Source organism: Mesorhizobium sp. WSM4830 (assembly GCF_055811495.1).
Map to the genome: position 1 here is coordinate 317,860 of NZ_JBVVQI010000003.1, position 83,083 is coordinate 400,942.

Here is an 83,083-nt window from a genome sequence, read left to right on the forward strand (position 1 = left end):
GCAGGACCGCGATGCCGGCCGCGAACGCTTCTTCGTCAAGGGCAGGGTCCCATTCTCGCTGCCCGTACGCGATCCGGTGCTCTATTTCGTCCAGCGGCTGCGCGACGAGGTCCATCGTTTTGCCATCGGTTCGCACCGCGCCCGCCGCAAGAAGGAGATGGTCAAGAGCCCGCTCGACGAGATCAGCGGCATCGGCCCCGGCCGCAAGCGCGCGCTGCTGATGCATTTCGGTACGGCCAAGGCGGTCAGCCGCGCCGCCGTCGAGGACCTGATCAAGGTCGACGGCATTTCCGAGCAGGTGGCGAAATTAGTCTATAATCATTTTCACGAGAGCTAAGACCTATTGCCGATATTTCGGCTGGCTAATCGATTCTGGCCTGTTGACCCCCCACATTCGCTTCTGATTTGACTAAGCAGGCAGAAAGAGTTCCCAAAACATGTCCCAGCGCGCGTTCAACCTGCCCAACATGCTCACTTACGCCCGCATCCTGGCGGTGCCGCTGGTCGTGCTGTGCTTTTTCCTGGAGGGGCATCTGAAATCGAGCGACTTCGCCCGCTGGTCGGCGCTCATCATTTTCCTGCTCGCCTCGATCACCGATTACTTCGACGGCTATCTGGCCCGCGCCTGGCAGCAGACCTCCAACATCGGCAAGATGCTCGACCCGATCGCCGACAAGCTGCTGGTCGCCACTTGCCTGCTGCTGCTTGCCGCCGATACCGATCGTCATGCCGGCATCGCCGGCTGGTCGCTATGGGCGGCGATCATCATCCTGTGCCGCGAGATCCTGGTTTCGGGCCTGCGCGAATATCTGGCGGCTTTGAAGGTCTCGGTGCCGGTGACGCAGCTCGCCAAATGGAAGACCACCATCCAGATGATCGCCATCGCCTTCCTGCTGGCGGGACCCGCCGGCGACAAGATCTTCCCGCTGACCACCCAGACCGGGCTGGTGCTGCTGTGGATCGCCGCCCTGGTGACGCTCTACACCGGCTACGACTATTTCCGCGCCGGCCTCAAGCACATCATGGATGAATAAAATGTCGACGAAGCTCATCTATTTCGCCTGGGTGCGCGAGCGGATCGGCAGACCGGAGGAAGAGGTCGAACTGCCGGCCGGCATCGAAACGGTCGCCGACCTGTTGCGCTGGCTGAAATCACGCGGCGAGGAGTACGAGAACGCGCTGCAATATCCTGACGTGATCCGCGTCGCCATCAACCAGGAACATGTCGAGCACCGCGAGAAGATTGCCGGCGCGCGCGAGATCGCGCTGTTCCCGCCGATGACCGGTGGCTGAACCATGTCCGCGGTGGTGCCTGTCGTGCGCATCCAGGCGGAGGATTTCGACGTCGCCGCCGAGATCGCCAGGCTGACCAGGGGTCGCAACGACATCGGCGCTGTGGTGACCTTCTCCGGCCTTTGCCGCGACGAGCAAGGCAGGCTATCCGCGCTCGAGCTCGAACATTATCCCGGCATGGCCGAAGCCGAGATATCCCGCATCGCCGGCGAGGCAATCGAGCGCTGGCCGCTGCAGGGGCTCACCGCGATCCATCGCCACGGCAAGATCGCGCCGGGCGAAAACATCGTCCTGGTGGTGGCCGCTTCCGCCCACCGGCAGGCGGCGTTCGAGGCCGCGAATTTCCTGATGGACTATTTGAAATCACGGGCGCCTTTCTGGAAAAAGGAACACCATAGCGACGGTTCCGAGGGCGGCTGGGTCGATGCCAAGGAGGCCGACGACAAGGCGGCGAGCCGCTGGAAACGAGACTGACCAGGCGTTCCGCGAGCCCTCAACCTTTGTCAGTGCCGATCAGATGGTCGAGCGAAATCCGGCCGGGTCCCCAGGCCATGATGCCAAGCGCCATCGCCGCCCAGGTAATGTGCAGCGGCCAGCCGTCCGGCACGGTGAGCTCGATGACCAGCGTCATCACCAGCAACCCGAATGCCGCCAGTCGCGTCGCCAGGCCGAAAACAAGGAGAACTGGCAACACGATCTCTGCTGACCCTGAGGCGAACGCCACCAGCCCAGGTGCCGGAAAATCGTAAGGGCCGCCCGGCAGATGCAATTTGAGTTCCGAGCTGAAAAGCAGCACGGCGACATCGTTCAACTGTAGAAAACCGTCCCATTTGTTGACGCCGGACCGCCAGAACGGGACGGCGAGGCCGCAGCGCAGAACAAGCTGCGTCAGCGATGGCGTCGCGATCGTGCGCAGGGCGACATTCAGCCTTTCGACGAGAGCGGCGACCCCTCGCGGTTCGGTGCTCGCGTTCTGTCCATCGCTCATCGTGCTCACCTTTCGTGATGTGCCGTCGTGAAGGCTCCCGCTTCCAGCACGCCGGCAATGTTGGCGGAAAGCTCGAATTCGGCACTCTCCGCAAATGCCGCCGCGGCCGCCGCGCCGAGCGCCTCGCCCGCGATCAGATGCGAGACAAACACTGCGCCGCCGGGCGGCAGGTGGCGGACGAAGACCTCGAGGCCGGGCCGCGTGACCAGCGCATCTTCGGCGCCCGTTGCCCGGATCGGCCCAACAGGAGCCTCGTTCCGGTTTGCCGCGAAGACCGTGACTGCCGGGAACCGGGAGCGCGCGACCCGCGTCGCCGGATGCGGCCGCAGCACGGTATCGGCAAGCCTCTCGCGAGCGATCGACGCCAGTGCCTCAGCCGACAGCGCCTCCGCGTCGGCGGCATGATAGGCGTCGAGCCAAGCCCGCTCGATGCGCGCCACGTCGGCCAGCCACGGCATCGACTGCGCGTATTCGTAGCGCTCGATGAAATCGGGAAAGTCGCGGCCATATTCGAATAGAAGCGGCGAGGTAGGTGGCGTTTCGCGGATGTGAAATCGCGCCATCGCGCGAAAGAAATCCGGGCCGGTGATGCGCAGCGTCGCTGGAAAGCTGGCGGCCAGCGCATCGATCAGGCTGACCGTGACGTTGTTGCGGTAGACGGCATATCGCTTGACCGCAGCCTTCCCGTTCGGCCCCGAGACAGAGTCAGGCGGGGCACGGTCAGGATCGAGCAAACCGGCGGTGAATGCCGCAGCATAATCAAGCCGGCGGCCGAGATCGCCCGACTGGAGCTCATCCTGCGGCATGGGCTTTTCCGAAATCGGCATGACGGTCGAGGATGGCTTGGGCGGCGGCTGCCTCCGCCTTGAGCACCGGCCACTCGGGGATGTCGCTGTCCCATTCGATCAGCGTCGGCAGTGGTCCGCATCGGCCGATGACGATATCGAAAAGCGTCCACACCGCGTCGGCAACCGGGCCGTCATGGCTGTCGATGAGCAGCAGGTCGCCCTCGTCGTCCTTCTGCCTGGCGTGCCCGGCCAGATGGATTTCGCCGACATGCTCGAGCGGGAAATCCGCGAGGTAGGAAAGGCCCGAATAGCCGTGATTGGTGGCCGAGACGAAGACGTTGTTGACGTCGAGCAGCAGGCCGCAACCGCTACGCCGAACCAGCTCGCGGATGAAATCCGTCTCGCTCATCGTCGATTCCGGAAAAAGCACATAGGTCGAAGGATTCTCGAGCAGGATCGGGCGGCCGACCGTGCCCTGCACCTCGTCGATGTGATCCGCCACGCGCGAAACCGTTGCCGGCGTGTAGGGCAGGGGAAGCAGGTCGTTGTAATAGGTGGTGTCGTGCGTCGACCAGGCGAGATGCTCTGAAACGAGCGCCGGCTCGTAGCGATCGACCAGCGCCTTGAAACGACCGAGATGCGCCTTGTCGAGCGGCTGCGGGCCGCCGATCGACATGCAGACGCCATGCAACGAGACGGGATAGTCGCGGCGGATGCGGGCGAGCGCGTCGTGCGGCGGGCCGCCGGCGCCCATGTAGTTTTCCGCATGAACCTCGAAGAAGCCGCTTTGGGGGCCGTCGCCGAGGATTGCGGATAGATGCTCATGCTTGAAACTGGTGCCGGCAAGCCCGGCGACAGGGTGCGCCGGAAAGCGCGAGGCCTTCGACATGCGGGATGCTGGACGGCTCGGTCCGTTCATCGTCATCGCCGCTTTCCGGGCAGGGCACATCGCTTACGATGGGACGTCGCGGGTCAGCTCGGTGGGTGAGCCCTTGCGGCCGCCGGGTAGGTCCATCGTCGTGCAGGTGCCGCCGTCGACGAACTTCCAGGCGTTGCCTTGATAGTCGACGGTCGAGGTGCCTTGGCAGGTGGTCCCCGGGCCTGCCTTGCAGTCGTTCTGTCCCTTCAAGGCGACGCCAAAGCACTTCTCCTTGCCGGCGTCCATCGCTGCCTTGACCTGTGCCTCGGTCAGCGGCGCGGCCGTCGCAAAAGAAGCAAGAGCCGTGGCAACTGCGCTGGCCAGTAAGGCCGCACTCACGGTTGATCTCGTTGACATGATTTCACCTCCGGTTGGGTTTCAGGCGCATTCTCCTCAGCGCGCATTGGTCAGTTCGGTCCGGATGCCCGCCGTGTTACGTCTGTTGGAACACGAATTCGTGATCGCCGGAGGCTTGGCCGAGCGTGGCCCGAACAGAGTTTGCAGAGCGGCCGAGGAGGCGGACGACAAGGCGGCGGGCCGCTGGAAGCAGCCGCCGGCCAAATAAATCCCAGCGACAGCCATGCCCATACCCCGCCAGCCATTCATTGACCGCAATCCTGCGAGACTTTGGCTGGAAGGGGAGAAGGATCATGCTGGACAGGATCGCCGAATTCTTCATCTTCGGACTGGTGCCGCTGGCCGTCGGCATACTTGCCGCTCCGGATCGTTCCGTGGCTGCCGAAAAGACCCTCAAGGGCGAGGTGATGTATCGCGAGCGCATCGCGCTGCCGCCCAATGCCGTGCTTTCCGTGCAGCTTGCCGACGTGTCGCTGGCCGACGCGCCGGCCGCAATCATCGGCGAGCGCAAGGTGGTGCCGGCCGGGCAGGTGCCGATCAAGTTCGAGATCAGCTTCGATCCGCGGGTGATCCGGCCTGATATGACCTATGCGCTGCAGGCGCGCATCACTGTCGATGACCGGCTGCTGTTCGTCACCGATACGCGCCATCAGGTCGACCCGCTCAGCGACGCGCCACAAACCATCATGCTGAAAATGGCGGCGCCGGACGACGAGCCGGCGGCAGCTTCCGTGTTCGGCCAAAGCTGGCTTGTCGAATATATCGACGGCATCGGCGTGATTGCCGAGCCGCGGGCGACATTCCGCATCAGCGAAGCCGGCAAGGCCGGCGGCAGCGGCCCTTGCAACGTCTATTTCGCCACCGCCAAGGTGGACGGCTCGACGATCGCCGTCAGCGACATCGGCTCGACCTTCAAGGCCTGCGCGCCTCAGGTCATGGCAGAGGAAAAGGCGCTGTTCGAGGCGCTGGCCAAGGCAGCGTCCTACCACGTCGACGCCGGCAAGCTTGTCATTGCCGACAGAGACGGCCGCGACATCCTGCGCTTCAACGCCGCGAGCTAGCGCTTGGTCCGTGCCGACTGGCCGCCCGCGCGGCAGCCGCATGCCGATCACGTTGTGTTTCAGCGGGAATAGGCCGAGCAGGGGGTCCGTTAGTTCTTCATAAGATGGCGGGTAAGGCAAAAGGGACGTTTGTCCCTTCGTTGAAGCCGCCAGAATGGCTGCGGCTCGTTCTGGCCACTCAAAGGAGTCCAGACATGAAAACGCACACACTTATCCTTGCCGCCACCGGTGCATCGCTCCTTGCCTTTACCGGCCTTGCCAAGGCGGACGACCATCTCGTCAATGCTCTTGACCACGGTCTCAAAGCGGACAGCCAACCGTTCCAGACCAACAAGGCCGGCCATAGCGGCGATCTCGCGCCGGGGCAGGGCAGCCCGTTTTCAGGTGAAGAGACCAAGACCCCGTCCACCGACACGCCGGCGGCGAATGAACATGCGAACGTGAAGGAACGCCAGGCGAAATAGACTGCAGAACCCGCCGCTAGGGGGCGGCGGGCGACATACATCCTACCGGCGAGGCCGCATCCACGATGCATTCTCAATTCGGCGCGAGTTTGAATACCGCGCCATAGTGATAGGGCGGCACATCAACCAGCTCGGCGAGCTTGAACCCGCTGGCTTCCACCGCCGCGGTGGTCTGTTCGGGTGACAGCCTCAGCTCGGTCTTTGGCCCGCGCGGCTCGCCCAGGACCGTGGTTTGCTCGCGCGGATACTGGTGCCAGTTGACGATGGCAAAACGACCGGCAGGACCAAGTGTCGTCCGCACGGCGCGGGCAAGGCGCGGCCGGTTCGGGACGCCATGGAAAGCGTTGGCCATGAAAACGAAGTCGACGGTTTGAGGCACCAGCCCGGCAAGCTCATAGGCGTCGCCCGCCACAAACTCGCAATTGCTCGCGCCTACTTCGGTCAGCCGCCGCCTGGCGACCTCGAGCATATCTGCATCGATGTCGATGGCGATTACATGACGCGCGACCCTGGCGATTGGTATCGTGAACCAGCCGTCGCCGCAGCAGAGATCGACCACGTCCGTGCCGGGCTTCATGCCTACTGCCGCCAGGACGCTGGCAGGCTCGGGCCACAGCGCTTCCCACCAGCCGCTGGTTGGCATTTCGGTGCCCTGGAAGAAGCCGGGAATGGTGCTGGTCATGGCCTGGTCGGCTCCATTGTCGGGACCGCCTTTGATCCGCCACTCCGAGCTTAACGCACCCGTGACCCGTCGAGGAGCCTGAAGCTGAAAATGTTCGCTAACAAAAAAGGCCGGCGTTGTGCCGGCCTTTTGATGGGGTTCTGGATGCCGGCTCAGCCGACGATCTCGGTGTCCGAGAACCAGTATTTGATCTCCTGCGCGGCGGTTTCCGGCGCATCGGAACCGTGCACGGAATTCTCGCCGATCGACAGCGCGTGCAGCTTGCGGATGGTGCCTTCGGCGGCGCTTGCCGGATTGGTGGCGCCCATCACTTCGCGGTTCTTGGCGATGGCGTTCTCGCCTTCCAGTACCTGCACGACCGTCGGGCCCGACGACATGGACTCGACCAGCTCGCCGAAGAACGGACGCTCCTTGTGGACGGCATAGAAACCTTCCGCTTCGCGGCGGCTCATCCACACCCGGCGCGAAGCGACGACGCGCAGGCCGGCATCTTCCAGTATCTTGATGATGGCGCCGGTGAGATTGCGACGGGTCGCGTCCGGCTTGATCATGGAAAAGGTGCGTTCGAGCGCCATGGGATCGTCCTTGTGATGGAGAATGGAATTGAGGGTGGCGGGCTCTATACAAGCCGCCCGCCGCCTTGCCAAGGGGACGCCGGCCCGGCGCGCATTTCTGCGCCGGGGCGGCGGACTTTCAAGTCGAACCATGCCGCCGCTCCACCTTTTTGCTGAGCATCGGATTTCCCGAAAACCGGTGGGTCGATCAACTGGCCGCCCTATAGCGCGTCGTCGTCAGCCTGAGACTACGTCGTCATAACTGCATCTCGATCGTCAGGTTGGCCGTGTCGCCAGCCCCGAGGCCTTCGCGGACCCGCACCGCGGTCTTGATCGGCAAGAGCAGCCTGCCGGATTTCTTGTCGGGAAACAGCGATGTCCGCCATCTGGTCTGGCCGATGACGGCTTCCACGCCAAGCGAACCCCAGGGTCGTGCCATCCCCATCATCGCCGTCTTGATCCGGGTCCCAAGCTCCGGCGGCAGCGTCACGAAATGCCAGCCGCCCTTGCCCGGATAGACCCAGATCTCGGCCTGCATGTCATAGCGGAACATTTCTATGCCCTTCCTCAGGTAAGGCCGTCATGACTGGCTTTGCCATGCTGCCTTGTTGGCGATGCTGACGATCGGCGAACCATCGATGATTTCCACAGCCCTGCGGGGGAAAGCCATTCTTCCCTGCAAAGAGGATGGCAGCGCCGCCATTGCACTATCGCCTTGTTACGATAGACGGCCGCCGCGTTTCCCAGCCTTCCCGTTCCAGTTCCGGCACGCTGTGGTTCTCGCTGGCGTAGCCGATGCAGAAGTAACCGATCAGCGTCCACTCCGGCGGCACGTCCAGGATCGTCGCCATCTCGGCCGGATCGAGGATCGAGACCCAGCCCATGCCTATTCCTTCGGCGCGTGCCGCCAGCCACATCGTGTGCACCGCCATGACAGCGGAGTAGTCTATGGTGGCTGGCATGGTCAGGCGTCCGAGCCCATGCCCTTGCTCGGTTGCGCGGTCGGCGAAAACCGCAAGCTGGCAGGGCGCCTCGTTCAGCCCGGCAAGCTTCAGGCGTCCATAGAGCGCGGCGCGTTCGCCGCAAAAATTTGCGAGTGCCTCCGCGTTGCAGCGCTCGAAGCATGCCCTGACGGCGGCGCGGCGTGCTTCGCTCTCGACGATGACGAAGCGCCAGGGCTGGCTCAGCCCGACGGACGGCGCGGCGCCGGCAAGCTCGAGCAGGCGCTCCAGCGCCCCTTCGGGGAGCGGCGTCGGCTCGAACCGCCTGACATCGCGCCGCCACAGGAAAAGATTGGCGAGCCCGGCGCGAAAGTCGGCCGGGAACTCTGGGTTTGTGGTCATGGCGCGCTGCCTTTGTTGTGGTTGCCCGGTTCGCCGGACTTCGTCTTGTTTGCTTCGATCCGGGCAGTGATGAGGCGCCTCAAGCGACACTTCGTCTACCCGCATTGTCGCGTTTCGCCGGGCGCGAATTCTAATGCATGTCGCGCCAAAGCATGCCCTCGGGCTTGACCCGAGGGTGTGCAGCGGTTTTGCGGTAACGACATGCATCAAAAAACGAACCTAAAGCGCGCCACATGAGGCCGGTCGAACGCGAGGCGCTTTAGCCGAGGCCGGACGACATCGCCGCGATCTACGCCGTTGGACCTTGATCGGCAAACAAAACCCGCCTCGGCAAGCCGGGCGGGTCGTTGGAGCCAATTAGCACCATAACCAAATTTAGTAGCATAGCTGCCGGCACAAAGCAAGAACAAAATGTGGCGCCGCTGATGAAACTGTCGATTTCAACTCTCGAGTGGGGCGATCGCTGCGGCCGCGACCGTGCGGCCGAGGCCGCCATGCAGATCGAGGCATCGTTCGAACCATTGCGCCACCAAATCGCTGTCGTCGAGTAGCCGGTAGGGCGTGGCGATGCGCGCCCATTGCAGCGCGCCGAAAACGATGTAGTCGGCAAACAGCGGCGACGGGCCGCCGATGAAGGGCTGATAGCCAAGCATCGAGCGGAGCGGCTCCAGCGAGGCGCGGAAGCTGGCGAGCCCGGCGTCGCGGGTGGCGTATACCGCCTCCAGGCGCTTGCCGAAGCGCTGCTCGCGGTTCTGGCGGAAATAGGCGGCGTTCGCCTCGTCCTGCATGGCATGCAGGTCCAGTATCGCCGCGGTGGTGACGTAGGGATGGATGGTCAGCTGCGACCAGCGTTCGATGAAGCGCGCCGTCGCCTTGCCGCCGTCGCCGGAAAACAATGTCGGCCGCTCGGGATAGGCCTCCTCGAGATAGAGCGCGATAGCGAAGGAATCGGCGACCACCGTCTCGCCGTCGCGGATCACCGGAACGAGCTTCGAGACGCCGCCTTCCACCTTCGGCACTTCGAGAAAACGGGTCGGCACGCTGGTGATGTCGAGCCCTTTGTGGGCCAGCGCCATCGCCGCCTTCCAGCAATGTGGGCTGAATGGGCGGGCGGCGTCGCGTCCGACAAGGTCGTAGAGCAGAATGGTCATTGGCGGCAGCGTCCTTGCAGTCTAACTATGCCCGAAACAGACCCGCGCGAAACAGGGTCTCGCAGGTCGAGAGAAGAATGAAACAGCATTTCAGGATGTTTGCGGCCTACAATCAATGGGCTAATGGCCGCATCTACGATGCCGCCGCCGATCTCGACGAGGAAGAGTTCGACCGCAATATCGGCGTCTTCTTCGGTTCGATGATGGGAACGCTCAACCACCTCCTGGCAGCCGACCGTATCTGGATGAAACGCTTCACCGGCGAGGGCGACGCGCCGGCAAAGCTCGACGCGATCCTGCACCGCGCCTTGCCCGGCTTGCGGCTGGCGCGCGAGGCCGAGGACAAACGGATCATCGACTGGGTCGACGGCCTGAGCGACAAGGCGCTGTCGGGCCGCTTCTCCTACATGACCGTCTCCGATATGCGCACCGTCTCGCAGCGGCTGGCGCCGGCGCTCGACCACTTCTTCAACCACCAGACCCACCACCGCGGCCAGGCGCATGCGATTCTGACCATTCTGGGCAAGCCAAGCCTCGGACTGGACCTGACGATGTTCCAGCGCAGCGAGGAGGGCAGGGCTTTCGCTTGAACTTGGGATGGCTGGTGAAGCGGACGGTCGGTAGAGGACGATCCGCCGAGATTGCAAAACGCGCCAAAACATTTTATGGAGCACACGGTCGTGAGGGCGGCCGCTTCAGCAGCATTCAGCAGCAACAGCGAGAATTGGCACGCATGCCCAATGAACCCTTGCGCCTTGTGGCGTTCTTCGCCGTGGTCCTGGCGCTTCTCAACTCAGGTTATTATTTCCACCAGGGCGACATTATCGCGACCATCTATTTCATGATCGGCGCCATTCTTGTGACCGCGGTCACCCGGATGAGCATCAGAAGGCAGCTGATTTAGGACCGATCTCCTTAGCTGGCCGCCATCTCGACGGCTGGTTCGCTCGACTGCGATCGAATTGAAAGCAAAGTCTTAGGACTTCGTTTGCGCTGTTGCTTCAAGGTAGCCGGCTGAAGCAGGAGCACAAGCATGCAGATCGATTTGTCCCCGACGAGCTGGGGCAGGGTCGTGGCGGTTACCGTCGGGGGCACGGCGGTCTGCATTGCAGCCGCGTTCTTCGTCGATTCCTTCAACTTCCCGTATTTATCGCCGGAAGCGCTGTGGCGGGCGCAGCTCACTGACCTGCTGCTGCCGCTTGTCCTGGCCAGCTCGTTCTTCTCTTTCCTGATGTGGAAAATGCGCCAGCCGGCGATCGCGCAGAAGACACTGGCCGTCGTCGCGGCGACCGACAGCCTGACGGCGGTATTCAACCGGGGTGCGTTTTCCATGCTCGTCGAGGCCTATCTCGAACAGGCCCGCAGCCATTCCGTCGTTGATGCCGGCGCCTTGCTGATCGTCGATGCCGACCATTTCAAATCCGTCAACGACCGCCTCGGCCACGACTGCGGAGACCAAGCGCTCAAGCTGATCGCCAGGACAATCCAGGGCCAGCTACGCGGCGCCGATATCGTCGGCCGGATCGGCGGCGAGGAATTTGCGGTTTTCCTTCCCGGCGCAGATCCTTCGCAGTCCTGGCTGGTGGCGGAGACCATTCGCCGACGCGTCCGTGAGGCGGAGTTCTCGCCTGGCGGCCGGCCCTGTCCTCTCTCGGTCAGCATCGGCGGCGTCGCCTTCAGCGGGCCGACCACCTACGCCGAGATGTTCGTGATGGCGGACAAACACCTTTACAAGGCCAAATCGAACGGCCGCGATCAGGTCAGTTTCGAAACCGCGGCAGCGGGCGACCCGCCGGGCGGCGGCCCGATGACGGTCCATTGATGGTCGTTTCTGTCAGGCGGCGTAGCCGCCGAGGCCCCGGGCGACCGGCTTGACCGAGACTGCCGGCTGGGCGGCCGGCCAGAGGATGCCTGCCGTCACCGCGAAGGTGATCAGGGCGTCGCGTGCCGCTTCGGCCGATATCTCGCCGGCACGTGCCGCCTCGCAGGCCTTTACCGCGGCGCCATAGCTCAGCCGCCGGCGCGAAGGCGGGAACTCGGTCAGGAATTCGTGCATCTCGGAGAACGAAGCGATCGTACGCTTGTAGCCGGCGCCAACGGTTAGGGCGACCGGGGTGGAAAACGTCCTGTCGTGCATTCTGGCCTCTCGAATGGGCGGAGGTCACGGCGGACGCCGTTCTCCGGTCTGGGGGTCGGGCAGAAACGCGGATCACGGCGCGAGGTTCCATGTTGCCGGGATTGTTTTTTCGCCGGCTCCGGGAGCGGTCGCCGGGCGAGCAGCGCCAGCGGCGAGGCGGGGTGCCTATTTCCACATGCCGCGCATGCGGGCGCCGAGGTCGACGCGCACCTGCGGCTGGCGGCGCGGATCGTCTCTGGCCTGGACGCTGGCCCATGCCACCTGCTCGAAGGCGCCGAGAATCGAGCGCGGGATGAAGCGCGTGCGCGAGGCATAGACATGGCGGTCGCCGCGCGCCGCCTGGCCGTGGACGAAAAAGCGATGCGGCATGACCAGGTGCAGGCTATCCTTGGCCCGCGTCATCGCCACGTAGAGCAACCGCCGCTCCTCGTCGACGTCCTCCTTGCTGCCGACGCCGAGATCGATCGGGATGCAGCCGTCGACGGTGTTGAGCACGAAGACGTTCTTCCACTCCTGGCCCTTGGCCGAATGGATCGTCGACAGGATCAGATAATCCTCGTCGCGGTGCGGCGGCCCGGCCTCGTCGCTGGTCGCGTCCGGCGGATCGAGCGTCAGCTCGGTGAGGAAGCGCTCGCGCGACGCATAGCCGGAAGCGATCTGCTCGAGCTGCAGGAGATCGGCCCGGCGCGCCGTCGCATCCTCGTGGATGCGTTCCAGATGCGGCTCGTACCAGAGCCTGACCTGCTCGATGTCGGCCGGCCATTTTTGCGCGTCGGCGCGCAAGCCGCAATAGAGCGCGACAAAGCCCGGCCAGTCGTCGGCGGCACGCTGCGGCGGCCGATAGCGGGCAAGCCCCATCGTCTCGTCGAGCGACGTCGCCATCGTCTCGACGATCGCATTGGCGGCCGAAGGGCCGATGCCCGGCAGAAGTTGCAGCACGCGAAAGCCGGCGACGCGGTCGCGCGGGTTTTCGGCGAAGCGCAGCACGGCGAGCATATCCTTGACGTGGGCGGCATCGAGGAATTTCAGTCCGCCGAACTTGACGAAGGGGATGTTGCGGCGCGTCAGCTCGATCTCCAGCGGGCCGCTATGGTGCGAGGCGCGAAACAGCACCGCCTGTGCTTTGAGAACCGTGCCGGCTTCGCGTTCGGTGAGTATCGCCTGGCAGACATAGCTCGCCTGCTCGGTCTCGTCGCGCACGCTCACCAGCTTCGGCTTTTCCGCCGATTTGCGCTCGGTCCAGAGATTTTTGGTGAAACGTTCCGACGCTTCGCCGATTACAGCATTGGCGGCCGCCAGGATCGTCTCGGTCGAGCGGTAGTTGCGCTCCAGCATGACGACTTCCGCCGGCTGCGCGAACTGCTTGGGAAAATCCAGGATATTGCGCACTTCCGCGGCGCGGAACGAATAGATCGACTGCGCGTCGTCGCCGACCACCGTCAGCCCCGATCCGTCGGGCTTGAGCGCCGTCAGGATCGATGCCTGCAGCCGGTTGGTGTCCTGGTATTCATCGACCAGCACATGGTCGAAACGCGCACCCAGATGCGCGGCGATTTCCGGCTCGCCGGCCATCTGCGCCCAGTAGAGCAGCAGGTCGTCGTAATCGAGCACGTTCTGCGCCTGCTTGGCCTCGACATATGTGGCGAACAACTGCTTCAGCTGTTCGGCCCAGCCGGCGCACCACGGGAACACCGAGCCCAGCACCTCGCCGAGCGGCGCCTGTGCGTTGACGGCGCGCGAATAGATCGCAAGGCAGGTGCCCTTGGTCGGGAAGCGGGCTTCGGTCTTCGAAAACCCAAGCTCGTGGCGGGCGAGATTCATCAGGTCGGCAGAATCCTCGCGGTCGTGGATGGTGAAGGCCGGATCGAGACCGATCTCCAGCGCATAATCGCGCAGCAGCCTGGCGCCGATGCCGTGGAATGTGCCGGCCCAGCTCAGCGCATCGGTGATGACGGAAGCATCGCGCCCCAGCACCTCGCCGGCGATGCGCTCGACCCGCTTGGCCATTTCCGCTGCGGCACGGCGCGAAAATGTCATCAAAAGGATGCGGCGGGGGTCGGCACCCCTGACGATCAGATGCGCGACCCGGTGCGCCAGCGTGTTGGTCTTGCCGGAGCCGGCGCCAGCAATCACCAGCAACGGCCCGGCGATCTTGCCGTCGCCATGTTCGACGGCAAGCCGCTGCTCGGCATTGAGCTTCGCCAGATAGGCCGGCTGGAAGGACGAATCACGGGCGGCGAGGTTCATCGCCCATCAAGCATCGTTTCTGCTTTGTTCGCAACGGTTTGCGGAGCCGGAACAGGGCTCGTGAACGAAGAAGCCTAGCGGGCAGGCCTGTCGACTAACGCTCGGGCTCGACGCCCATCCTTGCCGATTGCCGCCGCAGCGCCTCGCGATCGTCCTGTGGCGGCGGCAACAGCAGCGGATCGAAATCGTCGGGCACCTCGTCGATCACGTTCTTGGCGACGCGATAGGCGACATAGACGATTGCCCCGGCGATGAGCAGACGGATCATGCCTTCCTCCATTGATTGTGGAGCAACCGGAGACGCGGCATTTTGTTCCCCGGCTCCTTGGCGAATGCGGGAACGACACCGGCCGCGCAACCAAATCGCCGACGCCTCGTTGTCGGGCGAGAGGAGACTGCGATGAAAAAGCGCTCAATCCTGCTGCTTATGGCAGCTCTGACGGTTGCGGGTTGCGACAACAACATCCAGCCGACCAAAGCCCCCGGCGACACCGTCGAGCAGAACCCGCAGGTCGACAAGAATCCGGTGCCGAAGTCTACGACCGGCGGCGATCAGCCCGGCACGCCGCCGAAACAATGACCGCCTCAAATGCCGTCGGCGCCGGTCAAGGAGGGTGGCCGGCGCCGCTTGGGAGGAAGCTGATGGCGCCGGCCAGGCGGAGATCAGGCCCGCCGCACATCCAAGGATAGCTGAGTCTTTCCGCAGCGTCATGGTCGATAGCGTACAGACGGCACGCCCCTGTGGACAAACGTGTCGGCCACGGCAGCGTTTGTTCATCACATAGTTCGTTCTTCCCATGGAACAAACCAGGCTGCTGCGTGTTTGGATGTCGATCGGACGCTCCCAAGGCCGCCGTTCACGAAAGAACCCGCGATCCTTATCCCCCCTCAGGATCGCGGGTTCTTTTTGCGTTTGCGGGAAGTTGCGGCGCGACAGGCTGACTTGCTTGCTGCCGGTTTTCGCGCCTTATGCGGCGAACCGGGGCTCAAGCCCTTGCGAAGCATGGTTGTCCCGTGCAAAAGCCCGGCCATGCTGATCATCAACGACCTTTCGCTCCGCATGGCCGGACGGCTGCTTCTCGACCATGCCTCACTGACCTTGCCAGCCGGCAGCAAGGCTGGCCTCGTCGGCCGCAACGGCACTGGCAAGACGACCTTGTTCAAGGCGATCACCGGCGATCTCGCCTCCGAGACCGGCTCGATCAGCCTGCCCAAAAACACGCGCATCGGCCAGGTCGCGCAGGAAGCGCCGGGCACCGAGGAGCCGCTGATCGAGATCGTGCTCAAGGCCGACCTCGAACGGAGTGCACTGCTCGAAGAGGAAAAGACGGCGACCGACCCGCACCGCATCGCCGACATCCACATGCGGCTGGCCGATATCGACGCGCACTCGGCCGAGTCACGCGCCGCCACCATTCTCGCCGGCCTTGGCTTCGACGATGCCGCGCAGCGGCGCCCGGCCTCGTCCTTCTCCGGCGGCTGGCGCATGCGCGTCGCTCTGGCCGCCGTGCTGTTTGCCGAGCCCGATCTGCTGCTGCTCGACGAGCCGACCAATTATCTCGACCTCGAAGGCACGCTGTGGCTGGAAAACTACGTGTCGAAATACCCGCACACCGTGCTGCTGATTTCGCACGACCGCGACCTGCTCAACCGCGCCGTCAACTCGATCGTCCATCTCGACCAGAAGAAGCTGACCTTCTGGCGTGGCGGCTACGACCAGTTCGAGCGCCAATACACCGAGCAGCGGGAATTGCAGGAGAAGGGCCGCGTCAAGCAGGAAGCCGCGCGCAAGCATATGGAATCCTTCGTCGAGCGCTTCCGCGCCAAGGCGTCGAAGGCGAGGCAGGCGCAGTCGCGCATCAAGGCGCTGGAGAAGATGAAGCCGATCGCCGCGATCGTCAACGACACGGTGCGGCCGTTCTCCTTTCCGAAGCCGGTGAAGACGGTGGCCTCGCCGATCATTGCGCTCAACAACGTCAACGTCGGCTACACCGAGGGCGAGCCGATCCTGAAGAAGATGACGCTGCGCATCGATGCCGACGATCGCATCGCGCTGCTCGGCGCCAACGGCAACGGCAAGTCGACCTTCGCCAAGCTTTTGGCCGGCCGGCTGAAGCCGGAGACCGGCAGCATGACGGTGGCGCCCGGGCTGAAGGTGGCAATCTTCGCGCAGCACCAGCTCGACGACCTCAGGCCCGACGAAAACGCCTACGAGCACGTCCGCCGGCTGATGCCGGAAGCGCCGGAACCCAAGGTGCGCGGCCGCGTCGCCCAGTTCGGCCTGACCACCGAAAAGATGAACACCGCCGCCAAGGATCTGTCCGGCGGCGAGAAGGCGCGGCTCTTGATGGGCCTGTCGGCCTTCGAGGGGCCGAACCTGTTCATCCTCGACGAGCCGACCAACCATCTCGACATCGACAGCCGTGAATCGCTGATCCATGCGCTTAACGATTTTCCCGGCGCCGTCATCCTGATCTCGCACGACCGCCATCTGCTCGAGGCAACGGCCGACCGGCTGTGGCTGGTCAAGGACGGCGCGGTCAATCCGTATGACGGCGACCTCGAGGATTACAAGACGCTGGTCACCGGCGTCTCCGGCGACCGCCGCGGCAAGCGCGAGGCGGACAAGGCCTCGAAGGCCGACCGCCGCCGCGATGCAGCCGCGCGCCGCGCTGCCTTCGAGCCGCTGGCCAAGGAAATCCGCGCCACCGAAGCGCTGATGGACCGCCTCCGCAAGCGCATCGACCTGATCGAGGACGAACTCGCCAATCCGGCCGTCTACGAAAAGGACCCCTCGACCGCGACAAGGCTAGCCAAGGAGCGCTCACAACTCGCGCAACAACTGGCCGGCCACGAGGAAAAATGGCTGTCGATGTCGGCGGAGTATGAGGAAGGCACGGCGGAGTAGGTGAGCGTAATCTCCCCCCTCGTGGGGGAGATGCCCGGCAGGGCAGAGGGGGGCGCTGTCCCGCCAGCCTGACAGCCATTTGGAGCCGCCGGTCGTTGGAGTTTGATCAAGAGCGAGCCACACCGACGACGTAGCGATCCTTCACGCCCCCCTCTGTCCTCCCGGACATCTCCCCCACTTGGGGGGAGATTGGCTCGTCATCTGGCCCTACACGCCACTATCACAACCGGCTAGTTTGCGCCCATGAATCAGCACGCCAAGCTCAAAATCGGCCATTCGGCCTGTCCGCATGATTGCCCGTCGACCTGCGCGCTCGAGGTCGAGTTGCTTGACGCCAGGCGCATCGGCCGGGTCCATGGCGCCAAGGCCAACAGCTATACGGCCGGCGTCATCTGCGCCAAGGTCGCCCGTTACGCCGATCGCATTCATCATCCCGACCGCCTGCTGAAGCCGCTGGTCCGTGCCGGCGCCAAGGGCGAGGGCGTATGGAAGGAAGCGAGCTGGGAGGCCGCACTCGACCTTGTCGCCGAAAAATTCATTGCGGCGGAGGCAAAATACGGCTCGGAGACGGTCTGGCCCTATTACTATGCCGGCACGATGGGGCTGGTGCAGCGTGACGGTATCGAGCGGCTCAGGCACGCCAAAAAATACTCTGGCTTCTTCGGTTCGATCTGCACCAATCTGGCCTGGACCGGCTGGATGATGGGCGCCGGCGCGCTGCGCGGCCCCGACCCGCGCGAGATGGCAAAGTCCGACTGTGTGGTGATCTGGGGCACCAACGCCGTGGTCACCCAGGTCAACGTGATGACCCACGCAATCAAGGCGCGCAAGGAACGCGGCGCCAAGATCGTCGTCATCGACGTCTACGAGAATGCGACGATGAAGCAGGCCGATCTGGGCCTGGTGCTGAAGCCCGGCACCGACGGCGCGCTGGCCTGCGCAGCCATGCACGTGCTGTTCCGTGACGACATGGCCGACCGCGCCTATCTCCAGAAATACACCGACGATCCGCACGGTCTGGAAGCGCATCTCAAGACGCGGACGCCGCAATGGGCCGCTGATATCACCGGGCTTTCCGTCGACGAAATCGAGGCCTTCGCCCGTCTCGTCGGCACGACGAAGAAGACCTATTTCCGTCTCGGCTACGGTTTTTCGCGGCAGCGCAACGGTTCGGTCAACATGCACGCCGCAGCCTCGATCGCGGCGGTCACCGGCTGCTGGCAATATGAGGGCGGCGGCGCCTTCCATACCAATTCGGGCATCTTCAAGCTCAACCAGGAACTGCTCGAAGGCACGCGGATGCGCGACCCCGCGATCCGTCATCTCGATCATTCGCGCATCGGCCCGGTGCTGACCGGGGCTGAGGATGCGCTCTATGGCGGCCCGCCGGTGACGGCGATGCTGATCCAGAACACCAATCCGGTCAATGTCGCGCCGGAGCAGCGGCTGGTGAAGCAGGGTTTTCTGCGCGACGATCTGTTTTCCTGCGTGCACGAGCAGTTCATGACCGACACCGCCAAGCTCGCCGATGTCGTGCTGCCGGCAACGATGTTTCTCGAGCATGACGACGTCTACAAGGGCGGCGGCAACCAGCACATCACACTCGGGCCGAAGCTGATCGAGCCGCCGGAAGGACCGCGCACCAATCATTTCGTCATCGAGGAGCTCGGCAAAAGGCTCGGTGTCGCCGACCGTCCTGGCTTCGGCATGAAAGAGCAGCAGCATATCGACATCATTCTGGGCAAACGCGGGCTTGGCAGCTTTTCGAGCCTGAAAGAGCAGAAATGGGTCGATTTGCAGCCGGATTTCGAGGCCGCGCATTTCCTGGACGGCTTCGGCCATGCCGACAAGAAATTCCATTTTCGCGCCGACTGGACGGGCCAGGCCTCGCCCAACCGGCCGCCGAAAAGCATGGGCCTGTTCGGGCCGGTGGCAAGCCTGCCGGACTTCCCCGATCATGTCGACCTGATCGAGGTGGCGGACGAGGCGCACCCGTTCCGGCTGACCACCTCGCCGGCGCGCAATTTCCTCAATTCGACCTTTGCCGAAACGCCGGTGTCCAAGGCAAAAGAGCGCCGGCCGGAGCTGCTCTTGCATCCCGATGATGCGGCGGCACTCGGCGTCGCCGACGGCGGCCGTGTCGAAGTCGGCAACCAGCGTGGCGAAGTGGTGCTGCATGCAAAACTGTTCGACGGCATCAAGCGCGGCGTCGTCGTCGCCGAAGGCATCTGGCCGAACAGCGCCCATGAGCGCGGCGAGGGCATCAACGTGCTGACCGGCGCCGATGCGCCGGCGCCCTATGGCGGCGCCGCCTTCCACGACAACAAGGTCTGGCTGCGCCCGGCTGATTGAGCGTCGGAACGATATCTCCATCAGGCCGTTTTCGCGTGGCGGGTGGAGGCATTGTCATGGCAGAAGTGTTGCCGGCGCCGGATCCCATCGGACGGACACTGTCGTCCGGCGAACTCGTAACCACGATGTCCCACTTTCATCGCGCCGAGATTGCGCGCATGGCTGGCTGGCGCGACCGCCTGGACCGGACGAGCAACTGGGCGATAACGGTTGTCGCGGCGATGCTCTCAGTCTCGCTTTCGACAGCCAGCGCTCACCATGGCGTGATGCTGTTTGCCATGCTGCTTGTCCTGCTGCTGCTGTGGATCGAGGCCCGCCGATACCGTTTCTTCGACTTTTACCGGGCTCGCGTACGCCAGTTCGAACGGCACTATTTCGCGCAGATATTCTCGCCGCAGCCGGACTTCGCGTCCGATTGGCTGTTGATCGTCGGCGAGAGCCTGCGCGCGCCAAAATTCCTGATTTCGCAACGCGTGGCTTTGGCGCGCCGCCTGCGTCGCAATTACATTTACATGCTGCTGATCCTGCTGCTGGCCTGGATCCTCAAACTGTCGACCCCTAGTCTTCTGACCGAAGGCGTCCGCATCGGCTTCGTTGGCTCGATGCGTGAGGCCGTCACCGGTGCTGCGCTGGGTCCAATTCCGGGCGCCATCATCGTCGTGCTGGTTGCCGTCCTCTATGCCGGCCTGCTGGTGACAGCCTTTCTGACGGAGAGCGACGACGGCGAACTCTCCTTCGGGGACGTCCACGTCTAGCAACGCCTTGTCTGGCAACGCAACGCGCTGTCGCGCGTTGTTGGACACGTGCATTGGGCGATGGGGGTTTCATGGCTTGGCAGGCTCCGACACGTTCCAGCCTGACGCTGCTGGTTTGCACCTTCGTCCCCGCAGGCGCGGCCTGGGCGGCGGAGACGCTCGTTGCCGGTACCCGGGCCTCCGGCATGGGCGGTTCGGGCGAGGGCGCTTTCGTCGCCGAGATCGTGCTTCTGCTGCTTGTCGGGCGCGGCCTGGGCGAAGTGCTGCAGCGTTATGGCCAGCCGGCAATAATGGGCCAACTGATCGGCGGCATCCTGCTCGGTCCTTCGCTGTTCGGCTGGCTGTGGCCGTCGGCCCAGCACCTGGTCTTTCCCACCGATCCCGCGCAAAAGGGCATGATCGACGCCGTCTCGCAGCTGGGCATCCTGATGCTGCTTTTGCTGACCGGCATGGAGACGGACCTGCGGCTGGTGCGCCGGGTTGGCGCGGCCTGTTTTTCCATTTCGGCTACCGGCGTCGTGGTGCCCTTCATCTTCGGTTTCGCGCTGGCGCAGTTCCTGCCGGACGCATTGCTGCCCGACCCCACGCAACGCACGGTCGCCGGGCTGTTCCTGGGCACCGCACTGTCGATCTCGTCAGTCAAGATCGTCGCCATGGTCGTGCGCGAGATGAATTTCATGCGCCGCAACCTCGGACAGGTGATTATTTCCTCGGCAATCATCGAGGACACGATCGGCTGGTTGATCATCGCCGTAACCTTCGGCATCGCCACCAATGGCAGGCTGCAGCTCGTACCTCTGGTGACCACCATCGCCGCCGTGGCACTGTTCATGGTGTTTTCCTTCACCATTGGCCGCCGTCTTGTCTTCACCTTGATCCGCTGGACCAACGATCAATTCCGCAGCGAGTTTGCGGTGATCACCATGATCCTCATCATCATGGGAGCGATGGCGCTGATCACCAACATGATAGGCGTCCATACCGTGCTGGGGGCGTTCGTCGCCGGCATCCTTGTCGGTGAATCGCCCATTCTCTCCAGCCATATCGAAGGCCAGCTGCGAGGCGTCATCACCGCGCTGTTCATGCCGATCTTCTTCGGCATGGCGGGGCTTTCCGCCGATCTCACCGTGCTCGCCGATCCGACGCTTGCCATGCTGACGGGCGCTCTCGTGCTGATCGCCAGCATCGGCAAGTTTGGCGGCGCGTTCATCGGCGCCAAGCTCGCCGCCATGTCGTTCAAGGAAGCAATCGCCGTCGGCAGTGCAATGAACGCGCGCGGCTCGACCGAGGTGATCGTCGCCAGCATCGGCCTGTCGATGAACATCCTGTCGCACAATCTCTTCACCATGATCGTCACCATGGCCGTGATCACCACCTTGGCCATGCCGCCGATGCTGCGCTGGGCGCTCGGCCGGCTGCCGGTTGGGCATGACGAGCAGCAGCGTGTCGAGCGCGAGGCGTTGGACGAATACGGCTTCATTTCCAGGCTGGAGCGGCTGCTGGTGCTGGTCGACGACAGCAGGATCGGCAAGTTCACTGCCTATCTCGCCGGACTGGTCGGCGGAGGCAGCGGCATGCCCACCACCTTGCTTCGCCTGCCCACCACCTTGCTTCCGCCGAAAGACGGCCGAGGTGACAGGCCAACCGACAGCAAGGGACAGGAGCGCGCCCTGCAGGAAATCAAGAAGGGTGCAAGAAAAAGCGCCCAGGCGGTGAAACGGATCGAAGACACGCTTGTCGACAAAGTCCATCTGACGGCCCGCACCGAATTGGAAGCCACGGGTGAGACGATCGCCGAGGAGGCCCGCAAGGGATACGGCCTGTTGCTGGTCGGCCTTGACAATGTGCTGACCGCCGATGGCGCCTTCGCGCCGGCCCTCAACGACATTGCCGCAGGATTTGACGGCCCGCTTTGCCTGGTCCTGAACGGCGGCAATGCTGCCGAAAAGATGCCGACGCTGAAGGCCGGCACCAGCATTCTCGTCCCCGTCAACGGTACCCAGGTGGCGCGTCGCGCCGCCGACTTGGCGCTGGCCCTGGCCCGTCCAAACCGGGCGCGGATCAAGGTTCTCTACGTCTCGCAAAGGGCAGCCAAGGGCCGCAGGTCGACATCCATGTCGCATAGCCGTGAAGAGGCCGTGCTGAAAGACATCGCCGATTTGGCGGGCCGCTACGGCCTGCATATCGACACAGCGTTCCATACCCGCGTCACACCCGACAAGGCGATCACCCGGGAGGCGGCCAAAGGCGCGGCGATCGTCGTGATGGGCGTCACCCAACGTCCGGGTGAGGACCTGTTCTTCGGTGAAACCGCCGGCGCTGTTTTGGCCGCCTGCAACTGCCCAGTCGTGCTTCTGGCCAGCGCGCGGCCCAAGCATGACGCCGCTGGCACTGAGCTGGCAGCGTGATTTCATGGCGCACTGATCCGTCGGCAGGAATGTCGATCGAGGCTCTAAAAGCGCTGATCAGCCAAACGTAGAAGAACTCGAACCGAACGGTTCGGTTTCTGTTGACAGAGCGTACAGGAATGGGTGAACGCCGGCTCACGGAATGTTCGCGCCGAAAATCATCAATGACCGCATAACTAATTGAAAAGGAGGAAGAACATTGTGGCGACAGGAGCCGCATGTCGAATTTCAAGCGGCCAATTTGGCGCACCGCACTAAATTTTCGTGATTGGCAACGACAGGCTTGCCGACCCATTTCGGGGTGGTCCGAGCGACGCGAATTCCTCCCAAGGCACGCCACTTGACGGACAGACCAAAGAACTACCGGAGTAGCCGAAATGACCAAGATCGCTCTTACCGCCGCCGCCATCCTTGTTGCCACCGGCACTGCTTTTGCCGGCAGCGACCACTATGGCTCGGACAACGTCAACCAGCCGGCCGCTCCTGCTGCCAACGTCGACAACACGTTTACCGGCTCGATCCGCAAGCCGGTTACTTCCGAGCATACCGGTGCCAAGGCGACTTCCGAGTCGGTGGCGCCTGAATCCGGCCAAGGCATCTGGGGCCGCTGATTATCACGGCCCCGGAATACAAGAGCGGCGGGCCTGGCCCGCTACTCTTGCTTTCGCCTGTCAACGGGGTGCGCGCCGGACGGCATCCAGCGCCAATCGAATACTTCGAATTGCAGGTTTCATCTGTAGCCGCAATCTCGGTTGCTGAAATCGTCCAGCAACGTGCACGTCGGAAAAAGCCGGGTGCGTATTCGCCGACGCGGACAGCGCTCTCATCTCGAATGCGTCGAAAGCAACGACAACTCACGAATGACCAGTACACTGGAGTACCTGAAATGACCAAGATTGCTCTTACCGTCGCCGCCATCATCCTCGTCGCAACGGGCAGCGCCTTTGCAGGCAGCGACCATTATGGTTCGGACGGCGTCAACCAGCCGGCCGCGCCTGTTGGCAATGCGCCTGTCGGCACTATCGACAGCGGGTTTACCGGTTCCATCCACAAGCCGCTGACGGCTGAGCACAACGCCGTCGACACCGAGGCGACGACCCGGTTCGGCACGGATCAACCCGTAGTGCCGCAATCTGGCCGGGGCAACTGGGGCCGCTAGTTCCTCAAACCCGGGAGCACAAAGAGCGGCGGGCCTGGCCCGCCGCTCTTGTTTGTGAAGCCGGATTTGGCCGAAAGGTCGGCGATCCCCCGGCCTGCCAGGTAATCCCTAGCGAAGATCCTTCGGCCAAATGCAGTGCGTCAGCCGAGCGCTGCCGAAGCCGAGACCGGCCCAATCGCTATCGACGTCGAAACGGGTCAGGGCCGCGGTCGGAAATTTTTCCGCCAGCTTCTTCAGCGCCGCTTCGTCCGATCCAGCCCCGGCAAGCCCGCGCGCGAACTCCTCCAACCCGGGATTGTGGCCAAGCACCAGCAGCGTTCCGGTCCCCGCCTTTACTTGCCGAACCTTGGCGAGGATGTCCGCCGCCGCTGCCTCGTAGAGCGCCTGGGCAAATTTGGCCTGCACCTTTGCCGGCAATTCCGCCGAGACCAGCCGCCACGTGTCGCGGGTGCGCAGCGCCGGCGATACCAGCGCCAGCTCCGGCAGCCAGCCGCGCCGGGCCAGTTCGCGTCCGACCAGCGGCGCTGCCTTCAGCCCGCGCGCGGACAGCGGCCGGTCGAAGTCGATGAGATCGGGATCGTCCCAACTCGACTTGGCGTGACGCAGGAGCAGCAGTTGCTTCATGGATTCAAAATAAGGCCGAAACGTCGCGTGCGCCATGCACGACGCGGACGATCTCGACCCGCTGTTCGGCCGGCCGATAAAGCACGAGATAATTGCCGATCGTCAACGTACGCACATCGGCAGCGATGTTGGGCCTCTTGGGACCGGATTCCGAGAATGTCCCCAATTGCACGACGCGCTCGGCAATAGCATCCAAAAAGCGGTCCGCGGCAAGCGGGTTGTCCCTTGCAATGCCAAACCAAATATCGATCAGGTCGTCTTCTGCCGCCGGGCTGCGGACAATGCGGATGTCAGCCATTCCGCCGGTTTTTGCTGGCGTTGCCCAACCGGCTGCGGGCTTTCTGTTTTATGTCCTCGATGTCGAACGGCGCAAACGGACCGCTCTCCAGCCCTTCCGTCCAGGCTTTCCGCAACCGCTCCGCTTCGGCCTCGCGCAAGGGCTGGCGAAGCCGCCATTCGCGCAGTGCCTCGCGGATCACTTCACTTGCCGAACCGTACTGCCCGCTGGCCACCGCGCCTTTGACCATGTCCAGCAGTTCCGGGGAAAGCGCTACGCTGACTTTTTCGACTGTCGCCATCAAGCCGTCTCCTCACGAAGACGGTAGCAAAATTTGCTACCAAATTCAAGAACTTACTCTTACGGCGTGATCCGCGCCAGGTGCTCGAGATCGGTCTCTTCGCGCAGCGGGTCGGGCGCGATCACTACCGACGTGGCGTTGTCGGCATCGTCGGCGAAGCGCGAAAACACCGTGCGGCCGCCTTCCATTCGCGCCTTGCCTTCGGCGACCAGGCCCAGCGCCAGCGGATAGAGCTGGTGCTCGGCCTTGAGCACGCGTGCGGCCAGCGTGTCCTCATTGTCGCCGACCATCACCGGTACCGCGGCCTGGGCGATGATCGGCCCATCATCCATATCGAGCGTGACGAAATGCACCGTGCAGCCATGGATGCGCATGCCTGCGCGGATGGCCCGCGCATGCGTATCCAGCCCCTTGAAGGCAGGCAGCAGGGCAGGGTGGATATTGATCATGCGGCCCAGCCACTTCTCGACGAAGCGCGCGCCGAGGATGCGCATATAGCCTGCCAGCGCGACGATCTCGGCGCCGAACGACAAGAGGGCCGCATCGATCGCCTCGTCATGCGCTTGCTTGCTGGCATGGTCGGAGCGCGAAATCACCCTGGTGGCGATGCCGCGCGCCGCGGCGATGCCGAGGCCGGCGGCATTGGGGCGGTCGGAGATGACGCCGACGATCTCGGCCGGATAGGCCGGGTTGCTCGCCGCCGCAATCAGCGCCGTCATGTTGGAGCCGCGCCCAGAGATCAGTACGACCGTCCGTTTCCTGCTCATAGGCCGATCGAGCCCCGATAGATGACGCCGGCATCGCGGCGCGGTACGATCTGGCCGATCGGCGTGACCGTCTCGCCGGCCTCCTGCAGCACGGCGGCGACCTGCGCCGCCTGGCCGGAGGCGACGACCAGGATCATGCCGATGCCGCAATTGAAGGTGCGCATCATCTCTTCCGGCGCGACGCCGCCGGTCTTGGCCAGCCACGAAAACACCGGCGGCACCTCGATGGCGCCGAGATCGAGCTCGGCCGAAAAATCCTTGGGCAGAACACGCGGGATGTTTTCGGGAAAGCCGCCGCCGGTGATATGGGCCAGCGCCTTGATGCCATGCGTGTTGCGGATCGCCTTGAGGATCGATTTGACGTAGATGCGGGTCGGCTCGAGCAGCGCTTCGGCCAGCGTCGCCTCGTCATTGAACGGCGCTGGATCGCCCCAGCCAAGGCCGCTTACCGCGACGATGCGGCGGACCAGCGAAAAGCCGTTCGAATGCAGGCCCGACGAGGCGAGGCCGAGCAGCACATCGCCTTCGACGATGTCGTCGGTCGGCAACAGCTGGCCGCGTTCGGCGGCACCGACGGCAAAGCCGGCAAGGTCGTAATCCTTGTCGTGGTACATGCCGGGCATTTCAGCGGTCTCGCCGCCGATCAGCGCGCAACCGGCCTGCCGGCAGCCTTCGGCGATGCCGCCGATGATCGAAGCGCCCTGGTCGGGATCGAGCTTGCCGGTGGCGAAATAGTCGAGGAAGAACAGCGGCTCGGCGCCTTGGACGACGATGTCGTTGACGCACATGGCGACGAGGTCGATGCCGATCGTATCGTGCTTGCCGGCGTCTATGGCGATCTTCAGCTTGGTGCCGACGCCGTCATTGGCGGCGACCAGTACCGGATCGGTGAAGCCGGCCGCCTTGAGATCGAACAGGCCGCCGAAGCCGCCGATCTCGCCATCGGCGCCCGGCCGGCGCGTCGCGCGCACCAGCGGCTTGATCTTCTCGACCATGAGATTGCCGGCGTCGATGTCGACGCCCGCTTCGGCATAGGTGAGCCCGTTCTTGCGCTTGCTCATTTCCGGCGCCTGCTCATCTGTTGCGCTTGCCTGTCGCTGGTTTCATTCGCTTGCGGGCTCTTCGCATGAACGGTTTTGCCCCGCAAGGCAAGCGCGTGATGATGGTGTTTCAGTTGGATAACGGCAGAACCGGGCGCGATACACTCCAACAGTAAAAAGAAATCCCTGCCAGCATTGCGGCGAGGCCACCGACGGTGGCAAGAGACCTGATCTCCCCGTCGAAGGGCAGGGTCCCGTACGAGAAGCCGGCGGCGATCAAAGCCGCTGCGGCAGTCCACAGACCTGGATTTGCAGCGACCGACCTTGAGAAAACGAACGCGACGACAGCGGCGGTCAGCCAGAGGGGCCAAGAGACGACCACGCCCACGGCCAGATCAAGGGCGAAGGCCCACAGGAGATCTTGCGTCGCTATGTTGCGGTGCGGGGTTCCGAAAGATGCGAAAGCCAGCAGACTTTCCGTCAGTCCGGCCAGATAGCAAAGCGTGACTCGCCAAGCGATTGTGATTCTCTGCGCCATCATCGTTCGGGGAAAAATAAGCTATTGCTTCAGTGGTTCTTCGCATGGGCGGCAGCGTCTCGCAAGGACGGCAGCGGAATACCGGGCTCTACGTCTCTTCCAGGAAAGGCACGGCCGTTTCGTCCGTCCAGAGGCGACCGCCCTTGGGGAGGGTCTGCTGCTGTCCTGTAAACCGATCATCGTGCCCGCGTCCTCCCGGCGACTGGAAGAAGGCATATTGAACGTGTCTTGGGTTCCAACACGCCCCGGCTGGATGTCCCTCATTAACGTGCCGCCAGATCGAACCCCAACTGGGTTCCCAGATGTCAATAAACTTGAGAAATAGGCCGAGCAAAATCTTTGTATCCACCGGTTCGGCTCCAGCTAGGTAGCTAAACTCCAGCGACGCGTTGTTCTGGCTGTCTTCCGACAGATATTCGGAACAGGAACCACAACGGACTGATGTGGACGCCTCCGTGTTTGCCTGGCGCTGGTTCCACAGCGACACATTGTATCCCAGTTCAGGAACGGGCTGTCTCGGAGGCATGTCCGTCTTGTTCTTGCCCTTCAGCAGCCAGCGATGGAGAACCTCGCGCGACGAGGTGTTGACCGGCTCGGAGGCGATTGCTTTTTTGAGCGATCTGCCGAGCGGGGCCCACCTCGCGAACCTGTCGTCGGCTTCGTCCAAGGCCCGGAAATGCGCCTGGAGCTGCGGGACCAGCTCTTCGGCGTCCTTTCTCCTCGCCCCCCAGTAGACATAGATGTTGATCGACATGGCGTCCCTCGAACACACGGGAGACGTACCAGCTTTCTTGACTGGCGTCGCCAAAGGAGAGCGCGCGCTTCGGGGCTCCCTTCCATTTGGTTAGTTCAACGCCGGCTATCCTTCACGCCCCCTCTGCGTTGATCGCAAATTGCGCAGCGAAAGCCCGGATATAAGCCGGCCGAGCTTCCCCGCGCGCTACATAGGCAGCCAAGTTTTGATATTCGTCCAAAATGCCTGACATTCTTAGTCGCAGCAGCACAGATACCATCAATAAATCGCCCGCGCTGAACGTATCATCGAGCCAGTCGGCGACGCCTAAGTGGGCCGAGAGTTTGTCCAGCCGAGCGCGAACACGGTCCTTTACCAACGGCAAGCGCTCCTCGCTCCAAGGCTTGTCACGTTCGAATATTCTTGCCGTCGTTAATTCGAGGATCGGCGGCTCGACGGTGTTAAGTGCGGCAAACATCCACGTGATCGCACGCGCGCGGGCATTGCGATCCTTCGGCAGCAGGCCCGCATGCTGCTCAGCAAGATGGAAGACGATCGAGCCGGTCTCGAACAGCGAGAGAGAACCTTCCTCATAGGTAGGGATCTGGCCGAAGGGATGGATGGCGAGATGGTCAGGCGCCTTCATGTCCGCGAAAGAGACAAGACGAACCTCATAAGGTTGCCCCACTTCTTCGAGCGCCCAGCGAACGCGCGTATCGCGCGCCAGTCCCTTGCCGCCATCGGGCGATCGTTCAAATGCTGTGATAGTGATTGTCATCGCGTCCATTTCCTTGCCTGGGCGAATGTCTTCGGCTTCCTATCATGAGACGAATGAGCTTCCCGGAAATCGACATCGGTCTTGAGCTATTCCATTGCCTGGGCCGCTTCCGATCAAAGGTTAGTGGGGAGATTGGCAGCTTGCTGTATCGCTTCTCACTTGCCGTAACCCTCCATCTCCATCATGTATCGACAAACAAGAGCGACGGGATATGCGTTTGACCATCCCCAACATGATCACGATCATGCGCTTCGTGCTGGTGCCGGCCGTGGTGCTGGCCATGCTGCAGGAACGCTGGGACTGGGCGTTTGCCGGCTTCCTCATTGCCGGCATTTCCGACGGGGTCGACGGCTTCATCGCCCGCCATTTCAATCAGTTTTCCAGGCTCGGCGCCTATCTCGATCCGATGGCCGACAAGCTGCTGCTGGTCTCGGTTTTCGTCGTCCTGGGCTTCAGCGGCGAACTGCCGCTGTGGCTGGTCGTTACCATGGTGTCGCGCGATGCGCTGATCGTCTGCGCCGTGCTTCTATCCACCGTCATGGCGCATCCCGTTGAGATGAAGCCGCTCCTGGTGTCGAAGGCCAACACCGCGATCCAGATCGTGCTGGCGGCAGTGGTGTTGGGCGAACTCGCCTTCGACATCCGTCTCGATCCGCTGAGGCCAGCCCTCATATTGCTGTCCGGGGTCTTGACCGTGGCTTCGGCCGCGGCCTATCTCGTGGCTTGGCTGAGGCATATGAGCGGCTATGGCGAAGGCTCCACACCCGGTGCCTGAACGCGGGGCACCTGAACACGGGGCACCTGAACACCGGGCACCTGACGAACGGTCCATCGACGCCGAGGCCGAAGCCGCGGCGGCGGAGGCTTCGGCATCGGCGTCGTTTCGCCGGCAGATCCGCTTCTGGCTGGTCAGCGCCATCATCCTTGCCGTCTTCCTCTATGTCTTCAGCGGCATCCTTCTGCCCTTCGTCGCCGGCATGGTGCTCGCCTATTTCCTCGATCCTGTCGCCGACCGGCTGGAGCGGCTCGGCCTGTCCAGGCTGATGGCGACGGTGGTCATCCTCATCGCCTTCATCGTCGTCCTGGTGCTGGCCGTCGTCATCCTGGTTCCGGTGCTCGCCTCGCAGATGGCTGATTTCGCCAGCAAGCTGCCGGACTATCTGACCCGGCTGCAGGGCCTGATCACCAGCTTCGACCCGAAATGGCTGGAAGAAAAATTCGGCGTCGACGCCAATGGGCTGCGCGAGGGCCTGAACTCGCTGCTGACCTCCGGCTTCGGCCTCCTGACCACCGTCTTCACCTCGATCTGGAGCTCCGGCGTGGCGCTGGTCTCGGTCGTCAGCCTGTTCGTGGTGACGCCGGTCGTCGCCTTCTACATGCTGCTCGACTGGGACCGCATGGTGACAATCGTCGACAGCTGGGTGCCGCGCGACTACGTCAAGACCGTCAGGACGATCGCCAGGGACATCAACACTGCGACCGCCGGCTTCGTGCGCGGCCAGGGCACGCTGTGCCTGGTGCTCGGCGCCATGTATGCCACCGGCCTGACGCTGACCGGACTGAATTTCGGCATCCTCATCGGCCTGTTCGCCGGGTTGATCTCCTTCATCCCCTATGTCGGCTCGCTGACCGGCCTGGTGCTGGCCGTCGGCGTCGCCTTCGTCCAGTTCTGGCCGGACTGGACCATGATCGCGGCGGTGGCCGGCGTGTTCTTCGTCGGCCAGTTCATCGAGGGCAACATCCTGCAGCCCAGGCTGGTCGGCAAAAGCGTCGGCCTGCATCCGGTGTGGCTGATGTTTGCGCTGTTTGCCTTCGGCGCGCTGTTCGGCTTCGTCGGCCTGCTGATTGCCGTGCCGGCTTCCGCCGCCGTTGCCGTTCTGGTGCGTTTCGCCATCGCGCGCTACCTCGAATCGCCGCTCTACAAGGGCCATTCGGACGAGCCGGTGCCGCCGCTGCAGGTGCGGCGCCGCGGGGGCGCGCGCGGTTGAGCCATATGCCGGACAAGATCGATCCGCCGCGTCAATTGCCGCTCGATCTAGGCCACGGCACCGGCTATTCGCGCGACGAACTCGTGGTCTCCAGCACCAACAGCCAGGCGGCGGCGCTTGTCGACCGCTGGCCGGACTGGCCCTCGCCGGTCGTCGTGCTGGCCGGGCCGGCCGGCTCGGGGAAAACCCACCTGGCCTCGATCTGGCGGACCCGCGCTGGCGCGGTGAAAGTGGAGGCCGGCCGCATCGGCGACTGCATCGAAACCCTCGGCGCGCGCCCGGCCCTGATCGACGACGTCGATGCCGGCCCGCTCGACGAGCATGGCCTGTTCCACCTGATCAACGCGGTGCGCGGCGCCGGCTCGAGCTTGCTGTTGACGGCGCGGCGCTTCCCGTCCGCCTGGGGCGTCAGGCTGCCCGACCTGGCGTCGCGGCTCAAGGCCGCCGCTACCATCGAGATCCACGAACCCGACGATCTTCTGCTGGCCGGGGTCATCACAAAGCTGTTCGCCGACCGCCAGGTCGAGGTCGAGCCGCATGTCGTGCAATATCTGGTGCGCCGCATCGAGCGCTCGCTGGCCACTGCCATGCGGGTGGTCGAACGGCTCGACCGTACCGCGCTCGAGCGCAAGACGCCGATCACGCGGGCGCTCGCCGCCGAGACCGTCAGCGCCATGGACGAAGGGCAGGGCGAGTTCGAGATTTAGAGGATACAAAATGATGTCTGAATTCAGTGCATACGACATCATTGATCCGTTTCTAATGTCGTGGGCAAATCGGCACGGAATACGGGTCGCCACTAAATATCGCGACGACGATGTCCGTTCTATCTGGGTTTACGACAAGAATGGCAATCGTCGTGCTCAGTTGTGGCTCGATTTGCCTGACGCCAACGGCAATGTAACCATTGTGGCGTCGGTGCTGGATCCTAAAAGCGCTACACTATGGGGTGCCAGAGAGGAACGCCACGCATCTCCCGAAATGCTGCAAGCCGCCCTTGAAGAACTACGGCCAATGGTTTTTGGCTGGGCCGGGGAAGGTGCATATACCTAGTTCTTACCTCGGCCGGTGTCTCATTTCGGGAAACAACCTGGCATCCGTCTTGCAGCAAGGAGCTTGCCGGCTAATCCCGGTCCTGATTGCGTATCAAATCAGGTAGTAGGCTCGCCGGGAGATGGGTGGTTGGGGTTCTCGCCCGGCGAGCTTGCCGTCAGATGCTTTGCGCATTACGACATGGACCCAGGGGGCTGGAGGAGAGACCGATGCAGGTGTCGGTTACAAAGGCCCGAGCACAGCTTCACGAGTTAGTGCGCCGTGCCGAGACAGGTGACGAAATCATCCTGACCCGGCATGGTCATGCGGCCGTGCGTCTCGTTCCGGTCAAGGTGGTGCCGGACAGAACACGCCGCCGGGCATTGCTTCAGGCGATGCGCGCAGCCGGCGCCGCAAAGGCGAAGGCTGGGCCATCTGCGGCGCGAAGCCAGGACTTTCTCTACGCCGACGACGGCCTATCGCAGCAATCGCGCTAAAAACGGCTAATCACCTCAGCTCTCTCCGCCCGCAAGCGCCGCTCGTTCCGTGCCGAAGCGCTTGCGGTAATCGCCGGGCACCAGCCCGGTTATCCTGGCGAATACTTTGCGGAAAGAGCCGGGATCGTCATAACCGACCTCCCAGGCGATCTGGTCGATCGATCGCATCGTCGTTTCCAGCATTCCCCGCGCCTTGCCGACCCGCAGGTGCTGGCTGTATTCGGTCGGCTTGAGGCCGGTGGCGTTGCGGAACCTGCGTAGGAAAGTCCGCTCCTCCAGCCCGGCATGCTCGGCCATGGCGCCGAGCGTCACGTCACGCGCGCCGTTCGCCTGCAGCCAGTGCTGCACCTTGAGGATCGCTTCGTCGCCATGGGTCAGCCGTGGCGCGAACGGGCTGTAAAAACGTTGCTCGCGGCCGGGCGGGTCGACCAGCATGAAACGCGCCGTGTCCATCATGACGGTTGACCCGAGCACCCTGTTCACCAGCTTCAGGCCGAGGTCGGTCCAGGCCATGTAGCCGCCGGCGGTGATGATGTCGCCATCGTCGATGACCAGCCTGTCGGGGTCGAGCAGGATGTCGGGAAAGCGTAGCGCCAGCGCGTCGCGATAGGCCCAGTGCGTTGTCGCCGCACGGCCGGACAACAGGCCGGTCTCGGCAAGCACGAACGCGCCGGCGCAGACCGAACCGAGCGTCGCGCCTGCCGTGTGGCGGTCCCTGAGCCAGCCGGCATAGGGCGCGGCCGCTTCCCGAGCGATCGGATCTCCCAAGGTCGGCGGGAGGACAACCATGGCTGGTTCATTGTCAGGGCCGGGGTCGCTGTCGAAGGTGCGGATTACGGTATGGCCCGCGTCCAATTGCCAATGGCTGACGCGAAGCCTCGCCGCTTCCGGCGGCGGCTCGACAGCCAGCCGGTTTGCCAGCATGAAAAGATCGGTCAGGCCGAGCACGGCTGCTTCCTGCACGCCGGGATACAAGACAAGGCCGATTTCGATCAGATTACGCGCAGCCGTCATTTGTCAGTTTTGCCACCTTGAATGTCCGTTTTGCCAATACTCACCCGGACCGCACTGTTATAATTTGTCCAGCTGAAGGGGCTAAAAGCTTCCCTGTTACCCCCGATTCTTCCACCATGGAGTAGAACGATGAGCACATTCACCACCCATGACGGCACCGAGATTTTCTACAAGGATTGGGGCAAGGGCCAGCCGATCGTGTTCCATCACGGCTGGCCGCTAAGCTCAGACGATTGGGACAACCAGATGCTGTTCTTCCTCGAAAAGGGCTATCGCGTCATCGCACACGACCGCCGCGGCCACGGCCGCTCGTCGCAGACCGCGACCGGCAACGAGATGGACACCTACGCCGCCGATGTCGCGGCGCTGGCGGCGCATCTCGATCTCAGGGACGCGATCCACATCGGCCACTCGACCGGTGGCGGCGAGGTGGCGCGTTACGTCGCGCTATATGGCGGCGGCGGTCGTGTTGCCAAGGCGGTGCTGATCGGCGCCGTGCCGCCGATTATGGTCAAGACCGAAAGCAACCCCGGCGGCTTGCCGATCGAAGTCTTCGACGGCTTTCGCGCGGCTCTGGCCGCTAACCGCGCCGAGTTCTACAGGGATGTGCCGGCCGGCCCGTTCTACGGCTTCAACCGCGAGGGCGCCAAGGTCTCGCAAGGCGCGGTCGACAATTGGTGGCGCCAGGGCATGATGGGCGGAGCCAAGGCCCATTACGACTGCATCAAGGCATTCTCGGAGACCGATTTCACCGACGACCTCAAAAAGATCGAGGTACCCGTCCTGATCATGCATGGCGACGACGACCAGATCGTGCCGATCGCCGATTCCGCGCTGCTTGCGGCCAAGCTGGTGAAGCACGGCACGCTCAAGGTCTACAAGGGCCTGCCGCATGGCATGTGCACTACCCATCCGGAGATCATCAATCCGGATCTGCTGGCCTTCATCCAGGGCTGACGGCTTGCATATCGGACGGGCAGCGCGAGCTCGTGCTGTCCGTCCGTCGCTTAAGCATGACCGGCGACGGAGACACGCTCGAGCGTGATCCGCTTGCGCTGCCGACAAGATTTGCTTGATGAATGGTCGGAGTGGAGAGATTCGAACTCCCGACCCTCTGGTCCCAAACCAGATGCGCTACCAGGCTGCGCTACACTCCGAACGGTCTGTTGCCTAGTGATTTCAGCCCACCAAAGCAAGCGTAAAAAGCCATCGGCCTTGCTGCCGGCGGCATTGCGCAGTAATGACGGGCTAGTGCATGGCCAGAGAACAGTAATCTGGTCTCGGGGTCGTGTGCTTGCAACCAGCAATGAGGTGGTCATGTCAGCCCGCATTTTCAGCCCAGCCAAAACCGCGATGCAGTCCGGCAAGGCCAAGACCGGCTATTGGGTGCTGGAATTCGATCCGGAGCAGCGCAAGAAGATCGATCCGCTGATGGGCTACACCACGTCCGGCGACATGCGAAGCCAGATCAGGCTGACCTTCGACACAAGAGAAGAGGCGGTCGCCTATGCCGAGAAGGAAGGGCTGGCTTTCCGCGTCGAGGAGCCGAAGGAAATCAAGCGCCGCCAGATTTCCTATGCGGAGAATTTCCGCTATGACCGCAGGACGCCCTGGACGCACTAATCCCATACCGGCCCCGCCGGCACAATCCGCCGGTCATGCGGCCGGCCAGCGGTCCCGTAGCTCAGCTGGATAGAGCACCGGCCTTCTAAGCCGATGGTCACAGGTTCGAATCCTGTCGGGATCGCCAATATTTTCAGGGTCCGTTCCGGACAGGTTCACTCGCCAGTCGCACAGGATTTCCGACACATGACAGCGATGGGCGCGGCGGCGATCCTGGTCCTGACCTATGCCGGCGTCGCCATCGGCAGGATACCGGGGCTGCGCCTCGACCGGGCAGGCATCGCGCTGCTCGGCGGTGCGGCGATGATCGCCATCGGCGCCCTCGACATGGAAGACGCCTACCGCGCCATCAGCTTCGACACCATCACGCTTCTGCTCGGCATGATGATCGTCGTGGCGCACCTGAAAGTGTCCGGCGCCTTTCGCGCGCTCGGCGGGTTCGCCATCGAGCATGCGCATGCGCCGTTCATGCTGCTGGTGATGGTGACGCTGTTGACCGGCGTCCTGTCGGCATTCCTCGTCAACGACGCCATCTGCCTGGTCATGGCGCCGATCGTCGTCCATGTCACCCGCGTCATCAACCGCAACCCGGTTCCCTACCTGATCGCCACGGCGACCGCATCCAATTGCGGCAGTGTCGCCACCATCACCGGCAATCCGCAGAACATGGTCATCGGCGCCCTGTCGGGGATTTCCTATCCGGCCTTCTCGGCGGCGCTTGCGCCGGTCGCGGCGTTCGGCCTCGTCGCCGTCATCGTCATCATCCGCATCGTCTACCGCGCCGAATTTTCACGCAAGGCCGAGCTCAGCCCCGAAGTCTATCGCGGCCGCATGCTGCCTGGGCAGGTGCTGAAGGCGGTGGTCGTCTGTATCGGTTTGGCGATCGCCTTCTTTGCCGGCGTTCCAGTCGCCAAGGCAGCGCTGATCGGCGGCGCGATTCTGCTGCTGACCCGCGCCATCAAGCCTGAGCGCATCTATCGCGAGATCGATGGACCGCTGCTGTTCATGTTCGCCGGGCTTTTCATCGTCGTCGCCGGTGCCGAGAAGACATTGCTGACGCCCGACATCATCGCTTCGGCAAAGAACCTCGGGCTGAATGATGTCTGGCGGCTGTCCGGTTTCACCGCGGTGCTGTCCAACATCATGAGCAATGTCCCGGCCGTGCTGGCGCTGAAGCCGTTCGTGCCCGGACTGGAAGATCCCGAGCGGGCCTGGCTGGTCGTCGCCATGAGCTCGACGCTGGCCGGCAATTTCACGCTGCTCGGCTCGGTCGCCAATCTGATCGTTGCCGAGCACGCGCGGGTCTCCGGCAAACCGCTGGGCTTCATCGCCTTCTTCAAGGTCGGCCTGCCGTTGACGCTGGTCACGCTTCTTGTAGGGACTGCATGGCTGGCGGCCTAAAAGCGCGTCGCATTCGACCGGCCGCATGCGACGCGCTGTAGGCTCTTGTTGTATGCATGTCGTTATCGCAAAACCGCTGCACACTTTTGCGCGACATGCAGTAGCCAGTCAGGGCGACGTCACCGTGAGGTGGCCTTTCATATTGGGATGGAAGCGGCAGAAATAATCGACCGATTCCGCCTTCTTCATCGTCAGGCTCGCCGCCTTCTTCGGCGGGATCATCACTTCCCAGCCGCCGTTGACGGTTGCAGTGTGGGCGAACACGTCCTTGTTCACCCACTTGATCGTGTCGCCGACCTTAGCCTCGATCTTTGCCGGCGAAAACACAAGCTTTTCGATCGTCACCTCGATGGTTTCGGCCTTGGCCGGCGCGGCACCCACTGCCAGTGCCAGCGCAATCCACAGATGCCGCCTCGACATCATCGGCGCAATCCTCACTTCAACATGCCGGCGACGTGTTCGGCGTGCTGTTCGTGGCCCTGGAATATTTTCAGGCCGGTTTCCAGCAGGCTCTTCAGCTCGGCATTGCTGGCGGATGGGATCAGCAGCGTTTCGAGCGCGCCATTGACCTGTTTGTGGTAGGCTACTTCGCTGGCGACATAGGCCTTGTCGAACGCCGCGCCCTTGAGCTTGGCAAGCTTGGCACGTTCCTCGGCCGCCGCATTGGTCAGCGCTTTGCTGGTCGGATTGTCCTCAGGCGTGACCTTGAGCTTCTTGACCAGGTCGAGAGCCTGTTTGTTGACCGCCTCGTGATCTCGCACCATGTCCTTGGCGAAATCCACGACCTCTTTGTTCTTCGATTTCTTCAGCGCCTGCTTGGCGGCTTCGACGTCAAGCACGCCCGCCGTGTAGGCGATATGTGCGATCTGCGGATCGGTCGGCTTTTCGGCAGCTTGCGACAAGGGCGCTGCGCTAAGCAGGAAAACTGCGGCCAGTGCCGCGGTCGGTCGAATAAACATGATGCTCTCCTTCACCCCGATGCGGAACTGCATCGGGCTTCGTTTTCAGTGATGCTCATTGGATGCAGGTCGCCGCCAAACGTTCCCGCGAAAATCGGCACGGCCTATCCGGAAAGACCAAGCCGCTGCATCACGGCATTGGTCAGCCGTTCGCAGCGCCGGCCGGCGAACGGAAAGGCGTCGAGCAGCACCGGGCCGATCTGGTCGTCCAGCGCCTTGCGCACCAGCGCACGGGCGCGGTGCAGCCGGGTCTTGATGGTTTCTGGTCGCACGCCAAGCAGTTCGGCGGTCTCCTCGATGCTCAATCCCTCGATGACGCGCGCCACGAACACCATCCGGTAGACATCGGGGAGACTGTCGGTTGCCCGTTCGACAAGCTCAAGGATCTGCCGTTGCGCCATCGTACGCTCCGGATCGTCGCTCGGGTTGAGGGGAAACCGGATGATTTCGGCTTGCGGGTTTTCCGGCATTGCTACCATTCGCCGCCTTTTGCGCAAGCGGCCGAGCGCTTCGTTGATGACGATACGCGACAGCCATGTGGCGAGCGAGGCATCGCCGCGAAAGGACTCGAGATGGGCAAAGGCGCTGACATAGGTCTCCTGGACGATGTCCTCGGCCTCGCTGTCGTTACGCACGACCCCGCGGGCGAGGCGGTAGAGCCTTTGGTTGTGCGTCTTGATGATGGTACGGAATGCATCGCCATCACGTGCCAGCGCGCGGCCGACAAGCTGCATGTCGCCGGAAGCGGCGGGCGTCGCCGTCAACGCAGCAGGCATGGCCGATCTCCTGATAGGCTTCTCATCGCGACATTGGATGCATCGGCCGACAAAAGGTTCCCGACCGATCCCGCCGGCCAGCCTCAATCCGTGTCAAGGACTGGCAGAGGCTATTCTACCGCCTTCACCGCACCGCCGCCTCTATTTTGTAGACACCGTTTTCATCGGCCGATCGGTCGCCATGACATCGCTCAGGATCGCAATTTTTTCCAGGCTGTTACGCCGATTTTCTGACTCAGTCTGGAAAGGTGCTGGCTCAGGCGTCTGCAGCCGCCGCCAGCCCGCGCGCCAGGTCGGCCTTCAAATCCTCGACATCCTCGAGCCCGATCTGCAGGCGCACCAGCGGCCCGTCATACGGGCCTTTGGCGACGGTACGGTCGCCCAGGAATACCGGCACGGCAAGGCTCTCATAGCCGCCCCAGGAATAGCCGAGGCCGAAAAACTTCAACGCGTCGAGGAAGGCGTGCTGCTGCTTCTGTCCGCCGCCCGCAAGAACGATCGAGAAGATGCCGCTCGATCCGCAAAAATCGCGCTTCCACATGGCGTGGTCGGGATGACTGGGCAGCCCCGGATGCAGCACCTGCGCTACGCCCGGCTGACCCTCCAGCCAGCCGGCGAGGGCAAGCGCGCTCTTTTGATGGCGCTCCAGCCGCACACCCATCGTGCGCAGGCCGCGCAGCACCTGGTAGACGTCGTCAGGCCCGGCGCAGCAGCCCATTGTGTTGAACGTCTCGAAAAGCTGCTTCCAGCAGCCTGCGTTGGCCGACACCGTGCCGAGCAGCACGTCGGAATGGCCGGCCGGGTATTTCGTCGCCGCGTGGATCGAGATGTCGACGCCATGGTCGAGGGGGCGAAAGTAGAGCGGCGTCGCCCAGGTATTGTCCATCATGACGATGGCGCCGGCGGCATGCGCGGCCTTGGTGATGGCCGGTATGTCCTGCACCTCGAAGGTGTTGGAGGCCGGCGATTCGGTGAACACCACCTTGGTGTTGGGCTTGATCAGCGCCGCGATGCCGGCGCCGATGCGCGGCTCGTAATACTCGACCTCGATGCCCAGCCGCTTCAGCATCGTGTCGGCGAGGTTACGGGTCGGATGATAGATGGAATCGACGATCAGCAGATGATCGCCGGCCGACAGGAAGGCGAGCAGCGGCAGCATCACCGCCGCCAGGCCGGACGGTACCGCGACCGTGCCTGCCGAACCTTCCAGCGCATCGATCGCGCTGTTCAGCGCATCGGTGGTCGGTGTGCCGCGCGTGCCGTAGGTGTACCTCTGGCTGCGTGAAGCCATCGCCGCCGCATTGGGATAGAGCACGGTCGAGGCATGCACCACCGGCGGATTGACGAAGCCGAAATAGTCATGCGGGTTGTTGCCGGAATGAGCGAGCCGCGTGTTGATGCCCATCTCGCTGCCGTCTTTTGCCATTGCTTTTCGTCCCATGGGTTGGTCGTTAGCCATAGTGCGGCGGCATGGGCCGCGCAACCGCAGCGCACTCGCCAGGCCAAGCTCTTGAATATGCCAATTCAGCAATGCGCCGTAGTTCTTCTGGACGGCTGCCAGCTGTGCTTGGCAAGTCACGGTCGGACTTTGCCGGCTTTATTGGCGCGCTGACCAATTTGCGAGCGCGTTTGTCTGCAATTTCAGGCATTTCAGGCGGTTGGTTTTCAAAGTCTTTCGGATTCGGTCATTTCCCTTGACCTCACAGGAATAATCGCCTTCGATGTTGTTCGTGAATGGGAGGCAGCGCGTCGGTTACGATGCGGGATTCCGGTAATGGGCCGGGATACATAGCTGCGTTCACACGGGAAAAGTCAGGTTCGCCTGGAAAAAACAGAAAAGGGTCTGTGGGTCATGAAACACATTGCAATCGGCGTTTTGGGCGCCGCCGCGTTTGGATTCGCGGCTTCGGCGGCTTCGGCGGCCACGCTCGACGATGTCAAGGCGAAGGGCTTCATCCAATGCGGCGTCTCGACCGGTCTGGCCGGCTTCTCGGCGCCGGACGACAAGGGTGAGTGGCAAGGCCTCGACGCGGACTTCTGTCGCGCTGTGGCGGCCGCCGTGTTCGGCGATGGCACCAAGGTGAAGTTTACGCCGCTCAGCGCCAAGGAGCGGTTTACCGCTCTGCAGTCGGGCGAGATCGACATCCTGTCGCGCAACACCACCTGGACCATCAATCGCGACACCGCACTCGGCCTGAACTTCATCGGCACGACTTATTATGACGGCCAGGGCTTCATGATCAACGCCAAGAAGCTTCCGGGCGTGAACTCGGCGCTGCAGCTTTCGGGCGCGGCGGTCTGCGTGCAGAGCGGCACCACGACCGAGCTCAACCTTGCCGACTATTTCAAGTCGAACAAGATGGAGTACAACCCCGTCGTCTTCGAAAAGCTGGAAGAGGTCAACGCCGCCTATGACGCCGGCCGCTGCGACGTCTACACCACCGACCAGTCGGGCCTCTATGGCATCCGCCTGACGCTGGGTGCGCCGGCCGACCATGTCGTGCTGCCCGAGATCATCTCCAAGGAACCGCTTGGGCCGGCCGTGCGCCAAGGCGACGACCAGTGGTACCACATCGTCAAGTGGACGTATTTCGCGTTGCTCGACGCCGAGGAACTCGGCATCACCAAGGCCAATGTCGACGAGATGAAGAACTCGGACAGTCCCGAGATCAAGCGCGTGCTCGGCCAGGAAGCCGATACCAAGATCGGCACCGATCTCGGCGTCTCTAACGACTGGGTTGTCAACATCGTCAAGGCCGTCGGCAATTACGGCGAGATGTTCGAGCGCAATGTCGGCTCGGGCAGCCCGCTGAAGATCGCCCGCGGCATCAACGCGCTGTGGACCAAGGGTGGCCTGCAATACGCTCCGCCGATCCGCTGATCGACAATGGATCCGGAAGGCAGATCGTCTGCCTTCCGGTCTCTCTTTCCAGGGGACTGTCGAATGGCATCGCAGGAAGTTCTTCGCGAGGAGCCAAGCCGCGGTTCCCTCATCAATGATCCTCGCGTCCGCGGTATATTCTTTCAGGCACTGGTCCTTGTCCTGCTGGTAGGCGGGGTCTGGTGGGTTACCCACAATGTCATCGTCAATCTGACGCGCTTGCACATCGCTTCCGGCTTCGGCTTCCTCAAGGGCCGCGCCGGTTTCGATATCAGCGAAAGCGCCATCGCCTATTCGTCGGATTCGACCTATTTCCGAGCCATCCTGGTTGGCTTTATCAACACCGTGATCGTTGCCGTCGTCGGCATCATCACCGCCACCATCATAGGTTTCATCGTCGGCATCGGCCGGCTTTCGCGCAACTGGTTGATCAGGAAAATCTGCACCGTCTATGTCGAGGTGTTTCGCAACATCCCGCCGCTGCTGGTCATCTTCTTCTGGTATTCCGGCGTGCTTGCGGTGCTGCCGCCGCCGCGCGAGAGCATCAATTTGCCATTCGGCTCCTTTCTCAACCAGCGCGGCTTCTATTTTCCGCGCGCTATTTGGGGCGACGGCTCCTGGCTGATCCTGGTCGCTCTGCTCCTCGGCATCGCTATGGCCTGGTTCGTTGCCCGCAAGGCGCGACAGCGGCAGATGGCGACGGGTCAGCCATTCCCGGTGCTCTGGACATCCATAGCGTTGATCGTCGGCTTGCCGCTGCTGGCCTACGCGTTGAGCGGCTTTCCGTTGAGCTTCGAATTCCCGAAACAATCGACCTTCAACCTGGTCGGCGGCTTTCAGGTCAGGCCGGAGTTCCTGTCACTTTATCTGGCGTTGTCCTGCTATACGGCCGCCTTCATCGCCGAGATTGTGCGCGCCGGCATCAGGGGCGTCAGCACGGGCCAGACCGAGGCGGCCGCGGCACTCGGGCTGCGCTCGGGATCGATCCTCAGGCTTGTCGTCGTGCCGCAGGCGATGCGCATCGTTATTCCGCCGCTGACCAGCCAGTATCTCAACCTGACCAAGAACTCTTCGCTCGCCATCGCCATCGGCTATCCGGACCTGACGGCGACCGCTGGCACTGTCTTGAACCAGACCGGGCAGGCGGTCGAAGGCGTGGTGATCATGATGGCTGTCTATCTCGCGCTCAGCCTGATCACGTCGGCGATCATGAATGTCGTCAATGCCAGGATGGCGCTGGTGGAGAGGTAGGGCCATGCAGGAACACGACATGTCCTGGGTGCGGACGGAGATGGTGCTGGCGCAGCCGGCGCCGTCGAGCGAGCGTGGCCTCACCGCCTGGATCCGCAAGAACCTGATTGCCACCACGGGCGACACCATCCTCACCATCGTCGGCATCGCGCTGGTCGCTATGATCCTGCCGCAAATCATCAATTGGGCCTTCATCAACGCCCAGTGGATCGGACCGGACCGCTCGGTCTGCGCCACCGTGGCGCAGGGCGGCATCCAGCCGGACGGCTGGACCGGGGCCTGCTGGGCATTCGTCAACGCCAAGTTCGGCCAGTTCATGTTCGGCACCTATCCCATCGAGGAGCGTTGGCGGCCGATCCTGGTAGCCATCCTGTTCGTGGCACTGCTGGTGCCGCTGCTCGTCCCGAAGGTGCCGCGCAAAGGGCTGAACGCCATTCTTCTTTTCCTGGTGCTGCCGGTCGTCGCCTTCGTTCTGCTGGTCGGCGACATATTCGGCCTGCCGCATGTCGAGACCTCCAGGTGGGGCGGGCTGCTGGTGACGCTCAGCCTGTCTTTCGTCGGCATTGCCGTGTCGTTGCCGATCGGCATCGTGCTGGCGCTCGGCCGGCGCTCGAACATGCCGATCGTCAAGCTGCTGTGCGTGGTCTTTATCGAGACGGTACGCGGCATTCCGCTGATCACGGTGCTGTTCTTTGCCAGCGTGATGCTGCCGCTGTTCCTGCCGGCCGGCGTCAGCTTCGACAAGTTCCTGCGCGCGCTGATCGGCGTGTCGCTGTTTGCCGCCGCCTACATGGCCGAAGTGGTGCGCGGCGGCCTGCAGGCGATCCCCAAAGGCCAGTATGAGGGCGCCGATTCGCTCGGCCTCAGCTACTGGCAGAAGATGGGTCTGGTCGTCATGCCGCAGGCGCTGAAGCTGGTCATTCCCGGCATCGTCAACACCTTCATCGGCATGTTCAAGGACACCAGCCTGGTCATCGTCATCTCGATGTTCGACCTCCTCGGCATCGTCAAGCAGAACTTCTCCGACGCCAATTGGGCGACGCCGCAGACGGCCAGATCCGGCCTAGTGTTCGCGGCCTTCATCTTCTGGCTGTTCTGTTTCGGCATGTCGCGCTATTCAATGTACACGGAACGCCGTCTCGACACCGGCCACAAACGCTAAAAAGGGGACCTTGTCATGGCTATAGAAAACGCCGTCAGCGCGGAAGAGATCAAGGTCAATGCCGCCAAGATGCACATTTCGACCACCGATGTCGCCATCGACATCATTGCCATGCACAAATGGTACGGCGAATTCCATGTGCTGAAGGACATCAATCTAAGGGTGATGCGCGGCGAGCGGATCGTCATCTGCGGCCCGTCGGGCTCCGGCAAATCGACGATGATCCGCTGCATCAACCGGCTGGAGGAACACCAGAAGGGCAAGATCATAGTCGACGGCAAGGAACTGACCAACGATCTGAAGAAGATCGACGAGGTGCGCCGCGAGGTCGGCATGGTGTTCCAGCACTTCAACCTGTTCCCGCATCTGACCATTCTGGAAAATTGCACGCTGGCGCCGATCTGGGTGCGTAAGATGCCGCGGAAGCAGGCCGAGGAAATCGCCATGCATTTCCTCAAGCGCGTCAAGATCCCGGAACAGGCCAACAAATATCCCGGCCAGCTTTCCGGCGGCCAGCAACAGCGCGTGGCGATCGCCCGCTCGCTGTGCATGAACCCGCGCATCATGCTTTTCGACGAGCCGACCTCGGCTCTCGATCCGGAAATGATCAAGGAAGTGCTGGAGACGATGGTCGGGCTGGCCGAGGAAGGCATGACCATGCTCTGCGTCACCCACGAAATGGGCTTTGCGCGCAAAGTCGCTAACCGGGTGATCTTCATGGATCAGGGTCAGATCGTCGAGCAGAACACGCCGGCCGAGTTCTTCGACCACCCGCGCCATGAGCGCACGAAGCTGTTCCTGTCGCAGATCCTGCACTGATCCTGTACGCCGGTTCGGGACAAGACCGGCGGACCGGGCTCTCTGTCTTGCTTGGCTCCGCGCGTATTCGACGAGTGGTGATGCTCGGGGGATCTGCTCGATGGCGAGCATCGGGAACTATCTTAGCACCCACAATCCTCCTGCGACGATCACCGCATATCGTGCAGCCTTGCCTAATGCGACAAGCATCACGAATACGCCGAGATGGATGCGGGCCGCGCCTGCCACGACGGTGAAGGCGTCCCCGACGACCGGCAGCCAGGCGAACAGGAGCAAGCACGCGCCAAAGCGGCGAAAGGTCCGGCTCGCCCGCTCGTATCGTTCACGAGTGACGGGAAACCATCGCCTGGACTGGAGCGTGTCGATGCCACGCCCCAGCATCCAGTTCACCACCGAGCCGAGCGTGTTGCCGATCGTGGCGATCGCACAAAGCAGCACCGGATCGCCACGGCCGCTGGCGATCAAGCTGGCGAGCACAACTTCCGACGAGAACGGCAAGATCGTTGCGGCGAGGAATGCGCTGGTGAACAGGACGCCATAGATTGCCAGTGCAGCCACGTCGAACGACCGACTAGGCCTGCACGTCGACGACGCCCATCATGCCGAGCTGCTCGTGCTCCAGGATGTGGCAATGATACATCCTCCGCCCGGGGCGATCCTGGCGCAGCAAAAGCCGCACCGTTTCGCCGCGTGCCACGTTGACCGTGTCCTTCCAGGCGAGATAGGCCGGTTTCGAGACCTGCCCACCACGTTCGTGCTCGACCACCTGGAACTGCGTCCCGTGCACATGGAACGGATGGTCCATGTCGGCATTGTTGACGATTTCCCAGAGCTCGACCTGTCCTGTTTTCGACACCACGTCGATGCGGCCCATGTCGAACGCCGCGCCGTTGATCAGGAAGCCCATCTGCATATCCGTCGCGCTCATCGTCATCGTTTCGGTGAACACGAAACGCCGGCTGACAGCAGGAGTGCCAAGTTGCGCAATTGGTCGAAGCCTTTCCGGCAGCGGAGGAAACGCCTCTGCAGGCGTGTCCGAAAAATTGACCGTAAGCAATGTCAGACCTGCATCGGCGGGGCGGCCTGCGCCCATCCAGCCGCGATCGTAGTCGAGCGTGTTCAGGGTGACGGGGCCGGGCTTCTCAAACGAGGCGATCAGTTCAAGGCGTTCCGCCGGGCTGAGCAGGACATCCTTGGCTGCCACCGGCGCCTCCAGCAGACCGCCATCGGTGCCGATGATCGTCATGGGTGCGCCGTCGAAGGAGAGCCGCAAAAAGCGCGCGTTGGTCGCGTTGTAGAACCGAAATCGCCGCTTTGTTCCAAACGGGACCGATAGCGCGGGATTTTTCTGTCCGTTGACCAGCACGTGATCGCCGACGCGCCCGTTCATCAAATCGACCATGGTGTTGTCCGGCATGGTGCCGTCGGCGGCAAGGCGAAGGTCTGTGAACACCAGCACAGTGTCGCCATACTCGGCCGGGATCGGGTCCGCCTTCGGCTTGACCACGAACGCGCCGGCAAGTCCGCGATAGACCTGCTCGGCCGTCTTGCCGTGCGGATGCGGATGATACCAGTACGACCCCGCGCTTCCTTCGGGCAGTTCGAAGCTGTAGGTGCGCTCCGTGCCCGTCGCAACGGGATCCATCGGATTGCCATCCTGGTCAGCCGGAACCGGCATGCCATGCCAATGGATGGTGCTGGTCTCTTCAGGAATTCGGTTCGTGAACGCAATTTCGACACGGTCGCCTTCAGTCACCTCGATCAATGGCCCCGGGCTCATGCCGTTGTACCCAAGGATTGGCGTGTCGAGTCCTTCTGCAAAGCGAACCATGGCGGGTTCAGCCGTGAGGTTCGCTCTGAACAGGCGGGGTGTATCGGCTTCATTGCCTAGCAGCTGCAACTCGCGCAACGCCTGGCCCTCAGGCAGCATGGCTGCGCTTTTTGGCGCCGCGCCCATGTCGTGGCCCGCGTGCCCCATATCCATGCCGGGCATCTCGTCCATCTTCATCTGGGCGATGGCGCGCGGACTAGCGAGAACCGTGGCAGCGCCTGCCGCCAGAAAACTGCGTCGATTCATGTGTTGTCTCCGAGATTAAGGTCACGCGCGTCGGCACGCGGTATAACTCAGGTGGCACGCTCCGTAGCCAGATTGGCGCCTTTTCAAGGGGGCGACGGCATTCATGGGTTTGCAGCTCCAACTGGGTGGCTGCCACTCGATAAAGGTTCCCATAACGGGAAGGTCAAGGGGCAAATTTCGAATGCTGCTTCGGCACGGCAGCGATGATTTGAGCTGGCTCAAAAGCCCTTGACCTTCCCGTGATGGGAAGCCTCATAACAACCCCACTGGAGGAAAGCTGCAAAGATAAGACTGAAAGTTCCGGAATGGGCTGCGGGCAGGCGTCATCAGGTCAGTCGGTTACAACGAAAAAATAGGCCGCCCGTGCGGCGAAAGGCCAGCACGGATCATAAGCGCGCCAGCCGCGTTTGTTGCCATTAGGAGTTGTATAACAAGCCGCGTGGGCACGTGCGGCGGCAGGTCAAGGGCTCATCCTGATGCTTATCCAACCGATCGATTATTTCCTCGTCGTCTGGTTCGCGCTGGCGCTGGCTTCGACGCTTTATGTCGGCTTCGACCAATATCGCAACAATCCCGAGCCGGTGGTGATGAAATGGGGCTTCATCCTGGTCACCCTCTATATGGGTCCGCTCGGCTTGCTGCTTTACGTGCTCGCCGACAAGGAGCCACGGCCGGGCGAGCATGAGGTGTTCACTCGGCCGCTCTGGAAGCAGGGCGTCGGCTCCACCATCCACTGCGTCGCCGGCGATGCCACCGGCATCATTCTTGCCGCCGCCGTCACGGCGGCGCTCGGCCTGCCGATGTGGATCGACCTGATCGTCGAATATCTCGCCGGCTTTGCCTTCGGCCTGTTCATCTTCCAGTCGCTGTTCATGAAATCGATGATGGGCGGCACCTATTGGGAGAACGTGCGCAAGAGCTTCCTGCCCGAATTCATCTCGATGAACTTCATGATGGCCGGCATGGCGCCGGTCATGAGCTTCCTGATGATGGGCCGCGACATGCGCGCGATGGAACCGACGGAGCTTTTGTTCTGGGGCGTGATGTCGATTGGCGTCATCGCCGGTTTTGCGCTTGCCTATCCGGCCAATGTCTGGCTGGTCGCCCGCGGCTTGAAGCATGGGCTGATGACGCAGCGCGCGCAGGCAGCCGGCATCGATGGTCGGGAGCAGCCTGCAACGAGGCAGCATGCGCAGATGCAAATGCAGCAGGCCGATGCCAGTGGCCATCGCGGACAGCGCCACAATATGGCTTCCCACAAAGGCAAAGGCGGCGGCCATCACATGGAGACGGATGCCACGACGCCGCAGGTCGCTGCCCTGGGTGCCGTCTCCCTGCTGGCGCTCGCCATCGGCATGGTCGCACCTGCGAACTGGCTGAACCTGACGCTGTCGGCACGCGACGTCGGCGGGGTGATCATGCCGCAAGGCATGATCATGGATCGCGACACGCCGGCCGATACGATGCGCGACATGGCCGCTACCGATCCACGCCTCGTGGCCGCCTCTTATGGCCTGACGGCAAGGGGCGACCAGGAACTGCCGTTCCGGATGGAGAACGGCATCAAGGTGTTCGAGCTCAGGCCTTCAGTGGTCCGCTGGCAGATCCTGCCGGACGTTGCGGTCGACGCCTATGCCTATAATGGCCAGATTCCCGGCCCGCGAATTCACATTCGCCAGGGCGATCGGGTCAGGATCAACGTCACCAACGGCCTGCCTGAGGAAACGACAGTGCATTGGCATGGCTTGATCTTGCCGAACCAGATGGATGGACCGGCCGAAATCACGCAGGCGCCGATCGAGCCCGGCCAATCCTATTCATACGAATTCACCGCAACCCAGCACGGAACCTATTTCTACCACCCCCATGCCAAGCCGGACCGGACCCAGGCGCTCGGCCTCTACGGTGCGCTGATCATCGATCCCGCCAATCCCGCCGACGAGGTCGCGGCCGACCATGATTACGTCATCGAGCTTCAGGAATGGCTGGTGCGGGAAGGGCTGACCTACCCGTCGATGCCGATGGACGGCGGCATGCCGAATTTCTTCACCATCAACGGCAAGGCCTATCCCTCGACCGAGACGATCCCGATGAAGGTCGGCGAGACGCTCAAGGTGCGGTTCATCGGCACCAACAACGGCTTCATCCATCCGATGCATATCCATGGCGGACCGTTCGAGGTCGTTGCCCGCGACGGCGAGACGATTCCTGCGTCGGGTCGTTTCCTTGCTGATACGATCAACGTCGGGCCGGGTCAGCGCTACGACGTGATCTGGAAGGCGCAGCGTCCGGGCAAATGGCTGATCCATTGCCACATCCCGCATCACACCACGAACAACAATGTCGAGGAGAAGGGCGGCGGCGGGCTGATGGTCGTGATCGATGTGACATGACCGGCGTCGACTGGGCTCGTTCCAACTGCTGCACCCGCCCGGGAGCCATGCAGTGGCTGAAACCATATTTTCTCTCAGGTTGATGTGATCTGCCAGACGGCGACGCCGGCAAGGGCGAGACCGGCGGCGCCCTCAATGGTCCGGGAGATGGTTTCGAACAGCCGTGGCTGGCGCGCGAAAAACTGTACAAGCCGTTCCCGAAACAGGATCGACAACACCGCGACGCAGGACAGCGTCAGCGCCACGCCGACCATCATGGTGACGGCAAACAGGACGCCCGCTGCCGGAACACCCCTGGAGATCGCGAAAGTCATCGCGAACAGCGTCAGCGGGCAGGGGATCAGACCTGCCATGACGCCGACAGCCTCGCCCTCGTGCCTGTGGTGATGGCTGTGGCTCAAAGCGCGCCAGAGCATCCAGACGCCAATGAGGCCGAGCAGCCCACGACTGATATGCTCCAGAAGCGGAGCGCGGCCGACGCTGCCCAATGCTATGGAGACCAGTGGCAGCGAGAGAGCCGCAATCAGAACGGCAATCGTCACATGCGTGAACGACAGCGTGATAGATACGAGCAGGCCGCGCGAGACCTTCGCATCCGAACCGGCAAGATAAGTCGCCAGAACGGCCTTGCTATGACCCGGCGTCAGCGCATGAGCAGCCCCGAACACGACGCCCATCGGCAGGAAAGCCACGAACGCCAGCCAATTGCCTCCGGCCGCAAGCAGCTTGATCTGTTCGCCGAGCGTCAGATAGATCGCGCGCTGAAATTCGACGAGCGTCTGGAACATCGGACGAGACTAGCAGAAAATCGGCGAGCGTCAGTGCATGTGGCCATGGTCGTGCGTGTGCTCGTGAGGATGGTCGTTCTCTCCACGTTCCGTTGAAAACCGCACATTCGCCTCAGCCAGGGCCGGCATATGCTGGGACAGTTCGTCCTTCAGCGCTGCCGCGATCTTGTTCGCATCCGACAGCGACAGGGTTTCGTCTGCGGCAATTGCGATGTCGGCGTGCAATCTGTGTCCGATCCAACGCGCCTTGGCATCGACAATGCGTGCGCCCGGAACATGCTCGGCGGCATGTCGGATTTCGTCCATCACACCGGGTTCGATTCCATCCAGCATGCGGGTCAGCACCGAACGTGCCGATTGCCAGACGACACCGAAGATCGCAATCGTGATCAGCAGGCCGACGATCGGGTCGGCCAAGGAAAAGCCGAGCCAGACGCCGATGGCTCCGATGACCACGGCAAGGCTGGTAAGTCCGTCGGTGCGGGCGTGGTAGCCGTCGGCAATCAGTGCCGCGCTGTTGATTTCGCGGCCGACGCGGATACGGAACACGGCAACCGCCTCGTTGCCGAGGAAGCCGACAATGCCCGCCGCCGTCAGCCAGCCGAGGTGTGTCACCACTTGCGGATTGATCAGCCTGTCGATGGCCTGGTAGGCGGCGACAACAGCGCTGAACAGGATGATGAGCACGATAGTGATGCCGGCCAGATCCTCGACCCGCCCCAAGCCATAGGTGAAGGTCCGCGACGGCTTGCGCCGCGCCAGCACGAACGCAATCCATAGCGGGATCGCCGTGGTCGCATCGCCGATGTTATGGATTGTGTCGGCCAGCAGCGCCACACTTCCCGACAGCACAACGACGACCATCTGCAGCGCCGCGGTGATGGCCAGGATCACGAACGACCATTTGATTGCCCAGATACCCCGGTCGGTGGTGGCAATTGTCGCATCGATGACGCCATGGGTGTGGCCGTGCGAACCGTGATCGCCATGATGATGTGCGGCGTGCGAGCCGAACCCGAACCATTCCAGAATGGGGGCTACAATGGCATTCATAGATACTTCGCCAGCTGCTTGAGTTCCGCCAGCGAGTTGCCGCCGGTTTCCACGCTGTCCGTCAGGCAATGCTCGATGTGGTCGTTGATCAGCTCGCGCTTGGCGCTGCTGATCGCTTTTTCGACGGCATGAAGCTGCTGCGCCAGATCAACGCAAGGGCGATGCGCCTCGATCATGGCCAGCACCGCCGCGAGGTGGCCTTGCGCGCGCTTCAGGCGCTTTGTGATGGAAGGATGCGAGGCGTGGAGGTGATCTGACATGCCCCAGCATATCCTCCCGGGGAGGATACGCGTCAAGCTCTAAGTCAGCTGTGCAACTTCCGGAGAGGCTTCACCTTGAGCATTGCTTGTTCTATGCCTTCCGCATGAAGAAGCTTGCCCGTTTTCTTGGCCTGCTAGCCGTTGCAATAGCGCTAGCGGTAGCGCTGGGCACGCTGCTGCCGCGCCCGCTCTGGCCGGCGGCCGTTGCCGATCCGATCGGCGCAAGCCACCGTATCCTGGTGCTGCAAAATCCGATCCACACCGACATCGCCATCCCGGTCGACGACGATGTGCGCCGGCGCTTCCACTTTCTGGTCGATGCCGGCATTCCGGTCGACATGGCGGAGGTCCGCTACATCGCCTTCGGCTGGGGCGGCCGCGCTTTCTATCTGGAGACGCCGACCTGGTCGGAGCTGAAGGCGGTGCCGGTGATGAAGGCGCTGACGGTCGATGCATCGGTGATGCATGTCGACGTTTCCGGCGACATCGCCGAGCCGCATCCCGAAGTCGCGGGTTTCGACATCGGCGAGGAGCGGTTTACGGCGCTGCTCGATTACATTGCGGCAAGCTTCCAGCAGGGGCCGAACGGAGCCATTCCGATCGAGAATGCGGCCTATTCCCGTTTCGATCGTTTCTTCGAAGCCAATGGTGATTTCAACGCGCTGATCGGCTGCAACACCTGGACGGCGGCGGCGCTGCGCACGGCCGGCCTGCGCACCGGCTGGTGGAACCCGCTGCCGGCATCGCTCGGCCTGTCGATGCGGCTTTACAATTGAAGAGGGTTCCGGCTGATCAACGCCGCGATCCTTCGCGCCCCTCTCTGTCCTGCCGGCCTATCGAGCTTCATCGCCGATCCCCAGACTCGCGCGCCCGCCAGCCATAAAGCCAATCAAGATCGGCGGCGAGCTTTTCGGGTGAGCGCATCGCCAGGAACAGGTTGCGGGCCATCGCCACCGGCCCGGCCGCATGCCAGGCGAGGCGATTGACGGCGCCGCGGCGGGCAACCTGGGCGACGCGCGGCCGCCGCGCCTGTTCCCAGGCGGCAAGCGCCCCCTCAAGATCGGACGGCGAAGCGGCAACGAAGCCGGCAAGCGTCGCCGCGTCCTCGATCGCCATCGCCGCGCCCTGCGCGGCAAACGGCGTCATCGCGTGCGCCGCATCGCCGATCAGCGCGATGCCTTGCGGCGTCGTCCACCGCCGCTGCTCGACAGTGTGGATCGGCCATGCCGTCCACGGTGCCGCTTCGCTCGCCAGACGGACCAGCGCCGGCGCGGTACCGCGCATGGCGCTTGAGAGGCTGGCGGGGTCGGCATGCCCCGACCAGCCCTCGGCGATGCGCTTGCCCCTGGTGAAGGCGGCGAAATTGAAGGCAGTGCCACGGCTGACCGGATAGGCGACCATATGGAATCCGGAATAGAGGAATGCGCTAACGCAATCGGCCGCACCGATCGCTGCAAAGGTTTGTCCGGCGGGGCTGTCGGCGGCCACCGTGGCGCGCCAGGCAAGCTCGCCGGAAAACCGGCTCCTACCGAATTCGACCGCCTTGCGGGCAAGCGTTTCTCGCACCGACGACCAGACGCCATCCGCGCCGATCAGCAACGATGCTTCCGTTTCGATGGCCGTGCCGGCAACCTCGACTATTGCGGTGATGCCATTCGGTCCGGTGGCGACGCTGCCGACGCGGGCGCCGGTGACAAGCTCGACCTCGGGCCGCTCGGCTATCCGCTGCATCAGCGCTGACTGCAGATCGGCGCGGTGGGCAACGAGATAGGGCGCTCCCCAGCGCGTTTCTGCCGCCTGGCCAAGCGGTACGCGCGCCAGCTCGCGCAGCGTGGCGGCATCCTTGAGCACGACCGCCTCCGGGCGCACCACCGTCGGCAGCAGCCGATCGAGTACGCCTAATTGTCGAAGAATGCACGTCGCGTTGGGTGAAAGCTGGATACCGGCGCCGGCAGCCTCGAGGTGCTGCGCCTGTTCGAACAGTTTTATCCGATAGCCGCGCTCGGCGAAGGCAAGTGCTGCGGTCAGCCCGGCGACGCCCGCCCCGGCGATGACCACCTGCCGGGACTGCGTTTCCTGCATCAGGCTTGTCGCGGAAGAATCAGGCGGCCTGGTCGAGATAGAGGCAGCCCGGCGGCTGCGTTTCCAATGCCTTCAGCTTCGGCGAATAGCGATAGAGCGTCGAGCAGTAGGGGCAGACTTTTTCATTGTCGTCGCCCATGTCGAGAAATACATGCGGGTGGTCGAAAGGCGGATTGGCGCCGGTGCACATGAATTCCTTGACGCCGATGTCGATTGCCGGATAGCCCGCATCGTTCTGGAAATGGGGAATGGAACCGCCTGCCATCGTCGTCTCCTGATCTTGTCGATTGCATCTGGATCATAACCCGTCTCTTTGCAAGATCGATGAAATGAAACTGTCGCAAAAGCCTGTCAGAGGATAAGTTAAGCCGGTTAAGGCTGTGGTCGTCGAACGGTGTGGGAAGAGCGGAAACCATGAACGAACTGAAGCCGGTCCAGAACGAATTCATCACCGTCGAGGCGGCGAGCCCCGAAGGCGGCAACCCCGACCGCTTCGTCAACCGCGAATTTTCCTGGCTGCAATTCAACCGACGCGTGCTCGAAGAGTCGCTGAACGCCAATCATCCGCTGCTCGAGCGTGTTCGCTTCCTGTCGATATCGGCCGCCAATCTCGACGAGTTCTTCATGGTCCGCGTCGCCGGTCTCGCCGGCCAGGTGCGCGAGGGCATCGTGCTGAAGAGCCCGGACGGACGCACGCCCGAGCAGCAGCTTGAACAATTGCTGCGCGAGGTCGAGCGCCTGCAGGAGGACCAGCAAAAAAGCCTTTCGGCGCTGATGCTGCTGCTAGACAAGGAAGGCATTGAGAGCATCACTCGCGAGGCGCTGAGCAAGGACGAGAAGGCCTGGCTGGAGGACCATTTCCAGGAGCAGGTATTTCCGGTGCTGACGCCGTTGTCGATCGATCCGGCGCATCCGTTCCCGTTCATTCCCAATCTCGGTTTCTCGATGGCGCTGCAATTGCGCCACCGCAAGAACGGCGAGGAGATGAGTGCGCTTTTGCGCCTGCCGATGGCGCTGAGGCGGTTCATCCGTTTGCCGGATCGCAAGCGCCATGTCCGCTTCATCCCGCTCGAGGAGGCGGTCGGCCTTTATATCGGCAAGCTGTTCCCAGGCTATGAGGTCAAGGGCTCCGGCACGTTCCGTATCATCCGCGACAGCGATATCGAGGTCGAGGAAGAGTCCGAGGATCTGGTGCGCTTGTTCGAGACGGCGCTGAAGCGGCGACGCCGCGGCTCCGTCATCCGTATCGAATTCGACATGCTGATGCCGCCCGAATTGCGCGACTTCGTCGCCGGCGAGCTTGGCGTCTCGGCAAGCCGCATCAGCGTGCTCACCGGTCCGCTGGCGCTCAGCCAGATTTCGGAGATCGTCGCCGTCGCCCGCGACGATCTGAAATTCACCCCCTACAATCCGCGCTTTCCGGAGCGCATCCGCGAGCATGGCGGCGATTGCTTTGCCGCTATCCGCGAGAAGGACATCATCGTCCACCACCCTTACGAATCGTTCGACGTCGTGGTGCAGTTCTTGCGCCAGGCAATGGCCGACCCGGAAGTGGTGGCGATCAAGCAGACGCTCTATCGCACCTCCAACGACAGCCCGATCGTGCGGGCTTTGGTCGATGCGGCGGAAGCCGGCAAGTCGGTGACCGCACTGGTCGAGCTCAAGGCGCGTTTCGACGAGGAGGCCAACATCCGCTGGGCCCGCGACCTCGAGCGCGCCGGCGTCCAGGTCGTCTTCGGCTTTCTCGAACTGAAGACCCACGCGAAAATGTCGCTGGTGGTGCGGCGCGAGGATGGCAGGCTGCGCAATTACGTGCATCTGGGCACCGGCAACTACCACCCGGTCACCGCCCGCATCTACACCGATCTGTCCTTCTTCACCACCGACCCGACAATCGCGCGCGATGTCGCCCAGTTGTTCAATTTCATCACCGGCTATGCCGAGCCGGCCGAGCAGATGCGGCTGGCCATCTCGCCGTTCACGCTGCGCGACCGCATCCTCCAGCACATTTCGGACGAGATCAGCCACGCGCTGGAGGGCAGACCGGCCCGCATCTGGATGAAGATGAATGCCTTGGTCGACCCGATCGTCATCGATGCGCTCTACGATGCCAGCCGCGCCGGCGTCGAGATCGATCTCGTGGTGCGCGGCATCTGCTGCCTGAGACCGCAGGTGCCCGGCCTGTCGGAGAACATCAGGGTGAAGTCGATCGTCGGGCGTTTCCTAGAGCACAGCCGCATCTACTGCTTCGGCAACGGCCACGGCCTGCCCTCGGACGGGGCGATCGTCTACATCTCCTCGGCCGATTTGATGCCACGCAATCTCGACCGCCGCGTCGAGACCATGGTACCGATCACCAATCCAACTGTGCATGAGCAGGTGCTCGGCCAGATCATGCTCGGCAACATCATGGACAACCAGCAAAGTTTCGACGTATTGGCTGACGGAACCTCCCGGCGCGTCGTGCTGGAGGAGGGCGAGGAACCGTTCAACGCGCAGGAATATTTCATGACCAATCCGAGCCTGTCCGGACGGGGCGATGCGTTGAAGTCGCATGCGCCCAAGCGCATCGCGCAGTTCAAGCGCCGCAAGAAACAGAACGCAGCGACGGGCTGATGATTTCAGCATCCCAGGGCCGGCTTCAGGACCGCCGACCGCTGTCCATCATCGATATCGGGTCGAATTCGATCCGTCTTGTCATCTATGAGGGGCTGGCGCGCTCGCCGACCTTGCTGTTCAACGAAAAGATGCTGGCCGGCCTCGGCCGTGGCATCGTTTCGACCGGAAAACTCGATCCCGAGGCGGTGACGCGCTCGATGGAAGAGTTCCGCCGCTTCCGCGCGCTTTCCGACCAGGCCGGCGCCGAGCGCATATATGTGCTGGCGACCGCCGCCGCTCGCGAGGCCGTCAACGGCCCCGACTTCATCCACCGCGCCGAGGATGTGCTCAAGACCGAGATCCAGGTGCTGAGCGGCCGCGAGGAAGCGCATTATTCGGCGCTCGGCGTCATCTCCGGTTTCCACCCGGCCAACGGCATCGCCGGCGACCTTGGCGGCGGCAGCCTCGAACTGATCGATATCGACGGCGAGACGATCGGTGACGGCATCACGCTGCCGTTGGGCGGGCTGCGCCTGCAGGACATGGCGAAGAACTCGCTGACCCAGGCGGCAAGGATCACGCGCGAGCAACTGGCACGGGCGAAATTGCTGAAGGGCGGGCAGGGCAGGGCCTTCTACACGGTCGGCGGCACCTGGCGAAATCTCGCCCGGCTGCACATGGAAATGACCAACTACCCGCTCGGCGTCATGCATCACTACGAAATCGGCATCGAAAGCGCCGCGAACTTCCTCCGGCAGGTCGCCAGGGCCGAGATCGACAAGATCAGAGGCATCGAGGGCATCTCCAAGAACCGCCGCTCGCTGCTGCCCTATGGCGCCATCGTGCTGCAGGAGATCATGGCGGCGATGCAGCCGTCGAAGATCATCGTGTCGGCGCTGGGCGTGCGCGAGGGCTTTCTCTATTCGCTGCTCGACAAGGCCGAGCAGAAAGCCGATCCGCTGATCTCGGCGGCGGAAGAGCTTGCCCGCCTGCGCTCGCGCTCGGTCGACCACGCGCATGAGCTTGTCGAGTGGACCGGCAAGGCGTTCGCCGCCTTCGGCATCGACGAGACCAGGGATGAGGCGCGCTACCGCCACGCCGCCTGCCTGCTCGCCGATATCGGCTGGCGCGCCCATCCCGAATATCGCGGCAAGCAATCGCTCAACATCATCGCCCACGCTTCCTTCATCGGCGTCGACCATCCCGGCCGCGCCTTCCTGGCGCTTGTCAGCCTGTTTCGCCACGAGGGCGTGTTCAATGAAGCCGCTCCGGAAATCCGCGGGCTGGCGACACCGCGCTATCTCGAACGGGCTCGCGTGCTGGCCGCGCTGCTGCGCGTCGTCTATTTGCTGAGCGCGGCAATGCCCGGCGTCATGCCGCGGCTGAAATGGGAAAACCGCGGCAATGGCGTGCTGGCGCTGGTGCTGCCGGCAGCGCTGGCCGATCTTTACGGCGAACGGCCGGCCGGTCGGCTGGCACAGCTGGCAAGGGTCACCAACCGCCGGCTGGTGCTTGCGGTCGAGGGCGGGCCGAGCGTTTCTGTCAAATAGGCTGTCTCGGCCAACTTAATCGTTGCTCCGCCTCAAGCAATCGTTTCAGGTTTTGCGCCGCCCCTCATTGCCCTGCCGGGCATTTCTCCCCGTATAGCGACGGGGAGAAAGACGCCTTCGCAAAGGATTTCGCTAATCTCCAGCGTTGCAGAAAGGGTGCCGACGTTGCGGCCAGCCCCTTCTCCCCGTCACTATACGGGGAGAAGATGCCGGCAGGCAGATGAGGGGCGGCGCCGACTTCCGCAGGCGGACGAGTCGAGCGCTAGCTTTTGCGTGAAGCAATTGCTCCAGCCACCCGCCCGTCGGCCGACCATGCTCCGGCGCCAGCCATTGCCAGCGCCAGAAAACCGCCTGATATGGCGATGTCCTTCATCAGCATCTGTGAATGCATGAAGGTCAGCGTCGGGTCGTCGCCACCCTGGCCGTAATGACCGATGAAGGCGGTCGCGATGCAGAAGGCGGCAAGCAGCAGCGCCACGACCGGCGTCTTGAAGCCGACGAGGATGAGCAGCCCGGCGATCAGCTCGAACAGGCCTGTCGCCCAAGCCACCAGCGTCGGCAGCGGCAGGCCGAGGCCGGCGAAGTAGCCCGATGTGCCGGCGATATCGGCAAGCGCATGGAAGCCGGATGGCACGAACAGCGCGGCGAGCAGCAGCCGGGACAGCAAGAGCAGCGCATTGCGAGGCATGGTCTCCTCCGATATCGGCGGCCGATCCTAGCAGAGTTCCAGCCAGCAGATATAAACCGACAACGAAAAAGGGACGCGGAAAATTCCGCGCCCCTTTTTTTCAGGAAAGTTGGGCCGATTCAGCCGCGCTTGGCATCGATCGAATACGCGCCTGGACCCGAGGAGGCGAGCACGAGGAAGCCGCCGGCAATGCCGAGGTTCTTCATGAAATTGATCATCTGCATCTGATCGGCCCAGCCGGTGTGGGCGACCAGTGCGGTGGCGACGGTGAAGATCGCCATCACCCAGCCGACGATCCGGGTCTGGAAGCCGACGAGGATGGCGAGCCCGCCAAGCAGTTCGATCAGGCCGACGACGATGGCGGTCACCATCGGCAGCGGCAGGCCAAGGCTGCCGAAATAGCCGGCGGTGCCGGCAATCGCCGTCAGCTTGCCGAAGCCGGAAAGCAGGAAGATGACAGAAAGCAGGATGCGGCCGAGCAGGATCGTGCCCGAGGCGCTGGAGGTGGTGCCGGAACCGGCAAACGAAGTGTTGGTGGACGTGTTGGTGGACATGCGTAACTCTCCAGAAGGGTTTGGCCAAAGACTTGGGATAGCCGTCCAGTTAGCGCATGCCGACTGTTCACCAAAGACGTCAGATTGGTTACGGATTGTTCACCGAGGTAACGTTTTCGCGATCAACTTACCCTGGATGCGTCATGTCTTCCGGCCGCACCAGCCGCTCATAATCGGCTTCGCTGACCAGCCCGGTGGCCAGCGCTTCCTCGCGCAGCGTCGTGCCGTTCTTGTGCGCCGCCTTGGCGATCTTGGCGGCGTTGTCGTAGCCGATCGTCGGCGCCAGCGCCGTCACCAGCATCAGCGAACGGTCGAGCGCTGCCTTGATGTTGTCTTCGCGGGCCTCGATGCCGACGACGCAATTGTCGGTAAACGACACCGAAGCGTCGGCCAGCAGCTGGACCGATTGCAGGAAACAATAGGCCATCAGCGGATTGTAGACGTTGAGCTCGAAATGGCCCTGGCTGCCGGCGAAGCTGATCGCCGCGTTGTTGCCGAACACCTGCACGCAAACCTGCGTCATGGCCTCGCATTGGGTCGGATTGACCTTGCCCGGCATGATCGAGGAGCCCGGTTCGTTTTCCGGCAGCGACAATTCACCGAGGCCCGAACGTGGGCCGGAGCCGAGCAGGCGGATGTCGTTGGCGATCTTGAACAGCGCCGCCGCGCAGGCATTGATGGCGCCGTGCGAGAAGACCATGGAATCATGGGCGGCCAGCGCCTCGAACTTGTTCGGCGCGGTGACGAAATCGATGCCGGTGATCGCGGCGATGCGCGCCGCCACCTTTTCGGCAAAACCAACCGGCGCGTTGAGGCCGGTGCCGACCGCGGTGCCGCCCTGTGCCAATTCCTGCAGGCCGGGCAGGGTCATCTCGATGCGCTTGACCGACGAGGCGACCTGCGCCGCATAACCGGAGAATTCCTGGCCGAGTGTCAGCGGCGTCGCGTCCTGCGTGTGGGTACGGCCGATCTTGACGATGTGGGCGAAAGCCTTGGTCTTGGCCTCGAGTGCCGCATGCAAATGTCTCAGCGCCGGCAGCAGGTCGTGGATGATGCGCTCGGCGCAGGCGATGTGCATGGCGGTCGGATAGGTGTCGTTCGATGACTGGCTCATATTGACGTGGTCGTTGGGATGCACCGGCTTCTTCGACCCCATGACGCCGCCCAACAGCTCGATCGCCCGGTTGGAAATAACCTCATTGGCGTTCATGTTGGACTGGGTGCCCGAGCCGGTCTGCCAGACGACCAGCGGGAAATGCTCGTTGAGCTTGCCGTCGATGACCTCCTGGGAGGCCTCGATAATGGCCTTGCCGATCGCCGGATCGAGCCGCTTCAGCTCCATATTGGCTTCGGCGGCCGCCCGCTTGACGATGCCCAGCGCCCGCACAATCGAGGCCGGCTGTTTCTCCCAGCCGATCTTGAAATTAGCCAGCGAACGCTGCGCCTGCGCGCCCCAATAGCGGTCGGCGGCGACCTCGATGGGACCGAACGTATCGGTTTCGGTTCTGGTCTCTGGCGCGCTCACGAAGTCTCTCCGGTTTGCAATTTGCAAACGGCGTATCGCGTTGCACAAATGCCTTCAAGCGGAGATTGCGGGTGACGGGAATGCAAATCGGTTGAAGCGCTCCCAATCTCCCCCCTTGAGGGGGAGATGTCGCCGAAGGCGACAGAGGGGGTCGGTACGTCTTGACGCGACTCTGCTAACGGGCAGAACAGGCTGGCACTCGACGCGCGGCGACCCCCTCTGGCCTGCCGGCCATCTCCCCCTCGAGGGGGGAGACAAGCAACTCCTCAACCCGCCGTGTACCCTCCATCCACAGCAAATACACCACCGCTGGTCCATGCCGCTTCGTCGCTTGCGAGATAGACCGCGATGCCGGCAAGGTCGCTGGTCCGGCCGATGCGGCCGAGCGGATAGCTGCGCTCGACATAGGCCTTGAGCTCGGCTTGCGCGGCTTCCGGCAGGTTTTCGATCGACCTGCGCCGCATCGCCGTGTCGACCGTGCCGGGCGCGATGGCGTTCACCCTTATGCCGCGCGGCCCGAGCTCGAAAGCGAGCGACCTGGTCAGCGAATTGAGCGCGCCCTTCGACAGCGAATAGAGGCTGGATGGCCGCTTCGGGATCATCTTGTGCGCGAAATAGGACGAGATGTTGATCACCGAAGCCGCGCCCGGCGCGAGATGCGGCAACAGCCGCTGAGTGAGGAAGAATACGGCCGTGACGTTGAGTGCGAAGGACTGCTGGAATTGGTCCTCGCTGACGGTTTCGAACGGCACCAGGAACGCCACGCCGGCATTATTGACGAGGATATCGACAGGTGGGCCGCGTTTGACATGCTCGACCACGGCATCGATGCCGGCGCTGGCCGACAGATCGGCCGACAGCGTTTCGACGCCGTCCCCGAGCTGCTTGCGGGCGGCGTCGAGTTTTTTGCCGTCGCGGCCGACGATCAGCACGTCCGCGCCTTCGCGCAAAAACGCCTCGGCGATTGCCAGCCCGATCCCGTCCGAGCCGCCGGTGACCAGTGCCCGTTTGCCGCCCAGTCTCATCCAACACTCCCGTCTTGTCTGATACGGAGAACAGCGCCGTTGGCAATTGTGGTCAAGCCGCCGGCCTATCCTACAATATGAACTTTCGGCTGATGCGCGTGTCTATTCGGCAGCGGCTGCACCGCGCCGAACAGCCAGCCGCGTAGCGACGAAATCCTTGACCTGATGAATGGCCTGTTCACGCGTAACGCTGCCGGGCTGCAAGCCAAGCCGCAACCACAGCCCGTCGATCAGGGCGGTTACTCCGAAAGCGATCTCGTCAGCATCGCGCGCCGGCGCCAGACCGCGCAGGCCGGATAGCAGGTTGGACCGCATGCGCGCATGGATCACCTTCTGGATGCGGGCAAGCTTTTCGTCGCGCGGCACCTCCGCGCAAAGCGAAAGCCAGGCATGGCAGAGGGACGGCTGGAAAAGATGCGGCTCGAAATTGCCTTCGATGATGGCATCTATTCGTTGCATTGGCGTGCGCGCCTGTCTCAGCCGCTCGACCACCGCATGCCGCAGCACCAGGTTCGATTCTCGCATGGCGTGCTCGAATAGTTCCCGCTTGCTGCTGAAGTAATGCAGCACGATGCCCTTCGACGCGCCGGCCTGTGCCGCCACCTTTTCTATGGTCGCCCCAGCTATGCCTTCGCGCTGAAGCACGGCAAAGGCAGCCTGCCGCAGCTCTTTGCGGCGTATGTCGCTGAGACGCTTGAGTTTCACGAGCCTGGATCCATGCATCGAGAACCGACGTTGACATTTTCGTCCGCTGAGATCAACAATTGACCGGTGGGACAATTTAAAAACCAGATGGTCAACATCGTTGGTGAAATGAGGAGAACCGAAATGCTTCGTAGCCTTGGAATGGGCGCCTCGCTCTGCGTCCTGCTGGCTAGCCAGCCGGCCTTTGCAGGTGAACCCGAGCAATGCAAGATCGTGCGCATGGCCGAGCCTGGATGGAACGACCTTGCCTTCACCACCGGCGTCACCAGCGTCTTGCTCGATGCGCTCGGCTACAAGCCGGCAAGCTCGCTTCTGGGCATCAACGTCATCTATGAATCCTTGAAGAATAATGATTTGGACGTGTTCCTTGGCTATTGGGATCCGGCGATGATCACCTACTACGAGCCCTATAAGAAGGACGGCTCGGTAGACGATGTGCGCGTCAATCTCGTCGGCGCCAAATACACCTTTGCCGTGCCGACTTACGTCTGGGAGGCCGGCGTCAAGGATTTTGCCGACCTGCAAAAGTTCGCCGACAAGTTCGGCAGGAAGATGTACGGCATCGAGCCGGGCTCCAACCAGCTGATGATGGACGCCATCGCTGATAAGTCGCTCGGCCTCGATGGCTGGCAGGTCGTCGAATCGAGTGAAGCCGGCATGCTTTCCGAGGTCGGCTACGAGATCAAGGAAAAGCGCTTCATCGTCTTCCAGGGCTGGGCGCCGCATCCGATGAACACGATGTACGACTTCAAATATCTGAGCGGCGGCGACAAGTTCTACGGCCCGAACTTCGGCGCCGCGACGGTGACGACGCAGGTGCGCAAGGGCTATCTGCAGCAATGCCCCAATGTCGGGCAGTTGCTGAAGAACCTCGCCTTCGATATCGATTTCGAAAACCTCGGCATGGGCTATCTCATCAATGACGGTATGAAGCCGGAGGAAGCCGGCCTGAAGGCGGTCAAGGAGAATCCGGATAGGCTCGGCGCCTGGCTGGCCGGTGTCACCACATTCGATGGCAAGCCCGCATTCGACGCAGTCAAGCAGCAGCTCGGCCTGTGATATCGGCCGATCAGGCGGGCTGGAACGGCCGCAAGCGCAACGTCGGTGCTGAAACGGCCTGCGTCGAAATCGCCGGGCAGGAGCCCGCGCTGGTGCTGGTGCACGGCTTCTCCGACACGAGCCGCAGCTTCTCCTTGCTGGCGCCGCATCTCGCCGGGCGCCGGCTTGTCATTCCAGACCTGCGCGGGCATGGCGCCTCGCCGGCCGGGACACGCGGCTTCGCCCCGGCGGATTTCGCAGAAGATGTGGCGGGTTTGATCGAGCGATTGCGGCTCAAGCGGCCGGTTCTGGTCGGGCATTCCCTGGGCAGCATGGTGGCGATCGAGGCAGCCGCGAGCTACCCCGAGATGATCGGCGGCCTTGTGCTGATGGCCGGAACGCTGCGGCCGCAGATCGGTGAGGACCACCCGATGACCATTGGTGTGCGGGCGCTTCGAGATCCGATATCGCCGGCCGATCCGTTCTATGACTATTGGCATGCCTGCGAGGCGGAGGTTCCAGCGGACTTTTTGACCATGGCTGCAAAGGAGGCGTCAGCGATGCCGGCGGCTCTTTGGCGCGCAATCCTGGAGCAGGTTCGGCGCATCGATCTGACCGACAAGGCGCGCATACTGCGCCTGCCGGCGCTTGTCATTGCCGGCGGGTGCGACCTGCTCTTCGACGAAACACACCAGCAGCGGCTCCTCGAAGAAATCCCTGGCGCCGCGAGCGTGAGCGCGGCGCGATGCGGACACAATCCGCACTGGGAGGATCCGGCATTGGTTGCGGCGGCCATCGCCCGATATTTCAAGGTCTGGAGTGAAGCCGACCTCGAAGCGACCGGCAATCCGGGCTGGGACCGGTCATGAACCTTTCCGAATACATGGCGCTGGATGCCGTCGCCCTGGCCGGGCATGTTCGCTCGGGCGAACTGTCGCCTATCGAGGTCGTCGAGGCGGCTATCGAGGCGATCGGAAGCATCAATCCCGCTATCAATGCCGTGACGCTGATCGATGCGGACCGGGCGCTTTCCGGCGCGGCAAGCTGCAACCGGCAGGCGGCACTCGCCGGCATTCCTTTCCTGGTCAAGGACACCGGCGTCAATGTGCGGGAGTGGCCGACGACGCACTCGTCGCTCTACTTCAAGGACGCCGCGCCGAAGCCCGACAGCGAGATCGTCCGGCGCTGGCGGGCCGCCGGTCTGATCTTGCTGGGCAAGACAAACACGCCGGAATTCGCCAACGACTTCGTGACCGAAGCCAGCTTTCGCGGCCCCACCTTGAACCCCTGGGATCCGTCGCTGACGGCGGGCGGCTCAAGCGGCGGAGCTGCTGCCGCGGTGGCAAGCGGCATGGTGCCGGTCGCCCACGGTTCCGATATTGGCGGCTCTATCCGGGTGCCGGCCGCCTGTTGCGGCGTGTTCGGCATGAAGCCGTCGCGCGGGCTGACGCCTGTCGGCCCGTGTCGAGGTCAGGTCGGTGCCGGGCTCTACGCCGAGAACGTCCTGTCCCGCACCGTTCGGGACAGCGCCGCCATGCTGGACATGACTGCCGGTCCAGAACAAGGAGCGCCTTACTCCGTGTCCAAATCGGTGCCGTCCTACCTGGATTGGCTGTCTTCCCCCGGCGAGCGTCTGCGCGTCGCGTGTCTGGCGCACCGGCCGGATGGCATGCCCGTCGCGTCCGAGATCGGGGCAAAATTCCAGGAAGCCATGATCCTCCTCGAGGACAGGGGGCACGAGGTCACAGAGGCGCGTTTCCCGCGGGAAGCCAGCACCGAAGCGGACTGGAGCATCTTCTGGATGTCGGAGGTCGCGCGGCTGGTTGACGAGCGCGCCGACGAGATCGGGCGGATGCCGGGGGCCGGCGAAATCGAAAGCCTGACTCGTCACGCGCTCGACTGTTTCCGGCGGTCCTCGGCCGCCGATTATCTGAGGGCGCAGGACCATGTGCACAGCGCTTCGCTGGCGATGGCGAGGGCATTCGATGCCTTCGACCTGATTATGACGCCGACGACGGCCGACCTGCCGCCCCGGCTTGGCGCCATCCATGGCGATGGTGCTGTCTTCGACTACGAGGCTTGGGCGAGCCGGGCCTACGGCTTTGCGCCCTTCACCGAAATCTTCAACGTCACCGGGCAACCCTCCGCCAGCCTGCCGCTTTTCCAGTCGAAAGGTGGCCTGCCGATTGGCATCCAGCTTATTGGCCGCAAGAACGAGGATCACCGGCTGCTTCGCGTCTCGCTTGACCTCGAGCAGGCAACCGCATGGGCGGCGCGTTACCAAGCCATCCATGCCAGACATTTTCAGGCGTGAACCAGGAGGCTCCCGCGACGTAGGAGGCGTCGACGATGTTGGTTCATACCGAAATTGGGTGCTGCCCGAGCAGTGATTGCGACGTCGGCGCCAGGCGCAGAACCTCCACGGGCCTGGCCAATTGCCGCTGTGCGGTCTGCTCGAATGCCTGCCACTCCGGGGAGGCAGCCAAGGCTGCCTCATGGCGGGCATGGGCTTCGGTGCTGTCGAAACCCGTGATGCTGATGAAGACGTTTTCGCCGGTTCGCACCGGCAGTCGCGGAAAGCTGTTTTCGGCATGCTCGGTGACAAAGGCGGCGAGCGGCCTTGCGCCAAGTGCGGCAAGCACCGGAAGAGCCCCGGTCTGGAAATCCCTGGCGAAACGAGCCTCCAGGCCCGGTTGCAAATGATGAATCCTGATGACAACAATTGCCTGCAAATCGCTGCCTGCGCTCGGTTTTTCGAGGTCCGCCTGGGGTAATCGTTGCGATCCAGAGAGGTCTAGGCCGGCGCCTGGCCAGGCCGGCTTCAGCAGCAGCACGTCGTCAGAATCGATCATCGTGGCGTTGGCGGCGTCGCGCCAGGCAGCCCAGACCGGCCCGTCATAGAAGGCGGTCAGAGCGTTTTTCCGCGCTTCCATGCCGTCGAAGCCGCGCAGCCAGACGAACATGTCCGGCCGGTCGAGATCGCGGAACTGGCCGATGATCGTCATTCCCGCGGTTTCCTGGCCCTCGATCAGCTGATTGTCGAAGACACCGATCAGCGTCTCGCGCCGGCCGGGTTTCAGTGTGTATTGCCTGAGTTCGACAACGGGCGAGGCGAGCAGATCGGATTTAGGCGCGGCGTTCAAAGGCAGGTTCATCGCTCGATCTCCAAAACAGGACAGCCATCCTGTTTTACAAAACAGACCGGTTGTCCTGTTTTGTCAATCTGCTATCGTGTGAAAATGTCAGCAGAGCTAACCGCCCGCTCAAAGTCGCGGGCTCAAAAACGCACCAACGACCCCGAAGGCATGCGCAAAAAGGTGCTCGACGTCGCCGAAGCGGCGTTTCAGGCACGCGGCTATCATGCGTCCAGCATGGGCGACCTGATGGCGACGGCTGGCGTCACCGGCGGCGCGCTGCACCATCATTTCGCGACCAAGAAGGCGCTGGCGCTTGCAGTGATCGAGGAGCGGGTCGCCGCAGCGGTAGAAGAGACATGGATCGAGCCGATGCGGATAGCTCCCTCAGCGCGCGAGGGTGTGCGCTCCGTATTCGCGGCCGTCGCGGCGGAGCTGGAGCGGCAGAGTTTCGTGCGCGGTTGCCCGCTCAACAACCTGGCGCATGAACTGTCGCTTGCCGATCCGGATTTCCGCATTGCCCTTGCCGGCATTTTTTCGGTCTGGCGTCAGGCGATCGCCGACAAGATCAGCGCCGACCAGCAGGCGGGCCGGGAGCTGGGCACCGATCCGCAGCGCTTCGCAGCGCTAGCTGTCGCCAGCTATTCCGGCGCCATGTCGATGGCCAAGACCGCACAGGACGCAAGCGTGCTGCGCGACTGCCTGATGGCGTTGGAGCAGGGAGTTATGTCGTCCAAAACAGGAACGAGGCGACGTAACAGGATACTGCACAGAGCCCTTTGACGCCGGTAGGGCAGTCGCTCACTATGACCGAGGCGGGGAGGCCGAGCTCTTAATTCGGCAGCGGCTTGATCAGCTCGTAGCCGACCACGCTTTCGGCACTGGTGCCCTCGTCATAGCGCCTGGCCACAACTGCCTGCAGGTCGGGTGCGTAAAGCGCGGTAAATTCGTCCCGCGTTTCGCCGGCCTCGCTCCTGATCGTCTGCTTGACCGCGAGCACGGGGTATTTGCATTCGCCCAGGCTGAACGTCTCCTTGCCCTTGACGTTGATCTCGAGCGTCTCGGTACCCTTCGGCGGCTTGTTCGGTGCGAGACGGGCAAACATGATCTTGCTCTTGGCACCCGCCCTCAGCGGGAACACTTTCCTGAGATCGGAAAACGGGATCATCGCCAGCTGCCCCGTGCTGCTGTCGCGAAACACTTCGATCAGCCCGCCGAACAGGTACTGCGACTGCGGCGATTGCGACTGGTATTTGTTGGCCACGGCAACCATTCCGCCCGCCGCCGGACGAAATTCGCTGTGGATGCCAGGCCTTTCGAGAATGAAGCCGGCCTTGGCCGATTTGGCGTCGATGCACTCGGCGCCATGCGCTGCGCTCGTCACCGCCAGAATGGCCATTGTCATGCCGATGGGTGCAGTTTTCATGGCGTCCTCCTCTGCCCGCGCAAGTTGAATGCCGAAAGCAATGCCAGACCTGGGAGAACGTGTCGACATACTTTGCGAGCAACTGGACTGCCGGTCCGCGTCGTGCTGAATTTTAGCGCATGATGCATCGCATTCCCGCCCGCCCGGTCTCCCGGCGCAGCTTCCTGATGAAGGCAGCGGCCGTTGCCGCTGCCGGCGCCGTTTCGCGCCCGGCCTTCGGCCAGACCGGGCAGCGCATCCCGCCGATCGACGCCACCTTCCTGTTTATCGCCGATGTCCATGCCTGCCGCATGGCGAACGGATTGAGCCCGCACTGCGAGCAGGAGGGCAAGACCGACGCTGCCTTGCTGCGCAATGTCGCCGCACTCAACGGCGTCGGCGACAGGCAATGGCCGGCTGAAATCGATGGCGTTGCCACCAGCCTGCGCTCGACGGGCAAAATCGGCGCGCCGCTCGGCCTCGTCGTCGGCGGCGACATCACCGATGATGGCGGCGGCCAGATCACCCAGCCCAGCGAGGGCACGCAGCTGCTTCAGTTCAGCCAGCGCTACCAGCAAGGCGTAGGCCCCGACCGCGTGCACATGCCGGTCTATGTCGGCCTCGGCAACCACGACCTCGACCAGAACGGCCCGCGCTCGCATGTCGACTGGTACCGCCGCGAAATGCGCGACTATGTCGAGGTCAACCACCGCCCCGGCGTGTTCTTCAAGCCACCCGCGCCGGCGACCGACTACGATGTCGGGACCGATTGCTATTCATGGGATTGGGGCGGTCTGCATCTTGTCCAGACGCACCGTTTTGCCGGCGATACCGGCCATGGCGCCGTCAGCAGCCTGCCATGGCTGAAGCAGGACCTGGCGACTTATGCCGGCGACGGCCGCCCTGTCATCCTGTTCCAGCATTATGGCTGGGATACTTTTTCGATCGAAAGATGGGACGCCGCCGAGAAAACCTTCGACGACGGCGGCAAGGGTCCGCCGCACTGGTGGAGCGAAGCCGACAGGCAGGCGCTGCTGGCTGTGCTGAAGGGTTACAACGTCGTCGGCATCTTCCATGGCCACCAGCACGCAACGCCGATGATCTACCACCGTGACGGGCTCGATTTGTTCAAGCCGAAGGCCGCCTTCATGGGCGGCTTTGCCTTGGCTAGGGTGACCGGCAACAGCATGGACGTGGTGCTGGGCGAAGCCGCCGGAGATCATGGCGAGGTCATCTTCACCAATGCGTACAGCAAAAGCCTGACTTTCTGACGGGCAGGAGAGGGCGCAAAAAAGGCGGCCGAGCCGCCTTTTTCCTGGTTTGCAAAGGGTCGGCGTCAAAGCGCCTTCTTCACCTTGTCCTTCACGTCGCCGTAAGCCTTCTGCATCTTGCCGGTGGCCTTGTCGACGTCGCCTTCGGCCTCGGTGCGCCTGTTGCCGGTGGCCTTGCCGGCGGTCTGCTTGACCGAGCCCTTGGCTTGCTTGGCAACGCCGGCAACCTGATCCTTGTTCACCATCTCGCATCTCCTGAACCGTTCGCCTGGAGAAACGGTCGCGGATCGCTTAGGTTCCGGGTTCTGCCCGTCGATTGGGATAGCTTCCGGCCGCGAAGCCGACAGGATAGGGTGCGCGAGAAGCCCGAACAGACAGGGCCGGAGGGACAATGGCTGAATTCACGCTCTTCATCGGCAACAAATGCTTCTCGTCCTGGTCGCTGAGGCCATGGCTGGCGATGAAGCATCTGGAGATCCCGTTCGAGGAAGGTCTTGTGCGCCTGCGCACGCCCGAGACCGCGGCCAATCTGGCCAGGATCTCGCCGACCGGCCAGGTGCCGGTGCTGAACCATCGGCTGGCGACTGGCGAGGTCCGGATCGTCTGGGAAACCCTTGCCATCCTTGAATATCTTGCCGAGCTGTTTCCCGAGAAAAAGCTCTGGCCGGCCGACATCGGCGCCCGCGCGCTGGCCCGCTCGGCGGCGACAGAGATGCATTCGGGCTTTCGCGAGGTCCGCTATGGCTGGCCGATGAATTTGCGCCGGCCAAAAGGCCATAAGCCGCTCGACGCCGAAGGTGAGACGCAACGGGCGCGCATCGAGGATCTGTGGCGGCAATGCCGCGAAAAGCACGGCAAAGGCGGGCCGTTCCTGTTTGGCCATTTCACCGCGGCCGACGCCATGTACGCGCCGGTCGTCACCCGCTTCGAAACCTATGGTGGCACGCTGGCAACCGATACCCGCGCCTATGTCGACGCCGTGCTTTCGATGCCGGCGATGCAGCACTGGTATGCCGAGGCGGCGAAAGAGCCTTGGCCGGAGCCCGGCCCAGACGAATAGAGCCGAGCAACCGGCAAGCTGGTCTTCCACTTCGCGGCCCGCGGCCTATCTGAAGATCGGGCAGGGGTTTTGGAGACTTCACAATGACATCTGTTCCTTCCGCACTGGCCGGCAAGGTCGCACTCGTCACCGGCGCCTCCTCGGGCATCGGCGAGGCAACGGCTGTGGCGCTCGCGGCCGCCGGGGCCAAGGTTGCCATTGCCGCACGCCGCGCCGATCGGCTCGAAGCGCTGGCCGCACGTATCGAAAAAGCCGGCGGCACGGCGCTCCGCATCGAGGCCGACGTCACCAGCAACGACGATGTCAGCGCCATGGTTGACAAGGTCGTCGCCGAATGGAGCCGCCTCGACATCCTCGTCAACAATGCCGGAGTGATGCTCCTGTCGCCCGCCGCCGAGGCGGTGCTCGACGACTGGCGCCGCATGGTCGAGCTCAACCTGCTGGCGCTGATGGGCGTCACCAAGGCGGCGTTGCCGCATCTGAGTGCCGCCAAGGGTCACATCGTCAATGTCTCGTCGGTCGCCGGCCGTGTCGCCAATCCGGGCGCCAGCGGCTATGCAGCAACCAAGTTCGGTGTCGTCGGCTTTTCCGAATCGCTGCGCCGCGAAGTCTACGCCGACAAGGTTCGCGTCACGGTTATCGAGCCCGGCCTGGTGCGCACCGAACTCGGCGACCACATCACCAATCCGGCTTTCAAGGCTGATCTGGACAAGCGGCTCGCCGCCATGGAGGCGCTGACCGCCGAGGACATCGCCGCGGCCATTTTCTACGCCGTGAGCCAGCCGGCACATGTCAACGTCAACGAGATCGTCATCCGCCCGACCGACCAGGAACGGTGAACGGCGTCAGATATTTCGCTACGCTTCGAATCCCGCTCGTAGGAAATCGCCACACTCCTCGACCAGCCGCGACGGCTCCCTCGCGAGATAGACGCCGAAATCCGCCATCGGCGCCGGCGGCAGGTTGAAGCGTCCGTTGAGGCTTTGGCAGTCGGGCGGTAGTCCTTCCTGCAGCAGAAGCCCGATGCCGAGCCCAGCCCTCAGCGCCGAGATCAGTGTCGCGAAGGTCGACACGCGGCAGCCGATCTTCCAGCCGATCCCGGCCTCGGCGAGCGAAGCCAGCATCCTGTCCTGCCAGGAGCAGGCGCCTTCGAAGATGATCAGCGGAAGCTCGACCTCGTCATCAATCTCGATCATGCGGCTTGCCGCCCAGACCAGCTGTCGTGACAGATGGCCTCGCGGCGCCCTTGTGAAGCGTGCCGGATCGGCCATGACGATGTCGCATCTTCCTTCGCCAAGCGACTTGCTGAGATCGCTGCTGCTGGCCGATGTCAGCTCGATCTCCACGGAAGGATGCCGGCGGCGGAAGTCGGCGATGATCAACGGCAGCCGCGTCACCGCCAAATCCTCGACGATGCCCAGCCGGACACGGCCGACCAGCCTGCGGCCTTCTATCTCGCGCCTGGCATCGTCACCGATCGCGATGGCCTTGCGGGCGAAGGCGAGCAGGATTTCGCCGGCCTCGGTCAGCGTCACGCCGCGCGGCGAACGGCGCAGCAGCTCGGCGCCGACTTCACCCTCGAGGCGCTGAAGCTGCATACTCACCGCTGCCTGGGTGCGGGCAAGCCGATCGGCCGCCCGGCTTACCGTTCCCGTATCGGCCACGGTGACGAAGGCGCGCAGCAGCCTGACGTCGATATCTCCAGTCATAAGAAATCCTGATAGCTGTGTCAGCATTATCAGGCTATCCGAAAGTCCGATCTGAATTCAAGGTCCGCTCGCACGAACGGAGCAGGAGCAGCCACCTTGTCCTACAGAAGAAGATTTGATGAGCTCGGTATCGCCTGGCCGTCGCTCGAGCGGCCCGCTTTGCCGTTCTCGCCGACGGTTCGGGTCGCCGACATCGTCTATGTCTCCGGTCAGATTCCCGAGATCGGGCAGGAGATCGCCGCGATCGGCCAGGTCGGCAGAGAGATCGATCTGGCTGCCGCGCGGAACGCCGCCCGGCTCTGCGCGGCCAACATCGTTTATTGGCTGGACAAGGAACTGGACGGCAATCTCGACCGCGTCGTGAAATTCGCCAAGCTGACCGTCTATGTAAATGCGGCGGCCGGCTTTTCGGCTTATTCGGAGGTCGGCAACGGAGCATCCGAATTTCTGCTCCATGTTTTCGGCGAGCGTGGCGAGCACGCCCGCTGCTCGCTCGGCATGGCCGGCTTGCCGGCCAATGTTCCGGTCGAAGCCGACGCTATCGTGTATGTCCGCTAGGGAGGTCGCCCGAAATGGGCAGTGAAACCAGGAGGACGCTTGGCTTGATGGCTGCAAATCTTGAGGGACGGAGGGCGCTTGTTCTCGGCGGAAGCAAGGGCCTCGGTTTCGGCGTTGCCGAAGCGCTCGCGGCGAAAGGCGCCGAGATCATCCTGGTCGGACGAGGGGAAGCGACCCAGGATGCGGCGCGACGCGCAATCGAGGCCGCCGGCCACGTCTGCTCGACTTTCAGCGCCGACCTCTCCGACAACGACAGCGTCTCCCGGCTGATCCGTGCCGTCGAGGACGAGCATCAGCGGATCGACATCCTCCTGCTCAACGGCGGCGGCCCGCCGCCCTTCGCGGCCAGCGTCTTCGATGCGAGCGTCTGGGAAAAGCAGTTCACCAGTATGGTGTTGAGCCAGATGCGCATCGCCATTTCTTTCCTGCCAGGCATGCGGGCGCGGCGCTGGGGACGCATCATCGCCGTTTCCTCCACATCCGTCCGTGAACCGATCCCCGGCCTTACCGCTTCGAACGCATTGCGTGCGTCGCTCGCCGGCTGGGCAAAGACGCTGGCCGGCGAAGTGGCGGCGGACGACGTCACAGTCAACCTGTTGCTGCCGGGCCGTTTTGCGACGGACCGGACGAAACAGTTCGACGCCATGGACGCTGCCGACAGGGGTGTCGACGCTGCCGTGATCGCCGCCGAGAGTCAGGCTGAAATCCCGGCAAAGCGCTATGGCACTCCCGCCGAATTCGGCGCGGTTGCCGCATTCCTGGCCAGCGACGCCGCCGCCTATGTCACCGGCGTGGCGTTGCCGGTGGATGGCGGGCTCAGCCGCGCCATGCTGTGAGGCAGGGGGCAGCGGCGCGAATGGTCGCATCATACAGGAACGCCCCTCGTGCCTTTTATCTGCGCGGGGGGCGTCCTGGTGGTCGTCCGCCTTTTCTCAAGATCGCTCTTTCGAGGAACGGCGTTCGACACCGAAAAAATGCCCCGGCGCCAAAATGGTTCCCGGCTGGAGCAATTCCAGGAAAAGTGTGAACGGTTTTCCGTCCGGAATTGCGCAAAAACAAAGAGATAGAGCGGTTCGGCGTTTTCGTGGAACGATGAACCGGTCTAAGTGGTTTTTTCGGCGGGCAATAGCCCGGCTTTTGTTGTCAGATTGCCGGCGCACGGGCCGCCACCGCGCGTCTCTGCGAGTGTCGCAAATCAAAAAATTGACACAGCGCGCAAAGAAGTCTACAAGAATTTTGTCGATGTTTGTTTGACCGACTTTTGTTATCCGCGCGCCGAGGCGCGCCTTTGACGAACTTCCCCATCAAAATCGAGACAAACGTTGTTGTGCATCCGCATGACGGCGAATGAATATTTGCCATGGAAAGGGTTCGTTATGAGCACAGGCACAGTTAAATGGTTCAACGCCACCAAGGGTTTTGGTTTTATTCAGCCTGACGACGGTTCTGCCGACGTTTTTGTCCACATCTCAGCCGTCGAGCGCGCCGGAATGCGCGACATCGTCGAGGGCCAGAAGCTTGGCTACGAGATGGTCCGCGACAACAAGTCGGGCAAGATGTCCGCCGACCAGTTGAAGGCGGCCTAAAACGGAATTCAGCCTCACCGCTGACCACGGATGTACTGGCACCGGTGAATGGCAAATTCCAGCGCATGGTCGCGGGGAGGTTAAGTCCCGCTCATGCGCATGAGAAGAACGTTTCTTTGCGCGTCTCTCGGGATGCGCGGGCGCTCTCATGGGAGGTCAGGCGGTGCCTGGCCTTTTTCATTTTTGCGCTTCTACCGCCGAAAAGCGCTGCTCGACGGCCTAGACGTGCTAAGGACGTTTCAGCAATTTGAAACCGGCTGCCGTATTGCTTTGTGCGGGATCCTGGCCGAAAGACCAGTCTCGCCACCTTTTCGGCGGCGCGCTCCGAACCGGGAGAAAGACCTTGACCGAAACTTCAAAAAAACCCCGCGACCAGGCCGAATCCATTTTTAGCAAGACGCGGACCCAGTCGATGTCGCTCGACCGCATCAATTCCGAACGGGATGCCGTCAGCCAGGCCCGCGAAGCCAAGACCGCACGGCTGCGCGAACTGCGCCTGGAAAAGGAAGCCGACGAAATGGCGGCGGCGGTTGCGCTCGCGGCCTCGCCGAAACGCGCAGGCAAACGCTGATGGCCACCAAACGCGTGCCTCAAAAGGCGATCGCCGCAGATTCGACCATCGCCGATGTGGTGAGCGAACTCGACAAGCCGGTCGAATATGTCCGGCGCGTGCTCGAAAAGCTCGAGCGCTGCAGGCGTGTCCACGGCGATGCCCAGGTGCGGCTCGGCGTGCGCGGCCGCGCCGAATGCCCCAATTATCTGATTGAATACGTCCGGGAAAACGCCAAGACCCACGAGCGCGTGACCTTTCAGGACGCCGCCTACAGCGGCAGCACGCATCGCGAACTGGCCCCCCGGCACATCGAGGAAGCCAGGAACTGGTCGCCCGAAGAAATGAACATCACGGCCGTTTCGGCGCTCATCGGCCGCCTTCGCAATCCGAATGCGCCATCATCGCGTTTCTCTGACGAGGATTGATATGGCCATCAAGTTTTCTGCGAAGAACCAGCCGGCAGCGCCTGCTGCCGCCGTGAAGCCGGCCAAGCCGGCCGCCGCCCCAAAAACCGGTGAAGCCGCCGAGGCGGGCACCGATCTGTTCAGGTCGCCGGCCGAAGCACCGCCGCGCAAGCCGAAGAAGAAATAGCGCCCTTGCAGCAAAATGCCGGCCGGAAATCTGCGCCAAGGCTGCTTGCCCTGGAGGTCGCAGGGGATTTTTCATCGCCACAAGAGGGCGCCGACCCGGTTGCCTTCGATTGCCAGACCTGTGGCGCCTGCTGCGCCTACTCGTCCAGATGGCCGCGCTTTTCCACCGAGGATGACGCTCAGCTCGACCTTATCCCGCAAAAATACGTGGCTGCCGACGAAGCCGGCATGCGCTGCGACGGCGCGCGCTGTTCGGCACTGTGCGGCGAGGTCGGCAAGTCCACCGCCTGCGGCATCTACGAGATCCGCCCCGACGTCTGCCGCGCCTGCATGCCGGGCGATGACGACTGCCTGATGGCGCGCCGGGCTCACGGGCTGCCGACGCCGTAATCGCGGCCCCCGGGCTTGCGTCCCAGTTTGAATTTCCTCAGTCAGATGATCGAAAGTCGCTGCGGTAGAGGCCGGGCGATCTTCCGGTCAACCGTTTGAATGCCTGCGAGAACGACGGCACCGATTCATATCCGACGGCGCGCCCGATCTCGCCAATGTTCTGGTTCGTTTCCCGCAGCGCCCTGGCGGCAAGGTTCATCCGCCACCGGGTCACGTAGGATAGCGGCGGCTGTCCCACGAGTTGAGCGAAGCGACGCGCGAAGGTGGCTCGAGACTGTGCCGCGCCGCTGGCAAGGGAAGCGATAGTCCAGGGATTGCCCGGCTGCTCGTGGATCATGCGCAAAGCCTGCGCAATGCCTTTGTCGCGCAAGGCGCCAAACCATCCTCCTGTTCCGAGAGGCTGATGTTCGATCCAGGCACGCAACAAGAAGATCAACGTGCTGTCGAGAAGGCGTGGGGCGACAATATCGTGGCCGCCGAGATTGCCTTTCGCTTCGACCTGCAGAAGTTCCAGGGCAAGCCGCAGCGGCTCGCTGGTGCCTATCTGATTTCGGGTCAAATGGATCAGCGGAGGAAGCAGCGAAACCATCGGGTATGGCCCGACGCCGTCGAGTGAATATCTCGCACAAAGAAGAGTTGTCGCGCCGCTCTCGCTTTTCGGTTCTGGTCCGCTCCGATTTGCGGAAAGGACGGCGGATATAGATGCCGTTGGTGCATCCAACGGATTACAAAGAGCATGCCCGATACCGCTCGCGACAAGGATGACGTCTCCCTCGCCCAAGCGGATCGGCTCCTTTTCACCGGCTAGCCGCAGCCAGCATTCGCCGCTCTGTATGACGTGGATGGCGGCATTCCTTGTCGGATCGACCGAAATACCCCACGGCCGATGCAGGGTCGCGCTGCCGATCATGGCGCTGCCAAATCTCAGCGAAGCAAGAACTTCGGATAAGGCGTCCACGAGAACCATCCTCCAACGATGAATAGGACGACGCTATTAGACGATTGGATAAGAATCTAGCGGAATAGCGTATCGACCATCTCACAATCGCGACAGATTATGTTGGCAATGTCGGCGTGCGGACGCTCCTGTCCGCACCGGGCAGAAGCAGGCACCTGACGGAGCAAACATGCGTGACGAACCATCAAATCCACTTCCAGCCAAGGCTCATAGTTCGCTCGAGACCAACAAGATGATCGTCCTGGACTTCATCGACAAAGCGGTAAACCAAGGCAACATCGAAGCCGCTTCGATGCATTTTGGCGAACGCTATATCCAGCACAATCCGAACATTGCGGATGGCGCGGACGGCTTCAAAGCCTATCTGCAGCAGCTCAAACAGTCATTTCCCCTCGTGAGGGGAGAGGTGAAGCGGATTTTTGCCGAAGGGGATTTCGTCATCGTGCACATGCACGCAAAACGCGAACTGGAGGAGGAAGGCTTGGCCATCGTCGACATTTTCAGGCTGAAGGACAGCAAGCTCGTCGAACACTGGGAAGTTCGGCAGCCTATCGCCGATAGCAAGCTGCACGCCAACAGCATGATCTGAATGCGGATAGGCTCAGGCTGGCTTGTGCCCGCACGTTTCGCTGATTACGCTGCCGGCGGCAGGGCCAACGCCGGGAGACCATCCGTGAGCATCGAATTCCTGTTGACGTCGCTGATTGTCGTGGCTTCGCCCGGTACCGGCGTTCTCTATACGCTAAGCGCCGGGCTTTCGCGTGGTGCGCGCGCCAGCGTCATTGCCGCTTTCGGCTGCACGCTCGGCATTATCCCGCACATGGCGGCCGCCATCACCGGCCTCGCGGCTCTGCTGCATACGAGTGCCGTCGCCTTCGAAACGCTGAAATATCTCGGCGTCGCCTACCTGCTTTACATGGCTTGGAACACGTTGAAGGAGAAGGGCGGCCTGAGTGTCGACGAAGATGTCGCGCCGCGCTCGGCCGGCAAAGTGATCGCCTCCGGCATTCTGATCAACATCCTCAATCCGAAGCTGTCGATCTTCTTCTTTGCGTTCCTGCCGCAATTCGTCAGCACCACCGAACCGCACGCGCTGTCGAAGATGCTGGAGCTCAGCAGCCTCTTCATGCTGCTCACCTTCGTGGTCTTTGTCGGCTACGGCATCTTCGCGGCGTCGATCCGCAGCCATGTCGTGTCGCGGCCAAAGGTGCTGACCTGGATGCGCCGCACCTTCGCCGGAGCCTTTGTCATGCTCGGCGCCAAACTGGCGCTGGCGGATCGCTAGATCTCTCTGTTTTGACGCAATTCCGGGCGGAAAACCGTTTCACACCTTTCCTGGAATTGCTTACCGCTGCGGATCGGCCGGCCCGCCTGCGGTTTCGGAAGGCTCGTTGCCTCCGAAACCGGACGCAGCGCGGACGCCCAGCCGCCAGGCCGACGGGGGGACGCCGATCATCTTCTTGAAGGCACGGCTGAACGCCGCCTCGGACTCGTAGCCGATTTCCGCCGCTATGTTTGCGACGTTGCTGTTGCCGGCGCTGAGCAATTCCGAGGCAATCTGCATCCGCCACTTGGCGAGATAGTGCATCGGCGGCATGCCGACGAGTTTCGTGAAGCGCTCGGCCAGCACGGTGCGCGACAGCGCGGCCTCCTTCGCCAGCGCCTCCACCGTCCAATTGTGCGCCGGCCGGTCGTGGATCAGCGCCAGCGCCTTGCTCAGATGCGGATCGCGCAGGCCCGCCAGCCAGCCGGTTTGTTGTGGCGGCAGCGACTCCACATAACGGCGCAGCACGTCGACGAACATCAATTCGCTGAGCTTGGTGAGCACCGTCTCGCTGCCCGCACGCTTTTCCGCGACCTCCGATACCGCCAGCTTGATGAACTGGCCGAGCCAGCCGCCGTCGCCTTTCACGTCTCCGGCCTTGATGACCGGCGGCAGCGCTTCGAGCAGCGGATTGAAGGGCAGTGCATCGCAAGCGAGATAGCCGCATACCAGCCGGGCCGACAGCGATCCGTCCTTGACGTAATTGATGGGAAACGGTGTCTGGCTGGCGGCGGCGATATCCAGCACATCCGCGGTCGGCGGATCCGCGCGCAGGGCCGGATTGCTCGACATGATATGCGGATCGCTCCTGGTGAAGACCACGACTTCGCCTGCCTCCACGGCTATCGCCTCCTTGCCGATGATGCGGGCGAAGCAGCGGCCAGCCGTGAGCACGTGGTAGGAAATCAGGTGATCCGCGCCCGGCAGTATCCTCGGCAGTATCGAGGCGGGGGAGGGCGAGCAGACCGCCCAGGGGTCCTGGGCCGCGATGTCGAAAAACGTCGCGCCGGTGAGACACACCTTTTTCAAGAGGTCAGACAGAGCGTCCCCGGCCATTCCATCCATGTCCCGTAAGTTGCGCGGCAACCCGGCGCGACATCCCTTTCGAGTTCCGGACGCGCTGTCAAGTGAGGCGGACGCCCCGTCATTCCGTTCATTGCCGGAAGCCTTAAAATCCCGTCGGTGCTGAGCTCTGTCTCAAATCAGGTGCTGAGTGCAGTCGAACTCAAGAAAGATGAGGATCTAAGTCATGACGGTACATAAGGGCGGGTGTTTTTGCGGCGCCGTGGAAATCGAAGTGCACGGAGCGGCCGAGGCGATGGGCTACTGCCATTGCAGTTCCTGTCGTTCGTGGTCGGCGTCTCCCGTGAACGCCTTCACGCTGTGGAAGCCGGAGAACGTCAAGGTCACCAAGGGCGAGGAGTTCCTGTCCGGCTTCGCGAAGTCAAACATGAGCAACCGTCAGTTCTGCACGAAGTGCGGCGGCCATCTGATGACCGATCATCCGCCGCTCGGACTGGTCGACGTCTATGCGGCCACGATACCGACGGTGAAGTTCACGCCGGGGGTTCACGTCAACTACGCCGAGACGGTCCTGCCGATGAAGGACGGATTGCCGAAGCTGAAAGACTTCCCCGCCGAACTCGGGGGCTCGGGCGTGAGCGTGCCGGAGTAACCCGGCAATGACACACGATTTCGAACAGCCACATCTCACGACAGGAGAATACGCATGGACATCACGACATTTCGCGCCACGCAGGAGCCGATCAAGGATCTTTATCGCAAGGATGCGCGCGCGGCACTTCTTACGCTGAAGGCCAGGGGCAGTGCCGACGACTCCAAGGTCACCTGCAAGGTCGAGACAGGACGTGGGCTCGCGCTGGCGGGCATCCATCCGAAGGCCGGGGGCAGCGGACGGGAGCTTTGTTCCGGCGACATGCTGCTGGAAGCCCTTATCGCATGCGCCGGCGTCTCGATGAGGGCGGCGGCCGCCGTTCTCGAAATACCGATCAAGTCGGCCGAAATCTCCGCCGAGGGCGACGTCGATCTTCGCGGCACGCTCGGCGTCACCGAAGGTGTGCCGGTCGGCTTCAAGGAGATCCGCCTGCGGTTCGACATCGAGACCGACGTTGCGCAAGACCGGCTGACTGACCTGCTCGAGCTCACCGATCGCTATTGCGTGATCTTCCAGACGATCCAGCGCAGTCCCAAGACCTTCGTGAAGCTTCACAAGGTCGTGCGGTAGCCACGACCTGCCCGGAATCCTAGACTTTGGGGGTTCCGGGCTGGGCCTGAGCGCGGCCTCACTGAACGCAGCTTGGCTGAATGCAGCTTTGTCGCGCCAAGCGCTATCCCTTCACGTAGCCCATCGCCTCGACGATCCGACCGTCCTTGACGCGCATCAGGTTGACGCCGCGCAGCGAATTGCCGTCGGCCATCCAGTAGCGCCAGCGGATCGTTGCCCGGTCGCCGGCGACGAAGGTTTCTTCGATGTCGAAGCGCGTGCCGGGTCCGGTCGCGATCGCCGACCACAGTTCGACGCAAGCGCCCTTGCCGATGCGGCGGGCGCCGTCCGGGGCCGGCGTGGTGTTCTCGATCACGCAATCTTCCGCCACCAGATCGTCGAGCGCCGACGGGTCGTGGCGCTGGAACACGTCGTTGTAGCGCCGCATGATCTCGGCGGTTTCGGCGGAGCGTTTGGCCGCGGCGATGTCGATGATGAGTTCCTGTGTCATTGGATATTCCTTTCCCTTCAGTGATCAGTAGCGGTTTCGATGAGGCGGGCGCTGAGCGTGATCACGGCGACGCCCGCCAGCGCCCGCGACACGAGGCACCTCTCCTTGGCGGTCTGCGCCAGCCGCTCGAAATCAGCCGCCGCCAGCCCGGCGACGCTTGCCTCCGTCTCCAGCTCGATACGGGTCAGCGTCGGTCCGGCCGCGCTGGCGCCGAGATGCGCTTTCGCGATCGTGCGGATGTGCGCGGGAGTGTGACCTTCGCGGCCGAGGATGGCGCTCAGCGCCATCGAGAAGCAGCCGGCATGCGCCGCCGCAATCAATTCCTCGGGGTTGGTACCGGGACCGTTCTCGAAACGCGACGGGAAGGAGTAGGCACCTTCAAAGACGCCGCTGCCGAGCCTCAGCCGGCCCGAACCTTCCTTCAACGATCCCTGCCATTGGGCCTCTGCTTCACGAATGGTCATTGTGTCTCTCCTTTGATTTGAGGGTTGATCAGTTTTTGAGCGAACCAGTCAGGCGCCGTCGACGACCACCTTTCCGAAGACGTCGCCTTGCTGGAAATAGCGGTAGGCGTCGTTGGACTCGTCGAAGGCGAACACCTTGTCGATGACAGGCTTGAGCCGATGCACCGAGATGGCGCGCAGCATGGCTTCGAGGTTGGTGCGATTGCCGACGAACAGGCGGCTGATGGTGGCGAGGCTGCGCTGGTAGACGGGGCCGGGGATCTGCACCGTCCCGCCTTTCGCATCCTGTATGGTGAGAAGCACGATGCGCCCGTAAAGCGCGCAGGCGATCATCGATTGCGCGAAGGTCGGCGGGCCGCCGGTCTCGACGACGAGGTCGATGCCGCCGGTCTGCTCGCGCACCGCAGCACCCCATTCCGGCATGTCGGCGGTCGAGACGACGAGGTCGGCGCCCAGCGCCCGCAGCCGGTCCAGCTTCTCGCTGCGCGAGGTGACTGCCACGACACGGCAGCCGAGCAGCTTGGCAAATTGCAGCGCAAACAGCGCGACACCACCTGAACCGATTACCAGAACCCATTGGCCGGACTTCGGCATTTCGGCCGCCGTCACCGCATTCCAGGCGGTCAGGCCGGCGCAGGTTAGTGTCGCTGCTTGATGCCAGTCGAGATGATCGGGAAGCCGTACAACCCATTGTTCGTCGAGCACGGCGTATTCAGCCAGCATCCCATCCAGCGTGCAGCCAAGTTGGTCGATCAGTCCGGCATTGATGCGGCCGTCGATCCAGCGCGCAAAATAACTGCCGGTGATGCGGTCGCCGACGGCGAAACGGGTGACAGAATCGCCGACGGCAACGACTTCGCCGGCGCCGTCGCTCAGCGGGATAACGCCTTGGCGCGGCGTCAGCGGGTAGGTGCCGTTGAGGATCATCGTATCGCGGCGGTTGAGCGAGGTGGCGCGGACACGCACGACGATCTCGTGCGGCTTCGGCGTCGGCTGCGCCTCCTCGCGCATCACTAGGCACTTGGTCCCGCCGGTTTCTTCAAGACGATAATTGCGCATTTGCCTCTCGCTAGTATGTAGACTGATCTACATATTATATAGACCGGTTGTCATATTCGAGGCAAGGCCTATAGTGCGCACTCCTGACAGAGGTTGACATGGCGAACGACACCCGCACCCGCATACTCGAGACGACGGCGCTGTTGCTGAGGCAGCGCGGCTACCACGGCACGTCGCTTAACGACATCTTGAGCGCCTCAGGCGCACCGAGAGGCTCGCTCTACTTCCACTTTCCGGGCGGCAAGGATCAGCTGGTCATCGAGGTGACGCGCGATAGCGTCGCCGATGTGACGCAGAGGCTGGACGCCGCGCTCGCTGCCGAAAAGGACCCGGCGGTGGCTGTCCACCACATCTACCAGTCGGTCGCGCGCATGCTGGAAGACAACCAGTTCACGCTCGGTTGCCCGATCGCGCCCGTAGTGTTGGACTCGCCGACGGACATGCCGGAGTTGGCCGAGTTGTGCCGCTCGGCTTTCGAGCAATGGATAGGCCTGCTCAGGGCCGCCTTCGTCAGGGCAGGGGTGTCCGAGCGACGCGCGCATGCGCTGGCGCTGCTGGTCGAATCATCGCTGGAAGGGCTGATGGTGATCGCGCGCGCCACCCACGACCGCGCCCCGGTGCTGGCGGTAGCCGATGAGGTCGCGGCGCTGATTGAGGGGGCATTGCCGGCGAAAGAGATCGCCGTCACGGCGCATTGACGTTTCGCGCTTCCAGGGCATCGAGGCCAGCGCGGAGCCCTGCTGAAGTGCCGACACTCCAGCTCTGCAATTCACGTTCTGCGCCGACGCCGAAGAGGGGGTGAGTTGTATGCTTCCGCTTGGAATCGGACAGCCTCTCATCCTCCGTCCCATCAACAAAAAAGGGCGACCTCTCGGCCGCCCTTTCCGTATCTGAAGGCTGATGGGTTGGATTAGAAGTCCATGCCGCCCATGCCGCCCATGCCGCCGCCGCCCATGCCGCCAGGCATGCCGCCGCCAGCCGACTCCTTCTTCGGAGCCTCCGCGATCATGGCTTCGGTGGTGACCAGCAGGCCGGCGACCGAGGCCGCGTCCTGCAGAGCCGTGCGCACAACCTTGACCGGATCGACGATACCCATGGCGATCATGTCGCCATATTCGCCGGTCTGGGCGTTGTAGCCGAAGGTCGCGCCCTTGTTCTCAAGGATCTTGCCGGCAACGATCGATGCTTCCGCACCGGCGTTGGCGGCGATCTGACGGGCCGGAGCCTGCAGCGCGCGACGCACGATGCTGATGCCCGCGGTCTGGTCGGAGTTGGCGCCGGTTGCCTTGATGCTCAGCGAAGCGCGCAGCAGTGCGACGCCGCCGCCGGGAACGATGCCTTCTTCGACGGCCGCACGGGTCGCGTTGAGGGCGTCATCGACGCGATCCTTCTTTTCCTTGACTTCCACTTCGGTCGCACCGCCGACGCGGATGACGGCAACGCCGCCCGCCAGCTTGGCGAGACGTTCCTGCAGCTTCTCCTTGTCGTAGTCCGAGGTGGTCTCCTCGATCTGCTGCTTGATCTGGGCGACGCGGCCCTGGATCTCGGCCTTCTTGCCGGCGCCGTCGACGATGGTGGTGTTCTCCTTGGAGATCGACACCTTCTTGGCGCGGCCGAGCATGTTCAGGCCGACATTCTCGAGCTTGATGCCGAGGTCTTCGGAAATGACCTGGCCACCGGTGAGGATGGCGATGTCTTCCAGCATGGCCTTGCGGCGATCACCGAAGCCCGGCGCCTTGACGGCAGCGATCTTCAGGCCGCCACGCAGCTTGTTGACGACCAGCGTGGCCAGGGCCTCGCCTTCGACGTCTTCCGAGATGATGACCAGCGGCTTCGAGGTCTGCACAACAGCCTCGAGGATCGGCAGCATGGCCTGCAGGTTGGAGAGCTTCTTCTCGTGGAGAAGGATGTAGGCGTCTTCCAG

At 63.0% G+C, this 83,083-nt stretch carries 99 protein-coding genes, 2 tRNA genes and 1 pseudogene (1 of these 102 cut by a window edge); 52 read left to right on the plus strand and 50 right to left on the minus strand.

The annotated features are described in order from the left end of the window. From uvrC to AC0L2Y_RS06430, 4 genes are all read left to right on the plus strand, one after another. Positions 1-337, plus strand: partial view of an excinuclease ABC subunit UvrC gene (gene uvrC, locus AC0L2Y_RS06415; RefSeq protein WP_473554667.1) — the final stretch only. The gene continues 1,742 nt to the left of window position 1, outside the view; 337 of the gene's 2,079 nt are visible here — the last part of the coding sequence; its start codon lies beyond the left edge, outside the window; it ends in the stop codon at positions 335-337. A 100-nt stretch (positions 338-437) separates the two neighbouring features. Next, positions 438-1,034 (plus strand): CDP-diacylglycerol--glycerol-3-phosphate 3-phosphatidyltransferase, encoded by a 597-nt coding sequence (gene pgsA, locus AC0L2Y_RS06420; RefSeq protein WP_023719790.1) that lies wholly within the window; start codon positions 438-440, stop codon positions 1,032-1,034. Between the two features lies 1 nt (position 1,035). Further along, positions 1,036-1,293 carry a molybdopterin converting factor subunit 1 gene (gene moaD / locus AC0L2Y_RS06425; RefSeq protein WP_023677674.1) on the plus strand — a complete coding sequence of 86 codons (258 nt, stop codon included), beginning with the start codon at positions 1,036-1,038 and terminating at the stop codon, positions 1,291-1,293. A gap of 3 nt (positions 1,294-1,296) precedes the next feature. Continuing rightward, positions 1,297-1,767 (plus strand): molybdenum cofactor biosynthesis protein MoaE, encoded by a 471-nt coding sequence (locus AC0L2Y_RS06430; RefSeq protein ID WP_352667162.1) that lies wholly within the window; start codon positions 1,297-1,299, stop codon positions 1,765-1,767. 19 nt (positions 1,768-1,786) lie between these two features. On the opposite strand, the gene AC0L2Y_RS06435 is transcribed toward AC0L2Y_RS06430, so the two are convergent. The 4 genes from AC0L2Y_RS06435 to AC0L2Y_RS06450 are packed head-to-tail and all read right to left on the minus strand — an operon-like array spanning position 1,787 to position 4,345. Then, positions 1,787-2,281, minus strand: a complete 495-nt coding sequence (locus AC0L2Y_RS06435) for a DoxX family protein (protein WP_473554670.1) — start codon at positions 2,279-2,281, stop codon at positions 1,787-1,789. A 5-nt stretch (positions 2,282-2,286) separates the two neighbouring features. Beyond that, positions 2,287-3,087 carry an HvfC/BufC family peptide modification chaperone gene (locus AC0L2Y_RS06440; RefSeq protein ID WP_473554672.1) on the minus strand — a complete coding sequence of 267 codons (801 nt, stop codon included), beginning with the start codon at positions 3,085-3,087 and terminating at the stop codon, positions 2,287-2,289. Continuing rightward, positions 3,074-3,994 (minus strand): MNIO family bufferin maturase, encoded by a 921-nt coding sequence (gene bufB, locus AC0L2Y_RS06445; RefSeq protein ID WP_473554674.1) that lies wholly within the window; start codon positions 3,992-3,994, stop codon positions 3,074-3,076. The genes AC0L2Y_RS06440 and bufB overlap by 14 nt, the downstream gene beginning before the upstream one ends. Positions 3,995-4,021: 27 nt before the next feature. Next, positions 4,022-4,345, minus strand: a complete 324-nt coding sequence (locus AC0L2Y_RS06450; RefSeq protein ID WP_352479258.1) for a BufA1 family periplasmic bufferin-type metallophore — start codon at positions 4,343-4,345, stop codon at positions 4,022-4,024. A gap of 293 nt (positions 4,346-4,638) precedes the next feature. Here AC0L2Y_RS06450 and AC0L2Y_RS06455 point away from each other — a divergent pair, with 293 nt between their 5' ends. Both AC0L2Y_RS06455 and AC0L2Y_RS06460 read left to right on the plus strand, forming a co-directional pair. Continuing rightward, the gene (locus tag AC0L2Y_RS06455; RefSeq protein ID WP_473554677.1) at positions 4,639-5,406 is read left to right on the plus strand and encodes a YbaY family lipoprotein; all 768 of its coding nucleotides are present in this window, start codon (positions 4,639-4,641) and stop codon (positions 5,404-5,406) included. 194 nt (positions 5,407-5,600) lie between these two features. Continuing rightward, positions 5,601-5,870, plus strand: a complete 270-nt coding sequence (locus tag AC0L2Y_RS06460) for a hypothetical protein (RefSeq protein ID WP_352667151.1) — start codon at positions 5,601-5,603, stop codon at positions 5,868-5,870. A gap of 73 nt (positions 5,871-5,943) precedes the next feature. Here AC0L2Y_RS06460 and AC0L2Y_RS06465 read toward each other — a convergent pair whose 3' ends face one another. The 6 genes from AC0L2Y_RS06465 to AC0L2Y_RS06490 all read right to left on the minus strand — a co-directional run bounded on the left by AC0L2Y_RS06465 (position 5,944) and on the right by AC0L2Y_RS06490 (position 9,600). Next, positions 5,944-6,552 (minus strand): class I SAM-dependent methyltransferase, encoded by a 609-nt coding sequence (locus AC0L2Y_RS06465; RefSeq protein ID WP_473554679.1) that lies wholly within the window; start codon positions 6,550-6,552, stop codon positions 5,944-5,946. A gap of 152 nt (positions 6,553-6,704) precedes the next feature. Then, positions 6,705-7,127 (minus strand): nucleoside-diphosphate kinase, encoded by a 423-nt coding sequence (gene ndk, locus AC0L2Y_RS06470; RefSeq protein WP_473554680.1) that lies wholly within the window; start codon positions 7,125-7,127, stop codon positions 6,705-6,707. 235 nt (positions 7,128-7,362) lie between these two features. Continuing rightward, positions 7,363-7,659, minus strand: coding sequence for a DUF1905 domain-containing protein (locus tag AC0L2Y_RS06475; RefSeq protein WP_352493225.1), 297 nt, complete (start codon positions 7,657-7,659; stop codon positions 7,363-7,365). Positions 7,660-7,686: 27 nt separating this feature from the next. After that, positions 7,687-7,809: a hypothetical protein gene (locus AC0L2Y_RS06480; RefSeq protein WP_352493224.1), complete on the minus strand. Its 123-nt coding sequence runs from the start codon at positions 7,807-7,809 to the stop codon at positions 7,687-7,689. A gap of 4 nt (positions 7,810-7,813) precedes the next feature. Next, positions 7,814-8,449, minus strand: coding sequence for a 5,6-dimethylbenzimidazole synthase (bluB, locus tag AC0L2Y_RS06485; protein WP_473554683.1), 636 nt, complete (start codon positions 8,447-8,449; stop codon positions 7,814-7,816). Between the two features lie 440 nt (positions 8,450-8,889). Beyond that, positions 8,890-9,600 (minus strand): glutathione S-transferase family protein, encoded by a 711-nt coding sequence (locus AC0L2Y_RS06490; RefSeq protein WP_473554684.1) that lies wholly within the window; start codon positions 9,598-9,600, stop codon positions 8,890-8,892. A 77-nt stretch (positions 9,601-9,677) separates the two neighbouring features. Between AC0L2Y_RS06490 and AC0L2Y_RS06495 the strand changes: the two genes are divergently transcribed. The 3 genes from AC0L2Y_RS06495 to AC0L2Y_RS06505 all read left to right on the plus strand — a co-directional run bounded on the left by AC0L2Y_RS06495 (position 9,678) and on the right by AC0L2Y_RS06505 (position 11,422). Continuing rightward, the gene (locus AC0L2Y_RS06495) at positions 9,678-10,190 is read left to right on the plus strand and encodes a DinB family protein (RefSeq protein ID WP_352493221.1); all 513 of its coding nucleotides are present in this window, start codon (positions 9,678-9,680) and stop codon (positions 10,188-10,190) included. Positions 10,191-10,204: 14 nt separating this feature from the next. Then, the gene (locus AC0L2Y_RS06500) at positions 10,205-10,504 is read left to right on the plus strand and encodes a hypothetical protein (protein ID WP_473554688.1); all 300 of its coding nucleotides are present in this window, start codon (positions 10,205-10,207) and stop codon (positions 10,502-10,504) included. A gap of 129 nt (positions 10,505-10,633) precedes the next feature. Further along, positions 10,634-11,422 carry a GGDEF domain-containing protein gene (locus AC0L2Y_RS06505; RefSeq protein WP_473554690.1) on the plus strand — a complete coding sequence of 263 codons (789 nt, stop codon included), beginning with the start codon at positions 10,634-10,636 and terminating at the stop codon, positions 11,420-11,422. Between the two features lie 12 nt (positions 11,423-11,434). Here AC0L2Y_RS06505 and AC0L2Y_RS06510 read toward each other — a convergent pair whose 3' ends face one another. The 3 genes from AC0L2Y_RS06510 to AC0L2Y_RS06520 form a co-directional block, all read right to left on the minus strand. Beyond that, complete coding sequence (locus AC0L2Y_RS06510) at positions 11,435-11,737, minus strand: DUF982 domain-containing protein (RefSeq protein WP_352452964.1); 303 nt, start codon at positions 11,735-11,737, stop codon at positions 11,435-11,437. A 165-nt stretch (positions 11,738-11,902) separates the two neighbouring features. Beyond that, positions 11,903-13,984 (minus strand): ATP-dependent helicase, encoded by a 2,082-nt coding sequence (locus tag AC0L2Y_RS06515; RefSeq protein WP_473554691.1) that lies wholly within the window; start codon positions 13,982-13,984, stop codon positions 11,903-11,905. Positions 13,985-14,078: 94 nt separating this feature from the next. Next, positions 14,079-14,252 (minus strand): hypothetical protein, encoded by a 174-nt coding sequence (locus AC0L2Y_RS06520; RefSeq protein WP_473554694.1) that lies wholly within the window; start codon positions 14,250-14,252, stop codon positions 14,079-14,081. A gap of 132 nt (positions 14,253-14,384) precedes the next feature. Here AC0L2Y_RS06520 and AC0L2Y_RS06525 point away from each other — a divergent pair, with 132 nt between their 5' ends. The 7 genes from AC0L2Y_RS06525 (at position 14,385) to AC0L2Y_RS06555 (ending at position 23,566) form a co-directional block, all read left to right on the plus strand. Further along, positions 14,385-14,564 (plus strand): hypothetical protein, encoded by a 180-nt coding sequence (locus AC0L2Y_RS06525; RefSeq protein WP_254820275.1) that lies wholly within the window; start codon positions 14,385-14,387, stop codon positions 14,562-14,564. Positions 14,565-15,014: 450 nt separating this feature from the next. Further along, positions 15,015-16,892, plus strand: coding sequence for an ABC-F family ATP-binding cassette domain-containing protein (locus tag AC0L2Y_RS06530; RefSeq protein ID WP_473554695.1), 1,878 nt, complete (start codon positions 15,015-15,017; stop codon positions 16,890-16,892). 243 nt (positions 16,893-17,135) lie between these two features. Then, the gene (locus tag AC0L2Y_RS06535; RefSeq protein ID WP_473554696.1) at positions 17,136-19,244 is read left to right on the plus strand and encodes a molybdopterin-containing oxidoreductase family protein; all 2,109 of its coding nucleotides are present in this window, start codon (positions 17,136-17,138) and stop codon (positions 19,242-19,244) included. Between the two features lie 56 nt (positions 19,245-19,300). Further along, on the plus strand, positions 19,301-19,999 hold the full coding sequence (locus tag AC0L2Y_RS06540) for a DUF2270 domain-containing protein (protein ID WP_473554699.1): 699 nt from the start codon (positions 19,301-19,303) through the stop codon (positions 19,997-19,999). 185 nt (positions 20,000-20,184) lie between these two features. Then, on the plus strand, positions 20,185-22,407 hold the full coding sequence (locus AC0L2Y_RS06545) for a cation:proton antiporter domain-containing protein (protein WP_473554821.1): 2,223 nt from the start codon (positions 20,185-20,187) through the stop codon (positions 22,405-22,407). A gap of 377 nt (positions 22,408-22,784) precedes the next feature. Continuing rightward, a complete protein-coding gene (locus AC0L2Y_RS06550) occupies positions 22,785-23,018 on the plus strand; it encodes a DUF680 domain-containing protein (RefSeq protein ID WP_473554702.1) in 234 nt (77 codons plus the stop codon). Positions 23,019-23,293: 275 nt separating this feature from the next. Beyond that, positions 23,294-23,566 carry a DUF680 domain-containing protein gene (locus AC0L2Y_RS06555; protein ID WP_473554704.1) on the plus strand — a complete coding sequence of 91 codons (273 nt, stop codon included), beginning with the start codon at positions 23,294-23,296 and terminating at the stop codon, positions 23,564-23,566. Positions 23,567-23,674: 108 nt separating this feature from the next. Here the strand turns inward: AC0L2Y_RS06555 and AC0L2Y_RS06560 are convergent, their stop codons facing one another. The 8 genes from AC0L2Y_RS06560 to AC0L2Y_RS06595 form a co-directional block, all read right to left on the minus strand. After that, positions 23,675-24,190 carry a SixA phosphatase family protein gene (locus tag AC0L2Y_RS06560; RefSeq protein ID WP_473554705.1) on the minus strand — a complete coding sequence of 172 codons (516 nt, stop codon included), beginning with the start codon at positions 24,188-24,190 and terminating at the stop codon, positions 23,675-23,677. A gap of 4 nt (positions 24,191-24,194) precedes the next feature. Further along, positions 24,195-24,488, minus strand: a complete 294-nt coding sequence (locus AC0L2Y_RS06565) for a type II toxin-antitoxin system RelE/ParE family toxin (protein ID WP_473554708.1) — start codon at positions 24,486-24,488, stop codon at positions 24,195-24,197. Next, positions 24,481-24,768 (minus strand): type II toxin-antitoxin system ParD family antitoxin, encoded by a 288-nt coding sequence (locus tag AC0L2Y_RS06570; RefSeq protein WP_352492628.1) that lies wholly within the window; start codon positions 24,766-24,768, stop codon positions 24,481-24,483. Before AC0L2Y_RS06570 ends, AC0L2Y_RS06565 begins: the two co-directional genes overlap by 8 nt. Positions 24,769-24,827: 59 nt before the next feature. Beyond that, entirely contained in the window at positions 24,828-25,535 is a 708-nt protein-coding gene (gene purN / locus AC0L2Y_RS06575; protein ID WP_352492627.1) for a phosphoribosylglycinamide formyltransferase, read from the minus strand. Beyond that, positions 25,532-26,596, minus strand: coding sequence for a phosphoribosylformylglycinamidine cyclo-ligase (gene purM, locus AC0L2Y_RS06580; protein ID WP_473554709.1), 1,065 nt, complete (start codon positions 26,594-26,596; stop codon positions 25,532-25,534). Before purM ends, purN begins: the two co-directional genes overlap by 4 nt. Before the next feature lie 109 nt (positions 26,597-26,705). Then, positions 26,706-27,113, minus strand: coding sequence for a hypothetical protein (locus AC0L2Y_RS06585; protein ID WP_473554710.1), 408 nt, complete (start codon positions 27,111-27,113; stop codon positions 26,706-26,708). A gap of 88 nt (positions 27,114-27,201) precedes the next feature. Beyond that, entirely contained in the window at positions 27,202-27,867 is a 666-nt protein-coding gene (locus AC0L2Y_RS06590; RefSeq protein WP_473554713.1) for an Imm52 family immunity protein, read from the minus strand. A gap of 112 nt (positions 27,868-27,979) precedes the next feature. Further along, positions 27,980-28,624 carry a glutathione S-transferase family protein gene (locus AC0L2Y_RS06595; protein WP_473554715.1) on the minus strand — a complete coding sequence of 215 codons (645 nt, stop codon included), beginning with the start codon at positions 28,622-28,624 and terminating at the stop codon, positions 27,980-27,982. 217 nt (positions 28,625-28,841) lie between these two features. On the opposite strand from AC0L2Y_RS06595, the gene AC0L2Y_RS06600 reads away from it, so the two are divergent. From AC0L2Y_RS06600 to AC0L2Y_RS06620, 5 genes are all read left to right on the plus strand, one after another. Then, the gene (locus tag AC0L2Y_RS06600; RefSeq protein ID WP_473554823.1) at positions 28,842-29,399 is read left to right on the plus strand and encodes a CDP-alcohol phosphatidyltransferase family protein; all 558 of its coding nucleotides are present in this window, start codon (positions 28,842-28,844) and stop codon (positions 29,397-29,399) included. After that, complete coding sequence (locus tag AC0L2Y_RS06605) at positions 29,371-30,612, plus strand: AI-2E family transporter (protein ID WP_473554717.1); 1,242 nt, start codon at positions 29,371-29,373, stop codon at positions 30,610-30,612. The genes AC0L2Y_RS06600 and AC0L2Y_RS06605 overlap by 29 nt, the downstream gene beginning before the upstream one ends. A gap of 5 nt (positions 30,613-30,617) precedes the next feature. Then, complete coding sequence (gene hdaA, locus AC0L2Y_RS06610; protein WP_473554719.1) at positions 30,618-31,319, plus strand: DnaA regulatory inactivator HdaA; 702 nt, start codon at positions 30,618-30,620, stop codon at positions 31,317-31,319. 10 nt (positions 31,320-31,329) lie between these two features. Then, complete coding sequence (locus AC0L2Y_RS06615) at positions 31,330-31,665, plus strand: hypothetical protein (protein ID WP_473554721.1); 336 nt, start codon at positions 31,330-31,332, stop codon at positions 31,663-31,665. A 209-nt stretch (positions 31,666-31,874) separates the two neighbouring features. After that, positions 31,875-32,141, plus strand: a complete 267-nt coding sequence (locus AC0L2Y_RS06620) for a type II toxin-antitoxin system Phd/YefM family antitoxin (protein ID WP_473554723.1) — start codon at positions 31,875-31,877, stop codon at positions 32,139-32,141. A 15-nt stretch (positions 32,142-32,156) separates the two neighbouring features. Here AC0L2Y_RS06620 and AC0L2Y_RS06625 read toward each other — a convergent pair whose 3' ends face one another. Then, the gene (locus AC0L2Y_RS06625; protein WP_473554725.1) at positions 32,157-33,155 is read right to left on the minus strand and encodes a GlxA family transcriptional regulator; all 999 of its coding nucleotides are present in this window, start codon (positions 33,153-33,155) and stop codon (positions 32,157-32,159) included. 129 nt (positions 33,156-33,284) lie between these two features. Between AC0L2Y_RS06625 and AC0L2Y_RS06630 the strand changes: the two genes are divergently transcribed. Continuing rightward, positions 33,285-34,112 (plus strand): alpha/beta fold hydrolase, encoded by an 828-nt coding sequence (locus AC0L2Y_RS06630; RefSeq protein ID WP_473554726.1) that lies wholly within the window; start codon positions 33,285-33,287, stop codon positions 34,110-34,112. A 123-nt stretch (positions 34,113-34,235) separates the two neighbouring features. Here the strand turns inward: AC0L2Y_RS06630 and AC0L2Y_RS06635 are convergent. Then, a tRNA-Pro gene (locus tag AC0L2Y_RS06635) sits at positions 34,236-34,312 on the minus strand. 160 nt (positions 34,313-34,472) lie between these two features. Between AC0L2Y_RS06635 and AC0L2Y_RS06640 the strand changes: the two genes are divergently transcribed. From AC0L2Y_RS06640 to AC0L2Y_RS06650, 3 genes are all read left to right on the plus strand, one after another. Next, positions 34,473-34,778: an ETC complex I subunit gene (locus tag AC0L2Y_RS06640; protein WP_023677641.1), complete on the plus strand. Its 306-nt coding sequence runs from the start codon at positions 34,473-34,475 to the stop codon at positions 34,776-34,778. A 50-nt stretch (positions 34,779-34,828) separates the two neighbouring features. Continuing rightward, positions 34,829-34,905, plus strand: a tRNA-Arg gene (locus AC0L2Y_RS06645). Positions 34,906-34,964: 59 nt separating this feature from the next. Beyond that, positions 34,965-36,179, plus strand: a complete 1,215-nt coding sequence (locus AC0L2Y_RS06650; protein ID WP_473554727.1) for an anion transporter — start codon at positions 34,965-34,967, stop codon at positions 36,177-36,179. Between the two features lie 108 nt (positions 36,180-36,287). Here AC0L2Y_RS06650 and AC0L2Y_RS06655 read toward each other — a convergent pair whose 3' ends face one another. The 4 genes from AC0L2Y_RS06655 to AC0L2Y_RS06670 form a co-directional block, all read right to left on the minus strand. Further along, positions 36,288-36,599: a cupredoxin domain-containing protein gene (locus tag AC0L2Y_RS06655; RefSeq protein WP_473554825.1), complete on the minus strand. Its 312-nt coding sequence runs from the start codon at positions 36,597-36,599 to the stop codon at positions 36,288-36,290. A gap of 14 nt (positions 36,600-36,613) precedes the next feature. Continuing rightward, positions 36,614-37,138 carry a DUF4142 domain-containing protein gene (locus AC0L2Y_RS06660; RefSeq protein ID WP_473554730.1) on the minus strand — a complete coding sequence of 175 codons (525 nt, stop codon included), beginning with the start codon at positions 37,136-37,138 and terminating at the stop codon, positions 36,614-36,616. A gap of 104 nt (positions 37,139-37,242) precedes the next feature. Next, the gene (locus AC0L2Y_RS06665; protein ID WP_473554733.1) at positions 37,243-37,914 is read right to left on the minus strand and encodes an RNA polymerase sigma factor; all 672 of its coding nucleotides are present in this window, start codon (positions 37,912-37,914) and stop codon (positions 37,243-37,245) included. Between the two features lie 256 nt (positions 37,915-38,170). Next, positions 38,171-39,340, minus strand: a complete 1,170-nt coding sequence (locus AC0L2Y_RS06670; protein ID WP_473554735.1) for a cystathionine beta-lyase — start codon at positions 39,338-39,340, stop codon at positions 38,171-38,173. 426 nt (positions 39,341-39,766) lie between these two features. On the opposite strand from AC0L2Y_RS06670, the gene AC0L2Y_RS06675 reads away from it, so the two are divergent. From AC0L2Y_RS06675 to AC0L2Y_RS06690, 4 genes are all read left to right on the plus strand, one after another. Beyond that, a complete protein-coding gene (locus AC0L2Y_RS06675) occupies positions 39,767-40,795 on the plus strand; it encodes an amino acid ABC transporter substrate-binding protein (protein ID WP_352492611.1) in 1,029 nt (342 codons plus the stop codon). Positions 40,796-40,858: 63 nt separating this feature from the next. Continuing rightward, positions 40,859-42,046, plus strand: a complete 1,188-nt coding sequence (locus tag AC0L2Y_RS06680; RefSeq protein ID WP_473554737.1) for an amino acid ABC transporter permease — start codon at positions 40,859-40,861, stop codon at positions 42,044-42,046. 4 nt (positions 42,047-42,050) lie between these two features. Next, on the plus strand, positions 42,051-43,208 hold the full coding sequence (locus tag AC0L2Y_RS06685) for an amino acid ABC transporter permease (RefSeq protein WP_473554740.1): 1,158 nt from the start codon (positions 42,051-42,053) through the stop codon (positions 43,206-43,208). 69 nt (positions 43,209-43,277) lie between these two features. Beyond that, a complete protein-coding gene (locus AC0L2Y_RS06690; RefSeq protein WP_473554827.1) occupies positions 43,278-44,027 on the plus strand; it encodes an amino acid ABC transporter ATP-binding protein in 750 nt (249 codons plus the stop codon). Positions 44,028-44,144: 117 nt separating this feature from the next. Here AC0L2Y_RS06690 and AC0L2Y_RS06695 read toward each other — a convergent pair whose 3' ends face one another. Together AC0L2Y_RS06695 and AC0L2Y_RS06700 are read right to left on the minus strand one after the other, a co-directional pair. Beyond that, a complete protein-coding gene (locus AC0L2Y_RS06695) occupies positions 44,145-44,585 on the minus strand; it encodes a YqaA family protein (protein WP_473554742.1) in 441 nt (146 codons plus the stop codon). 13 nt (positions 44,586-44,598) lie between these two features. After that, positions 44,599-46,104 carry a multicopper oxidase family protein gene (locus tag AC0L2Y_RS06700; RefSeq protein ID WP_473554745.1) on the minus strand — a complete coding sequence of 502 codons (1,506 nt, stop codon included), beginning with the start codon at positions 46,102-46,104 and terminating at the stop codon, positions 44,599-44,601. A 476-nt stretch (positions 46,105-46,580) separates the two neighbouring features. On the opposite strand from AC0L2Y_RS06700, the gene AC0L2Y_RS06705 reads away from it, so the two are divergent. Further along, positions 46,581-48,497 carry a multicopper oxidase domain-containing protein gene (locus AC0L2Y_RS06705; RefSeq protein WP_473554746.1) on the plus strand — a complete coding sequence of 639 codons (1,917 nt, stop codon included), beginning with the start codon at positions 46,581-46,583 and terminating at the stop codon, positions 48,495-48,497. 74 nt (positions 48,498-48,571) lie between these two features. Here AC0L2Y_RS06705 and AC0L2Y_RS06710 read toward each other — a convergent pair whose 3' ends face one another. Genes AC0L2Y_RS06710 through AC0L2Y_RS06720 form a run of 3 tightly spaced genes read right to left on the minus strand, consistent with a single transcriptional unit; the run spans position 48,572 to position 50,598 of the window. Then, on the minus strand, positions 48,572-49,285 hold the full coding sequence (locus AC0L2Y_RS06710; protein ID WP_473554748.1) for a HoxN/HupN/NixA family nickel/cobalt transporter: 714 nt from the start codon (positions 49,283-49,285) through the stop codon (positions 48,572-48,574). 30 nt (positions 49,286-49,315) lie between these two features. Beyond that, on the minus strand, positions 49,316-50,338 hold the full coding sequence (locus AC0L2Y_RS06715) for a cation diffusion facilitator family transporter (RefSeq protein WP_473554750.1): 1,023 nt from the start codon (positions 50,336-50,338) through the stop codon (positions 49,316-49,318). Next, entirely contained in the window at positions 50,335-50,598 is a 264-nt protein-coding gene (locus AC0L2Y_RS06720; protein ID WP_352492603.1) for a metal-sensing transcriptional repressor, read from the minus strand. Before AC0L2Y_RS06720 ends, AC0L2Y_RS06715 begins: the two co-directional genes overlap by 4 nt. A gap of 104 nt (positions 50,599-50,702) precedes the next feature. Between AC0L2Y_RS06720 and AC0L2Y_RS06725 the strand changes: the two genes are divergently transcribed. Beyond that, entirely contained in the window at positions 50,703-51,374 is a 672-nt protein-coding gene (locus AC0L2Y_RS06725) for a TIGR02117 family protein (protein WP_473554828.1), read from the plus strand. Between the two features lie 67 nt (positions 51,375-51,441). Here the strand turns inward: AC0L2Y_RS06725 and AC0L2Y_RS06730 are convergent, their stop codons facing one another. Together AC0L2Y_RS06730 and AC0L2Y_RS06735 are read right to left on the minus strand one after the other, a co-directional pair. After that, positions 51,442-52,680: an FAD-dependent monooxygenase gene (locus AC0L2Y_RS06730; protein WP_473554752.1), complete on the minus strand. Its 1,239-nt coding sequence runs from the start codon at positions 52,678-52,680 to the stop codon at positions 51,442-51,444. A gap of 19 nt (positions 52,681-52,699) precedes the next feature. Continuing rightward, positions 52,700-52,945: a zinc-finger domain-containing protein gene (locus AC0L2Y_RS06735; RefSeq protein ID WP_023677627.1), complete on the minus strand. Its 246-nt coding sequence runs from the start codon at positions 52,943-52,945 to the stop codon at positions 52,700-52,702. Between the two features lie 149 nt (positions 52,946-53,094). On the opposite strand from AC0L2Y_RS06735, the gene AC0L2Y_RS06740 reads away from it, so the two are divergent. Together AC0L2Y_RS06740 and ppx are read left to right on the plus strand one after the other, a co-directional pair. Then, complete coding sequence (locus AC0L2Y_RS06740; protein ID WP_473554755.1) at positions 53,095-55,296, plus strand: RNA degradosome polyphosphate kinase; 2,202 nt, start codon at positions 53,095-53,097, stop codon at positions 55,294-55,296. Then, complete coding sequence (ppx, locus tag AC0L2Y_RS06745; protein ID WP_473554757.1) at positions 55,296-56,828, plus strand: exopolyphosphatase; 1,533 nt, start codon at positions 55,296-55,298, stop codon at positions 56,826-56,828. The genes AC0L2Y_RS06740 and ppx overlap by 1 nt, the downstream gene beginning before the upstream one ends. 262 nt (positions 56,829-57,090) lie before the next feature. On the opposite strand, the gene AC0L2Y_RS06750 is transcribed toward ppx, so the two are convergent. The 5 genes from AC0L2Y_RS06750 to betI form a co-directional block, all read right to left on the minus strand. After that, complete coding sequence (locus tag AC0L2Y_RS06750; RefSeq protein WP_473554759.1) at positions 57,091-57,516, minus strand: DoxX family protein; 426 nt, start codon at positions 57,514-57,516, stop codon at positions 57,091-57,093. A gap of 119 nt (positions 57,517-57,635) precedes the next feature. Beyond that, positions 57,636-58,070: a DoxX family protein gene (locus tag AC0L2Y_RS06755; protein WP_473554762.1), complete on the minus strand. Its 435-nt coding sequence runs from the start codon at positions 58,068-58,070 to the stop codon at positions 57,636-57,638. 127 nt (positions 58,071-58,197) lie between these two features. Continuing rightward, positions 58,198-59,595, minus strand: coding sequence for a class II fumarate hydratase (gene fumC, locus AC0L2Y_RS06760; RefSeq protein WP_473554763.1), 1,398 nt, complete (start codon positions 59,593-59,595; stop codon positions 58,198-58,200). 266 nt (positions 59,596-59,861) lie between these two features. Next, the gene (locus AC0L2Y_RS06765) at positions 59,862-60,620 is read right to left on the minus strand and encodes an SDR family NAD(P)-dependent oxidoreductase (protein WP_473554764.1); all 759 of its coding nucleotides are present in this window, start codon (positions 60,618-60,620) and stop codon (positions 59,862-59,864) included. 102 nt (positions 60,621-60,722) lie between these two features. Continuing rightward, the gene (gene betI / locus AC0L2Y_RS06770; protein WP_473554766.1) at positions 60,723-61,325 is read right to left on the minus strand and encodes a choline-binding transcriptional repressor BetI; all 603 of its coding nucleotides are present in this window, start codon (positions 61,323-61,325) and stop codon (positions 60,723-60,725) included. Positions 61,326-61,448: 123 nt separating this feature from the next. Between betI and choX the strand changes: the two genes are divergently transcribed. From choX to AC0L2Y_RS06785, 3 genes are read left to right on the plus strand one after another with little or no spacing between them, the layout of a single operon-like run. After that, positions 61,449-62,384: a choline ABC transporter substrate-binding protein gene (gene choX, locus AC0L2Y_RS06775; protein WP_473554767.1), complete on the plus strand. Its 936-nt coding sequence runs from the start codon at positions 61,449-61,451 to the stop codon at positions 62,382-62,384. Beyond that, entirely contained in the window at positions 62,381-63,232 is an 852-nt protein-coding gene (locus AC0L2Y_RS06780) for an alpha/beta fold hydrolase (RefSeq protein WP_473554769.1), read from the plus strand. Before choX ends, AC0L2Y_RS06780 begins: the two co-directional genes overlap by 4 nt. After that, positions 63,229-64,677, plus strand: a complete 1,449-nt coding sequence (locus AC0L2Y_RS06785; protein ID WP_473554771.1) for an amidase — start codon at positions 63,229-63,231, stop codon at positions 64,675-64,677. The genes AC0L2Y_RS06780 and AC0L2Y_RS06785 overlap by 4 nt, the downstream gene beginning before the upstream one ends. A 43-nt stretch (positions 64,678-64,720) precedes the next feature. Here the strand turns inward: AC0L2Y_RS06785 and AC0L2Y_RS06790 are convergent, their stop codons facing one another. Beyond that, positions 64,721-65,518: an NIPSNAP family protein gene (locus AC0L2Y_RS06790; protein WP_473554773.1), complete on the minus strand. Its 798-nt coding sequence runs from the start codon at positions 65,516-65,518 to the stop codon at positions 64,721-64,723. A gap of 150 nt (positions 65,519-65,668) precedes the next feature. Between AC0L2Y_RS06790 and AC0L2Y_RS06795 the strand changes: the two genes are divergently transcribed. Next, entirely contained in the window at positions 65,669-66,280 is a 612-nt protein-coding gene (locus AC0L2Y_RS06795) for an LmrA/YxaF family transcription factor (protein WP_473554776.1), read from the plus strand. A gap of 49 nt (positions 66,281-66,329) precedes the next feature. Here the strand turns inward: AC0L2Y_RS06795 and AC0L2Y_RS06800 are convergent, their stop codons facing one another. Beyond that, complete coding sequence (locus AC0L2Y_RS06800; RefSeq protein WP_473554778.1) at positions 66,330-66,923, minus strand: hypothetical protein; 594 nt, start codon at positions 66,921-66,923, stop codon at positions 66,330-66,332. Positions 66,924-67,042: 119 nt separating this feature from the next. Here AC0L2Y_RS06800 and AC0L2Y_RS06805 point away from each other — a divergent pair, with 119 nt between their 5' ends. Then, positions 67,043-68,173, plus strand: a complete 1,131-nt coding sequence (locus AC0L2Y_RS06805) for a metallophosphoesterase (protein ID WP_473554779.1) — start codon at positions 67,043-67,045, stop codon at positions 68,171-68,173. Between the two features lie 65 nt (positions 68,174-68,238). On the opposite strand, the gene AC0L2Y_RS06810 is transcribed toward AC0L2Y_RS06805, so the two are convergent. After that, positions 68,239-68,418: a CsbD family protein gene (locus tag AC0L2Y_RS06810; RefSeq protein ID WP_254820647.1), complete on the minus strand. Its 180-nt coding sequence runs from the start codon at positions 68,416-68,418 to the stop codon at positions 68,239-68,241. Between the two features lie 146 nt (positions 68,419-68,564). Here AC0L2Y_RS06810 and AC0L2Y_RS06815 point away from each other — a divergent pair, with 146 nt between their 5' ends. Further along, complete coding sequence (locus tag AC0L2Y_RS06815; RefSeq protein WP_352492584.1) at positions 68,565-69,233, plus strand: glutathione S-transferase family protein; 669 nt, start codon at positions 68,565-68,567, stop codon at positions 69,231-69,233. Positions 69,234-69,316: 83 nt separating this feature from the next. Continuing rightward, complete coding sequence (locus AC0L2Y_RS06820; RefSeq protein WP_473554781.1) at positions 69,317-70,072, plus strand: SDR family NAD(P)-dependent oxidoreductase; 756 nt, start codon at positions 69,317-69,319, stop codon at positions 70,070-70,072. An 18-nt stretch (positions 70,073-70,090) separates the two neighbouring features. Here the strand turns inward: AC0L2Y_RS06820 and AC0L2Y_RS06825 are convergent, their stop codons facing one another. Next, complete coding sequence (locus AC0L2Y_RS06825; RefSeq protein ID WP_473554783.1) at positions 70,091-70,942, minus strand: LysR family transcriptional regulator; 852 nt, start codon at positions 70,940-70,942, stop codon at positions 70,091-70,093. 96 nt (positions 70,943-71,038) lie between these two features. Between AC0L2Y_RS06825 and AC0L2Y_RS06830 the strand changes: the two genes are divergently transcribed. From AC0L2Y_RS06830 to AC0L2Y_RS06860, 7 genes are all read left to right on the plus strand, one after another. Next, on the plus strand, positions 71,039-71,500 hold the full coding sequence (locus AC0L2Y_RS06830) for a RidA family protein (RefSeq protein ID WP_473554784.1): 462 nt from the start codon (positions 71,039-71,041) through the stop codon (positions 71,498-71,500). Between the two features lie 47 nt (positions 71,501-71,547). Beyond that, entirely contained in the window at positions 71,548-72,336 is a 789-nt protein-coding gene (locus AC0L2Y_RS06835; protein ID WP_352492580.1) for an SDR family oxidoreductase, read from the plus strand. 540 nt (positions 72,337-72,876) lie between these two features. Then, entirely contained in the window at positions 72,877-73,086 is a 210-nt protein-coding gene (locus tag AC0L2Y_RS06840; RefSeq protein WP_010915421.1) for a cold-shock protein, read from the plus strand. A gap of 343 nt (positions 73,087-73,429) precedes the next feature. Continuing rightward, positions 73,430-73,657 (plus strand): hypothetical protein, encoded by a 228-nt coding sequence (locus AC0L2Y_RS06845; RefSeq protein ID WP_352492637.1) that lies wholly within the window; start codon positions 73,430-73,432, stop codon positions 73,655-73,657. Then, the gene (locus AC0L2Y_RS06850) at positions 73,657-74,064 is read left to right on the plus strand and encodes a hypothetical protein (RefSeq protein WP_352492579.1); all 408 of its coding nucleotides are present in this window, start codon (positions 73,657-73,659) and stop codon (positions 74,062-74,064) included. The genes AC0L2Y_RS06845 and AC0L2Y_RS06850 overlap by 1 nt, the downstream gene beginning before the upstream one ends. Before the next feature lies 1 nt (position 74,065). Next, positions 74,066-74,230, plus strand: a complete 165-nt coding sequence (locus AC0L2Y_RS06855; RefSeq protein WP_352492578.1) for a hypothetical protein — start codon at positions 74,066-74,068, stop codon at positions 74,228-74,230. A 50-nt stretch (positions 74,231-74,280) separates the two neighbouring features. Further along, positions 74,281-74,619 (plus strand): YkgJ family cysteine cluster protein, encoded by a 339-nt coding sequence (locus AC0L2Y_RS06860; protein WP_352492636.1) that lies wholly within the window; start codon positions 74,281-74,283, stop codon positions 74,617-74,619. A gap of 37 nt (positions 74,620-74,656) precedes the next feature. Here AC0L2Y_RS06860 and AC0L2Y_RS06865 read toward each other — a convergent pair whose 3' ends face one another. Together AC0L2Y_RS06865 and AC0L2Y_RS06870 are read right to left on the minus strand one after the other, a co-directional pair. Beyond that, positions 74,657-74,956, minus strand: a complete 300-nt coding sequence (locus AC0L2Y_RS06865) for a helix-turn-helix transcriptional regulator (protein WP_473554831.1) — start codon at positions 74,954-74,956, stop codon at positions 74,657-74,659. 129 nt (positions 74,957-75,085) lie between these two features. After that, a pseudogene (locus AC0L2Y_RS06870) lies at positions 75,086-75,586 on the minus strand (cupin domain-containing protein); the annotation flags it as partial. 160 nt (positions 75,587-75,746) lie between these two features. Here AC0L2Y_RS06870 and AC0L2Y_RS06875 point away from each other — a divergent pair. After that, positions 75,747-76,166: a nuclear transport factor 2 family protein gene (locus AC0L2Y_RS06875; protein ID WP_352492576.1), complete on the plus strand. Its 420-nt coding sequence runs from the start codon at positions 75,747-75,749 to the stop codon at positions 76,164-76,166. A gap of 84 nt (positions 76,167-76,250) precedes the next feature. After that, on the plus strand, positions 76,251-76,862 hold the full coding sequence (locus AC0L2Y_RS06880; protein WP_473554787.1) for a LysE family translocator: 612 nt from the start codon (positions 76,251-76,253) through the stop codon (positions 76,860-76,862). Positions 76,863-76,922: 60 nt separating this feature from the next. On the opposite strand, the gene AC0L2Y_RS06885 is transcribed toward AC0L2Y_RS06880, so the two are convergent. Continuing rightward, positions 76,923-77,957, minus strand: a complete 1,035-nt coding sequence (locus AC0L2Y_RS06885) for an AraC family transcriptional regulator (RefSeq protein ID WP_473554789.1) — start codon at positions 77,955-77,957, stop codon at positions 76,923-76,925. A 193-nt stretch (positions 77,958-78,150) separates the two neighbouring features. Between AC0L2Y_RS06885 and AC0L2Y_RS06890 the strand changes: the two genes are divergently transcribed. Together AC0L2Y_RS06890 and AC0L2Y_RS06895 are read left to right on the plus strand one after the other, a co-directional pair. Further along, entirely contained in the window at positions 78,151-78,576 is a 426-nt protein-coding gene (locus AC0L2Y_RS06890) for a GFA family protein (protein WP_352492573.1), read from the plus strand. A 54-nt stretch (positions 78,577-78,630) separates the two neighbouring features. Next, positions 78,631-79,146 carry an OsmC family protein gene (locus tag AC0L2Y_RS06895; protein ID WP_352492572.1) on the plus strand — a complete coding sequence of 172 codons (516 nt, stop codon included), beginning with the start codon at positions 78,631-78,633 and terminating at the stop codon, positions 79,144-79,146. Positions 79,147-79,249: 103 nt separating this feature from the next. Here the strand turns inward: AC0L2Y_RS06895 and AC0L2Y_RS06900 are convergent, their stop codons facing one another. The 3 genes from AC0L2Y_RS06900 to AC0L2Y_RS06910 are packed head-to-tail and all read right to left on the minus strand — an operon-like array spanning position 79,250 to position 81,159. Beyond that, positions 79,250-79,636, minus strand: coding sequence for a nuclear transport factor 2 family protein (locus tag AC0L2Y_RS06900; RefSeq protein ID WP_352492571.1), 387 nt, complete (start codon positions 79,634-79,636; stop codon positions 79,250-79,252). Positions 79,637-79,653: 17 nt separating this feature from the next. Then, positions 79,654-80,100, minus strand: a complete 447-nt coding sequence (locus AC0L2Y_RS06905; RefSeq protein WP_473554792.1) for an OsmC family protein — start codon at positions 80,098-80,100, stop codon at positions 79,654-79,656. 48 nt (positions 80,101-80,148) lie between these two features. Beyond that, a complete protein-coding gene (locus AC0L2Y_RS06910) occupies positions 80,149-81,159 on the minus strand; it encodes a zinc-dependent alcohol dehydrogenase family protein (protein WP_473554793.1) in 1,011 nt (336 codons plus the stop codon). Between the two features lie 98 nt (positions 81,160-81,257). Between AC0L2Y_RS06910 and AC0L2Y_RS06915 the strand changes: the two genes are divergently transcribed. After that, positions 81,258-81,857: a TetR/AcrR family transcriptional regulator gene (locus AC0L2Y_RS06915; RefSeq protein ID WP_473554796.1), complete on the plus strand. Its 600-nt coding sequence runs from the start codon at positions 81,258-81,260 to the stop codon at positions 81,855-81,857. 212 nt (positions 81,858-82,069) lie between these two features. Here AC0L2Y_RS06915 and groEL read toward each other — a convergent pair. Beyond that, a partial coding sequence (groEL, locus tag AC0L2Y_RS06920; protein ID WP_473554797.1) for a chaperonin GroEL occupies positions 82,070-83,083 on the minus strand: 1,014 nt, incomplete at its 5' end.

Bases quoted from the DNA above. Each gene is read 5' to 3' on its own strand.
- AC0L2Y_RS06455 (WP_473554677.1), top strand. From the start codon at position 4,639: ATGCTGGACAGGATCGCCGAATTCTTCATCTTCGGACTGGTGCCGCTG.
- bluB (WP_473554683.1), bottom strand. From the start codon at position 8,449: ATGACCACAAACCCAGAGTTCCCGGCCGACTTTCGCGCCGGGCTCGCC.
- AC0L2Y_RS06905 (WP_473554792.1), bottom strand. From the start codon at position 80,100: ATGACCATTCGTGAAGCAGAGGCCCAATGGCAGGGATCGTTGAAGGAA.
- AC0L2Y_RS06840 (WP_010915421.1), top strand. From the start codon at position 72,877: ATGAGCACAGGCACAGTTAAATGGTTCAACGCCACCAAGGGTTTTGGT.
- AC0L2Y_RS06755 (WP_473554762.1), bottom strand. From the start codon at position 58,070: ATGTCCACCAACACGTCCACCAACACTTCGTTTGCCGGTTCCGGCACC.
- AC0L2Y_RS06725 (WP_473554828.1), top strand. From the start codon at position 50,703: ATGAAGAAGCTTGCCCGTTTTCTTGGCCTGCTAGCCGTTGCAATAGCG.
- AC0L2Y_RS06855 (WP_352492578.1), top strand. From the start codon at position 74,066: ATGGCCATCAAGTTTTCTGCGAAGAACCAGCCGGCAGCGCCTGCTGCC.
- ppx (WP_473554757.1), top strand. From the start codon at position 55,296: ATGATTTCAGCATCCCAGGGCCGGCTTCAGGACCGCCGACCGCTGTCC.
- AC0L2Y_RS06540 (WP_473554699.1), top strand. From the start codon at position 19,301: ATGGCAGAAGTGTTGCCGGCGCCGGATCCCATCGGACGGACACTGTCG.
- AC0L2Y_RS06660 (WP_473554730.1), bottom strand. From the start codon at position 37,138: ATGTTTATTCGACCGACCGCGGCACTGGCCGCAGTTTTCCTGCTTAGC.
- AC0L2Y_RS06590 (WP_473554713.1), bottom strand. From the start codon at position 27,867: ATGTCGATCAACATCTATGTCTACTGGGGGGCGAGGAGAAAGGACGCC.
- AC0L2Y_RS06915 (WP_473554796.1), top strand. From the start codon at position 81,258: ATGGCGAACGACACCCGCACCCGCATACTCGAGACGACGGCGCTGTTG.
- AC0L2Y_RS06825 (WP_473554783.1), bottom strand. From the start codon at position 70,942: ATGACTGGAGATATCGACGTCAGGCTGCTGCGCGCCTTCGTCACCGTG.
- moaD (WP_023677674.1), top strand. From the start codon at position 1,036: ATGTCGACGAAGCTCATCTATTTCGCCTGGGTGCGCGAGCGGATCGGC.
- AC0L2Y_RS06620 (WP_473554723.1), top strand. From the start codon at position 31,875: ATGCAGGTGTCGGTTACAAAGGCCCGAGCACAGCTTCACGAGTTAGTG.
- AC0L2Y_RS06720 (WP_352492603.1), bottom strand. From the start codon at position 50,598: ATGTCAGATCACCTCCACGCCTCGCATCCTTCCATCACAAAGCGCCTG.
- AC0L2Y_RS06555 (WP_473554704.1), top strand. From the start codon at position 23,294: ATGACCAAGATTGCTCTTACCGTCGCCGCCATCATCCTCGTCGCAACG.
- AC0L2Y_RS06535 (WP_473554696.1), top strand. From the start codon at position 17,136: ATGAATCAGCACGCCAAGCTCAAAATCGGCCATTCGGCCTGTCCGCAT.
- AC0L2Y_RS06515 (WP_473554691.1), bottom strand. From the start codon at position 13,984: ATGAACCTCGCCGCCCGTGATTCGTCCTTCCAGCCGGCCTATCTGGCG.
- AC0L2Y_RS06460 (WP_352667151.1), top strand. From the start codon at position 5,601: ATGAAAACGCACACACTTATCCTTGCCGCCACCGGTGCATCGCTCCTT.
- AC0L2Y_RS06735 (WP_023677627.1), bottom strand. From the start codon at position 52,945: ATGGCAGGCGGTTCCATTCCCCATTTCCAGAACGATGCGGGCTATCCG.
- AC0L2Y_RS06550 (WP_473554702.1), top strand. From the start codon at position 22,785: ATGACCAAGATCGCTCTTACCGCCGCCGCCATCCTTGTTGCCACCGGC.
- AC0L2Y_RS06490 (WP_473554684.1), bottom strand. From the start codon at position 9,600: ATGACCATTCTGCTCTACGACCTTGTCGGACGCGACGCCGCCCGCCCA.
- AC0L2Y_RS06730 (WP_473554752.1), bottom strand. From the start codon at position 52,680: ATGCAGGAAACGCAGTCCCGGCAGGTGGTCATCGCCGGGGCGGGCGTC.
- AC0L2Y_RS06685 (WP_473554740.1), top strand. From the start codon at position 42,051: ATGCAGGAACACGACATGTCCTGGGTGCGGACGGAGATGGTGCTGGCG.
- AC0L2Y_RS06595 (WP_473554715.1), bottom strand. From the start codon at position 28,624: ATGACAATCACTATCACAGCATTTGAACGATCGCCCGATGGCGGCAAG.
- AC0L2Y_RS06800 (WP_473554778.1), bottom strand. From the start codon at position 66,923: ATGAAAACTGCACCCATCGGCATGACAATGGCCATTCTGGCGGTGACG.
- AC0L2Y_RS06625 (WP_473554725.1), bottom strand. From the start codon at position 33,155: ATGACGGCTGCGCGTAATCTGATCGAAATCGGCCTTGTCTTGTATCCC.
- AC0L2Y_RS06835 (WP_352492580.1), top strand. From the start codon at position 71,548: ATGGCTGCAAATCTTGAGGGACGGAGGGCGCTTGTTCTCGGCGGAAGC.
- purN (WP_352492627.1), bottom strand. From the start codon at position 25,535: ATGAGCAGGAAACGGACGGTCGTACTGATCTCTGGGCGCGGCTCCAAC.
- AC0L2Y_RS06670 (WP_473554735.1), bottom strand. From the start codon at position 39,340: ATGGCAAAAGACGGCAGCGAGATGGGCATCAACACGCGGCTCGCTCAT.
- AC0L2Y_RS06740 (WP_473554755.1), top strand. From the start codon at position 53,095: ATGAACGAACTGAAGCCGGTCCAGAACGAATTCATCACCGTCGAGGCG.
- AC0L2Y_RS06765 (WP_473554764.1), bottom strand. From the start codon at position 60,620: ATGAGACTGGGCGGCAAACGGGCACTGGTCACCGGCGGCTCGGACGGG.
- AC0L2Y_RS06650 (WP_473554727.1), top strand. From the start codon at position 34,965: ATGACAGCGATGGGCGCGGCGGCGATCCTGGTCCTGACCTATGCCGGC.
- AC0L2Y_RS06805 (WP_473554779.1), top strand. From the start codon at position 67,043: ATGATGCATCGCATTCCCGCCCGCCCGGTCTCCCGGCGCAGCTTCCTG.
- AC0L2Y_RS06480 (WP_352493224.1), bottom strand. From the start codon at position 7,809: ATGGCGGCGCTGCCATCCTCTTTGCAGGGAAGAATGGCTTTCCCCCGC.
- AC0L2Y_RS06785 (WP_473554771.1), top strand. From the start codon at position 63,229: ATGAACCTTTCCGAATACATGGCGCTGGATGCCGTCGCCCTGGCCGGG.
- ndk (WP_473554680.1), bottom strand. From the start codon at position 7,127: ATGGCGCTCGAACGCACCTTTTCCATGATCAAGCCGGACGCGACCCGT.
- AC0L2Y_RS06520 (WP_473554694.1), bottom strand. From the start codon at position 14,252: ATGATCCGTCTGCTCATCGCCGGGGCAATCGTCTATGTCGCCTATCGC.
- AC0L2Y_RS06795 (WP_473554776.1), top strand. From the start codon at position 65,669: ATGCGCAAAAAGGTGCTCGACGTCGCCGAAGCGGCGTTTCAGGCACGC.
- hdaA (WP_473554719.1), top strand. From the start codon at position 30,618: ATGCCGGACAAGATCGATCCGCCGCGTCAATTGCCGCTCGATCTAGGC.
- AC0L2Y_RS06810 (WP_254820647.1), bottom strand. From the start codon at position 68,418: ATGGTGAACAAGGATCAGGTTGCCGGCGTTGCCAAGCAAGCCAAGGGC.
- AC0L2Y_RS06875 (WP_352492576.1), top strand. From the start codon at position 75,747: ATGCGTGACGAACCATCAAATCCACTTCCAGCCAAGGCTCATAGTTCG.
- AC0L2Y_RS06705 (WP_473554746.1), top strand. From the start codon at position 46,581: ATGCTTATCCAACCGATCGATTATTTCCTCGTCGTCTGGTTCGCGCTG.
- AC0L2Y_RS06750 (WP_473554759.1), bottom strand. From the start codon at position 57,516: ATGCCTCGCAATGCGCTGCTCTTGCTGTCCCGGCTGCTGCTCGCCGCG.
- AC0L2Y_RS06865 (WP_473554831.1), bottom strand. From the start codon at position 74,956: ATGATCCACGAGCAGCCGGGCAATCCCTGGACTATCGCTTCCCTTGCC.
- AC0L2Y_RS06700 (WP_473554745.1), bottom strand. From the start codon at position 46,104: ATGAATCGACGCAGTTTTCTGGCGGCAGGCGCTGCCACGGTTCTCGCT.
- AC0L2Y_RS06895 (WP_352492572.1), top strand. From the start codon at position 78,631: ATGGACATCACGACATTTCGCGCCACGCAGGAGCCGATCAAGGATCTT.
- purM (WP_473554709.1), bottom strand. From the start codon at position 26,596: ATGAGCAAGCGCAAGAACGGGCTCACCTATGCCGAAGCGGGCGTCGAC.
- AC0L2Y_RS06615 (WP_473554721.1), top strand. From the start codon at position 31,330: ATGATGTCTGAATTCAGTGCATACGACATCATTGATCCGTTTCTAATG.
- AC0L2Y_RS06510 (WP_352452964.1), bottom strand. From the start codon at position 11,737: ATGCACGACAGGACGTTTTCCACCCCGGTCGCCCTAACCGTTGGCGCC.
- AC0L2Y_RS06675 (WP_352492611.1), top strand. From the start codon at position 39,767: ATGAAACACATTGCAATCGGCGTTTTGGGCGCCGCCGCGTTTGGATTC.
- bufB (WP_473554674.1), bottom strand. From the start codon at position 3,994: ATGACGATGAACGGACCGAGCCGTCCAGCATCCCGCATGTCGAAGGCC.
- AC0L2Y_RS06545 (WP_473554821.1), top strand. From the start codon at position 20,185: ATGGGCGGTTCGGGCGAGGGCGCTTTCGTCGCCGAGATCGTGCTTCTG.
- AC0L2Y_RS06790 (WP_473554773.1), bottom strand. From the start codon at position 65,518: ATGAACCTGCCTTTGAACGCCGCGCCTAAATCCGATCTGCTCGCCTCG.
- AC0L2Y_RS06560 (WP_473554705.1), bottom strand. From the start codon at position 24,190: ATGAAGCAACTGCTGCTCCTGCGTCACGCCAAGTCGAGTTGGGACGAT.
- AC0L2Y_RS06570 (WP_352492628.1), bottom strand. From the start codon at position 24,768: ATGGCGACAGTCGAAAAAGTCAGCGTAGCGCTTTCCCCGGAACTGCTG.
- AC0L2Y_RS06640 (WP_023677641.1), top strand. From the start codon at position 34,473: ATGTCAGCCCGCATTTTCAGCCCAGCCAAAACCGCGATGCAGTCCGGC.
- pgsA (WP_023719790.1), top strand. From the start codon at position 438: ATGTCCCAGCGCGCGTTCAACCTGCCCAACATGCTCACTTACGCCCGC.
- AC0L2Y_RS06815 (WP_352492584.1), top strand. From the start codon at position 68,565: ATGGCTGAATTCACGCTCTTCATCGGCAACAAATGCTTCTCGTCCTGG.
- AC0L2Y_RS06585 (WP_473554710.1), bottom strand. From the start codon at position 27,113: ATGGCGCAGAGAATCACAATCGCTTGGCGAGTCACGCTTTGCTATCTG.
- AC0L2Y_RS06430 (WP_352667162.1), top strand. From the start codon at position 1,297: ATGTCCGCGGTGGTGCCTGTCGTGCGCATCCAGGCGGAGGATTTCGAC.
- AC0L2Y_RS06910 (WP_473554793.1), bottom strand. From the start codon at position 81,159: ATGCGCAATTATCGTCTTGAAGAAACCGGCGGGACCAAGTGCCTAGTG.
- choX (WP_473554767.1), top strand. From the start codon at position 61,449: ATGCTTCGTAGCCTTGGAATGGGCGCCTCGCTCTGCGTCCTGCTGGCT.
- AC0L2Y_RS06450 (WP_352479258.1), bottom strand. From the start codon at position 4,345: ATGTCAACGAGATCAACCGTGAGTGCGGCCTTACTGGCCAGCGCAGTT.
- AC0L2Y_RS06630 (WP_473554726.1), top strand. From the start codon at position 33,285: ATGAGCACATTCACCACCCATGACGGCACCGAGATTTTCTACAAGGAT.
- AC0L2Y_RS06605 (WP_473554717.1), top strand. From the start codon at position 29,371: ATGGCGAAGGCTCCACACCCGGTGCCTGAACGCGGGGCACCTGAACAC.
- AC0L2Y_RS06505 (WP_473554690.1), top strand. From the start codon at position 10,634: ATGCAGATCGATTTGTCCCCGACGAGCTGGGGCAGGGTCGTGGCGGTT.
- AC0L2Y_RS06890 (WP_352492573.1), top strand. From the start codon at position 78,151: ATGACGGTACATAAGGGCGGGTGTTTTTGCGGCGCCGTGGAAATCGAA.
- AC0L2Y_RS06820 (WP_473554781.1), top strand. From the start codon at position 69,317: ATGACATCTGTTCCTTCCGCACTGGCCGGCAAGGTCGCACTCGTCACC.
- AC0L2Y_RS06465 (WP_473554679.1), bottom strand. From the start codon at position 6,552: ATGACCAGCACCATTCCCGGCTTCTTCCAGGGCACCGAAATGCCAACC.
- AC0L2Y_RS06475 (WP_352493225.1), bottom strand. From the start codon at position 7,659: ATGTTCCGCTATGACATGCAGGCCGAGATCTGGGTCTATCCGGGCAAG.
- AC0L2Y_RS06690 (WP_473554827.1), top strand. From the start codon at position 43,278: ATGCACATTTCGACCACCGATGTCGCCATCGACATCATTGCCATGCAC.
- AC0L2Y_RS06900 (WP_352492571.1), bottom strand. From the start codon at position 79,636: ATGACACAGGAACTCATCATCGACATCGCCGCGGCCAAACGCTCCGCC.
- AC0L2Y_RS06665 (WP_473554733.1), bottom strand. From the start codon at position 37,914: ATGCCTGCTGCGTTGACGGCGACGCCCGCCGCTTCCGGCGACATGCAG.
- AC0L2Y_RS06680 (WP_473554737.1), top strand. From the start codon at position 40,859: ATGGCATCGCAGGAAGTTCTTCGCGAGGAGCCAAGCCGCGGTTCCCTC.
- AC0L2Y_RS06655 (WP_473554825.1), bottom strand. From the start codon at position 36,599: ATGTCGAGGCGGCATCTGTGGATTGCGCTGGCACTGGCAGTGGGTGCC.
- AC0L2Y_RS06435 (WP_473554670.1), bottom strand. From the start codon at position 2,281: ATGAGCGATGGACAGAACGCGAGCACCGAACCGCGAGGGGTCGCCGCT.
- AC0L2Y_RS06495 (WP_352493221.1), top strand. From the start codon at position 9,678: ATGAAACAGCATTTCAGGATGTTTGCGGCCTACAATCAATGGGCTAAT.
- AC0L2Y_RS06710 (WP_473554748.1), bottom strand. From the start codon at position 49,285: ATGTTCCAGACGCTCGTCGAATTTCAGCGCGCGATCTATCTGACGCTC.
- AC0L2Y_RS06525 (WP_254820275.1), top strand. From the start codon at position 14,385: ATGAAAAAGCGCTCAATCCTGCTGCTTATGGCAGCTCTGACGGTTGCG.
- AC0L2Y_RS06440 (WP_473554672.1), bottom strand. From the start codon at position 3,087: ATGCCGCAGGATGAGCTCCAGTCGGGCGATCTCGGCCGCCGGCTTGAT.
- AC0L2Y_RS06530 (WP_473554695.1), top strand. From the start codon at position 15,015: ATGCTGATCATCAACGACCTTTCGCTCCGCATGGCCGGACGGCTGCTT.
- AC0L2Y_RS06715 (WP_473554750.1), bottom strand. From the start codon at position 50,338: ATGAATGCCATTGTAGCCCCCATTCTGGAATGGTTCGGGTTCGGCTCG.
- AC0L2Y_RS06850 (WP_352492579.1), top strand. From the start codon at position 73,657: ATGGCCACCAAACGCGTGCCTCAAAAGGCGATCGCCGCAGATTCGACC.
- AC0L2Y_RS06885 (WP_473554789.1), bottom strand. From the start codon at position 77,957: ATGGCCGGGGACGCTCTGTCTGACCTCTTGAAAAAGGTGTGTCTCACC.
- AC0L2Y_RS06565 (WP_473554708.1), bottom strand. From the start codon at position 24,488: ATGGCTGACATCCGCATTGTCCGCAGCCCGGCGGCAGAAGACGACCTG.